Source organism: Nocardioides luti (genome assembly GCF_014212315.1).
GTDB lineage: Bacteria > Actinomycetota > Actinomycetes > Propionibacteriales > Nocardioidaceae > Nocardioides > Nocardioides luti.
Map to the genome: position 1 here is coordinate 2,595,842 of NZ_JACKXE010000001.1, position 113,586 is coordinate 2,709,427.

The 113,586-nt window shown below is 73.3% G+C and carries 102 protein-coding genes (1 of these 102 running past the window's edge); 60 read left to right on the forward strand and 42 right to left on the reverse strand.

Annotated features, from left to right (window positions below; translation table 11 throughout):
• From H5V45_RS12320 to H5V45_RS12340, 5 genes are all read left to right on the forward strand, one after another.
• On the forward strand, window positions 1-440 hold the 3' portion of the coding sequence (locus tag H5V45_RS12320) for an enoyl-CoA hydratase-related protein (RefSeq protein ID WP_343061542.1). Its footprint begins 325 nt before the window's first position; the window shows 440 of its 765 coding nt (coding positions 326-765); its start codon lies beyond the left edge, outside the window; its stop codon occupies window positions 438-440.
• A 45-nt stretch (window positions 441-485) separates the two neighbouring features.
• Entirely contained in the window at window positions 486-1,058 is a 573-nt protein-coding gene (locus H5V45_RS12325) for a SigE family RNA polymerase sigma factor (RefSeq protein WP_185253192.1), read from the forward strand.
• Window positions 1,055-2,329: a hypothetical protein gene (locus tag H5V45_RS12330; RefSeq protein WP_185253193.1), complete on the forward strand. Its 1,275-nt coding sequence runs from the start codon at window positions 1,055-1,057 to the stop codon at window positions 2,327-2,329. Before H5V45_RS12325 ends, H5V45_RS12330 begins: the two co-directional genes overlap by 4 nt.
• Window positions 2,330-2,464: 135 nt before the next feature.
• Window positions 2,465-4,654: a UvrD-helicase domain-containing protein gene (locus H5V45_RS12335; protein ID WP_185253194.1), complete on the forward strand. Its 2,190-nt coding sequence runs from the start codon at window positions 2,465-2,467 to the stop codon at window positions 4,652-4,654.
• Window positions 4,655-4,691: 37 nt separating this feature from the next.
• Window positions 4,692-5,006: a S1 domain-containing protein gene (locus tag H5V45_RS12340; RefSeq protein ID WP_221633994.1), complete on the forward strand. Its 315-nt coding sequence runs from the start codon at window positions 4,692-4,694 to the stop codon at window positions 5,004-5,006.
• On the opposite strand, the gene H5V45_RS12345 is transcribed toward H5V45_RS12340, so the two are convergent.
• Window positions 4,996-5,517: an ATP-binding protein gene (locus H5V45_RS12345; RefSeq protein WP_185253196.1), complete on the reverse strand. Its 522-nt coding sequence runs from the start codon at window positions 5,515-5,517 to the stop codon at window positions 4,996-4,998. The genes H5V45_RS12340 and H5V45_RS12345 overlap by 11 nt on opposite strands.
• Window positions 5,518-5,616: 99 nt before the next feature.
• Between H5V45_RS12345 and H5V45_RS12350 the strand changes: the two genes are divergently transcribed.
• Window positions 5,617-7,050, forward strand: coding sequence for a hypothetical protein (locus H5V45_RS12350; protein WP_185253197.1), 1,434 nt, complete (start codon window positions 5,617-5,619; stop codon window positions 7,048-7,050).
• Between the two features lie 57 nt (window positions 7,051-7,107).
• Here H5V45_RS12350 and H5V45_RS12355 read toward each other — a convergent pair whose 3' ends face one another.
• Entirely contained in the window at window positions 7,108-7,884 is a 777-nt protein-coding gene (locus H5V45_RS12355) for a hypothetical protein (protein WP_185253198.1), read from the reverse strand.
• A gap of 49 nt (window positions 7,885-7,933) precedes the next feature.
• Window positions 7,934-8,839, reverse strand: coding sequence for a phosphotransferase (locus H5V45_RS12360; RefSeq protein ID WP_185253199.1), 906 nt, complete (start codon window positions 8,837-8,839; stop codon window positions 7,934-7,936).
• 34 nt (window positions 8,840-8,873) lie between these two features.
• Between H5V45_RS12360 and H5V45_RS12365 the strand changes: the two genes are divergently transcribed.
• Genes H5V45_RS12365 through zwf form a run of 5 tightly spaced genes read left to right on the forward strand, consistent with a single transcriptional unit; the run spans window position 8,874 to window position 14,786 of the window.
• Window positions 8,874-9,443 carry a GNAT family N-acetyltransferase gene (locus tag H5V45_RS12365; protein WP_185253200.1) on the forward strand — a complete coding sequence of 190 codons (570 nt, stop codon included), beginning with the start codon at window positions 8,874-8,876 and terminating at the stop codon, window positions 9,441-9,443.
• A 29-nt stretch (window positions 9,444-9,472) separates the two neighbouring features.
• On the forward strand, window positions 9,473-11,404 hold the full coding sequence (locus H5V45_RS12370) for an anthranilate synthase family protein (protein WP_185253201.1): 1,932 nt from the start codon (window positions 9,473-9,475) through the stop codon (window positions 11,402-11,404).
• A 16-nt stretch (window positions 11,405-11,420) separates the two neighbouring features.
• Complete coding sequence (locus H5V45_RS12375; protein WP_246416356.1) at window positions 11,421-12,044, forward strand: anthranilate synthase component II; 624 nt, start codon at window positions 11,421-11,423, stop codon at window positions 12,042-12,044.
• The gene (locus tag H5V45_RS12380) at window positions 12,037-13,326 is read left to right on the forward strand and encodes a chorismate-binding protein (RefSeq protein ID WP_185253202.1); all 1,290 of its coding nucleotides are present in this window, start codon (window positions 12,037-12,039) and stop codon (window positions 13,324-13,326) included. The genes H5V45_RS12375 and H5V45_RS12380 overlap by 8 nt, the downstream gene beginning before the upstream one ends.
• Window positions 13,327-13,340: 14 nt before the next feature.
• On the forward strand, window positions 13,341-14,786 hold the full coding sequence (gene zwf, locus H5V45_RS12385; RefSeq protein WP_185253203.1) for a glucose-6-phosphate dehydrogenase: 1,446 nt from the start codon (window positions 13,341-13,343) through the stop codon (window positions 14,784-14,786).
• A gap of 11 nt (window positions 14,787-14,797) precedes the next feature.
• Here zwf and H5V45_RS12390 read toward each other — a convergent pair whose 3' ends face one another.
• Genes H5V45_RS12390 through H5V45_RS12400 form a run of 3 tightly spaced genes read right to left on the reverse strand, consistent with a single transcriptional unit; the run spans window position 14,798 to window position 17,468 of the window.
• Window positions 14,798-15,358 (reverse strand): DUF3558 family protein, encoded by a 561-nt coding sequence (locus tag H5V45_RS12390; protein WP_185253204.1) that lies wholly within the window; start codon window positions 15,356-15,358, stop codon window positions 14,798-14,800.
• A complete protein-coding gene (locus tag H5V45_RS12395; RefSeq protein ID WP_185253205.1) occupies window positions 15,355-16,761 on the reverse strand; it encodes a HAMP domain-containing sensor histidine kinase in 1,407 nt (468 codons plus the stop codon). The genes H5V45_RS12390 and H5V45_RS12395 overlap by 4 nt, the downstream gene beginning before the upstream one ends.
• The gene (locus tag H5V45_RS12400) at window positions 16,758-17,468 is read right to left on the reverse strand and encodes a response regulator transcription factor (RefSeq protein ID WP_425491438.1); all 711 of its coding nucleotides are present in this window, start codon (window positions 17,466-17,468) and stop codon (window positions 16,758-16,760) included. Before H5V45_RS12400 ends, H5V45_RS12395 begins: the two co-directional genes overlap by 4 nt.
• A 101-nt stretch (window positions 17,469-17,569) precedes the next feature.
• On the opposite strand from H5V45_RS12400, the gene H5V45_RS12405 reads away from it, so the two are divergent.
• Window positions 17,570-19,843 (forward strand): PQQ-dependent sugar dehydrogenase, encoded by a 2,274-nt coding sequence (locus H5V45_RS12405; RefSeq protein ID WP_185253206.1) that lies wholly within the window; start codon window positions 17,570-17,572, stop codon window positions 19,841-19,843.
• 4 nt (window positions 19,844-19,847) lie between these two features.
• On the opposite strand, the gene H5V45_RS12410 is transcribed toward H5V45_RS12405, so the two are convergent.
• Genes H5V45_RS12410 through H5V45_RS12425 form a run of 4 tightly spaced genes read right to left on the reverse strand, consistent with a single transcriptional unit; the run spans window position 19,848 to window position 22,099 of the window.
• Window positions 19,848-20,705, reverse strand: coding sequence for a fructosamine kinase family protein (locus tag H5V45_RS12410; protein ID WP_185253207.1), 858 nt, complete (start codon window positions 20,703-20,705; stop codon window positions 19,848-19,850).
• Window positions 20,702-21,214, reverse strand: coding sequence for a low molecular weight protein-tyrosine-phosphatase (locus H5V45_RS12415; RefSeq protein ID WP_185253208.1), 513 nt, complete (start codon window positions 21,212-21,214; stop codon window positions 20,702-20,704). Before H5V45_RS12415 ends, H5V45_RS12410 begins: the two co-directional genes overlap by 4 nt.
• A complete protein-coding gene (locus tag H5V45_RS12420) occupies window positions 21,211-21,606 on the reverse strand; it encodes a phage holin family protein (RefSeq protein WP_185253209.1) in 396 nt (131 codons plus the stop codon). The genes H5V45_RS12415 and H5V45_RS12420 overlap by 4 nt, the downstream gene beginning before the upstream one ends.
• Before the next feature lie 19 nt (window positions 21,607-21,625).
• Window positions 21,626-22,099: a hypothetical protein gene (locus tag H5V45_RS12425; protein WP_185253210.1), complete on the reverse strand. Its 474-nt coding sequence runs from the start codon at window positions 22,097-22,099 to the stop codon at window positions 21,626-21,628.
• Between the two features lie 105 nt (window positions 22,100-22,204).
• Between H5V45_RS12425 and H5V45_RS12430 the strand changes: the two genes are divergently transcribed.
• Complete coding sequence (locus H5V45_RS12430; RefSeq protein ID WP_185253211.1) at window positions 22,205-22,768, forward strand: VanZ family protein; 564 nt, start codon at window positions 22,205-22,207, stop codon at window positions 22,766-22,768.
• Window positions 22,769-22,778: 10 nt separating this feature from the next.
• Complete coding sequence (hisC, locus tag H5V45_RS12435; RefSeq protein WP_185253212.1) at window positions 22,779-23,873, forward strand: histidinol-phosphate transaminase; 1,095 nt, start codon at window positions 22,779-22,781, stop codon at window positions 23,871-23,873.
• Here hisC and H5V45_RS12440 read toward each other — a convergent pair.
• Both H5V45_RS12440 and H5V45_RS12445 read right to left on the reverse strand, forming a co-directional pair.
• Window positions 23,843-25,120, reverse strand: a complete 1,278-nt coding sequence (locus tag H5V45_RS12440) for an MFS transporter (protein ID WP_185253213.1) — start codon at window positions 25,118-25,120, stop codon at window positions 23,843-23,845. The two genes, hisC and H5V45_RS12440, sit on opposite strands and share 31 nt — an antisense overlap.
• Entirely contained in the window at window positions 25,117-25,689 is a 573-nt protein-coding gene (locus tag H5V45_RS12445; RefSeq protein ID WP_221633995.1) for a helix-turn-helix domain-containing protein, read from the reverse strand. Before H5V45_RS12445 ends, H5V45_RS12440 begins: the two co-directional genes overlap by 4 nt.
• A gap of 107 nt (window positions 25,690-25,796) precedes the next feature.
• Between H5V45_RS12445 and H5V45_RS12450 the strand changes: the two genes are divergently transcribed.
• From H5V45_RS12450 to H5V45_RS12475, 6 genes are read left to right on the forward strand one after another with little or no spacing between them, the layout of a single operon-like run.
• Window positions 25,797-29,084 (forward strand): transglutaminase family protein, encoded by a 3,288-nt coding sequence (locus H5V45_RS12450; protein ID WP_185253215.1) that lies wholly within the window; start codon window positions 25,797-25,799, stop codon window positions 29,082-29,084.
• Window positions 29,081-31,564, forward strand: coding sequence for a circularly permuted type 2 ATP-grasp protein (locus tag H5V45_RS12455; protein ID WP_185253216.1), 2,484 nt, complete (start codon window positions 29,081-29,083; stop codon window positions 31,562-31,564). The genes H5V45_RS12450 and H5V45_RS12455 overlap by 4 nt, the downstream gene beginning before the upstream one ends.
• The gene (locus H5V45_RS12460; RefSeq protein WP_185253217.1) at window positions 31,561-32,439 is read left to right on the forward strand and encodes a transglutaminase family protein; all 879 of its coding nucleotides are present in this window, start codon (window positions 31,561-31,563) and stop codon (window positions 32,437-32,439) included. The genes H5V45_RS12455 and H5V45_RS12460 overlap by 4 nt, the downstream gene beginning before the upstream one ends.
• Before the next feature lie 60 nt (window positions 32,440-32,499).
• Window positions 32,500-33,498: a putative zinc-binding metallopeptidase gene (locus H5V45_RS12465; RefSeq protein WP_185253218.1), complete on the forward strand. Its 999-nt coding sequence runs from the start codon at window positions 32,500-32,502 to the stop codon at window positions 33,496-33,498.
• A gap of 21 nt (window positions 33,499-33,519) precedes the next feature.
• Window positions 33,520-34,485 (forward strand): glutathione S-transferase family protein, encoded by a 966-nt coding sequence (locus H5V45_RS12470; RefSeq protein ID WP_185253219.1) that lies wholly within the window; start codon window positions 33,520-33,522, stop codon window positions 34,483-34,485.
• A gap of 26 nt (window positions 34,486-34,511) precedes the next feature.
• Window positions 34,512-35,438 carry a cation diffusion facilitator family transporter gene (locus H5V45_RS12475; RefSeq protein WP_185253220.1) on the forward strand — a complete coding sequence of 309 codons (927 nt, stop codon included), beginning with the start codon at window positions 34,512-34,514 and terminating at the stop codon, window positions 35,436-35,438.
• 29 nt (window positions 35,439-35,467) lie between these two features.
• Here H5V45_RS12475 and H5V45_RS12480 read toward each other — a convergent pair whose 3' ends face one another.
• The 3 genes from H5V45_RS12480 to H5V45_RS12490 all read right to left on the reverse strand — a co-directional run bounded on the left by H5V45_RS12480 (window position 35,468) and on the right by H5V45_RS12490 (window position 37,847).
• The gene (locus H5V45_RS12480) at window positions 35,468-35,680 is read right to left on the reverse strand and encodes a hypervirulence associated TUDOR domain-containing protein (RefSeq protein ID WP_185253221.1); all 213 of its coding nucleotides are present in this window, start codon (window positions 35,678-35,680) and stop codon (window positions 35,468-35,470) included.
• Between the two features lie 298 nt (window positions 35,681-35,978).
• Window positions 35,979-36,419, reverse strand: coding sequence for an SRPBCC family protein (locus tag H5V45_RS12485; RefSeq protein ID WP_185253222.1), 441 nt, complete (start codon window positions 36,417-36,419; stop codon window positions 35,979-35,981).
• Between the two features lie 21 nt (window positions 36,420-36,440).
• Window positions 36,441-37,847 carry a hypothetical protein gene (locus H5V45_RS12490; protein ID WP_185253223.1) on the reverse strand — a complete coding sequence of 469 codons (1,407 nt, stop codon included), beginning with the start codon at window positions 37,845-37,847 and terminating at the stop codon, window positions 36,441-36,443.
• A 284-nt stretch (window positions 37,848-38,131) separates the two neighbouring features.
• On the opposite strand from H5V45_RS12490, the gene pdhA reads away from it, so the two are divergent.
• From pdhA to H5V45_RS12515, 5 genes are all read left to right on the forward strand, one after another.
• Window positions 38,132-39,256 carry a pyruvate dehydrogenase (acetyl-transferring) E1 component subunit alpha gene (gene pdhA, locus H5V45_RS12495; protein WP_221634498.1) on the forward strand — a complete coding sequence of 375 codons (1,125 nt, stop codon included), beginning with the start codon at window positions 38,132-38,134 and terminating at the stop codon, window positions 39,254-39,256.
• Window positions 39,256-40,239 (forward strand): alpha-ketoacid dehydrogenase subunit beta, encoded by a 984-nt coding sequence (locus H5V45_RS12500; protein WP_185253225.1) that lies wholly within the window; start codon window positions 39,256-39,258, stop codon window positions 40,237-40,239. The genes pdhA and H5V45_RS12500 overlap by 1 nt, the downstream gene beginning before the upstream one ends.
• Window positions 40,240-40,248: 9 nt before the next feature.
• Window positions 40,249-41,775, forward strand: a complete 1,527-nt coding sequence (locus H5V45_RS12505; RefSeq protein ID WP_185253226.1) for a 2-oxo acid dehydrogenase subunit E2 — start codon at window positions 40,249-40,251, stop codon at window positions 41,773-41,775.
• A gap of 88 nt (window positions 41,776-41,863) precedes the next feature.
• Complete coding sequence (locus H5V45_RS12510; RefSeq protein WP_185253227.1) at window positions 41,864-42,649, forward strand: protein kinase domain-containing protein; 786 nt, start codon at window positions 41,864-41,866, stop codon at window positions 42,647-42,649.
• Window positions 42,606-43,220 carry a hypothetical protein gene (locus tag H5V45_RS12515; protein WP_185253228.1) on the forward strand — a complete coding sequence of 205 codons (615 nt, stop codon included), beginning with the start codon at window positions 42,606-42,608 and terminating at the stop codon, window positions 43,218-43,220. The genes H5V45_RS12510 and H5V45_RS12515 overlap by 44 nt, the downstream gene beginning before the upstream one ends.
• Before the next feature lie 22 nt (window positions 43,221-43,242).
• Here the strand turns inward: H5V45_RS12515 and H5V45_RS12520 are convergent, their stop codons facing one another.
• Together H5V45_RS12520 and H5V45_RS12525 are read right to left on the reverse strand one after the other, a co-directional pair.
• The gene (locus H5V45_RS12520) at window positions 43,243-44,028 is read right to left on the reverse strand and encodes an SDR family oxidoreductase (protein WP_185253229.1); all 786 of its coding nucleotides are present in this window, start codon (window positions 44,026-44,028) and stop codon (window positions 43,243-43,245) included.
• The gene (locus H5V45_RS12525) at window positions 44,028-45,503 is read right to left on the reverse strand and encodes a carboxyl transferase domain-containing protein (protein ID WP_185253230.1); all 1,476 of its coding nucleotides are present in this window, start codon (window positions 45,501-45,503) and stop codon (window positions 44,028-44,030) included. Before H5V45_RS12525 ends, H5V45_RS12520 begins: the two co-directional genes overlap by 1 nt.
• A gap of 69 nt (window positions 45,504-45,572) precedes the next feature.
• Between H5V45_RS12525 and H5V45_RS12530 the strand changes: the two genes are divergently transcribed.
• On the forward strand, window positions 45,573-46,175 hold the full coding sequence (locus H5V45_RS12530; RefSeq protein ID WP_185253231.1) for a nitroreductase family protein: 603 nt from the start codon (window positions 45,573-45,575) through the stop codon (window positions 46,173-46,175).
• A gap of 125 nt (window positions 46,176-46,300) precedes the next feature.
• Entirely contained in the window at window positions 46,301-46,918 is a 618-nt protein-coding gene (locus H5V45_RS12535; protein WP_185253232.1) for a hypothetical protein, read from the forward strand.
• A 6-nt stretch (window positions 46,919-46,924) separates the two neighbouring features.
• On the opposite strand, the gene H5V45_RS12540 is transcribed toward H5V45_RS12535, so the two are convergent.
• The gene (locus H5V45_RS12540; protein ID WP_185253233.1) at window positions 46,925-47,167 is read right to left on the reverse strand and encodes a hypothetical protein; all 243 of its coding nucleotides are present in this window, start codon (window positions 47,165-47,167) and stop codon (window positions 46,925-46,927) included.
• Window positions 47,168-47,239: 72 nt separating this feature from the next.
• On the opposite strand from H5V45_RS12540, the gene H5V45_RS12545 reads away from it, so the two are divergent.
• Window positions 47,240-47,827 (forward strand): hypothetical protein, encoded by a 588-nt coding sequence (locus H5V45_RS12545; RefSeq protein WP_185253234.1) that lies wholly within the window; start codon window positions 47,240-47,242, stop codon window positions 47,825-47,827.
• Window positions 47,828-47,833: 6 nt separating this feature from the next.
• On the opposite strand, the gene H5V45_RS12550 is transcribed toward H5V45_RS12545, so the two are convergent.
• From H5V45_RS12550 to H5V45_RS12570, 5 genes are all read right to left on the reverse strand, one after another.
• Window positions 47,834-48,847, reverse strand: a complete 1,014-nt coding sequence (locus H5V45_RS12550) for an NAD-dependent epimerase/dehydratase family protein (protein WP_185253235.1) — start codon at window positions 48,845-48,847, stop codon at window positions 47,834-47,836.
• A gap of 189 nt (window positions 48,848-49,036) precedes the next feature.
• Window positions 49,037-50,536 (reverse strand): M1 family aminopeptidase, encoded by a 1,500-nt coding sequence (locus tag H5V45_RS12555; protein ID WP_185253236.1) that lies wholly within the window; start codon window positions 50,534-50,536, stop codon window positions 49,037-49,039.
• A complete protein-coding gene (locus H5V45_RS12560) occupies window positions 50,533-51,111 on the reverse strand; it encodes an RNA polymerase sigma factor (protein WP_185253237.1) in 579 nt (192 codons plus the stop codon). The genes H5V45_RS12555 and H5V45_RS12560 overlap by 4 nt, the downstream gene beginning before the upstream one ends.
• Window positions 51,112-51,230: 119 nt before the next feature.
• On the reverse strand, window positions 51,231-52,049 hold the full coding sequence (locus tag H5V45_RS12565) for an ABC transporter permease subunit (protein ID WP_185253238.1): 819 nt from the start codon (window positions 52,047-52,049) through the stop codon (window positions 51,231-51,233).
• The gene (locus H5V45_RS12570; RefSeq protein WP_185253239.1) at window positions 52,046-52,957 is read right to left on the reverse strand and encodes an ABC transporter ATP-binding protein; all 912 of its coding nucleotides are present in this window, start codon (window positions 52,955-52,957) and stop codon (window positions 52,046-52,048) included. Before H5V45_RS12570 ends, H5V45_RS12565 begins: the two co-directional genes overlap by 4 nt.
• Before the next feature lie 156 nt (window positions 52,958-53,113).
• On the opposite strand from H5V45_RS12570, the gene H5V45_RS12575 reads away from it, so the two are divergent.
• Window positions 53,114-54,598 carry a serine/threonine-protein kinase gene (locus H5V45_RS12575; RefSeq protein WP_185253240.1) on the forward strand — a complete coding sequence of 495 codons (1,485 nt, stop codon included), beginning with the start codon at window positions 53,114-53,116 and terminating at the stop codon, window positions 54,596-54,598.
• A gap of 18 nt (window positions 54,599-54,616) precedes the next feature.
• Here the strand turns inward: H5V45_RS12575 and H5V45_RS12580 are convergent, their stop codons facing one another.
• Entirely contained in the window at window positions 54,617-55,258 is a 642-nt protein-coding gene (locus H5V45_RS12580; protein WP_185253241.1) for a hypothetical protein, read from the reverse strand.
• Between the two features lie 70 nt (window positions 55,259-55,328).
• Between H5V45_RS12580 and paaN the strand changes: the two genes are divergently transcribed.
• The 3 genes from paaN to H5V45_RS12595 all read left to right on the forward strand — a co-directional run bounded on the left by paaN (window position 55,329) and on the right by H5V45_RS12595 (window position 60,383).
• Entirely contained in the window at window positions 55,329-57,017 is a 1,689-nt protein-coding gene (gene paaN, locus H5V45_RS12585) for a phenylacetic acid degradation protein PaaN (protein WP_185253242.1), read from the forward strand.
• 298 nt (window positions 57,018-57,315) lie between these two features.
• Complete coding sequence (locus H5V45_RS12590; RefSeq protein ID WP_185253243.1) at window positions 57,316-58,785, forward strand: DHA2 family efflux MFS transporter permease subunit; 1,470 nt, start codon at window positions 57,316-57,318, stop codon at window positions 58,783-58,785.
• Window positions 58,786-58,865: 80 nt separating this feature from the next.
• Window positions 58,866-60,383 carry an amidohydrolase gene (locus H5V45_RS12595; protein ID WP_185253244.1) on the forward strand — a complete coding sequence of 506 codons (1,518 nt, stop codon included), beginning with the start codon at window positions 58,866-58,868 and terminating at the stop codon, window positions 60,381-60,383.
• Window positions 60,384-60,440: 57 nt separating this feature from the next.
• Here the strand turns inward: H5V45_RS12595 and H5V45_RS12600 are convergent, their stop codons facing one another.
• Window positions 60,441-62,102: a PucR family transcriptional regulator gene (locus H5V45_RS12600; protein ID WP_185253245.1), complete on the reverse strand. Its 1,662-nt coding sequence runs from the start codon at window positions 62,100-62,102 to the stop codon at window positions 60,441-60,443.
• A 121-nt stretch (window positions 62,103-62,223) separates the two neighbouring features.
• Here H5V45_RS12600 and H5V45_RS12605 point away from each other — a divergent pair, with 121 nt between their 5' ends.
• From H5V45_RS12605 to H5V45_RS12615, 3 genes are read left to right on the forward strand one after another with little or no spacing between them, the layout of a single operon-like run.
• Window positions 62,224-63,741, forward strand: coding sequence for a CoA-acylating methylmalonate-semialdehyde dehydrogenase (locus H5V45_RS12605; RefSeq protein WP_185253246.1), 1,518 nt, complete (start codon window positions 62,224-62,226; stop codon window positions 63,739-63,741).
• Window positions 63,734-65,116, forward strand: coding sequence for an aspartate aminotransferase family protein (locus tag H5V45_RS12610; protein WP_185253247.1), 1,383 nt, complete (start codon window positions 63,734-63,736; stop codon window positions 65,114-65,116). The genes H5V45_RS12605 and H5V45_RS12610 overlap by 8 nt, the downstream gene beginning before the upstream one ends.
• A complete protein-coding gene (locus H5V45_RS12615) occupies window positions 65,109-66,503 on the forward strand; it encodes an NAD(P)/FAD-dependent oxidoreductase (protein ID WP_185253248.1) in 1,395 nt (464 codons plus the stop codon). The genes H5V45_RS12610 and H5V45_RS12615 overlap by 8 nt, the downstream gene beginning before the upstream one ends.
• Before the next feature lie 155 nt (window positions 66,504-66,658).
• Here H5V45_RS12615 and H5V45_RS12620 read toward each other — a convergent pair whose 3' ends face one another.
• Window positions 66,659-67,615, reverse strand: a complete 957-nt coding sequence (locus tag H5V45_RS12620) for an SGNH/GDSL hydrolase family protein (RefSeq protein WP_185253249.1) — start codon at window positions 67,613-67,615, stop codon at window positions 66,659-66,661.
• Between the two features lie 41 nt (window positions 67,616-67,656).
• On the opposite strand from H5V45_RS12620, the gene H5V45_RS12625 reads away from it, so the two are divergent.
• Window positions 67,657-68,754 carry a cation diffusion facilitator family transporter gene (locus H5V45_RS12625; RefSeq protein WP_343061543.1) on the forward strand — a complete coding sequence of 366 codons (1,098 nt, stop codon included), beginning with the start codon at window positions 67,657-67,659 and terminating at the stop codon, window positions 68,752-68,754.
• On the opposite strand, the gene H5V45_RS12630 is transcribed toward H5V45_RS12625, so the two are convergent.
• Window positions 68,744-69,922 (reverse strand): PucR family transcriptional regulator, encoded by a 1,179-nt coding sequence (locus tag H5V45_RS12630; RefSeq protein ID WP_185253250.1) that lies wholly within the window; start codon window positions 69,920-69,922, stop codon window positions 68,744-68,746. The two genes, H5V45_RS12625 and H5V45_RS12630, sit on opposite strands and share 11 nt — an antisense overlap.
• Before the next feature lie 106 nt (window positions 69,923-70,028).
• Between H5V45_RS12630 and H5V45_RS12635 the strand changes: the two genes are divergently transcribed.
• Both H5V45_RS12635 and H5V45_RS12640 read left to right on the forward strand, forming a co-directional pair.
• Window positions 70,029-71,144 carry a ferredoxin reductase gene (locus H5V45_RS12635; RefSeq protein WP_185253251.1) on the forward strand — a complete coding sequence of 372 codons (1,116 nt, stop codon included), beginning with the start codon at window positions 70,029-70,031 and terminating at the stop codon, window positions 71,142-71,144.
• A 46-nt stretch (window positions 71,145-71,190) separates the two neighbouring features.
• Window positions 71,191-72,429, forward strand: a complete 1,239-nt coding sequence (locus tag H5V45_RS12640; RefSeq protein WP_185253252.1) for a fatty acid desaturase family protein — start codon at window positions 71,191-71,193, stop codon at window positions 72,427-72,429.
• Between the two features lie 255 nt (window positions 72,430-72,684).
• On the opposite strand, the gene H5V45_RS12645 is transcribed toward H5V45_RS12640, so the two are convergent.
• Both H5V45_RS12645 and H5V45_RS12650 read right to left on the reverse strand, forming a co-directional pair.
• A complete protein-coding gene (locus H5V45_RS12645) occupies window positions 72,685-73,128 on the reverse strand; it encodes a VOC family protein (RefSeq protein ID WP_185253253.1) in 444 nt (147 codons plus the stop codon).
• 82 nt (window positions 73,129-73,210) lie between these two features.
• On the reverse strand, window positions 73,211-73,600 hold the full coding sequence (locus H5V45_RS12650) for a hypothetical protein (RefSeq protein WP_185253254.1): 390 nt from the start codon (window positions 73,598-73,600) through the stop codon (window positions 73,211-73,213).
• A 49-nt stretch (window positions 73,601-73,649) separates the two neighbouring features.
• Here H5V45_RS12650 and H5V45_RS12655 point away from each other — a divergent pair, with 49 nt between their 5' ends.
• The 3 genes from H5V45_RS12655 to H5V45_RS12665 all read left to right on the forward strand — a co-directional run bounded on the left by H5V45_RS12655 (window position 73,650) and on the right by H5V45_RS12665 (window position 75,968).
• The gene (locus H5V45_RS12655) at window positions 73,650-74,483 is read left to right on the forward strand and encodes an alpha/beta fold hydrolase (RefSeq protein WP_185253255.1); all 834 of its coding nucleotides are present in this window, start codon (window positions 73,650-73,652) and stop codon (window positions 74,481-74,483) included.
• Between the two features lie 130 nt (window positions 74,484-74,613).
• Window positions 74,614-75,225 (forward strand): sulfite oxidase-like oxidoreductase, encoded by a 612-nt coding sequence (locus tag H5V45_RS12660; RefSeq protein WP_185253256.1) that lies wholly within the window; start codon window positions 74,614-74,616, stop codon window positions 75,223-75,225.
• A complete protein-coding gene (locus H5V45_RS12665) occupies window positions 75,222-75,968 on the forward strand; it encodes an FAD-binding oxidoreductase (RefSeq protein ID WP_343061544.1) in 747 nt (248 codons plus the stop codon). Before H5V45_RS12660 ends, H5V45_RS12665 begins: the two co-directional genes overlap by 4 nt.
• Before the next feature lie 91 nt (window positions 75,969-76,059).
• Here H5V45_RS12665 and pgm read toward each other — a convergent pair whose 3' ends face one another.
• Window positions 76,060-77,709 carry a phosphoglucomutase (alpha-D-glucose-1,6-bisphosphate-dependent) gene (pgm, locus tag H5V45_RS12670; protein WP_185253257.1) on the reverse strand — a complete coding sequence of 550 codons (1,650 nt, stop codon included), beginning with the start codon at window positions 77,707-77,709 and terminating at the stop codon, window positions 76,060-76,062.
• A gap of 168 nt (window positions 77,710-77,877) precedes the next feature.
• Here pgm and H5V45_RS12675 point away from each other — a divergent pair, with 168 nt between their 5' ends.
• The gene (locus H5V45_RS12675) at window positions 77,878-80,253 is read left to right on the forward strand and encodes an alpha-L-rhamnosidase (RefSeq protein WP_221633996.1); all 2,376 of its coding nucleotides are present in this window, start codon (window positions 77,878-77,880) and stop codon (window positions 80,251-80,253) included.
• A gap of 101 nt (window positions 80,254-80,354) precedes the next feature.
• On the opposite strand, the gene H5V45_RS12680 is transcribed toward H5V45_RS12675, so the two are convergent.
• The 3 genes from H5V45_RS12680 to H5V45_RS12690 all read right to left on the reverse strand — a co-directional run bounded on the left by H5V45_RS12680 (window position 80,355) and on the right by H5V45_RS12690 (window position 84,292).
• Window positions 80,355-81,377 (reverse strand): hypothetical protein, encoded by a 1,023-nt coding sequence (locus tag H5V45_RS12680; RefSeq protein ID WP_185253259.1) that lies wholly within the window; start codon window positions 81,375-81,377, stop codon window positions 80,355-80,357.
• Window positions 81,378-81,550: 173 nt separating this feature from the next.
• Window positions 81,551-83,350, reverse strand: a complete 1,800-nt coding sequence (gene uidA / locus H5V45_RS12685) for a beta-glucuronidase (RefSeq protein WP_185253260.1) — start codon at window positions 83,348-83,350, stop codon at window positions 81,551-81,553.
• 15 nt (window positions 83,351-83,365) lie between these two features.
• Window positions 83,366-84,292: an MBL fold metallo-hydrolase gene (locus H5V45_RS12690; RefSeq protein ID WP_185253261.1), complete on the reverse strand. Its 927-nt coding sequence runs from the start codon at window positions 84,290-84,292 to the stop codon at window positions 83,366-83,368.
• A 119-nt stretch (window positions 84,293-84,411) separates the two neighbouring features.
• Here H5V45_RS12690 and H5V45_RS12695 point away from each other — a divergent pair, with 119 nt between their 5' ends.
• Window positions 84,412-85,686 carry a multidrug effflux MFS transporter gene (locus H5V45_RS12695; RefSeq protein ID WP_221633997.1) on the forward strand — a complete coding sequence of 425 codons (1,275 nt, stop codon included), beginning with the start codon at window positions 84,412-84,414 and terminating at the stop codon, window positions 85,684-85,686.
• On the opposite strand, the gene H5V45_RS12700 is transcribed toward H5V45_RS12695, so the two are convergent.
• Window positions 85,641-86,582, reverse strand: coding sequence for a LysR substrate-binding domain-containing protein (locus tag H5V45_RS12700; protein WP_185253263.1), 942 nt, complete (start codon window positions 86,580-86,582; stop codon window positions 85,641-85,643). The genes H5V45_RS12695 and H5V45_RS12700 overlap by 46 nt on opposite strands.
• Window positions 86,583-86,855: 273 nt before the next feature.
• On the opposite strand from H5V45_RS12700, the gene H5V45_RS12705 reads away from it, so the two are divergent.
• The 3 genes from H5V45_RS12705 to H5V45_RS12715 all read left to right on the forward strand — a co-directional run bounded on the left by H5V45_RS12705 (window position 86,856) and on the right by H5V45_RS12715 (window position 91,584).
• The gene (locus H5V45_RS12705; RefSeq protein ID WP_185253264.1) at window positions 86,856-87,776 is read left to right on the forward strand and encodes a LysR family transcriptional regulator; all 921 of its coding nucleotides are present in this window, start codon (window positions 86,856-86,858) and stop codon (window positions 87,774-87,776) included.
• A 106-nt stretch (window positions 87,777-87,882) separates the two neighbouring features.
• Complete coding sequence (locus H5V45_RS12710) at window positions 87,883-88,992, forward strand: hypothetical protein (RefSeq protein WP_185253265.1); 1,110 nt, start codon at window positions 87,883-87,885, stop codon at window positions 88,990-88,992.
• A gap of 243 nt (window positions 88,993-89,235) precedes the next feature.
• On the forward strand, window positions 89,236-91,584 hold the full coding sequence (locus tag H5V45_RS12715) for a CocE/NonD family hydrolase (protein WP_185253266.1): 2,349 nt from the start codon (window positions 89,236-89,238) through the stop codon (window positions 91,582-91,584).
• 787 nt (window positions 91,585-92,371) lie between these two features.
• Here the strand turns inward: H5V45_RS12715 and H5V45_RS12720 are convergent.
• From H5V45_RS12720 to H5V45_RS12745, 6 genes are read right to left on the reverse strand one after another with little or no spacing between them, the layout of a single operon-like run.
• On the reverse strand, window positions 92,372-93,733 hold the full coding sequence (locus tag H5V45_RS12720; protein ID WP_185253267.1) for an FAD-binding oxidoreductase: 1,362 nt from the start codon (window positions 93,731-93,733) through the stop codon (window positions 92,372-92,374).
• The gene (locus H5V45_RS12725) at window positions 93,733-94,884 is read right to left on the reverse strand and encodes an FAD-dependent monooxygenase (protein ID WP_185253268.1); all 1,152 of its coding nucleotides are present in this window, start codon (window positions 94,882-94,884) and stop codon (window positions 93,733-93,735) included. The genes H5V45_RS12720 and H5V45_RS12725 overlap by 1 nt, the downstream gene beginning before the upstream one ends.
• A gap of 12 nt (window positions 94,885-94,896) precedes the next feature.
• Entirely contained in the window at window positions 94,897-95,865 is a 969-nt protein-coding gene (locus H5V45_RS12730; protein ID WP_185253269.1) for an alpha/beta hydrolase, read from the reverse strand.
• Between the two features lie 4 nt (window positions 95,866-95,869).
• Entirely contained in the window at window positions 95,870-96,679 is an 810-nt protein-coding gene (locus H5V45_RS12735; RefSeq protein ID WP_185253270.1) for an ATP-binding cassette domain-containing protein, read from the reverse strand.
• Between the two features lie 2 nt (window positions 96,680-96,681).
• Window positions 96,682-97,779, reverse strand: coding sequence for an ABC transporter permease subunit (locus H5V45_RS12740; RefSeq protein WP_185253271.1), 1,098 nt, complete (start codon window positions 97,777-97,779; stop codon window positions 96,682-96,684).
• Window positions 97,780-97,784: 5 nt separating this feature from the next.
• Window positions 97,785-98,774 carry a sugar ABC transporter substrate-binding protein gene (locus H5V45_RS12745; protein WP_185253272.1) on the reverse strand — a complete coding sequence of 330 codons (990 nt, stop codon included), beginning with the start codon at window positions 98,772-98,774 and terminating at the stop codon, window positions 97,785-97,787.
• Window positions 98,775-98,975: 201 nt separating this feature from the next.
• On the opposite strand from H5V45_RS12745, the gene H5V45_RS12750 reads away from it, so the two are divergent.
• The 12 genes from H5V45_RS12750 to H5V45_RS12805 all read left to right on the forward strand — a co-directional run bounded on the left by H5V45_RS12750 (window position 98,976) and on the right by H5V45_RS12805 (window position 109,909).
• A complete protein-coding gene (locus tag H5V45_RS12750) occupies window positions 98,976-99,266 on the forward strand; it encodes a putative quinol monooxygenase (RefSeq protein ID WP_185253273.1) in 291 nt (96 codons plus the stop codon).
• A 5-nt stretch (window positions 99,267-99,271) separates the two neighbouring features.
• Entirely contained in the window at window positions 99,272-100,252 is a 981-nt protein-coding gene (locus H5V45_RS12755; protein WP_185253274.1) for a fumarylacetoacetate hydrolase family protein, read from the forward strand.
• Complete coding sequence (locus H5V45_RS12760) at window positions 100,252-101,634, forward strand: NAD-dependent succinate-semialdehyde dehydrogenase (protein WP_185253275.1); 1,383 nt, start codon at window positions 100,252-100,254, stop codon at window positions 101,632-101,634. The genes H5V45_RS12755 and H5V45_RS12760 overlap by 1 nt, the downstream gene beginning before the upstream one ends.
• Window positions 101,634-102,173: a VOC family protein gene (locus tag H5V45_RS12765; protein WP_221633998.1), complete on the forward strand. Its 540-nt coding sequence runs from the start codon at window positions 101,634-101,636 to the stop codon at window positions 102,171-102,173. Before H5V45_RS12760 ends, H5V45_RS12765 begins: the two co-directional genes overlap by 1 nt.
• Complete coding sequence (locus H5V45_RS12770; RefSeq protein ID WP_185253277.1) at window positions 102,170-102,943, forward strand: SDR family NAD(P)-dependent oxidoreductase; 774 nt, start codon at window positions 102,170-102,172, stop codon at window positions 102,941-102,943. Before H5V45_RS12765 ends, H5V45_RS12770 begins: the two co-directional genes overlap by 4 nt.
• 24 nt (window positions 102,944-102,967) lie before the next feature.
• Entirely contained in the window at window positions 102,968-103,915 is a 948-nt protein-coding gene (locus tag H5V45_RS12775; protein ID WP_185253278.1) for a VOC family protein, read from the forward strand.
• Window positions 103,916-104,200: 285 nt separating this feature from the next.
• Window positions 104,201-104,977: an SDR family oxidoreductase gene (locus H5V45_RS12780; protein ID WP_185253279.1), complete on the forward strand. Its 777-nt coding sequence runs from the start codon at window positions 104,201-104,203 to the stop codon at window positions 104,975-104,977.
• Window positions 104,978-105,015: 38 nt separating this feature from the next.
• Complete coding sequence (locus H5V45_RS12785) at window positions 105,016-105,885, forward strand: fumarylacetoacetate hydrolase family protein (RefSeq protein ID WP_343061545.1); 870 nt, start codon at window positions 105,016-105,018, stop codon at window positions 105,883-105,885.
• On the forward strand, window positions 105,882-106,886 hold the full coding sequence (locus H5V45_RS12790; RefSeq protein ID WP_185253281.1) for a heme-binding protein: 1,005 nt from the start codon (window positions 105,882-105,884) through the stop codon (window positions 106,884-106,886). The genes H5V45_RS12785 and H5V45_RS12790 overlap by 4 nt, the downstream gene beginning before the upstream one ends.
• Window positions 106,883-107,815, forward strand: coding sequence for a ketopantoate reductase family protein (locus H5V45_RS12795; RefSeq protein WP_185253282.1), 933 nt, complete (start codon window positions 106,883-106,885; stop codon window positions 107,813-107,815). Before H5V45_RS12790 ends, H5V45_RS12795 begins: the two co-directional genes overlap by 4 nt.
• Window positions 107,815-108,459, forward strand: coding sequence for an MBL fold metallo-hydrolase (locus tag H5V45_RS12800; protein ID WP_185253283.1), 645 nt, complete (start codon window positions 107,815-107,817; stop codon window positions 108,457-108,459). The genes H5V45_RS12795 and H5V45_RS12800 overlap by 1 nt, the downstream gene beginning before the upstream one ends.
• Before the next feature lie 169 nt (window positions 108,460-108,628).
• Window positions 108,629-109,909: a vanadium-dependent haloperoxidase gene (locus H5V45_RS12805; protein WP_185253284.1), complete on the forward strand. Its 1,281-nt coding sequence runs from the start codon at window positions 108,629-108,631 to the stop codon at window positions 109,907-109,909.
• Window positions 109,910-110,155: 246 nt separating this feature from the next.
• Here H5V45_RS12805 and H5V45_RS12810 read toward each other — a convergent pair whose 3' ends face one another.
• Together H5V45_RS12810 and H5V45_RS12815 are read right to left on the reverse strand one after the other, a co-directional pair.
• Window positions 110,156-111,049 carry an NAD-dependent epimerase/dehydratase family protein gene (locus H5V45_RS12810; protein ID WP_185253285.1) on the reverse strand — a complete coding sequence of 298 codons (894 nt, stop codon included), beginning with the start codon at window positions 111,047-111,049 and terminating at the stop codon, window positions 110,156-110,158.
• A gap of 52 nt (window positions 111,050-111,101) precedes the next feature.
• Window positions 111,102-111,443, reverse strand: coding sequence for an ArsR/SmtB family transcription factor (locus tag H5V45_RS12815; protein ID WP_185253286.1), 342 nt, complete (start codon window positions 111,441-111,443; stop codon window positions 111,102-111,104).
• 103 nt (window positions 111,444-111,546) lie between these two features.
• Here H5V45_RS12815 and H5V45_RS12820 point away from each other — a divergent pair, with 103 nt between their 5' ends.
• Window positions 111,547-112,752, forward strand: a complete 1,206-nt coding sequence (locus H5V45_RS12820; RefSeq protein WP_185253287.1) for an MFS transporter — start codon at window positions 111,547-111,549, stop codon at window positions 112,750-112,752.
• Window positions 112,753-112,845: 93 nt separating this feature from the next.
• Window positions 112,846-113,559, forward strand: a complete 714-nt coding sequence (gene trhA, locus H5V45_RS12825; RefSeq protein ID WP_343061546.1) for a PAQR family membrane homeostasis protein TrhA — start codon at window positions 112,846-112,848, stop codon at window positions 113,557-113,559.
• Window positions 113,560-113,586: the final 27 nt, after the last annotated feature.

The window sequence follows — 113,586 nt, forward strand, 5'->3', positions numbered from 1 at the left end:
CGGGCGGGATCGGCATCGTGGCCGCGTCCGACGTCGCGATCGCCGCGGAGGACGCGACCTTCGCGCTCACCGAGGTCAAGTTGGGGCTGGCAGCGGCGATCATCTCGCTCACGGTCCACCACCGGATGAACCCGCGCGCGGCGGCGCTGACGACGCTCGGCGGCGAGGTGTTCGGCGGCCGCGACGCCGCGGCGTACGGCCTGGTCACCGCCGCGGTGCCGGCCGACGAGCTGGACGCGCGGGTCGAGGAGGTCTGCGCCTCGCTCGCGACCGGCGCGCCGCAGGGGCTGCGGGAGTCCAAGCGGATCCTCAACCGCGACCTCGTGGCGCGGATCGACGCGCACGGCGAGGAGATGGCGGCGCTCAGCGCGCGGCTGTTCGCCTCGGACGAGGCCCGCGAGGCGATGACGGCCTTCCTCAACCGCCCGAAGAAGAAGTAGCGCGACCGGGCAACCCTTTCCGGCGCCCGCCGGGTCACTACGGGCATGACAGCACTGGCCGGGCCCTCGGGAGCCCTGACCGCCACGGGGGGACCGGTGGGCGACAGCGGGAGCGGCGACGCCGTCGGGTTCGACGAGTTCGTCGCGGCCCGCTCGGGCGGACTGCTCCGCACGGCGTACCTCCTCACCCACGACCACGCCCTCGCCGAGGACCTCCTCCAGACCGCGCTGGCCAAGGCGTGGTTCGCCTGGTCGCGGATCGAGGGGCGCCCCGAGCCGTACGTCCGCAAGGTGCTGGTCAACACCTACGCCTCCTGGTGGCGGCGGCGCTGGAACGGCGAGCTCGCGACCGAGGAGCTGCCCGAGCGCGGCGGCGGGGCCGACGGGACCGACACGGCCGACGCGGGGCACGACCTGTGGCGGGCGATGGAGCGGCTGCCGCGGCGGATGCGGGCGGTCGTGGTGCTCCGTTACTTCGAGGACCTGACCGAGGCCGAGACGGCGCGGCTGCTCGGCTGCTCCGTCGGGACGGTCAAGAGCCAGACGAGCAAGGCCTTCGCCAAGCTGCGGATCGACCCCGCGCTGGCCCGCGACGACGACCAGGGGGACCTGCGATGAGCAGCATCGACGACCTGCGCAGCACGCTCGAGCGGCACGCCGACGGCCTCGCCGACCACGACCTCCACGTCCGGCCGGTCGCCGTGCGGGCCCGGGTCCGGGCCGTGCGGCGTCGCCGCCGGTCGGTCCTGGGCGGCGTGGCCGCCGCGGTCGTGGCGGCCGCCGTCGCGACCACGCTGGCGGTCGGTGCGGACCGGTCGGCACCGGTGGCGGACCGGACGCTGGCCGGCCACGTCGCGCCGGCCTCGCTGACCTCGCTGGGCTACACCTACGCCTTCGACCGGGCGCGCCAGGGCGACGGCCGGGCCGTGCTCGACCTGCCGGAGTCGGAGCGGCCGCGGCTGCTGTCGTGGGCGACTGAGGGCACGGACGACCGTGTGGTGCTGCGGGCGCCCGGCGAGGAGCCGCGGGTGCTCGAGGCCGACGACTTCGGCGACTTCACCTTCGTGCCGCCGCGCTCGGGCGGGCGCTTCACGCTGACCGGCACCGGGCCGGTCGCGCTGGCGGCGTACGACCTCACCGACGCGGTGCCGGCCGGGGCCACGGCGTACGGCGTGACCTTCCGCGACGAGGTGGCCGGGCAGCGCCTGGCCGGTGTCGCGATCGGCGACCCCGGGGACGCGGACGTCGCCTTCGTCGGCAGCCGGGATGCCGGTCCGATCCAGGTGTCCTACGTGTGCGCCGGCGGGCCGAAGGGTGCCTGGATCCACATCTCGCAGAACGGCGAGCAGCTCGTCTTCGGCGGCGGCTGCGACGACCCGCTCTTCGACCCGGCCGGTCGCGGCGGCTACGGCTCCACCCTCGGCCGCAGCGACGCGTCGGACCTGACCCTGCGGATGTGGGTGACCGACGGCGAGCACGGGCCGGTGGTCGAGGACCCGGACCTGCGCATCGGCGTGGCGGCGTACACCCCGGCGCCGGCGGTCGAGAAGCTCGCCGGGACCGCGGTCGCCCGGACCGTGGAGCACGACGGGCACCTGTGGACGCTCGTCGACACGACGAGCAACGAGCCCGGTGCCCGGACGCTCGAGGTGGCCGGCGTCGACGGCCGGGAGACGCTCGCGGTGCTGGCCTTCGGGCGCACCGGCCGCGGGGTCGTCCGCACGCTCGCCGACGGTCGGCCCGGGGCGGGGACGTTCGCGGCCGGCGGGTCCGGCTCGACCGAGCAGCTCATCCCCGCCGGCGACCACACCGTCGGCCTGCGGGCGACCGGCGCGCGCCTGCGGCCGGACCTGCGGCTCGGGGTGGCGCGCTACGTCCGGGCGGAGTGAGGCGCGGCACCCCGAAGGGTGAAGGCGCGGAATGCCGGCTCGACGGGGACCCGCAGCAGGTAGGCTTCTTCACTCGCCCGCGCGCTCCGCGTGCCGGCATCCGGGGGAAGTTTCGGGTCTGAGGGGAAGTCGCACGTGGCAGAAGAGCTCGTCGAGCGCGAGGTCGCCCAGGAGCAGGCCTTTGTCGACAAGGTCTACGTCCAGCTCGAGTCGTCCGCTCGCGCCGCCCAGCAGCTGGCGCGCGAGGGCCACGAGCGCGGCCGCCTCGGCCACGAGGGCGGCCTCGTCGAGCGCGACGCCATGGTCTTCCAGGCCGCGAAGCGGATCGCCCAGCTCGACGCCGCCCACGAGGGCCTGGTCTTCGGCCGTCTCGACCTGAACCCCGAGCTCGACGCGGAGCCGCGCTACGTCGGCCGGATCGGCCTGCGCGACGGCAACCGCGACTCCCTGCTGATCGACTGGCGGGCGCCCGCCGCCGCCGTGTTCTACCAGGCCACCGCGGCCGAGCCGCACCACGTCGTACGCCGTCGGGTGCTGCGCTGCGTCGGCCCGGACGTCGTGGGCGTCGAGGACGAGCTGCTCGACCCGACCGTCGAGGGCGCCGACCAGCTGCCGATCGTCGGCGAGGGCGCGCTGATGGCCCAGCTGTCGCGGGCCCGCGACCGGTCCATGCACTCGATCGTCGCGACGATCCAGGCCGAGCAGGACAAGGCGATCCGTGCGCCCGGCAAGGGCGTCGTGGCGATCTCCGGCGGCCCCGGGACGGGCAAGACCGTCGTGGCGCTGCACCGGGCGGCGTACCTCCTCTACACCGACCGCCGCCGCTACGAGCGCGGTGGCGTGCTCGTGGTCGGGCCGAGCGGCGTCTTCATGCGCTACATCGAGCGGGTGCTGCCGAGCCTCGGCGAGACCGCGGTCGCGCTGCGCAGCCTCGGCGAGGTCGTCGACGGCGTCCGCGCGACGCGGCACGACGAGCCGGCCGTGGCCGACGTCAAGGGCTCGGAGCGGATGGCCGAGCTGATGCGGCGCACCTCGCGCCAGCAGGCGCCGGGCAGCCCGCAGGAGTTCCGCATCTTCTGGCGCGACGACACGATCGTGCTCGACCGCGGCACGCTGGGCCGGCTGCGCCGCCAGCTGATGTCGCAGGGCCGCCGCAACCGTCAGCTGCCCCGCGTCGCCCCGACCCTGCTCGACGCGATGTGGCGCCAGGTGCGCGGCGAGCGCGGTCGCGACCGGGGCCGTGAGGCGTTCAACGACGAGATGCTCGGCGACCACCGGTTCGTGGACTTCGCGGTGGCCTGGTGGCCGCCGCTCGACGCGCCGCAGGTCCTGGACTGGCTGCGCGAGCCCGAGTTCCTCTCCCGCGTCGCCGACGGCCTGCTGACAGCCGAGGAGCAGCGGCTGCTCGCGAAGTCGTGGAGCGGCAGTCCGTCGCTGTCGGTCGGGGACGTGCCGCTGCTCGACGAGCTGCGCTACGCCCTGGGCGACGTCCCCGCCAAGACCGAGGACGAGCGCGACCTCGACGACACGATGTCCCTCGCCGAGGGCGGCGTCGACATGCAGGAGCTGGTGACGGCCGCCGACCGCGAGTACGCCCCCACCGGCCGTGCCTGGGCACCGCCCACCCACCGCATCGAGGACGACCCGTTCTCGCACGTGCTCATCGACGAGGCGCAGGACCTCACACCGATGCAGTGGCGGATGGTCGGCCGCCGCGGCCGGACCGCGTCCTGGACGATCGTCGGCGACCCGGCCCAGTCGTCGTGGCCGGTGCCCGCGGAGTCCGCCGCCGCCCGGGCGGCCGCGCTCGAGGGCAAGGTCGTGCACGAGTTCCACCTGTCCACGAACTACCGCAACAGCTCCGAGATCTACGAGTACGCCGCGGCGTACGCCCAGCGCGTCGGCCTCGACGCCGACCTCCCCACCGCCGTGCGGTCGACGGGGGTCTCACCCCGCGAGGTCACCGGGGTCTCGGACCTCGAGGCCGCCACCCGCGAGGCGGTCGTCGAGATCGCCGGCCAGGTCGGCGGCACCGTCGGCATCGTCGTCCCGGTCGCGCGGCGCTCCGAGGTCAACGCCTGGCTGGCGTCGTGGCCGGAGGTCGCCGACGACGCCTCGCACGCCCGGGCCGCGGTCGACTCGTCGGTCACGCCGTCCGGCGAGGACCGGATCGTCGTGCTGACCGGTCTCGACACCAAGGGCCTGGAGTTCGACGGGATCGTCGTCGTGCGGCCGCAGGAGATCGAGGACGAGTCCGCCACCGGGCGGGCGACGCTCTACGTCGTGCTCACCCGCGCCACGCAGCTGCTGACGATCCTGTCCTGACGGCCGGCCTGCCGTGGGGGAGTCGTCGACGGGCCGGGTGCGGGTCTGGCACGCCGGGGACGGCTGGGGCGTCCTCGACTCCGACGCGACGCCGGGCGGGTGCTGGGCGCACTACTCGTCCGTGCTGGTGCCGGGCTACCGGTCGTTGAGCGCCGGGCAGGCGGTGGGGTTCACCTTCGAGGCGCCCGGCCAGGACGGGTTCGACTTCCGTGCGGTCGAGGTGTGGCCGCTCGACTCGGGGCGGGGTGAGGCGGTTGTCGAGGCGGCCGGGCCGGGGGGCGCGGCGTACTCGTCGACGCTCGACCTGTCGTTCGAGGACGGGTCGAGCGGCGGCCCGGAGCTCAGAGCCTGAGCCGGTCGACGACCTGCCCGGCGGCCTGCGCGGGTGTGAGGTCGGTCGTGTCGACCACCTCGGCGGCGGCGTGGAGCCACGTGCGTGAGGCCTCGGCGTACGCCTCGACGTGGGCGTGGCGGAACGGCGAGGGCCCGAGGGTGGTGTCGCCGTCGATCCGCCGGCGCAGGGTGGCCTCGTCGGCGTGCAGCACGACGTGGCGGACGCCGATCCCGTGGTCCGCGAGGCCGGTGCTGATCTCGTTCCAGTAGGCCTCGACGAGCACGGTCATCGGCATCACCAAGGTGCCGCCGGTGTAGGCGAGCACGTGGCGCGCGGTCTCGACCACGAGGGGCCGCCATGGCGGCCAGTGCTGGAAGTTGCCCAGCTCCGGCAGCCCCGGCGTGATGTCCATGAGCGCCTCGCCGACCTTCTCGGCGTCGAAGATCCGCGCATCGGGCAGCAGTCGCTGCACGTGGATGCTCGTCGCGGTCTTCCCTGCGCCGTGGGTGCCGTTGAGCCAGACGATCACGCGGCGACGGTAGCCCGTCGCGGGCGCGGGCAGTTTCTCGCTCGCGGGAGATTGTGCCTCTAACCTTGTATTCGAACAGATACTCGATTATCATGAGACGTGGCCATCCTCCCGATCGACGACCTCGATGCCGGCGACACGCTCGCTGCGCTCGAGTCGGGGGTGCGCCGGCGCCGGGCGGCCGAGGTGGAGGACCTGCTGCTGGTCGCCCACTGGGCGGACCTCCACGCGAGCGACCCCCGGTGGGATCCGCGGCCGGTGCCGGGGATGCCGCGGCCGCCCGGCAGCGACCGCCTCGTCCGGGTCGGGGGTGAGGGCACTCCCGCGGTGCGGGAGCTGACGCTGGTCGAGCTCGGTGTCGCCCGGAGCGTCCACACCCTCGCGGCCCGGTCGACCGTCGCGGACGTGCTCGACCTCCGGCACCGGCTGCCCCGGCTCTGGTCGCTGGTCCGTTCGCTCGAGGCCGAGCCCTGGCTCGCGTGCAAGGTGGCCACGAAGTCCCGGCAGCTCTCCGCCGAGGTCGTGCACCTCGTCGACGACGCCGTCGCGGCCGCGATCACCGGCGAGAGCCCGTCGCGGGTCCTCGCGATCGCGGACGCCAAGGTCATCGAGGCCGACCTCGAGTCCCACGAGCTGCGGCGCCGTGCCGAGGAGCAGCGCCGCCACGTGACCCTGCTCCGCACCGACCCGCACGGCCTGCGCTCGATCGTCGCCCGGGTGAGCGCCGGCGACGCCGTGTGGATCGATGCCACGGTCACCCGCGTCGCCGAGATCCTCGCGAGCCGACCCGAGCACGCGGACATGCCGCGCGACGTCCTCCGCTCGATCGCGATGGGCTGGCTGGCCCGCCCCGCGGACCTCCTGGTCCTCATGCTCGAGTCCGCTGACGTGCCGGCGCCCGACGCGCCCGAGGCTCCCGAACCCGAGGATGCCTCTTCGCCGTCCCGCGCCCTGGCGGTGCCCGCCGACCTGCTCGACACCCTGCGCACCGTGGACCCCGCGAGGCTGCGGCCCCGCGGGTGCGTCTACGTGCACGTGCACGAGACCACCCTGGCCGGGATGTCCGGCGTCGCCCGGGTCGAGGACATCGGCCCGCATACCCTCGCCCAGGTCCGCGACCTGCTCGCCCACGCCCAGGTCACCGTGAAGCCGGTCATCGACCTCGCCGACCGGGTCAGCGTGAACGGCTACGAGCACCCCGAGTGGCTCAAGGAGCGGATCCACCTGCTCCGCCCGGTCGACGCCTTCCCCCACGCCACCCGGACCTCACGCCACGTCGACCACGACCACCCGGTGCCCTACGACCCCAACGGTCCGCCGGGGCAGACCCACTCCCACACCTCACAGCCACTCGGCCGCACCGCCCACCGGGCCAAGACCCACCTGGGCTACACCGCCACGCCCCTGCCCACCGGCGAGATCGTCTGGCGTACGCCGAACGGCTGCTTCCGCATCGTCGACCACACCGGCACGCATCCGCTCGACGAGGCGGACTACCGCGCCCTGGTCGGCGACGACCCCGACGAGCCGTAGGTCCGGCGAGACTCGAGCTGGTGGATGGCGACCTGGGTCAGTCGGTGCCCACCGCCACTACCCCTCGGCGCTCACGGTCCGGACCTCCACCCGTCCGAGCGAAGCCGCTCCCCGGCTCCGGCGCAGGAGGTGGTCCAGCGCCTTCCGGTCAGACGCCGCGACGGCGATCTCCATCGGGCCGTCGCTCGAGACCTCCACTCCCAGCAGCCGGAAGCGCGCGGCGAGACGGCGGGTGAGACGCATCCGCTCCTCGTAGAGCCGCGTGGACCCGTTGGCGGTGTCCAGGCTCAGCCGGTAGGGCCCGGCGGCGACGTCGAAGGCTTCGATCTCCTCGAGGGCGGCGTACCGGTCCGCGACCGCCACGACCTCGTCCAGGGTCGCGGTGTCGTCGAGCCGGATGCTGGCGTTCGGCAGCACGGGGTAGGCCTCCCGGCGGAAGCGGACGACTCCGGCGTCGCGCTGGGCGGCCACGAGGTCGTCGACCATGGTCCGGTCGGCGTGGATGCCCGCGCCGGTGGCCAGGGTCGCGTGCCGCGACCCCTCGAGGGTGACCTCGACGGACTCGACGCTGCCGTCGTCGATCTCGCCGCCGTAGGCGTCGAAGACGTCCATGACCTGGGCCGCGGACGCGTCCGCCGTCATCGTGATCGTGAGGTACTTCGGGATCTCCGCGAACGGGATGTCGTCGTCACCGTCGTTCTCCTGGGCCCGGACCCTGACGACGCCCGGCAGGTCGGCGGTCGCCCGCTCGAGCGAGGCCGGGGAGGTGGAGCACGCCACGAGCAGCGCGCTCGCCGTCGCGGTGGCGACCGTGCCCGCCAGCAGCCGAGTCATGGCGGGACCCTAGACCCGGCCGGCGGGTCACGGGGTGGGAACGCAGCGGTCAGCCCGACGCGTCCAAGGCGTCCAGGGCGTCCCGCACCGTGTGCGCGACGCGGTCCGGCATGCCGGCGACGTCGAGCGCGGCGCGGCCCGCGACCTGGCGCGGGATGAACTCCTGCCACTCGACGTCGAAGCACAGCAGCGAGCGCAGGTCGGCGCGGCGGTCGACGGGCGCGCCGGCCGCGCGCTCGTACGCCGTGAGGTGGCCGGCCGCGGCCTGCGGCCCGAGCAGGACCGCCAGGTTCAGGCGGCAGTGACCGACGTCGGTCCCGCGGCTGGCGACGCCGGCGTGCGGCCAGTCGACGACGCCGGTCAGCCGGCCGTCGAGCCACAGCACGTTGAAGTGCTGGAAGTCGCCGTGCACGAACGCGAGGTCGTCACGGGGCGGCGGGCCGTCGGCGGCCTGGCGGGCGGCCTCGCGGAGGCCACGGTCGGCGATCCAGTCCAGGGCGCGGGGTCGGTCCTCGTACCGGTCGGCGGCGGCCCGCGGGTTCGCGGGGAGCGGGGTGACGGTGTGGACCGCGGCCTGCGCGGCCGCGAGCTGCGCCAGCCACGAGGCCGGGTCGGCGGGCGCCAGGTCGGGCTCGCCGGCGAGCGCCGTCGTGAGCGTGCGCCGCGGGCCCGTCGCCACCAGCTCGGGGACGGGGACGCCGTGTCCCGGACTGGCGGCCAGCGCCGTGAGGGCCGCGGCCTCGCGCACGACCAGGTCGGTCGTCCCGTCCTCGTCGGCCCAGCGCCGCAGCACCACCTCGACGTCGCGGCCGGGCAGCGAGACCGTGAGCCGGTCCATGTCGGCGGTGATCCCGCCGACCAGCCGCTCGACGGCCACCACGCGGCCGCCGGGACCCACCTCGCCGCCGACCCACGCCAGCAGGTCCGGGCTCGGGGCGGCGTACTCGCGAGGCACGACACCAGTCTGCCAGCGGTGCCAGACTGGGCGCATGGAGCGCAGGACGTACGACGTGGTGCCGCTCGACGAGTCGAGCTGGCCCCTCTTCGAGGCGCTCGTCGAGGCCAACAACGGCGTCTTCGGCGGCTGCTGGTGCATCGGCTTCCACCCCGAGGGTCCCCGGGCGAGCGCCGAGGTCAACCGTGAGCGGAAGCGCCAGCGGGTGCTCGACGGCACGACCCACGCGGCGCTGGTCCTCGACGACGGCGCCTGCGTCGGCTGGGCCCAGTTCGGCACGCCCGAGGACCTGCCCCGGATCAAGAACCGTCCGGCGTACGAGAAGGAGCTCACCGAGCTGCCGGACTGGCGCATCGCCTGCTGCTACGTCGGCAAGGGCCACCGCCGCCAGGGCGTCAGCACCGCCGCCATCGCCGGCGTCCTCGACCTCGTCGCGCAGCGCGGCGGCGGCCGGGTCGAGGGCTACCCGGAGGCCGCCGGGGACGTCGCGGCCGGCTTCCTCTTCCACGGCGCGCTCTCGACCTACGAGCAGCTCGGCTTCACCCGCGAGCGCAAGATCGGGAAGCACCGCTGGGTCGTCTCCACGGTGGTCACCCCGGCCTGAGGGACGCGCGGCCTCACTAGACTCGCGCCATGCCTGAGACCCCCGATGCCCGGACCGCGATCGAGGCGCTCCAGGGGCACGAGGCGTGGGCGATCATCCGGCGCTCGACGCGGGCGGGCGACAAGGACACGGTCGGGCTGATCGGCGGTCGTCGCAGCGTCGTCGACTCGCTGCTCGACGTGCCGCTCGAGGAGGGCGTCCCGGCCGAGGGGCACATCGCCGACCGGCTGCTGGCGATCCCGTTCCGCCAGGTCCGCGAGCGCGGTTTCGAGGCGCACGACGACGGGACGCCGCTGGTCGTGGTCGACATCGAGTCCGAGCTGGAGTTCTCGGTCGCCGAGGTGATCGCGGCGATCGACGACACCGGGATCGAGTTCGCCGACCGCGGCGGCTTCGAGACCGACGACGCGACGTACGGCGAGCTCGTCGACGCGATCATCCGGGACGAGATCGGCCAGGGGGAGGGTGCGAACCTCGTCGTCGGCCGGCACTACCGCGCCCGGGTCGCCGACTGGGACGCCGGCAAGGCGCTGACCGTCCTCAAGCGGCTGCTCGAGCGCGAGCGCGGTGCCTACTGGACCTACGTCGTCTTCACCGGCGACCGCTACCTGATCGGCGCGAGCCCCGAGCGGCACGTCTCGATCCACGGCGGGGACGTCCGGATGAACCCGATCAGCGGCACCTTCCGGATCCCGCCGGACGGCGATACGAAGGCCCAGCTCCTCGACTTCCTCCACGACGAGAAGGAGATCTACGAGCTCTTCATGGTCGTCGACGAGGAGCTCAAGATGATGTGCGACATCTGCAACGAGGGCGGCCAGGTCCTCGGGCCCTTCCTCAAGCCGATGAGCCGCCTCGTGCACACGGAGTACCTCCTCGCCGGCCGCACCAGCCGCGACCCGCGCGAGGTGCTGCGCGACACGATGTACGCCGCCACGGTGACCGGCTCGCCGGTCGAGAACGCCTGCCGGCTGATCAAGGAGTACGAGCAGTCCGGCCGCGGCTACTACGGCGCCGCGCTCGCGATCCTGGGCCGCGACGCCCAGGGCGGCCCGGTCGTCGACAGCCCCATCGTGATCCGCACCGCCGACGTGGGGCTCGACGGCTCGCTGACGGTCACCGCCGGGGCGACCCTGGTGCGCGACTCGGACGCGGCGTACGAGGTCGCCGAGACGCACGCCAAGGCCGGCGGCATCCTGAGCGCCTTCGGCCTGGTGCCCGCGGCGCCGGTGCCGACGACCGACATCGCCGGGCTGGTGCTCGACGAGGACGTCCTGCTCGCGCTGAACGCCCGCAACCGGCGGCTCAGCCGCTTCTGGCTCACCGACCAGGGCGGCTCGCCGCCGGACCCGCGCCTGCGCGGCCGCAGCGTGGTGATCCTCGACGGCGAGGACGACTTCGTGAACATGCTGCGCCACGTCCTCGGCGTACTCGGCATGACCAGCGAGGTCGTGCGGCACGAGGAGTACGCCCCCGGCGCGCTCGACGGCTTCGACCTCGTCATCGTCGGGCCCGGCCCGGGCGACCCCCGCGACGGCGACGACCCCAAGATGGCCCAGCTCCGGGCCGCGGTCGCCGAGCTGATGGCGCAGGGCCAGCCGTTCCTCGCGGTCTGCCTCGGGCACCAGGCGCTGTGCCACCACCTCGGCATCGAGCTGGCCTACAAGGACATCGTCTTCCAGGGCACCCAGTCGCCGGTCAGCATCGACGGCCGCACCGAGCGGGTCGGCTTCTACAACACGTTCGTGGGGCGGGCCCCGACCGACGCGCGCCTCGACGGCGACGTCCACGTCGAGGCGGACCCGGAGACGCGGGACATCCACCTGGTCCGCGGGCCGCACTACGCCGGTATCCAGTTCCACGCCGAGTCCATCCTCACCGAGCACGGCTACGACCTCCTTCACGAAATCGTGACCAGCCTGCTGCTGGAAGACGCCGCGCCCCCTTCCGCAGCGGAGTAGCGTGGAGGACGTGGCCATGGGCCCGATGGAGACTGCCCCCCAGCTTCATCGGGCCCACCCGCATTTCCCGGGCCTCGACGTCGTCGTGGTCGACCACCACGACTCCTACACGTGGAACCTCGTCCACCTCGTCGCCGCCGTCACCGGCACCCTCCCGCGCGTCGTCCAGCACGACCGGGTGGAGGCCGCCGACCTGCTCGGCCACTCCCACGTCGTGCTCTCGCCCGGCCCCGGCCACCCCGACGACCACGCCGACTTCGCGGTCGGCCGCGCGGTCCTGCTCGCCGGCACCCGGCCGGTGCTGGGCGTGTGCCTGGGCATGCAGGGCCTCGTGACGGCGTACGGCGGCAGGGTGGGTCGGGTCCGGCCCGCCCACGGTGAGGTCGCGACGGTGCACCACGACGGCCGCGGCGTCCTCGCCGGGCTGCCCCAGGACTTCGCGGCGGTCCGCTACCACTCGCTGGCCGCCCTCGAGGTGCCCGACTGCCTGGAGGTCTCGGCCACCAGCGAGGACGGCGTGGTGATGGGCGTCCGGCACCGGACCCTCCCGCTCGAGGGCGTGCAGTTCCACCCCGAGTCGATCCTGTCCGAGCACGGGCTGGCCCTGGTCGCGAACTTCCTCGGGGCCGGGCGTGACTGACCCCGCGGCGTACTTCCGCGACGTCGCCGCCACCCACCCCCGCTGCTTCTGGCTCGACGGCGGCGGAGCGCGCGAGTGGTCGGGGCGGCGCTCGCTCGTCGGGTGGCTCGACGAGGACGACGTCTCGCTGAGCTTCGACGCGGCGGCCCGCGAGGTCCGGCGGCACGCCGGCGGCGGCTCCGAGGTCGTGGGCGACGACGTCTTCGCGGTGCTCGAGGCCGAGCTCGCGGCCGGCGACGCGGGGGACCAGTGGTTCGGCTACCTCGGCTACGCCTGCCGCACCGACCTCCCCGGGCGGCCGTCGGCGGACCTGCCCGACGCCGTCTGGATGCGGGCGTCGCACGTGCGGCTGTTCGAGCACGAGGTCACGGACGTGCGGGGTGGTTTCGAGACGGTCGCTGCGCGACCTCCTCAACCACCGGATGCGGCCTACTCCGACGCGTTCGCCCGGGTCCGCGAGGAGCTGCTCGCGGGCAACTCCTACGAGGTCAACCTGACCTACCGCCGGGCGGTGGCGTCCGGGCTGGACCCGGTCACGGCCTACCTCCGGCTGCGCGACCTCAACCCCGCGCCGTACGCCGGCTTCCTCCAGCACGACGTGCTGGGTGCGCGCGGGTGGCTGCTGAGCAGCTCGCCGGAGCGCTACGCGCTGGTGACCGCGGACCGGGTGCTGGAGACCAAGCCGATCAAGGGCACCACCCTGCGCTCGGCGGACCCCGTCGCGGACGAGGCGGCGCGCGCCGACCTGGCCGGCGAGCCGCGCTTTCGCGCCGAGAACCTGATGATCGTCGACCTGCTGCGCAACGACCTGTCGATGGTCTGCGCGCCGGGGACGGTGGAGGTGCCGGTGCTGATGGAGGTCGAGTCGTACGCCACCGTCCACCAGCTCGTGTCGACCGTGCGCGGCCGGCTGCGCGACGACGTGACCACCGTCGGGGCGCTGCGCGCGCTCTTCCCGGCCGGCTCGATGACCGGGGCGCCGAAGCTGCGGACGATGGAGATCGTCGACGCGGTCGAGGCGACGCCGCGGGGGGTGTACGCCGGCGCCTTCGGCTGGGTGTCCGGCGACGGCCGCGCGGACCTCGGCGTGGTCATCCGGTCGCTGACCACGACGGGCGACGGGACCTGGCGGCTCGGCACCGGCGGCGGGATCACCGTGCACTCGGAGGTGGGCGACGAGCACGCGGAGTCGCGGTGGAAGGCGGAGCGGTTGCTGTCGGTCTTCGCCGACGGGATCTTCCCCGACGAGACAGGTCGGCAATACGGTGGCAACACCTCATGACTACCGTCGACGACATGGAACAACCGCACGTGATCGTGCTCTTCGGTGCGACGGGCGACCTGGCCCGCCGCAAGCTGCTGCCTGGGCTGCTGCGCCTCTTCGAGGCCGGCCTGCTGGAGGACGCCCGGATCGTCGGCACCTCGCTCGAGGACGTCGACACCGAGCACTTCGTGGCGTTCGCGCGTGAGGCGTGCGAGGAGTTCGGCAAGGGGGACGTCACCGACGAGCGCTGGGCGCCGTTCGGCTCGACGCTGTCCTACGTCTCCCAGTCGGCCGGGCCGTCGGCGCTGGCGGCCGCGGTCAAGGAGGCCGAGGACAGCCTCGACGTCGACGCCGCGGAGATCAGCCGGCTGCACTACCTCAGCGTGCCGCCGAAGGCCGCGCTCGACGTGCTCCGCCAGCTCGACGAGGCCGGCCTGGTCGAGCGCTCGCGGATCATCATGGAGAAGCCGTTCGGCACCGACCTCGCGTCGGCGCAGAAGCTCAACCACCGGGTGCACGAGGTCTTCGACGAGAGCCAGGTCTTCCGGATCGACCACTTCCTCGGCAAGGAGGCGGCGCAGAACATCCTGGCCTTCCGGTTCGCCAACGGGCTCTTCGAGCCGATCTGGAACCGCAACTTCATCGACCACGTGCAGATCGACGTGCCCGAGACGCTCGGGCTCGAGGGTCGCGAGAAGTTCTACGAGTCGACCGGCGCCTATCGCGACATGGTCGTGACGCACCTGATGCAGGTGCTGGCGTTCATGGCGATGGAGCCGCCGACGTCGCTGGCGCCCGGGCCGATCAGCGACGAGAAGCTCAAGGTGTTCCGCTCGATGCGGCCGATCGAGCCGCACAACGTCGTGCGCGGGCAGTACGCCGGCTACCGCGGCAAGCCGGACGTCTCCGACGAGTCCGACACCGACACCTTCGTCGCGCTCAAGGTCGAGATCGACAACTGGCGCTGGGCCGGCGTGCCGTTCTTCCTCCGCACCGGCAAGAAGCTGGCCGAGGGTGCCCGGGTCATCTCGATCGCGTTCAAGGAGCCGCCGCTGGCGATGTTCCCCGCGGGCTCGAACGCCGGCATGCAGGGGCCCGACCACCTGACCTTCGACCTGGCCGACCAGTCCCGGATGTCGCTGTCGTTCTACGGCAAGCGGCCGGGCCCGGGGATGAAGCTCGAGAAGCTGTCGATGCAGTTCGCGACCCACGACACCGCGTCGTCGAGCGGCGTGCTCGAGGCCTACGAGCGGTTGATCCACGACGCGATGCGCGGTGACCACACGCTCTTCACGACCGCGGCCGGCATCGAGACGCTCTGGGACCTGTCCCGCCCGCTGCTCGCCGACCCGCCGCCGGTGCGGTCCTACGCGCCCGGCAGCTGGGGGCCGAACGCCATCCACCAGCTGATCGCGCCGCACGCGTGGCGGCTGCCGTTCGAGCGGTCCTGGCGCGACCCGAACGCCACGGCCCAGTAGGGCCGGGCGGCTCAGGCGGCCGGGGCCTTCTTCGCCAGCGTCGCCATCACGTCGCGGGTCGTGCCGACCACGGCGTCGCGGTCGTACGGCGCCAGCATGATCGCGTTGACCGTCTCGATCAGCCCGTTGACCTGGACGAAGCCGGTCACCAGCACCGCCTTCCGGCGGGTGTTGACGACCAGCCGGGCGGCGCCCGCCTCCGGGAGGTCGACGTCGGTGACGGTGCCGTCGAGCTGGCCCATCGAGTCCCACGCGTCCTCGAAGTCGCCGGTGAACACCCCGTAGGTGACGTTGAGCGTCGGCCCGCCCTTGCGCACGGGCAGGAACGCGCAGCGCGGGTTGTCCGGGGAGCCGGTCTCCTTCGTGACCTCGGCGCCGAGCGCCCGGCCGACCCGCCCCGCGGCCAGGTCGCGGCACGGGTTGAAGGCCGGTGCGGTGCTCGCCGAGGTGCTCGCCGACGGGGAGGCGGACGGCTCGGGCGAGGCCGCGGCACCCGGCTGCGAGTCCTCGGAGCTGCACGAGGCCAGCGCGAGCGGCAGCAGCAGGGCCAGCGTGGCGGCGTACGCCCTCACGAGGGCTGCACCGGGGCGGGGTCGCCGGGCAGCCGCATCGTCAGCCGCGCGCCGCCGGAGGGCGAGTCGCCGGCGACCACGCTGCCGGCGTGCCGGGTGGCGACCTGGTGGGCGATCGAGAGGCCGAGGCCGGAGCCGGGCATCGAGCGGGACTCCTGGGAGCGGTAGAAGCGGTTGAACACGTGCGGCAGGTCCTCCTCGGCGATGCCGGTGCCCTCGTCGTCGACGGTCAGCACGCCGCCCGTGAGCCGGACCCGGACGGTGCCGTCGGGCGGGCTCCACTTGGCGGCGTTGTCGAGCAGGTTGGTGAAGGCGCGCTCGAGGGCGGCCGGCTCGCCGATCACCCACCACGGCTCGGCGTCGACGTCGAAGGTGACGCCGGGCGCCCGGCGGCGGACCCGGACCACGGCGCGGTCGACGATCTCGGAGAGGTCGACGGACTCGACGACGTGGGTGAGCGGCTCGTCGCGGGCGAGCTCGACCAGGTCGCCGATCAGCGTGGTCAGCTCCTCGGTCTGGGCACGGACGTCCTCGAGCAGCTCGGCGCGGGCCTCGGGCGGCAGCCCGCCGGCCAGGTCGGCCTGGGCGAGCAGGTCGATGTTCGTGCGCAGCGAGGTGAGCGGGGTGCGCAGCTCGTGGCCGGCGTCCGCGACCAGCTGGCGCTGCCGGTCCCGCGAGGCGGCCAGCGCGAGCAGCATCTGGTTGAAGGCCCCGGCGAGCCGGGCGATCTCGTCGGCCCCCTCGACGGGCAGCGGCGTGAGGTCCTCGGTCCGGGCGATGTGCTCGACCGACGTCGTCAGCCGGCGGACCGGGCGCAGGCCGTTGCGGGCCACCGCCCAGCCGGCCATCGCCGCGGCGATCACGCCGGCGAGGCCGAAGAGGAGCATGACGACGCCGAGCTTGGCGAGCACCTGTTCCTGCGGGTCGAGGGACTGCGCGATGACCAGGGCCTTGCCCTCGCCGGAGGGCACGGTCGCGACCCGCCAGTGCGTGCCGTCGGCGGTCACGGTGCGGATCGAGTGGGTGGAGCGGCCCTCGAGCACGGCGGTCTCGGGCGCGCCGAGGTCGAGCGTGGGACCGCGGTCGGCGCTGACCGCCTCGTCGCTGCCGACCGAGAGGAAGAGGATGCGCACGTCGGCCGCGCCGAGCACCCCGGACGGGATGCCCCCGCGGCCCGCGGTGCTGGCCAGCAGACCGGCGTCGGCGGCCTGCTCGGCACGCTCGATGAGGGACTGGTCCAGCGTGGACTCGAGCTGCATCTTCACGGTGATGAAGGCGCCGGCGGCGACGAACGCCACGGCCAGGCCGACCGCCATCGTCGTGAGCAGCGTGACCCGGCTGGCCAGCGAGCGGCGGTAGTGCCAGCCCTGGCCCTGGCCCGGCCCCTCGACGGTGTCGGTCATGACTCCTTCAGGACGTAGCCGACGCCCCGCACGGTGTGCAGCAGCCGCGGCTCGTCCTCGGCCTCGGTCTTGCGGCGCAGGTAGCCGACGTAGACCTCGAGAGAGTTCGCGGTGGTCGGGAAGTCGTAGCCCCAGACCTCCTCGAGGATGAAGGAGCGCTCCAGCACCCGGCGGGGCCGGCGCAGGAACATCTCCAGCAGCGTGAACTCCGTGCGGGTCAGCTCGATGGAGCGGCCTGCCCGCCGGACCTCGCGGGTGGCGACGTCCATCGACAGGTCGGAGAACGCCAGCGTCTCGTCGGGGGCGTCGTGCGGGACGACGCGGCGCAGCAGGGCGCGCAGCCGCGCCAGCAGCTCCTGGAGGGCGAACGGCTTGGTGAGGTAGTCGTCGGCGCCCGCGTCGAGGCCCTCGACCCGGTCACCCACGGCGTCGCGGGCGGTCAGCACCAGGATCGGGACGTCGTTGCCCGCCGAGCGCAGCGCGCGGGTCGCCTCGATCCCGTCGAGGCGGGGCATCATCACGTCCATCACGACGACGTCGGGAGCGGCCCCCGCGATCCCCGCGAGCGCCTCCGCGCCGTCGGTGGCCAGGCTGACGTCGTACCCGTTGAACTCGAGGGAGCGGCGCAGGGACTCCCGGACGGCCTTGTCGTCGTCGACGACGAGGACGCGGGGCTTGGCGGGGGTCCCCGGAGCGCTGCTGATCACGCCCCCACTGTGCCAGTCGAGCCTGAAACCCGACTGAGAGAGCCCGCGGCGGCGTAGGGTCGGCCGCGGTGCGGCGGGGGTTCGCACCCTGGGGGGATGCCGTGCGCACGCAGCTGCTCGGGCCGGTGCTCGTCGGAGCGCTCCTGGCCACCGTCCTCGTCCCGGCGCCCTGGGCCACCGCGCACGAGAAGCACGCGCCGCTCCTGCCCGACCGCTTCCGCGACCAGGTCGTCATCGGCGGCCTCGACCAGCCGACCGCGATGGCCTTCGCGCCGGACGGGCGGGTGTTCGTGGCCGAGAAGACCGGGGTGATCAAGGTCTTCGACGGCCTCGACGACACCGACGCCGACGTCTTCGCCGACCTGAACGTGAACGTCGAGAACTTCTACGACCGGGGCCTGCTCGGGCTGACCCTGGACCCCGAATTCCCGGCGCGCCCGTACGTCTACGTGAGCTACGCCTACAACCACGTCCTCGGCGACCCGGCGCCCGCGCCGCGGTGGGGGGAGCCGGGCCAGTACTACGACGACTGCCCCGACCCGCCCGGCGCCGACGACCAGGGCTGCGTGGTCAGCGGCCGGGTGTCCCGGCTGACCGCCGACGGCAACCAGGTGACCGGCGAGGAGCAGGTGCTCGTCGAGGACTACTGCCTGCAGTTCCCCAGCCACGCGACGGGCACGGTCGCCTTCGGCCCCGACGGCGCGCTCTACGCCAGCGCGGGCGAGGGTGCCAACTACAACTACGAGGACTACGGCCAGACCGGCAACCCGTGCGGCGACCCGGTCGACGAGGGCGGCGCGCTGCGCGCCCAGGACCTCCGCACCGGCGGCGACCCGGTCGGCCTCAACGGCACCGTGATCCGGATCGACCCGGACACCGGCCTGGGGGCGCCCGGCAACCCGCTGGCGTCGAGCCCGGACCTCAACGCCCGGCGGATCATCGCCGACGGCTTCCGCAACCCGTTCCGCTTCGCGTTCCGCCCCGGCACCAGCCAGGTGGTCGTGGGCGACGTCGGCAGCTTCCAGTACGAGGAGCTCAACACCCTGCCCACGACGACGCCCGACCAGGTCGTCGACTTCGGCTGGCCCTGCTACGAGGGCGCGGGGCGCAACCCGGGCTGGGACGTGCTCGACAAGCCCGTGTGCGAGGACCTGTACGCCGAGGGCTCGGCGCGCAGCCCGACCTTCCAGTACGACGCCCGCGGCGGCGAGGTCGCCCCCGACGAGAGCTGCCCGGTGGGCTCCTCGGCGATCTCCGGGGTGGCCTTCCCGACGGCGTCGTCGTACCCCGCCCGCTTCCGCGACGCGCTCGTCTTCTCCGACTACGCCCGCGGCTGCATCTGGGCCCTGGGCAAGAAGAAGGACGGCTCGCCGGACCCCGGCACCGTGCGGATCCTGGTCGAGGGCGCGAGCAGCCCGGTGAACCTCGTGACCGGACCCGGCGGCGACCTGTTCTACGCCGAGCTGGGGGTCAACGGCCTGGGCTACCCGGCCGTGGGCGCCGGTGCGATCCACCGGATCCACTACTACCGCGGCAACCAGCCGCCGGTGGTCGACCTGACCACCGACCGGGTCTCGGGTCCGCTGCGGCTGGCCGTCCAGCTCGACGCCTCCGGCTCCACCGACCCCGACGGGGACGCGCTGTCCTACGCCTGGGACCTCGACGGCGACGGCCAGTTCGACGACGCGACCGGCGCGAAGGTCACCCGCACCTTCACGCGGGAGATCAACTACCGCGTCGGCGTGCGGGTCTCGGACCCGAGCGGGGCGTCCGACACCGCGCTCGTCACGGTGTACGCCGGGGACACCGCCCCGACCCTCACGGTCGCGTCACCGGCCGCCTCCCTGAGGTGGTCCGTCGGCCAGTCGATCCACCTCGAGGCGTCCGCCACCGACCCCGAGGAGGACGGCGGCGTGGTCCCCGAGGAGCGGATGGCCTGGCACCTCACGATCCGGCACTGCCCGGCGATCTGCCACAGCCACCCGACCGACCAGTGGATCGGCCAGTCGGTGGTCGACGTCGAGGCACCGGACCACGAGTACCCCTCCTACCTCCTCGTCACCGCCTCCGCGACGGACTCCCGCGGCCTCACCACCACCCGCTCGATCCAGCTCAGCCCGCGCAAGGCCCGGCTCGGGTTCACCACGAAGCCCGTGGGCCTGCGGGTCAGCGTCGCGGGTGCCCGGGAGCGGGCGCCGCTGCACCGGACCTTCATCCGGGGCGGGCACTTCACGCTGTCGGCGCCGAAGAAGCAGAGGTGGCACGGGCACCGCTACCGCTTCGTGCGCTGGTCCGACGGCCGGGCCCGCACGCACGTCGTGGTCGCGGAGCCGGGCGCGCGGGACTACCGGGCGGTCTACCGCCGGGTGCGCTGACCGGTCAGCCGAACGGCTTGGCGGCCGCGGCCGCCCGGGCGCCGTAGCCGCCGCCGAAGAGGCAGGCGTGCACGAGCAGCGGGAAGAGCTGGTGCACCCCGACGCGGTCCTGCCAGTCGTCGGCCAGCGGGGCGACCTCGGCGTAGGCCTCGAGCACGCGGGGCAGGTGCGGCAGCCCGAAGAGCGACAGCATCGCCAGGTCGCTCTCGCGGTGCCCGCCGTGCGCGGCCGGGTCGATCACCCAGGCCTGGCCGTCGAGGCCCCAGAGCACGTTGCCGTTCCAGAGGTCGCCGTGCAGCCGCGCCGGCGGCTCCTCGGGGACCAGCTCGGCCAGCCGCGGGACGACCCGCTCGATGGTCGCGACCTCGGCGTCGGTGACCGCGCCGCGGTCGTGGGCCAGCTTGAGGTACGGCAGCACCCGGCGTACGGCGTAGAACTCCGCCCAGGTGTCGGCCGCCCGGTTGGGCAGCGGCAGCTTGCCGACGTACCCCTCGTGGTCCAGGCCGTACGACGGCGCGCCCGCCCCGTGGGTCGTGGCCAGCGCGCGCCCGAACGCGGCGGCGCCGTCGGCGGTGTTCTTGCCGGGCTCGACCCAGCGCAGGATCAGGCACTCGTGGTCGACCGCGAGCACCTCGGGGACCTGGATGCCGCCGGCGTCCGCGAGCCAGCGCAGCCCGGCCGCCTCGGCCTCGAAGAAGTCGGGGGGCGCGTGCGGGTGCGTCTTCATCAGCGCGGTGGTGCCGTTGCTGAGCCGCAGCCGGGTCGCGGTGGAGATGTCGCCTCCGGCGACGGGGGCCGTGGCCACCACCGCCGACCCGAGGAGCTCCTCGGCACGGCGGGCGACCAGCGGCAGGCGGGTCACCGCTGCTGGTCCCGCAGCTCGTCACTCAGCTGGGCGACGATCGTCGCCGCAGTGCGCTCGACCATGGCGAGCACCTCCTCGAATCCGGCGTCCCCACCGTAGTACGGGTCCGGCACCTCGCCACCCGGATCGACCGGATCGAAGTCGCGGAACAGCCGCACCCGGTCGTCGTCGGCCCCGCTCGTCACGTCGGCCAGGTTCTGCGCGTCCATGGCGAGGACCAGGTCGAGGCCCCTGAGGTCGGCGGGGTCGAACTGGTGCGCCCGGTGCGCCGTGGGGTCGTACCCGGCCGCCGTCAGGGTGGCCGCCGCGCGCCGGTCCATCGGGTTCCCGACGTGCCAGCCGCCGGTGCCGGAGCTCGACACCTCGACGCGGCCGGCGAGCCCGGCCTCGTCGACGCGCTCGCTCAGCACGACGTCGGCCATCGGCGAGCGGCAGATGTTGCCGAGGCACACCAGGGCGATCCGGTAGGGGCCGTCGGCCGAGCGCGGCGCGGGGAGCCGGGTCATCGACGCTCGTCGGGGCCGATCAGGCGGTCGACCACCCAGGTGACCAGGGTGATCACGATCGCGCCGCCGACCGCGGTCCAGAAGCCGCGGACGTGGAAGCCGATGCCGAGGCCGTCGGCCAGCCAGCCGGTCAGGCCGAGCATCGCCGCGTTGATCACCACGAGGAACAGGCCCAGCGTCAGGACGATGAACGGGATCGACACGATCTTGAGCAGCGGCTTCACCGTCGCCGAGACCAGGCCGAGGATCAGTGCGACGAGCAGCAGCGGGAGCAGCTTGTGCTTGATCTCCGCCGAGCCGTGGATCGGGCCGGTGAACCGGATCCCGTCGAACACCCACGCGGCCACGGCGAGCGCGATCGCGGTGGTCACCAACCAGGTCAGGAAGCGCATGGCCCCATCCTGACAGGCGTCAGGAGGGCGGGCACCCCGCCGGCAGCGCGAAGGTGCGGTCGGTGCCGCCCTCGTCGGGCTCGGCGAGCACCACCCGGCCCTTCTTGTACGCGTGCGCGTCGACCACGTCCGCGCAGGCCACGACCGTGCGCAGCGTGATCACGGCCTTGCGGTGGGCCGGCGGCGGGCAGGAGGCGCAGTCGCTGACGTAGACGCCGCGGCCGACGGCCTTCTCGGTGCCCCAGTGCTTCCAGGTGATCTTCTTCAGGTAGGGCCCGCTGTTCGCGGTGAGGAAGATCCGACGCGGCTCCTTGCGGCCGTGGGCGTACATGTCGAAGTAGAGGACGTCGTCGACGGTGCGCGCGGCGTGCGAGCCGGGGTGGGCCGCGGGGTGGTGGGCCGCCTGCCCGGACGCCGGCCAGAGCCCGGTGACCATGGTGACGACGAGGGCGAGGGCTGCCAGGCCAGCGGGCAGGGCACGGCGGACGGTCATGCGGTCCACGGTAGGAGCCGTGCGTGGCTCCCGAGCCGGAATCGGCGGGAGCGGCGCGACCCGACCAGACCGGCTTGCGTGGCGCCGCTCGGTAGCCTTCGCGACGTGTTCCCCGTGGGTGGTGTCGGCGTGATGTTGGTGGGTGCTGCCCTCACGGGGCTGCTCTGCGGGCTGCTCGGCCTGGCGCTGCGACGGACCTTCGGGCCGGTCACGGCGTTCGCCCTGGCGGGCCTGGCCTGGTCGGTGCTCGTGATCGCCTGCGTGACCCTGATCCCCGCGAACGGCGCGCCCGGCATCGTGTCCGCGGAGGGCCGGCTGGCCACGTGCTCGTTCGACATCGGCGGGCCGGCGCCCGACGGCTTCTGGATCTTCGAGAGCGGCCAGCGGCTGCTCAACACCGTGCTCTTCGTGCCGTCGGGGGCCCTCCTGGTCCTCGCCGCCGCGCGGTGGCGGGCCGCGTGGGTCACGGTGCCGCTCGGGCTGGTCGGGCTGGCGGCGTACTCCGCCGCGATCGAGAAGACCCAGCTCGAGCTCGCGCGCATCGACCGGGCCTGCGACGTCACGGACATCATCGACAACGTCACCGGCGCGCTCGTGGGCGTCGCGATCGGGCTGCTGCTCGCCCTGGTGCTGCGGCCCTGGCGGCACCGCCCGGACGCCCGCTACTAACCTGCGAGGCATGACCACGCCGCAGCCCCGCTCGAACACTCCGCAACCGCGATCGAACATCGGCGACATCCCGCCGTACGTCGCGGGGAAGCCGCCGACGGTGCGGCCCGGCATGACGTCGTACAAGCTCTCCTCGAACGAGAACCCCTACCCGCCGCTGCCCGGCGTGGTGGAGGCGGCGCAGGCGGCGGTCGGGCAGATGAACCGCTACCCCGACATGGGCGCGACCGCGCTGTACGCCGCGCTCGGTGAGCGGTTCGGCGTGCCGGTCGGCGACCTGTCCGTGGCGACCGGCTCGGTCGGCCTGATCTACCAGCTCGTCCAGGCGTTCTGCGACCCCGGCGACGAGGTCGTCTTCGCGTGGCGCTCCTTCGAGGCCTACCCGATCGCGATCACCGCGGCCGGGGCCGCGTCGGTGCGGGTGCCGGTGCTGGCCGACGGCCGCCACGACCTGGACGCGATGGTCGACGCGATCACCGACCGCACCAAGGTGGTGCTCGTCTGCACCCCGAACAACCCCACCGGCCCGTCGGTGACCCAGACCGAGCTCGACGCCTTCCTCGCCCGGGTGCCGTCGCACGTGCTGGTCGTCGTGGACGAGGCCTACGTCGAGTTCGTCCGGATGGACGACGCCGTCGACGGGATCGCGACCTACCGCGCGCACGAGAACGTCGTGCTGACGCGCACCTTCTCCAAGGCCTACGGCCTGGCCGGCTTCCGGGTGGGGTACGCCGTCGCGCCGGCCCCGATCGCCGCGGCCCTGCGCGCGGTGTCGCTGCCGTTCGGCGTCTCGACCGTGGCCCAGGCCGCGGCGATCGCCTCGCTGGAGAGCGAGGCGGCGCTGCTGGAGCGCGTCGACGCGCTGGTCGCCGAGCGCTCTCGTGTGGTGGCTGGCCTGCGGGCCGCGGGCTGGGACGTCCCCGACGCCCAGGGCAACTTCGTCTGGTTCGAGCTGGGCGACCGGACCGCCGACTTCGCCGCCGCCGCCGACGAGCTCGGCATCGTGGTGCGTCCGTTCGCCGGCGAGGGCGCCCGCGTGTCCATCGGCGAGACCGAGGCTAACGACCGGCTGCTTCAGCTGGCGGGGGCGTTCGCCAGGTCCTGAGAGGCCGGCGCCGGCCGGCGGTCGATCTCGCGCCACTTCGGGTCGACGGCGGGCAGCATCGTGACGAGGAAGTACGCCGACCCGGCGACCAGCATCGCGACCGCCAGCCCGGCGCCGCTGACGAGCGTGCCGCCGAGCAGCGGGCCGATCGGCATCAGCGCGAAGCACAGCGCGGTGATGAGCGACGACACGCGGCCGACGAGCGGGGCGGGGATGCGCTCGTAGATCACCGCGCCGAGGATCGGGTTGATGAAGCCCGAGCCGAAGCCGGAGGCCGCCGCGATCGCGAGCACCGCCCACAGCGGGTTGTCCCACGCGAGGACGAAGAAGCGGGGCGACCCGCAGACCAGGAACGTCACGAGGTACGTCGCGTAGCGCGGCAGCCGCGCGCCCCAGGTGGCCGCGCAGATCGCGCCGAGCGCCGCGAAGCCGCCGAAGACCGCGAACACCACGCCCAGCGCGGCGGGGCCACCGCCCCAGGTGCGGGCCCACACCGGCATCAGCACCGAGGTGTAGGCCGCGTCGATCATGTTGGTCAGCGCGACCATGAAGGCGATCCCGAGCAGCACCCGGTCGCCGCGCAGGAAGTGCCAGCCGGCCGCGAGCTGGGCGCGGTAGGGCAGCGCGTCGGCCTCCTCCTCGGCACCGTCGGCCCCCTGACCGGACGAGCGGGACGGGCGCCGCATCGACGCCGTCGCCCAGGCCAGCACCAGGGCCGAGAGGCCGAAGCTGGCCGCGTCGACGAGCAGCGCGTTGGCCGCCCCGACGACGGCGACCAGGCTGCCGGCGATGATCGCGCCCAGCATCGTGGCGGTCCGCTCGACGGTGGCGTGCAGGCCGGTCGCGCGCTCCATCGGGACCTGCGCCGAGGCGACCAGCGCCGGCACGATCGCGCTCTTCGCGGCGTCGCCCGGCCCGCGCAGCGCGCCCGCGAGCGCCACCAGGGCCAGCAGCGCCCCGAAGCGCAGCAGGCCGGCGTCGTACAGCAGCGGGATCGAGCCGACGACGACCAGCGAGCCCACGTCGCAGGTGATGCTGACGCGGCGGGCGCCGACGCGGTCGATGATCGGGCCGCCGAGCACCTTGAGCACGATCAGCGGGACCATCTCGAAGAGCGCCACCAGGCCGGTCCTCACGGGGGAGTCGGTGGTGACGAGGACGAAGTAGGGCAGCGCGAGCATCGAGACCCGGGTGCCGGTCAGCGAGACCGCCTCGGAGACGAGCCAGCCGTAGAGCGGGCGCCTCACGACGGGTCACCCGTCACGGTGCCGGGCCGCGGGAAGGCGGTCAGCTGGACGACGAAGTCCGCGGCGTCGTCGGAGTCGTCCTCCTCCTGGCCGAGCAGGATCTCGTCGAGGTGGTCCATCAGGGCCTTGGCCCGGGCGGGCGTCAACCGGATCCCGAAGTCGCTGAACTCCGAGGCGGCGCGCCACGCGTCGGGGAGCAGCGCGCGCTCCTCGACGGCCCGCTGCAGCTGCTCGGTGAGCACGGTGACGACCGACTGCAGGTAGGCGTCGAGCGTCTCGCGGGCCTCGTCGTCCGGCGGCGCCTCGCGGCCGGTCATGGTGGCCTGGTGCGCGGCCTTCCACCAGCGGTCGCGGCCGTTGCCGCGCTCCTCGTCGTCGGTGATGAAGCCGTGCGTGGCCAGCTGGCGCAGGTGGTACGACGTCGCGCCGCTGTTCAGGCCCAGCCGGGTCGCCAGCTGGGTGGCCGTGGCGGACCCCTCGACCCGCAGCAGCCCGAGCATCCGCAGCCGCACGGGGTGGGTCAGCGCCTTGAGCGCCTGCGGGGTCGGGGTGATCGAGGTCAGGTCCATGGCAGGAGCGTAGAACTGCAAAGGATCATTTGCAAACATGTCTTTGCAGTCTGTCATTCGGCGGAACGGTTACCCCGCCGCAACGTGCGTGGGGGAGGCTAGGGCCCATGTCGATCAAGGTCGCGCTCGAGCACCGCACCACCTACGACTTCGAGCGCCCCATCGCCGTGGCCCCGCACGTGGTCCGGCTGCGGCCGGCCCCGCACTGCCGCACCCCGATCGAGGCCTACTCCCTGCAGGTCGAGCCGAAGAACCACTTCGTCAACTGGCAGCAGGACCCGTTCGGCAACTGGCTGGCGCGCCTGGTCTTCCCGGAGCCGGTGAAGACCCTCGACATCACGGTCGGGCTGGTCGCGGACCTGATGGTGATCAACCCGTTCGACTTCTTCGTGGAGGAGTACGCCGAGCGCTTCCCCTTCACCTACGAGCCCGCCCTGGCGGCCGACCTGGCGCCGTACCTCCGCCCCGTCGACGACAGCGCCGAGGCCGCCGCGTGGAAGGACCGCCTGCCGCCGCTGCCCGCGGACGGCACGCCCACCGTCGACTTCCTCGCGAACCTCAACAGCGCCGTCAACCGCGACATCGCCTACTCCGTGCGGATGGAGGCCGGGGTCCAGACGCCCGACGAGACCCTGCGCCTGGCCATCGGCTCCTGCCGCGACAGCGCGTGGCTGCTGGTCAGCCTGCTGCGGCAGTACGGCCTGGCCGCCCGCTTCGTCTCCGGCTACCTCGTCCAGCTCACCGCCGACGAGAAGGCGCTGGACGGGCCGAGCGGCCCGGAGCAGGACTTCACCGACCTGCACGCGTGGGCCGAGGTGTTCGTCCCCGGCGCCGGCTGGATCGGCCTGGACCCGACCAGCGCGCTCTTCGCCGGCGAGGGCCACATCCCGCTCTCGGCGACCCCGCACCCCAGCGCCGCCGCGCCGATCGAGGGCGCGACCGAGCCGACCGAGGTGACCTTCTCCTTCCACAACGAGGTCCGCCGCATCCACGAGGACCCGCGCGTCACCAAGCCCTACACCGACGACGCCTGGGCCCGCATCGACGCGCTCGGCGAGGCCGTCGACAAGCGGCTCGAGGCCGGGGACGTCCGGCTCACCATGGGCGGCGAGCCGACCTTCGTCTCGCTCGACGACATGACCTCGGCGCAGTGGAACACCGCCGCCGACGGCCCCGAGAAGCGGCTACTGGCCAACGAGCTCGCGGAGCGGCTGCGGGAGACGTACGCCGCCGGCGGGGTCGTGCAACGCAGCCAGGGCAAGTGGTACCCCGGCGAGCCGCTCCCGCGCTGGCAGGTCGTGCTCCAGTGGCGCGCCGACGGGGAGCCGCTCTGGCAGGACCCCGCGCTGTTCGCGGACCCCTGGGGCGGCGCGGCCGCGGAGGGCGACGAGGACGGTTCCTCGCAGGCCGCGCACGCGCTGGCCGAGCGGATCACGCGGTCGCTCGGGCTGCCCGCGCACCTGCTGCACCCGGCGTACGAGGACCCGCTCGTGGTCCTCACCGCGGACGTCCGCAAGCCGCAGGGCGACCCGCCGCGGGTCGCCGAGGGCGAGATCGACGCCGACAGCCTCGCGCACCTCGACGCGGACGTGACCGAGCCGGTCGCCTGGGTGCTGCCGCTCGTCACCGGCGAGGACTGGACCGTCCCCGCGTGGTCGTTCCGCCGCGGCCGGCTGGTGCTGGCGCCGGGCACGTCCCCGGCCGGGCTCCGGCTGCCGCTGGACTCGATCGCCTGGGAGGCCGCGGAGCCGCCGGTCGACCCGTCGTACCTCCAGGCCGGGCCGCCGCTCGAGCCGAAGGTCCCGGCCGTGACGGTCGTCGACCCGAAGGACGTGCCGACCACCGCGCTGGTCATCGAGGCGCGCGACGGCTTCGTGCACGTCTTCCTGCCGCCGACCGAGCGGCTCGAGGACTACGCCGACCTGCTGCGGCTCGTCGAGGTCGCCGTGCGCCGGCTGGCGCAGCCGATCGTGCTCGAGGGCTACGGCCCGCCGCCCGACCCGCGCCTGACCCAGCTCAGCGTCACGCCCGACCCCGGCGTCATCGAGGTCAACGTGCAGCCGACCGCGAGCTGGGCCGAGCAGCGCGCGCTCACCGAGACGCTGTACGCCGCCGCGCGGGAGTCCCGGCTGACGACCGAGAAGTTCGACCTGGACGGGCTCCACACCGGGACCGGCGGCGGCAACCACATCACCCTGGGCGGCACCCAGCCGGTCGACTCGCCCCTGCTGCGGCGCCCCGACCTGCTGGTCAGCCTGATCACCTACTGGCAGCGCCACCCGTCCCTGTCCTACCTCTTCTCCGGCCGCTTCATCGGCCCCACCAGCCAGGCGCCGCGCTTCGACGAGGGCCGCCCGGAGGCGGTCTACGAGATGGAGATCGCGTTCGCCGAGATCGCCCGGCTGACCGCCGAGCAGGGGGACGAGCCCCGTCCCTGGCTGGTCGACCGCGCGCTGCGGCACCTGCTCACCGACCTGACCGGCAACACCCACCGCGCCGAGTTCTGCGTCGACAAGTTGTACAGCCCCGACTCCTCGCGCGGGCGGCTCGGCCTGCTCGAGCTGCGGGGCTTCGAGATGCCGCCGCACCCGCAGATGGCGCTGGTCCAGGCGCTGCTGGTGCGGAGCCTGGTCGCGATGTTCTGGGAGCGGCCGCTCACCGCCCCCCTGGTGCGCTGGGGCACCGCCCTGCACGAGGACTTCCTGCTGCCGCAGGGCGTGATCCGCGACATCGGGGAGGTCGTCGACGACCTGCGCGCGCACGGCCTGGACTTCGAGTCCTCGTGGCTGGACCCGTTCACCGAGTTCCGCTTCCCGCGGATCGGGATGACCCGGGTGGGGGACGTCGAGCTCGAGCTGCGGGCCGCCATCGAGCCCTGGCACGTGCTCGGCGAGGAGGCGACCGGCGCCGGCACCTCGCGCTTCGTCGACTCCTCGGTCGAGCGGCTCCAGGTCACCGTCCGCGGGCTCGACCCGCACCGGCACCTGGTGACCTGCCAGGGCGTGCCGGTGCCGCTGACCCCGACCGGGGTGAGCGGCGAGTTCTACGCCGGCGTGCGCTACCGCGCCTGGCAGCCGTGGTCGGCCCTGCACCCGTCGATCGAGGTGCACGCGCCGCTCCACGTCGAGGTCGTCGACGTCGCCTCCGCGACGTCGCTCGGCGGCGCGACGTACCGCACCGTCCACCCCGGCGGCCGGAGCTACGACACCCCGCCGATCAACGCCAATGAGGCCGAGGCCCGGCGGGCCAGCCGGTTCGAGGCGCGCGGGCACACCCCGGGGGCGATCGACGTCGCCGCGCTGCGCGAGGCCGGCCGGCGTGCCGCCAGCGAGGAGTACCCACACACGCTCGACCTCCGGCGGGTCCCGCCGACCCGGCCGACGAGCAGCCCGTGACGGTCCTCCGGGACTACGCCGCCACGGTCACGCAGGGCACGCTCGGCGCCGAGGGGGAGCAGGCCCGCTACGACGAGGTCGTCAACCCCGACGGCTCGCTGCGCCCGGCGTGGAAGGGCCTCGCCGAGGTCGCGGTCGCCCTGACCGCGCGCGACCTGCTGCGCGTCGACGGGGACATCCGCCGCTTCCTCGCCGACGACGGCGTCACCTACGCCCGCCCCGGCACCGGCGTCGGGCCGTGGCGCCTCGACCCGGTCCCGCTCGTCATCGACGCCGCCGCCTGGACGCCGCTCGAGGTCGGCCTCGCCCAGCGGGCCGAGCTCCTCAACGCCGTCCTCGCCGACCTGTACGGCGACCAGACGCTGCTCACCTCCGGGGCGCTCCCGGCCGCGGTGGTGCTCGGGCACAGCGGCTTCGTCCGCAGCGTCGCCCGGGCGTCGGCCACCGACCCGCGGCCGCTGGTCGTCAGCGCCACGGACCTGGGCCGCACCGTCTCCGGCGAGTGGCGGGTGCTCGCCGACCGGGCGCAGGCGCCGTCCGGGCTCGGCTACGCGATGGAGAACCGCCGCGTGGTCTCCCGGGTGATGCCGGAGCTCTACCGCGAGGCCGGGCTGCACCGGATGGAGCCGTACTTCTCGGCGCTCCGCTCCGCCCTCATCCAGTCCGCCCCCGGTGACCCCGCCGACCCGCGCGTGGTCGTCCTGTCGCCGGGGACGGCCAGCGAGACGGCGTACGACCAGGCGAACCTGTCCTCGATGCTCGGCTTCCCGCTCGTCCAGGGCAGCGACCTGCTGATGCGCGACGGCGCGATCTTCCTCAAGGTGCCCGGGCGGCTCGAGCGCGTGCACGTGATCCTGCGCCGCGTCGACGCCGCGTGGAGCGACCCCCTCGAGCTGCGCGGCGACTCGCAGCTCGGCGTCGCCGGGCTCACCGAGGCCGTGCGCCGCGGCACCGTCCGCGTCGTCAACGGCCTGGGCGCCGGGGTGCTCGAGAACCCGGCCCTGCTGCCCTACCTGCCCGCGCTCTGCGAGCGGCTGCTGGGCGAGCCGCTCCGGCTGCCGTCGGTGCCCACCTGGTGGTGCGGCGACCCGGACGGCCTCGCCCACGTGCTCGCCCACCTCGACACGCTGGCGGTCCGCGCGATCGACGGCGAGGCCGAGGAGCTGGCCGGGCGGGGGCCCGACGAGCTGCGCGCGCTGGTGCAGGCCGCGCCGTACCGCTTCGTCGGGCAGGAGCGGCTCGCGCTCTCGCAGTCGCCGACGCTGCGCTACGGCCAGGTGCGACCGCAGACGGTGACGCTGCGGGCCTTCACGCTGCGCTACGGCTCGGCCTACCGCCCGCTCGTCGGCGGGCTCGCGAACGTCCTCGAGGGCGGGCGCAGCACCGCCGGCCGCACGCTCACCACCAAGGACGTGTGGGTGCTCAAGGCGGCCCCGGACGCCCCCGACCAGGGCCTCGCGGACGTGCTGCCGCTGACCCGGACCCGCTCGATCTCCGCGCTCGTCCCGCGCGTGCTGGAGGACATGTTCTGGGTCGGGCGCTACGCCGAGCGCGCCGAGGACCTGCTCCGCCTCGTCATCACGACCCACGCGCTCGCCGACGACCAGCAGGTCCGGCCGGTGCTCATGGACGCCGTACGCCGGCTGGCTGGCTCGCGCTTCGACGAGACCGAGCTCGACCGCGAGTTCCGCTCGCTCGTGCTGGACCCGCACCGCTCCGGCTCGGTCGCCCACGCGCTCGCCGGGCTGCGCGACGCGGGCATGGGCGTGCGCGACCAGCTCTCGCCGGACACCTGGCGGGTCTTCGGCGTCGTGGACCGGGCCCGCGAGGCGCTGGAGTCCTCCCAGCACAGCCACCAGGTCGCCGAGAGCGCCGGGCGGATGCTGACCGGGATCCTCTCGCTGCAGGGCGTGACCGCGAGCATGATCCGCGACCCCGGCTGGCACATGATCGGCGCCGGGCGCGCGCTCGAGCGGGCCGTGCAGCTGTGCCACCTGCTGCGCGCCACGACGACCGTGCGCCGGGGCATCGACGTGGACCGGGGCGTGCTCAACGCGGTGCTGGCCGCCTCCGAGAGCGCGGTCACCCACCGGCGCCGCTACCGCGGCTACGTCCGGCCGGCCAGCGTCCTCGACCTGCTGCTGATGGACCCGGAGAACCCGCGCTCGCTGGCGTTCAGCCTCGCCGAGGCGTCGACCCACCTGGCCGCGATGCCGGCCTCGACCGGGTCCGCCCGTCCCGAGCGGCTGCTCGACGACCTCCGCGGCCAGCTCGCCGCCACCGACGTGGCCGCGCTGGTCACGATCGGCGGCACCGAGCGTCCCAACCTCGAGGCCTTCCTCGACGCGTTCCTGCTCCAGCTCGGCCGGCTCGCCGACGCCGTCGCCGAGCTGCACTTCGCCAGCGGCCCGGCGCCGCGGACCTTCGGCTCGGCGCTCCTGGCGCCGTCCGCGCCCGTCACTCCCGTGGAGGTCCGATGAGGTACCTCGTGCGCCACGTGACGACGTACACCTACGACGACGACGTCACCGACAGCCTCGGCATCGCCCACCTGGTCCCGCGCTCGCTGCCGTGGCAGGTGGTGGGGGAGCACCGGCTCGTCGTCGACCCCGAGCCCGGCGACCTGTCGCAGGACGTGGACTACCACGGCAACACCGCCACCTACTTCCAGGTGACCCGCCCGCACCGGGTCCTCGAGGTCACCGCCACGACCGAGGTCGACGTCGTGCCCACGGCGTACGACGACGGCGCGCTCGCGACGCCGTGGGAGGACCTCCGCCCGCTGCTCGACCCGGTGCGGCCGGGCGCGGCCGGCGCGGCGGACTTCGCGCTGCCCTCGGCCCAGGTGGTGCTGACCCCGGCGACGCGGGACTACGCGGCCGCGTCGCTGCGGCCGGGACGACCGGTGGGGGAGGCGGTCACCGACCTGGTGCAGCGGATCCACCGCGACTTCGAGTACGACAAGACCGCGACGACGGTGACCTCCACCATCGACGACATCGTCGCGTCGCGCGCGGGGGTCTGCCAGGACTTCGCGCACCTGCTGCTGTCCTGCCTGCGTGGGCACGGCCTGGCCGGTCGCTACGTCAGCGGCTACCTCGCCACGGAGCCGGCGCCCGGGCAGGAGCGGCTCGTCGGCGCGGACGCCTCGCACGCGTGGGTGGCGGTCTGGCTCGGCGGCGACGCCTGGCTGGCCGTCGACCCGACCAACGACCAGCGCGCCGACGACCGCTACGTCACGGTCGCGTGGGGGCGCGACTACGGCGACGTGCCGCCGGTGAAGGGCGTGATCTTCACCGAGGCGACGACCTCCACGCTGCTCGTCTCCGTCGACGTGGCGCCCGTCACCGGCTGAGCGCGTCCACCGACACTCTCGGGTGAGCCCCGGCTCCCGGCGCTGTGCGAGGCTTTCGCGGTGAAGGCCTTCCGCTGCCGGGTGTGCGACAACCCCCTCTACTTCGAGAACTCCGTCTGCGTCTCCTGCGGGAGCAGCCTCGGCTTCTCCCGCGAGGAGCGTGCGATCGTCCCGGTCGACGAGAACGGGCGGTACGTCGACGCGTCCGGCGCCGGCTGGTTCGTCTGCGCGAGCCTCAACCTGAGCGGCTGCACCTGGCTCACGCCGGTGCAGGGCGGGCTCTGCTCGTGCTGCCGGCTGACCCGGACCCGGCCCAGCGACGACGACGTCGAGGGCCTCGAGAACTTCCCGGCGGCCGAGCAGGCCAAGCGGCACCTGGTCTTCGAGCTCGACACCCTCGGCTTCCCGGTCATCGGCAAGGACCAGGACGAGGTGAACGGCCTGGCCTTCGACCTGCTGAGCAGCGTCGAGGAGAACGTCGTCATCGGGCACGAGAACGGCGTCATCACGATCGACCTCGCGGAGAGCGACGACGCCTACCGCGAGAAGGTCCGCGCGCAGCTCGCCGAGCCGTACCGCACGATGCTCGGCCACTTCCGGCACGAGGTCGGCCACTACTACGAGTGGCAGCTGGTCCAGGGTGACGAGCGGTTCAACCGCTGCCGCGAGCTCTTCGGCGACGAGTCGAAGGACTACCAGGCCGAGATCGACCGGCACTACGAGGAGGGTCCCCCGGCGGGCTGGGAGGAGGAGTACATCTCCACCTACGCGACGATGCACCCCTTCGAGGACTTCGCCGAGACCTGGGCGCACTACCTCCACATCTGCGACACCATCGAGAGCGCCGGCGAGTACGGCCTCACCGCCGTCAGCTCCCCGCGCCTGTTCTCCAACTTCCGCGACCTCGTCGTCGGGGTCTGGGTGCCGCTGTCGATCGCGCTCAACATGATCAACCGCAGCATGGGCAAGGAGGACCTCTACCCCTTCGTGATCCCCGCCCCGGTCCTCGACAAGCTCGACTTCGTCGCGTCGCTCGCCGCCGATCCGCAAGATGGTTGATCGTTCACCTAGAGTGACGGGATGAGCGACGAGACCGAGTCCCCGACGTACGTCGACGAGGGCAAGGAGTTCACCCGGGACACGAACTACATCCCGGACCGGATCACCCGCGACAGCGAGGAGTGGCCGGTCGAGCCCGGCCGCTACCGGCTGATCGCCGCGCCGGCCTGCCCGTGGGCGAACCGCGCGCTGATCGTGCACCGGCTGCTCGGGCTCGAGGACGTCATCTCCGTCGGCCGCCCCGGCCCCACGCACGACGCGCGCAGCTGGACCTTCGACCGCGACCCCGGCGGCGTCGACCCGGTGCTCGGCATCGAGCGGCTCCAGGAGGCGTACTTCGCCCGGTTCCCCGGCTACGAGCGCGGCATCACGGTGCCGGCGATCGTCGAGGTCGCGACCGGCAAGGTCGTCACCAACGACTTCCCGTGGATCACCCACGACCTCGCCACCGAGTGGACCGAGCACCACCGCCCCGGTGCCCCCGACCTGTGGCCGGCCGACCTCCGCGAGGAGATGGACGAGGTCATGCAGCGGGTGTTCACCGAGGTGAACAACGGCGTCTACCGGTGCGGCTTCGCGGGCTCGCAGGAGGCCTACGAGGCGGCGTACGACCGGCTCTGGACCGCCCTGGACTGGCTCGAGGAGCGGCTCACCGACCGGCGCTTCCTGATGGGGGACCGGATCACCGAGGCCGACGTCCGCCTCTTCACGACGCTGGCGCGCTTCGACGCGGTCTACCACGGCCACTTCAAGTGCAACCGGCAGAAGCTGACCGAGCTGCCCGCGCTGTGGGGCTACGCGCGCGACCTCTTCCAGACGCCCGGCTTCGGCGAGACGATCGACTTCGAGCAGATCAAGGCGCACTACTACGTCGTGCACACCGACATCAATCCCACCGGGATCGTCCCGGTCGGGCCGGACCCGGCCGTCTGGGAGAAGCCGCACGGGCGCGAGGCGCTCGGCGGCGAGACGATCGCTCCCTGGTAGTCCCTCCACCGGGGACAATGGGTCGCATGGGTCAGGGGCACGGGCACGATCACGCCCACGCGGTCGGCCGCGCGGAGGACCGTGCCCGCCTGCGGCTGGTACTGGCGATCACCTGCACGGTGCTGGTCGTCGAGCTCGTCGGTGCCTGGGTCGCGGGCTCGCTCGCGCTGCTCGCGGACGCCGGCCACATGGCCACCGACGCGGCCGCGATCGGGCTGGCGCTGGGAGCGTCGTACGTCGCCACCCTCCCCGGCGGTCCGCGCTCGACCTTCGGCTACCACCGCGCCGAGATCCTCGCGGCGATGGCGAACGCCGTGGTGTTGCTCGTGGTCTGCGGCTACCTCGCCTACGCCGGGCTCGCGCGGCTCGGTGACCCCGAGACGGTCCGGCCGGTGCCGCTCGTCCTCTTCGCCGCGGTCGGCCTGGTCGCGAACGGCGTCTCGATGCTGGTGCTGCGCGGCTCGGACACCGGCTCGCTCAACCTGCGCGGCGCCGCGACCGAGGTGTTCGCCGACCTGCTCGGGTCGCTGATGGCGCTCGTCGCCGGGGTCGTGATCTGGACGACCGGCTTCCAGCGCGCCGACCCGATCGCCTCGCTGCTGATCGCCCTGATGATCCTGCCGCGCTCGCTGGTGCTGCTGCGCGACTCGGCCGCCGTGCTGCTCGAGATCGCGCCGGCCGGCCTGGACCTCGAGGACGTGCGGCGGCACCTCGCCGAGGTGCCCGGCGTCGTCGAGGTGCACGACCTGCACGCCTGGACCATCACGAGCGGGATGCCCTCGCTCTCGGCCCACGTCACCGTCACCGACGCCGCCCTCGACGAGCACGGCGTCGGCGCGATCCTGGACCGGCTCTGCGCGTGCACGGCTGCGCACTTCGGCGTCCAGCACGCGACCTTCCAGGTCGAGCCCGAGAGCCACCGCGAGCACGAGGACCTCGGGCACGCGCACTGACGCGCTGGCCCGGGCCCGCGCCGCCGTCGTCAGGCCTGCTCGACCTCGCTGCGGAGCTTGAGGACCTTCGCGCCGTCGTCCTGCTCGATGAGGTACGCCGGGTCGTCGTCGCTGCCGTTGCGGGTGATCTCGCTGCCCTTGATGGTGCGGGTGACGCTCTCCCGGTGGATCTCGGTGACCTTCCCGGTGGCGCTGCCGTTCCCCCAGGACCAGCTGACCTCGGTGCCTTCGCGGATGCTCATGGTGGTGAGCGTACGAGCGGGCTGGTGGGGTGGCGGCCTCGTGCGGCGGTGAGCTGGCCACCGTCTGAGCCGCCGGAATGGTGGGTGGGTCACCGCTGGGTGGTGGCGGCCCAGTGCTGCAGCGGTGGGTCATCAACCTCTGGGCGCGGGGAAATGGTTGACAGGTCACCGCCTGGTGGTGGCGGTGAGCCAGGCACGGTCTGATGCAGCGAAACGGTGGGCCACTCACCGCCGGGGCCGGCGGTCTCGGTGCGGCGGTGAGTCATCAACCTCCCGACGCGCGGAAACGGTTGACAGGTCACCGCCCGGTGGCGGCGGCCTCCAGCTTCACGAGCGTCGCCTCGACGGCGCGCTGGGTGCGGGCGCGGTACAGCGCGTTGAGCACCCACCGCCCGGGCGGCGGGTAGGCGCTGAGGTCCCACGTCTCGGTGACGAGGGTCGAGCCTTCCTCCTGGGGCGCGAGCTCGTAGCGCCAGCGGTGCAGGCCGACGTGGCGCCACGCGATCAGGCGGCCCTCCTCGAACTCCACGACGCGGTTCCTGATCTTGTACGGCGCCCCGAGGCGCATGTCCATGCCGAAGCGGGAGTCCAGGCGCAGCCGGTCCGGCCCGGAGATCGAGGCGCGGACCGAGCCGGAGCCGTCGATCAGCGGGTGCTGGCGCGGGTCGGCCAGGATCGCGAAGATCCGGTCGGCGGGGGCGGCGATGGTGCGGCTCGCGGTCACGCGGGAGGAGCTCATGCGCCGAGCCTACGGACCGCCCTACGGCGAGCTGATCGTCGGCGTGACCGGCCCGCTGGGCTGGTCGATCGTGCCGCCGGGGTCCTCGGTGGTGGCGTCCTCCGAGGGCAGTGCCGACTCGGACGCGGACGGCGACGACGACGGCGAGGCCGAGGCGGAGGGGGCGGCCGACGCGTCGGGGTCGCCCTCGCCGGCGTACAGGAACACCGCCCGTCCGGAGTAGACGACCACCCCGCCGTAGTAGTTGACCCCGACCGGGCCCGCCCCGGTGTCGCCCGCGACGTCGCGGCCGGTCGCGGCGTCGAGGACGACGCCCTGGCCCGAGTCGAGCAGCCCGTAGACCAGGCCGCGCGTCACCACGCTCACGATCGGCGCGAAGCGCCCGTCCGTCGGCAGTTCCCACGCCTCGCGGTTGCGGGCGACGTCCCAGCCCACGACCTGCGCGCCGGGCTGGTCGGGCTCGCCGATCGTGCAGACGGCGATGTCGTACGCCGGGGAGCAGTCCCAGTCCCAGGCGTCGGTGGTCCGCGGCTTGCCGGCGGCGCCGGTCGCCAGGTCCAGGGACGTGATCGTGGGCTGGGTGAAGACCTCGTCGGTGCGCACCACCAGCACGGAGTCGTCGGTGGTCCCGATCGCGCGGGCGCCGAGCGTGCCGGGCAGCGCCGACCAGCGGGTCAGGCCGCGCGCGAGCGTCAGCGCGCGGATCCGGCCGGCCTCGTCGGGCGTGCCGGTGTCGACGACCACGGCGTCGCTGGTCGCGGTCAGCACCTGCGCCGGTCGGGCCGACCAGGCGACGTCCTCGGTCCGCAGGTCCATCGCGACCGCGGTGTGCGCGGCGCGGCTGTTCGGGACGGAGGAGTCGATGACGACCGTGTCGTCCTGCACGGCGGCGATCTCGCCGGTGACGTCCTCGGCGGGTGCGCGGGGGTCCTGGTCGACGTCGCCGATCGCGGCCTCGCTGATCTCGCCGGTCTCCAGGTCGAAGCGCTGGACGACGTACCGCTGCGTGCCGACCTCCGTGCCCTCGCCGGGCTCCGTGCGGACCTCGAGGGTGTAGCCGGTGCGCGCCTGGTCGTCGACCCAGAGGTCGGTGAAGCTGCCGTCGTCGGAGGTGAGGGAGTACGCCGTGTCGAGGTCCGGTAGCGAGCGCGCGACCACCCGCCCGGCGGTCATCGTGAGGACCACGTCGGTGCCCACGGCGGCGTCGATGACGTCCTCCTCCGGGAACGACGCGGTCGCGTCCGACAGGAAGAGCGTCGGCATCGCCGTCGGGTCGGCCGTGGCGGTCGACGACGGCTCGGTGGCCGCGTCCGGGTCCCCCTGGCGCTGGGCGGCCGGGTCCTTGATCCAGCTGCAGCCGGCACCGAGCGTCAGCACCAGCCCCGTCGCGGCGCCGGCAGACAGGACTCGGCGCAGGGACGGACTCACGCGGACACGATAGGGGAGGGCCTGGAGGAGGACCGGATTGGCGAGCCGCCCCCGGCCGCGGGTAGGTTGTCCGCTGCACGATGTGGTGCCGATCACAGCCGTCCCCGGACTGCTGGGCTCCCCGTCGTGGCGCCCACGCAGATGGATCGGGCCCGGCAGCGGAACACCCACTCGCCTCGCCGTCCCGGCTCCCCCAGCGGCATGCGGAGACCCCGCGGAGCCGGTGAACCGAAGGAGTGCACGTGACCCAGCAGCCCCATGACCAAGGCAGCTTCGGCCCCGACCTGGTGGAGGTCTTCGGACCCTCCCAGCGTGACGGCGGCCCCGACCTCGTCCAGCTTCTGACGCCGGAGGGCGAGCGTGTCCACCACGCGGAGTTCGACCACGACTTCTCCGCCGAGGACCTGCGCGGCTTCTACCGCGACATGGTGCTGACCCGGCGGATCGACACCGAGGCCACCGCCCTGCAGCGGCACGGCGAGCTCGGCATCTGGGCCCAGCTGCTCGGCCAGGAGGCCGCGCAGATCGGCGCCGGCCGCGCGCTGCGCCCGCAGGACTACGTCTTCCCGACCTACCGCGAGCACGGCGTCGCCTACTGCCGCGGCGTCGACCCGCTCAACCTGCTGGGCCTCTTCCGCGGGGTGGACCACGGTGCGTGGAACCCCAACGACAACAACTTCGGCCTCTACACGATCGTGATCGGCGCCCAGGCGCTGCACGCGACCGGCTACGCCATGGGCATCCAGCGCGACGGCGACGTCGGCACCGGCGACCCCGAGCGCGACGCCGCGGTCATCGCGCACTTCGGTGACGGCGCGTCGAGCCAGGGCGACGTCAACGAGGCGTTCATCTTCGCCGCGTCGTACAACGCCCCGGTCGTGTTCTTCTGCCAGAACAACCAGTGGGCGATCTCGGAGCCGATCGAGCGCCAGACCCGGATCCCGCTCTACCAGCGCGCCCTCGGCTTCGGCTTCCCCGGCGTCCGCGTCGACGGGAACGACGTGCTCGCGACGTACGCCGTCACGCAGGCTGCGCTGCAGCGCGCCCGCGACGGCCAGGGCCCGACGCTGGTCGAGGCGTACACCTACCGGATGGGCGCCCACACCACCACCGACGACCCGACCCGCTACCGGCTCAACGACGACGTCGAGCACTGGAAGCTCAAGGACCCGATCGCCCGCGTGAAGGTCTACCTCAGCCGCAACGGCCTGGCCGACGACGCGTTCTACGACGGCGTCCAGCAGGAGGCCGACGAGCTCGGCCACCACCTGCGCGAGGGCTGCAAGGCGCTGCCGGACCCGGCGCCGATGACGATGTTCGACCACGTGTACGCCGAGGAGACCGACGAGCTGCGCGCCCAGCGCGAGGGCTACGCCGCCTACCTCGAGACCTTCGAGGGGGCGCGCTGATGAGCACGCAGAAGATCACGCTGGCCAAGGGCCTCAACATGGGCCTGCGCAAGGCGATGGAGGACGACCCCAAGGTCCTCATCATGGGTGAGGACGTCGGCAAGCTCGGCGGCGTCTTCCGGATCACCGACGGCCTGCAGAAGGACTTCGGCGAGGACCGCGTCATCGACAGCCCGCTGGCGGAGTCCGGCATCGTCGGCACCGCGGTCGGCATGGCCCTGCGCGGCTACCGCCCGGTCGTCGAGATCCAGTTCGACGGCTTCGTCTACCCGGCGTACGACCAGATCGTGTGCCAGGTCGCGAAGATGCGCTACCGCTCCAAGGGCCGCTCCCCGATGCCGATGGTCATCCGGATCCCGTTCGGTGGCGGCATCGGCGCGGTCGAGCACCACTCGGAGTCCCCGGAGGCGCAGTTCGCCCACACGCCCGGCCTCAAGGTCGTCGCGTGCTCGAACCCGGTCGACGGCTACTGGATGATCCAGCAGGCCATCGCCTCCGACGACCCGGTCATCTTCCTCGAGCCCAAGCGGCAGTACCACGCCGACAAGCTCGAGCTCGACGAGTCCGCCCAGCCCGACCCGCTCTTCACCTCGCGCGTGGTCCGGCAGGGCACGGACCTGACGCTGATCTCCTACGGCCCGATGGTCAAGACGGCGCTCAAGGCCGCCGAGGCCGCCGCCGGCGAGGGCAAGTCGATCGAGGTCATCGACCTGCGCACGCTGTCGCCGCTGGACATGGGCCCGGTGCTCGAGTCGGTGCAGCGCACCGGCCGCGCCGTCGTCACCCACGAGGCGCACGTCAACCTCGGCATGGGTGCCGAGGTGTCCGCCCGGATCACCGAGGAGTGCTTCTACCACCTCGAGTCCCCGGTCCTGCGCGTCGGCGGCTTCGACACCCCCTACCCCGCCTCGCGGATCGAGGAGGACTTCCTCCCCGACCTCGACCGGGTGCTGGACGCCGTCGACCGCTCGCTGAGCTTCTGAGAGGCCTGCATGTCTGAGTTCAAGCTGCCCGACGTCGGCGAGGGCCTCACCGAGGCCGAGATCGTGTCCTGGAAGGTCAAGGTCGGCGACGTCATCGCGATCAACGACATCATCGTCGAGATCGAGACCGCCAAGTCCCTGGTCGAGCTGCCGTCGCCGTACGCCGGCACGGTGCTCGCCCTGATGGTCGCCGAGGGCGAGATGGTCGACGTCGGCACGCCGATCATCTCGGTCGGCGACCCGAACGACGCCCCCGCGCCGGCGCCGCAGACCGAGTCCGACCCCTACCTCGGCATGGCCGAGAAGGCCGGGGCCGCCGAGCAGGCGCCGATGGAGATCGACCTGTCCAACCCGGCCGCCTCCGGCGGCGGGGAGGGCGAGAGCCTGGTCGGCCGCAACAAGGCCGACCGCGGCCCGATCCGGCGCGCCCGCAAGGGCCCCGCGTCGCCCGGGACCGAGGCCGGCGCCAACACCCAGCTGCAGCTGCAGGGCGCCTTCGCGGCCGGTGGCGCGCAGTCGAGCGAGGTCGCCGCGGCCGACGAGCCCGCCGTCCCCGCCACCTCCGCGCTGGAGCCCGACCGGGCCCCCGTGTCGGAGTTCGTGCCGGCGTCGGCCACCTCGCCGTCCACCGCGCGGGCGCTGGCGAAGCCACCGGTGCGCAAGCTCGCCAAGGACCTCGGGGTCGACCTGGCCTCGTGCGCCGCGTCCGGGCCGCACGGCTCCGTGACGCGGGCGGACGTCGAGGCCGCTGCCGCTCTCGGTGGTCGAGCCACCCCCGAAGCTCTCGTTGGTCGAGTAGGGGCGAGGAACGAGCCCCGTATCGAGACCCGCGAGACCCGCGAGCCGATCAAGGGCGTGCGCAAGATGATGGCGAACGCCATGGTCGGCTCGGCCTTCACGGCCCCGCACGTCACCGAGTGGATCACCGTCGACGTGACGGCCACGATGGCGTTCGTCGAGCGGCTCAAGAAGCGTCGCGAGTTCAAGGACGTCAAGGTCTCGCCGCTGCTGGTGCTCTCACGGGCGGTCATGCTCGCGATGCGTCGTACGCCCGAGATCAACTCGTTCTGGGACGACGCCGCGCAGGAGGTCGTGCTCAAGCACTACGTGAACCTCGGCATCGCGGCCGCGACCCCCCGTGGCCTGGTCGTCCCGAACGTCAAGGACGCCGACGCCCTGTCGCTGCTCGAGCTGGCGGGTGCGCTCAACCAGCTCACCGCCACCGCGCGCGACGGCAAGACGCAGCCGGCGGAGATGAGCGGCGGCACGTTCACGATCACGAACGTCGGCGTCTTCGGCGTCGACGCCGGCACCCCGATCATCAACCCCGGCGAGTCCGCGATCCTGTGCTTCGGCGCGGTCCGCAAGCAGCCCTGGGTCGTGACGACGGACGGGGTCGACGAGATCGTGCCGCGCCAGATCACCACGCTGGCGCTGTCGTTCGACCACCGCCACATCGACGGGGAGAAGGGCTCGCGCTTCCTCGCCGACGTCGCCGGCCTCCTCGAGGACCCGGCGTCCGCGCTGCTGTTCTGATCGCCAGAGGCGGCGTGAGGGTCCCCGTCGTGGGGACCTTCACGCCGTCGCGGCTTTTCAGGGCCGTCACGGCGGGTAGGAAGGGATCGTGAACGCTGCGGGGTACCCCACCACCGGGGAGATGATGGGCGCCTTCCGCGTCGGCCGCCGGATCGGCGGCGGCGGGATGGGCGTCGTCTTCGAGGCGTACGACGAGGGCCTGGCCCGCCGGGTCGCGCTCAAGGTGATCTCGCCGCACCTCGCCGACGACCCCGCCTTCCGTGCCCGGTTCACCCGGGAGGCGCAGGCGCAGGCCTCGCTCGACTCCGCCCACGTCGTGCACGTCTACGCGCACGGCGAGGCCGACGGCCGGCTGTACATCGCGACCCAGCTCGTCCCCGACGGCGACCTCGGCATGATGGTCCGGGCGCACGGGGGCGCCCCGCTGCGCACGGCCGTCGACCTGATCGCCCAGGTCGCCTCGGGCCTCGCCGACGCGCACGCCGCCGGCCTGATCCACCGCGACATCAAGCCCGCGAACGTCCTCCTCCGGCGGCGCGACTCCGGGCTGCACGCCTACCTCGGCGACTTCGGCATCGCCCGCGAGATCGGCGCCGACCAGACCCTGACCGCGGCCGGGACCGTCGGCACGCCGAGCTACATGGCGCCCGAGCTCCACACGGGGGGGTGCCGCCGGGGTGGCCAGCGACGTGTACTCCCTGGGCTGCCTGCTCTGGGCGACCCTCAGCGGGCAGGCGCCGTACGCCGGCACGTCGGACTTCCAGGTCGTCACCGCGCACCTCGAGCAGCCGGTGCCGCAGCTGGACGGCTCGTCGCCGCTGGTGACCGCCGTGAACCGCGTCCTGCGGACCGCGATGGCCAAGGACCCCGCTGAGCGTCACCCCTCGGCCGCTGCGATGGGCGCCGAGCTGCGGGCCGCGCTGGCGCTGCCGGACGTGGGGCCGCCGGAGGTTCCGTCGGAGGTGGCGCGTGCTGCTGCTCCGGCTCCTGCGCCTGCCGGCTCGGCGGGGCGCGGCCGGCTCGCGCTGGTGGCCGGGCTGGTCGCGCTCGTGCTGCTGGCCGGTGGCGGACTGGCGTACGCCCTCACCCGTGGCGGCGACAGCGACCGGGCGGCGACCCCCGCGAGCCCGCGTCCCTCGGCGTCCGGCGTCACGACCCCCGCGGAGCCGTCGGCGTCGTCCTCGTCGTCGGGGGTGGCTCCGAGCACGAACCAGCGGACCGCGATCGACAACTTCTCGCGCCAGCTCGCGGCGTCGAGCGTGATGTCGCAGGAGCAGTCGAACTGCGTGGCGACCTCGGTGGTCAACCAGCTCGGGCTGTCGAAGCTGGTCGCGGACGGCTTCTTCGCGGAGGACCTGACCTTCCTCGACCCGGACCTGGCCGACCTCCCCGACGAGAAGGCCGCGCTGTCGCAGGCGACGCTCTCCTGCCTGACGCTGGACTGACCGCCGGGCTGGCCGGTCGCACCTACATCCCGTGCGGCTCGCGCGGGTGCATCATCGCGTCGGTGCCGCCGTCGACGAACAGGACGGAGCCGACGACGAGGCTCGCGGCCTCGGAGAGCAGGAAGCCGATGGCGGCGGCGACCTCGTCGGGGCGGCCGGGGCGGCCGATCGCGGTGGGGTACGCGTCGGCGAACACCCCCAGCTCCGGGTCCTCGCGCAGCCGGTCGGTCATGGGTGTCGCGATCAGCCCGGGCGCGACCGCGTTGAGGCGGATGCCGGCACCGATCCAGTGGGGGAGGACGCCCTCGCGCCGCACCCACCAGGCCAGCGCGGCCTTGGTGGCGGGATAGACGTGCACCGCCTCGACACCGCGTGCCGCCGCCCGCGCCGCCGCCTCGTCACCAGCCAGGCACGCGTCAGCGACCGGCAGGCGCCAGCCGGGCTGCGCGGTGATCGAGTTCGAGGCGATGAGCACGACGGCGGCACCCTCGGCACCCCCGGCCGCCAGCAGCGGCCGTAGCCCCTCGGCGAGCGCGACGGCGCCGAAGTAGTTCACCGACACCACGAGCTCCGGGTCCACCCCGGTCAGCCCGGCGATCCCGGCGCAGGGCACCAGCCCGTGGACGACGTCGGTCAGGCCCGCCACGGCGTCGACCGCGGCCTGGCGTCCCGACGACGTCGACAGGTCGGCCACCACGTCGGCGTCGCGCTGGTCGACGGTGACCACCCGGTGCCCGGAGGACCGCAGCAGCGCGGTGGTCGCGGCCCCGATGCCGGAGGCGGCGCCGGTGACGACGTACGTCCTCATCAGGCGTACCGCGCCGCGCGGTCGGCGGGCGACCGCGGCCCGGAGTCCAGCAGCGCGGCCAGCTCGTGCTCGAGGACGGCGCCGACCCGCTGGCAGAAGGCCTCGGGCTCGTCGGCGGCGTCCGGCTTCTCGGCGACGATCCGGTCCACGATGCCGAGCGCGTGCAGGTCGAGCGCGCGGACCCGCTGGGCGCGGGCCATCTCGGGGGCGTGGTCGAGGTCGCGGTGCACGATCGCGCTGGCCCCCTCGGGCGGCAGCGGCGAGAGCCAGGCGTGCTGGGCGGCGACGACGCGGTCGGCGGGCAGCAGGGCGAGCGCGCCCCCGCCGTTCCCCTCGCCGAGCATCAGGCACAGCGTCGGCGCGTCGAGGGTGACCAGGTCGGCCAGGCAGCGGGCGATCTCGCCGGCGAGCCCGCCGTTCTCGGCGTCGGGGGAGAGAGCGGCGCCCTGGGTGTCGATGACGGTGACCAGCGGCAGTCCGAGCTCGGAGGCCAGCCGCATCCCGCGCCGGGCCTCGCGCAGCGCCTCGGGCCCCATCGGGTGGTCGGCGGTCTGGCCGCGCCGGTCCTGGCCGAGGAACACGCACGGCGCCTGGCCGAAGCGCACCAGCGCGATCAGCAGCCCGGGGTCGTGCTCGCCCTGGCCGGTGCCGTTGAGGGGGACGACGTCGGTGGCGGCGTACTTCAGCAGCCGGCGTACGCCGGGGCGGTCCGGGCGCCGCGAGCGCGTCACGGCGTCCCAGGTGTCGACGTCGGGGAGCGGCGTCAGCGGGATCGGTGCCGGGACGGGCTCGATGCCGTGCCGCGGTGCGAGCAGGATCGTCAGCGCCCGGTCCAGGATCCCCGCGATCTCCTCGGGCGGCAGGACCGCGTCGATGATGCCGCGGGCGTAGAGGTTCTCCGACGTCTGGACGCCCTCGGGGAACTCCTTGCCGTACAGCGCCGAGTAGACCCGCGGCCCCAGGAAGCCGACCAGCGCGCCCGGCTCGGCGACGGTCACGTGGCCGAGCGAGCCCCACGACGCCATCACGCCGCCGGTGGTGGGGTGGCGGAGGTAGACGAGGTACGGCAGCCCGGCCGTCTTGTGCGCCATCACCGCCTCCGAGATCCGCACCATCTGCACGAACGCGGGCGTGCCCTCCTGCATCCGGGTGCCGCCGCTGATCGGGGCGGCCAGCAGCGGGAGGCCCTCCCGGGTGGCGCGCTGGATCGCGGCGACCAGCCGGTCGGCGGACGCGCGGCCGATGGATCCGGCGAGGAAGCCGAACTCACCGACCACGACGGCGACCCGGCGCCCGTGCATCAGGCCCTCGCCGCTCAGGACCGACTCGTCGACGCCGCTCTTCTCCGCGGCCGCGGCCAGCTCGGCGGCGTACGCCTCGGAGACCTCGCCCCGCACCGGCGGCACGTCCCACGACGACCAGGACCCCTCATCGAGGACGAGGGCGATCAGCTCGGCGGCGTTGAGGCGCGTCATCGGGGCAGCGTATTGCCCCCGGCCGGCCGTGAGCGGGAATACCCCGGACGCCGCAGGGGCTGGCCCCGGGTGACCACCGAGACCCTGCCTGCCCTGACGCCGCTGCTGCGGGAGCGCCGCAGCATCCGGACGTACGACGACACGCACGTGCTCGCCGACGCCGACCTCCGGCTGCTGCTCGAGGCGGCGCGCTGGTCGGCCTCCGCCGGCAACTCGCAGCCGTGGGCCTTCCTCGTGGGGCGGCGCGGCGACGCGGCGCACCGGGGGTTCGTGGAGCTGCTGTCGCGGGGCAACACGTCGTGGGCGCCGCGGGCCAGCGCGCTCCTCTTCTCGCTGCACCAGGTGGCGACCGGGCCGGAGGAGGACGCGCTGACCTACTCCGACTACGCGGCCTACGACCTCGGGCAGTCGGTCGCGCAGCTGGGCGTCCAGGCGGCCGCGCTCGGGCTCTCGATCCACCAGTTCGCCGGCTTCGACCACGACGCCCTCGCGGCCGCGGCCGGCGTCCCGCCGCACTGGAGGGTCACCACCGGCATCGCCGTCGGGCTCGCCCTGCCCGACGGGCCCGAGGCCGACGCGCTCCTCCGCGAGCGGGACCACCGCCCGCGGGTGCGCAAGCCGCTCGCCGAGGTGGCGTACGGCGGCACGTTCGGTGCCGCGCTGGAGCTCTGAGCCGGGTCGGACCCGGTGCCCCGGGGGCTGCCGGAGGCATGCGGTTTGGTCACCAACCGCAGGTTCGGGGGCCGAAAACGTGCGGTTGGTGACCAAACGTCGCGTTCCGGACCTACCCTCGGCCCGTGAGCACCACCACGACCGCGCCCGACGTCGCCGGGCCCGGTGCCGCGGCTCGCACCTGGAACCGTCCCCGGTGGGCGGCCATCGGGGTGCTCCTGGTGCTGGGGGCCGTGGGTGCCGCATGGTGGTCGGCGTCCTCCTCCGCCATCGACGAGGTGGAGGTGACGACCCGGACGCCGCAGTGCACCGGCACCTCGCTGACCCACCGGGCGACGGCCCCCACCATCGATGCGGTCGCGGGCATGCGCTGCACGTTCACGGTCGAGGTGCGCAACGGCAGCGGTCGTGACGTCGACCTGGCCAGGGCCGTCGTGCCGGGCGGCGCGCAGGACACGGGCGCCGTCGTGCGGGTGGCCTCGATCGCCGGGCGGACGCCGGACTCCGACCCCGCCTCGATCAACGGGTTCGCGCCGCTGGACCACCGGCTCGCGTCCGGTGACTCCTTCACCTTCGACATCGTGCTGGTGTTCAAGCCGTCCGGGTGCAACGCCGGGACCACGGCCTCGCTCGGCGACTGGCCCCAGGTCGAGGTGCGGTCCTGGGGTCGCACCGTCAGTCGCCCCAGCAGCGGTGAGCTCCGATTCCACCGGAAGGGCACCACTCCCGGCTGCCGGAGCTGAGGCTCCTCAGCCCCGCTCGCGCCACGCGGCCAGCACGGCCGCCTCGTCCTCGCGCGACCACCCGGTCACGACGGCGTCGGGGGTCTCCTGCAGCCACCGGATCGTGTCGGCCGCGGTCTCGGAGAGCGGGCGGGTGACCAGGCCGGCGTCGTACGACGCGGTGACGTCGTGGGCCATCAGGCCGAGGTACTCCTGAGCCGGGGGCGGACCCGGCGCCCGGGGGCTGCCGGAGGCATGCGGTTTGGTCACCAACCGCAGGTTCGGGGGCCGAAAACGTGCGGTTGGTGACCAAACGTCGCGTTCCGGACCTACCCTCGGCCCGTGAGCACCACCACGACCGCGCCCGACGTCGCCGGCGCGCGCAGCCCGCGTCGGCGCCTGGTCACGATGCTGGTGCCGATGCTGCTCGTGGCGGCAGTGGCCCCCGGCGTGGTCGGGTTCCGCTGGTGGACCCACCCGGACCTCTTCGCGGACCAGGGCTCGTCGCTCCGGGCCGCCCCGGCACCGCTCGGCCGGTCCACCCTCAGTGCGGCCGTGACCTTCCCGAGACGGGGTGAGAGCGGCACCATCACCTTCCGGAGCGCGACGGCGCACCTGGCGGAGGACACCGCGGCGGCCGACGTGTCGCTGGCCGTGTGCCATCGGGACGCCGGCCAGGACCCGGTGGGTGGCGTCCGCGGTGAGCCGGGGCCCGCCTGCAGAGAGCTGACGCCGATCGTCGACGGCACCCGGATGACGGTCGGCGGCGGCCCGGAGCGGGGCGACTACGTCGTCGCCGTCATCACGCCCACCCGGCCCGGCACGTCACGCCTGACCCGGGTCGACCTCGACTACACCCTCGGTCGCGCCGGGTGGTGGCGCCACGGTACCGACACCGTCCGCCTCGACCTCACGGTCCGGGCGCGCTGAGGCTCCTCAGCCCCGCTCGCGCCACGCGGCCAGCACGGCCGCCTCGTCCTCGCGCGACCACCCGGACACGACGGCGTCGGGGGTCTCCTGCAGCCACCGGATCGTGTCGGCCGCGGTCTCGGAGAGCGGGCGGGTGACCAGGCCGGCGTCGTACGACGCGGTGACGTCGTGGGCCATCAGGCCGAGGTACTCCGGCAGCGGCAGCCACACCGGCACCGAGCGCGGTCCCATCCACGGCTCGACGTCGTGCTCGAGCAGGAAGTCCTGCGGCACGGCGGTGAAGGTGACCGCGGTCGGGTCGAGCAGCTCCAGGTCGCGGGCCGCCGCCGCGACCGCGTCGGTGAACGCGGCCCGGCTCATCGGGCGGGCGGTGCCGTCGAAGGTGCCGGTCGTACGCCGCTCGCAGGCGCCGACCAGCCAGGTCGCGAGGTCCCGCACGTCGATCACCTGGACCTGGTCGTTGGCGTCGCCCGGGACCAGCACCTCGGGGTGCGTGGCGGTGTCGGCGAGCCGGGCCGGCCAGTAGGTGAAGCGGCCGGTCGGGTCGCCCGGGCCCACGATCAGCCCGGGCCGCACGACGATCGCGGACGGGGCGCCGTCCAGGACGGCCTGCTCGCAGGCGACCTTCATCGGGCCGTAGGCCTCGGGGTCCTCGCGCAGGTCGCGGTCCTCGGTGACGGGCTCGTGCAGCGGCAGGTTCTCCGGGCCGCCGCGGGGCGTCGCGTCGTCGGCGTACACGTTGATCGTCGAGACGAAGGCCCAGTGCGCCGACGGCCAGGCCGCCACGGCCGCGCGGACCCACGAGGGGTGCCGGGCCACGTCGACGACCGCGTCGAACTCCTCGGCGGCCAGCTCCGCGGGCACGGGGCCGCTCCGGTCCCACGCCACGTGCCGCACGCCGTCGGGCACCGACCCGGACTCGCCCCGGCACGCGCAGACGACCTCGTGCCCGCGTCGTACGGCCTCCTCCGCCGTCGCGCGCGAGAGGAACACCGTGCCGCCCAGAACCAGGAGTCTCATGGGCACAGCCGACAGGAGGGGGCGGTCGCGGGCAAGGGTGTTCGCTCTGGGCGCACCCCAAAGACAAGTGAGCCACTAGACTAGATCTAGTATCGGCGTGGGGGGAGCGGCGCCCGGGTCCCGACGCCCGGTGACGACTGTGGTGGTCCGTCACCGGGTCTCCGGGCCCGGGCGCCGACCGGGTCGGCGTCAGGAGCGCTTCGGGGTGGTGGCGCCGTTGAGCCAGGCGTCGAAGAACGAGGTCAGGTCCAGCCCGGTCTGCTCGGACCACCAGCCGGTGATGTCGTCGTAGTCGGCGTTGGCGTACTGGTGCACCGTCGGCCACTCGCGGACCAGCCGCCAGAACTCCGCGTCGCCGATCCGCTGGCGCAGCTCGTGCCACATCAGGGCGGGGCCGTAGTAGATGTTGCCCTCGCCGAAGGTCGCGGGGTCGTAGTCGTGCGGCGGACCGGACTCGCGCCGCATCCGCGGCTCGAAGGTCGCCCAGTAGTCCATGAGCTCGTCGACCGTCTGGCCGGAGGTCTCGGCCTGGTAGACGCCCTGGAGGTACATCGCCATGCCCTCGTTCATCCACACGTCGCGCCAGTCCGCGGGGGTGACCTCGTCGCCGTACCACTGGTGCACGATCTCGTGGACGATCACCTCGGGCGACGTGGTGTAGTCGGTCGTCCCGAGCGTGATCATCGTCTGCGTCTCCATGCCGCTGCGCGAGTCGACGAGCAGGATGCCGAGCGAGTCGAAGGGGTAGGGCCCGAGCTTGCCCTCGACCCAGTCCAGCGCGTCCGCGGTCTGGCGCAGGCCCTTGACGGTGAACGGCGCGCTGCGCGGGGTCCAGTACGACAGCGGGACGCCGTTCCCGGACCGGTCCTTGGTCCGGTCGTAGTCGCCGATCGCGATCGTGACGAGGTACGACGCCGCCGGCCGGTCCAGCTCCCAGCGGGTGACCGTGGTGCCGCGCTCGGTGGTGCGGGAGGTCAGCTCGCCGTTGGCGACGCCGACCATCGGCGACGGCGCCGCGATCGTGAAGGAGTAGAACGCCTTGTCGCCGGGCTGGTCGTTGACGGCGTACCAGCTGTAGGCGCCGAACGGCTCCTGCATCGTCCAGACGCCGTCGTCGCTGTCGACCGTCCAGCCGGTGGTGCTGAAGTCGGAGCGGGTCGTGGGCGCGGCGACCGGACGCGGGACGCCGGCGTAGGAGATCTCGAGGACGTAGCGCTCGTCGGCGCCGACGTCGGTGTGGATGACGAGGTCCTTGCCGGGGTGGTCGTACGTCGCGTCCTCGCCGTCGACGGTCACGGCCGAGACCTCCAGCGGCTTGGCGAGGTCCAGCTGCAGGTGGTCGGCGTCCGCCGTGGCCCGCACGACCACGGTCTCGACGGCGGTGAGCAGGTGCGTCCTCGGGGTCCAGGCGAGGTCGAGGTCGTAGGACAGCGCGTCCACGCCGGGGTCGCCGACCCGGGGGTAGACCCGGTCCTCGGTCGTGTCGCTGACGGCGGCGTCGAGCCGCGGGTCGTCGGCCTCGGGCGTCGGGGTGCCGCCGGCGGGGACCACCGTCCCCGCGGCCGTCGCGTCGTTCCCGGCCGGGGCGCTCGACGGGTCGGCCGAGGGGTCGTCGTTCCCGTCCGAGGTGCAGCCGCCGAGCAGCAGCGCCGCGACGACCAGCCCGGCAGCGGTGGGGCGCAGCCTCACTCGGAGCCCCGCAGCAGCGGCCGGGCGAGCTTGCGGCCGTGGTGGATCTGCGCCTTGATCGTGCCGAGCGGCGCGCCCACCTGCTCGGCGATCTCCTCGTAGGACATGCCGTAGACGTCGCGCAGCAGCAGCGGCTCGACGAACTGCGGATGGTCGCGCTCGATGCTCTCCATCGCCTCGAGCAGGTCGAGGCGGGTGCCGGCGATGACGCTGGTCGTGCGCGGGTCGGGCCGCTCGTGCGAGCCGGTGGCCTGCGGGTCGGCGGGGACGGCCTGGTTCTTCATCCGGCGGTACGTCGTCCGCGCGCTGTTGACCGCGACGACGTGCATCCAGGTGGTGAAGCGGCCGCGACCGCCCCACGAGCCGATCTTGTTGGCGATGTTGAGCAGCGCCTCCTGGCAGGCGTCCTCGGCGTCGGGCGTGTAGGGCAGCACCCCGCGGCAGACGTTGAGGGCCCGCGGCCGGATCGCGCCGAGCAGCAGCTCGAGCGCGTCGCGGTCGCCGTCCTGGGCCCGCCGCGCCAACGCGTCGATCCCGTCGGGCGTCGTGGCCTCGGCGTACGTGTCCCCGGTCATGCTGCGCTGCTCATGCGTGTGGTTCCTTTCCCCGTGCCGGCGACACTAGTCGAGCGCTCCGGGGACCTGGCCTCCGGAGCGCTCGACGTTGGGGGATCGTTATCAGCCGCCGTCGGCGGCTACTTCACCTCGGAGCGGAGCAGCATCCACACGCCGACCGTGAGCGGCGCGAGCAGCCACAGCACCCCGGTGACGCCGAGGTGGGCCCACTGCTCCCCGGTCAGGGACCCGTCGAACAGCGCGGTCTGCGTGAAGTTGAAGTCCACCCACGGCTGCAGGTCGCGGAACCACGCCTGGCTGTTCGCCAGCACCATCGCCAGGGTCGGGACCACGAACGAGTAGACGAAGTAGGCCACGATCGCGCCGGGGCTGTTGCGGATCACCACGCCGAGCATGAAGCCGACCAGCAGGCCGAGCACGTTCGCGAGCACAATGTGCAGGAGCACCACGACGCTGTCGTCCCAGACCGTCGGAACCCCGGCGATCGCGCTGCCGGCGATGTTGCCGAGCGCCCCGATCGCCATCGCGACGACCATCGAGACGACCCCGATGGCGACGGCGACGATGCCCTTGGCGAGCACGGTCCGGCCGCGGTGCGGCACGAGCGTGAACGTCGTCAGCCCGCTGCGCTGGCTCCACTCGCTCGTGACCGACAGGATCGCGACGATCGGCAGCAGGATCGACATGGGGACGCCGATGGCGGCGGCGAACGAGTCGAAGGTGAGCTGGTCGCGAGGGGCCCAGAGGAGCACGGCGCCGGTCGCGAGCAGCGCGGTGATGCCGATGCTCGCGAGCAGCCAGAAGCCCGACCGGGTGTCGAAGCTCTTGCGAGCCTCGACGGCGACGATCCGCGACAGCGGGATGGGGCGTCGTACGACGGCGGGCGCGGCGGTGCCCGTGCGGGGCTCGGCCGCGACCGGACTGACCAGGGTGCTCATGCTGCTGCTCCTTCTCGTTGGGTGTCGGCGGTGAGCTCGAGGAACATCTCCTCGAGCCCGGCGCCCTCGGCGGCGCGGAGCTCGGCGAGCGCCAGACCCGCGCGTTGGGCGACCACCCCGACGGCGGCGGGGTCGGCGTCGACGCGCAGGGCGTCGGTGCCGCCGGTGGCGGTGCTGGGGACGAAGCCGAGCCCGGCCGCGGTCAGGGCCGTGGCCAGCGCCGGGACGTCGGCGGTGCGGACGACGGTGCCGGCGGAGCGCAGGAGCTCGGCCTTGGTGCCCTGGGCGACGATCCGGCCCTGGCCGATGACGACGAGGTCGTCGGCGATGACCTCGATCTCGTGCAGGAGGTGGCTGGAGAGCAGCACGGTGCCGCCGCCGTCGGCGTACCCCCGCAGCAGGTCGCGCATCCAGCGGATACCGGCCGGGTCGAGCCCGTTGGCGGGCTCGTCGAGGATCAGCACGCCGGGGTCGCCGAGCAGGGCGGTGGCGATGCCGAGCCGCTGGCGCATGCCGAGCGAGTAGTGCCGGACCCGGCGGTTCGCCTCGGTCTCGGTGAGGCTCACCAGGTCGAGGATCTCGTCGACGCGGCGGGCCGGGAGGCCCATCATCCGCTGCGCGACGGTGAGGATCTCGCGACCGGTGCGGCCCGCGTGCTGGGCGGAGGCGTCGAGGAGGACGCCGACGTCGAGGCCCGGGTTGGGGAGGTCGGCGAACCGCTGCCCGTTGATCTCGACGCGGCCGGAGGTGGCCGGCGTGAGGCCGACCATGATCCGCATCGTCGTGGACTTGCCGGCGCCGTTGGGACCGAGGAAGCCGGTCACGCGACCCGCCTCGGCCGTGAAGGTGATGTCGTCGACGGCGGTGAAGGCGCCGTACGTCCTGGTGAGTGAGTCGACCGTGATCATGCCGAGAAGCCTCGCGGCGACGGGGCTCCGGGCACATCGGGGAAGTCGCTGAGACGGACCCCGGCCGGCCCCCCGGCCCGACCCCGCCCCGACCCCGGGACGCGTCTCGGGGTCGACCCCGGGGACCCGTCCGGGGGCCTCACCCATAATGCAGGCATGTCCATGCCCGCCCGTCTCGGTCGCTACGCCGTGCGCCGACGCATCGGGTCGGGCGGTTTCGCCACCGTGTGGCTGGCCTACGACGAGCAGCTCGACTCGCCGGTCGCGGTCAAGGTGCTGGCGGACAACTGGACCGAGGACCACCACGTGCGGCAGCGGTTCCTCGAGGAGGGCCGCTACCTGCGCAAGGTCGAGTCGCCGCACGTCGTGTCGGTCTACGACGCGGGCGAGCTCGAGGACGGCCGGCCCTACCTCGTCATGTCGTACGCCGACCAGGGCACCCTCGCGGACCGCCTCGAGGTCGAGGGGCTGACCCCGGCTCAGGCGATGGAGGTCGTGCGCCAGGTGGGCGCCGGGCTCCACGCACTGCACCAGCGCGGCATCCTGCACCGGGACGTGAAGCCCGCCAACGTCCTCTTCCGCACCGTGGACGGCGAGGTGCGGGCGATGGTCGGCGACCTCGGCCTCGGCAAGGCCCTGGACATGTCGTCGCGGCTGACGATGATCGCGGGCACCCCGTCGTTCGTCGCGCCCGAGCAGGCGCAGGGCGAGGCCCTCGACGCGCGCGCCGACCAGTACTCCCTGGCCGCCCTGGCCTTCCTGCTGCTGGCCGGCCGGGCGCCGTACGCCCACGCCTCGCTGGCCGCGGCCGCCGAGCCCGGCCCGCCGCCGTCGCTGTCGACGGACGACCGGCCGTTCCCGCGCGAGGTGGAGGACGTCGTACGCCGTGGCCTCGCGCCCGGGCGCGACGACCGCTGGCCGGACGTGACGGCGTTCGTCGACGCGCTCGCGCGCTCGCTCGGGTCCGGCGCCCAGGTGCCGATCGCGGAGCCGTGGATGCCGGTCGACCCGAACCTCACCCAGCCCGGCGCCGCGCCGTCGCGTCGTCCTGCCTCGGGCGACCTCGGCGAGCTCGGCGAGCCGGTGCCGCCGGCCGCGGCCCCCCGGCGCCGGACGGGACGCGTCGTCGTCGCGGCGCTCGTCGGCCTGGCGGCCCTGGCGGTGGGGGCGGGGGTCGGCTACGCCTACGAGCAGCGCTCCGAGACCACCGCGACCCTCACCGACGCCGACGGGAACCTCACCGTCACCGTGCCCGAGACGTGGCAGCGGACGGTCGCGCCGGACGGGTGGAAGCCGCCGAACGACCGCGGCGAGTTCCCCGCGCTGTCGGTCGGCACGTCGGCCGACTGGACCGCGACGGACTCCAGCGCGCAGGGCGTCTTCCTCGGCATCCTGCCCGGCACCGAGCTGCCGCAGCAGGTCCCGCAGCACCCCGAGTGCGGGAGCGCCGCCGAGCCGGTCGAGGACAACCTCGACGGCGACGCGGCCGTGACCGTCGTCTACTCCTCGTGCCCCGGCGGCGTCACCGTCGAGCGGGTCGTGCAGGTGGCCGTGAACCGGCTGCTGTGGGTGCAGGTGCGCAGCGCGTCGCGCGCCACGGCCAACGCCGTCCTGGACTCGGTGGACACGTCCGGGATCTGAGCCGGGACCTGAGCGGGCCTACTGCACCTTGGCGACGCTGTTGCCGACCTTCTCGAGCAGGTCCTCGAGACCGTCCTGGTCGACGGCGCGGCCGACGACCGACATCTCGAACTTCGCCTCGCTCTCGCCGGGGATGCTGAACCAGCGGAACGAGTTGAAGCGCTGCGTGTTGCGGGTCGGGTCGCGGTAGCTGAACGACAGCAGGTCACCGGTCTGCCCCAGCACCTCGACGTCGGCGTAGCCCGCGTCCATCGCCGCGAGCTTCTGCGCGACCATCGCCTCGCGGGTCTTGTGCTCCGTCGAGAGCTTCACGCGGAGGCTGAAGCCACCGATCTCGGGCTCGCCCTTGGGTCGCCAGCGGATCTCGTCGAGGTTCTCGACGGTCGGCTTCCAGCCCTTCGGCACCTGGTAGGCCCACTCGTACGGCGCCTCGCCCAGCGTGACCTTGCGGTAGTCGAGCCCGGCCTGCAGCGGCGGGTAGGGGATGTCGGCGGCGAACGGCTTCTCCGGGTCGACGGGGTACGACGGGTTGCGCGCCGGGACCGGCGCGGCCGACGCGAGGGTCGTCGGCTGGTCCCGGGTGAGGTGCCCGACGGCGTACCCCCCGGCCAGCCCGAGCAGGGCGAGCACGAGCGCCGCCCCGAGTCCCCGCATGCCCATGCGGGCCACGGTATCCGGCGCACCCGGTGAGAGTTGCGTCACCCGTGGCCGAGGCGCTTGTGTGGGCGCCATGACTTCCGGGACCACGCACCTCCTCGACCAGCACCGCGCCCGCCTCGACGCCGCGGTGGCCGCCTGCGCGAGCCGCGGCTACCACTCCGCCTTCGACGAGTCGCCGTCGCCGCGCGTGTACGGCGAGAGCGCGGCCGCCGACGGCCGGGCGGCCTACGACGCGCTGCTGGACGCGCCCTTCCCGGTCGAGACCCCGGGCGCCGAGGGGACCGTGGGCGGCGAGCGCTCGCCGTACGGCGTGGACCTGGGCGTGACCTACCCGCTGGTGACCGCGGCGGGCGTCGACGCGCTGCTCGCGGCGGCCGGTGCCGGGCTCAAGCCGTGGCGCGACGCGGGCCCGGAGGCCCGCACCGGCGTCTGCCTGGAGATCCTGGACCGCCTCCACGGGCGGATCTTCGAGCTCGCGAACGCCGTCCAGCACACCAGCGGCCAGGCGTTCGTGATGGCCTTCCAGGCCGGGGGCGCGCACGCGCTCGACCGCGCGCTCGAGGCGATCGCCTACGCGTGGACCGAGATGACGCGGACGCCCGCGACCGCGCTGTGGGAGAAGCCCGGGCGCGGCGAGCCGCTGCGGATGGAGAAGACCTTCACGGTCGTCCCGCGCGGGATCGCGCTGGTGATCGGCTGCAACACCTTCCCGACGTGGAACTCCTGGCCCGGCCTCTTCGCCTCGCTGGTCACCGGCAACCCCGTCGTCGTGAAGCCGCACGCCGCCGCGGTGCTGCCGCTCGCGATCACGGTCCAGGTCTGCCGCGAGGTGCTGGCCGAGGCCGGCTTCGACCCCAACCTCGTCACGCTCGCCGCCGAGGACCCCGCCGACAAGCTGGCCGCGGTGCTGGCGGTGCGGCCCGAGGTGAGGCTCATCGACTTCACCGGCGGCAACGCCTTCGGCGACTGGCTCGAGGCGAACGCCCGGCAGGCGACGGTCTTCACCGAGAAGGCCGGCGTCAACACCGTCGTCATCGACTCGACGGACGACTTCCGGGCGCTGTGCCAGAACCTCGCCTTCTCGTTCTCGCTCTACTCCGGCCAGATGTGCACGGCCCCGCAGAACGTCTACCTCCCGGCCGCCGGGGTGCGGACCGAGGACGGTGTGAAGTCGCCCGAGGAGGTCGGTGCCGGTATCGAGGCCGCGCTCGGCAAGCTGCTCGGTGACGACGCCCGCGCGGTCGAGCTGCTCGGCGGGGTGGTCAGCCCGGACGTGCTCGGCCGGCTGGACGCGGCCGGGGCGCCCGACGCACGCGGCGACGTGCTGGTCGCCTCGCGGACCGTCACGCACCCGGCGTACGCCGACGCCGTCGTGCGCACGCCCACGCTGATCTCGCTGACGGCCGCGGACGCCGACGTCTACGAGTCGGAGTGCTTCGGGCCGGTCGCCTATCTGATCTCGACCGGCGGCACCGACGAGTCGATCGAGCTGTTCCGCGACACGGTCCAGCGCCACGGCGCCATGACCGCCGCGGTCTACTCGACCTCGCCCGACGTGCTGGCGTCGATGCGCGACGCCGCCCTCGACGCCGGCGTCGCCCTGTCGGAGAACCTCCTCGGCGCGGTCTTCGTCAACCAGTCCGCCGCGTTCTCCGACTTCCACGGCACCGGCGCGAACCCGGCCGCCAACGCGTCGTACACCGACGGTGCCTACGTCGCGTCCCGGTTCCGCGTGGTCCAGTCGCGGAGGCACGTCTGACGGCGCCCCGGAGGTTTCGAGACGGTTGCTGCGCAACCTCCTCAACCACCGGTTCGCCCGGAGGTTTCGAGACGGTTGCTGCGCAACCTCCTCAACCACCGGGTCGCCCGGAGGTTTCGAGACGGTTGCTGCGCAACCTCCTCAACCACCGGGTCGCCCGGTGGTTGAGGAAGGCGCTCTGGCGCCTGTCTCGAAACCACCGATGAATCGCGGACCTGACCCCGGTCTGTCGTATCCGTAGCCCCCCGTTCGTGGAACAGGTGAGACCCCCGTCCACGCAAGACTCGAGGAGACCGGAATGACCGACCACAAGAGCCGCTGGCTGGCGCTGTACGTGCTGTGCCTGGGCGACCTGATGATCGTGCTCGACTCGAGCATCGTGAACGTCGCGCTGCCCTCGATCCAGTCCGACCTGGGGTTCTCCCAGTCGGCGCTGGCGTGGGTGGTCAACGCCTACCTCCTGACCTTCGGCGGGTTCCTGCTGCTGAGCGGCCGGCTGGGCGACCTGTTCGGCAACAAGCGGGTCTTCCAGACCGGGGTCGTGTCGTTCACGGTCGCCTCGGTGCTGTGCGGGCTGGCGCCGTCGTCCGGGCTGCTGGTCGCGGGGAGGGCGGTCCAGGGCCTCGGCGGCGCGGCGGTGTCCGCGGTCGCGCTGAGCCTGATCATGGGGCTCTTCTCCGACCCGGCCGAGCGCGCGAAGGCGATGGGCTTCTTCGGGTTCGTGATGTCCGGCGGTGGCGCCGTCGGCGTGCTGCTCGGCGGGGTGCTGACCGGGCTGTTCTCGTGGCACTGGATCTTCCTCGTGAACGTCCCGATCGGCGCGGCCGTGTGGGTCGCCGCGCGCCGGGTGCTGCCCGCCGACGAGACCGTGGACGAGCCGGGCCGGCTCGACGTCGCCGGCGCCGTCCTCGTGACCGTCGCGCTGATGCTGTCGGTCTACGGCATCGTCGGCGGCAACGAGGCCGGCTGGACCTCCGCCCGCACGCTGGTCCTGCTCGGTGCCAGCGTCGCGCTGCTCGCCGTCTTCGTCGGGTGGGAGTCCCGCGCGGCGCACCCGCTCGTCCCGCTGCGCCTCTTCACGCTGCGCAACGTCGCGATCTCGCAGGTGGTCGGCGTGCTGTGGGCGGCCGCCATGTTCGCGTGGTTCTTCCTGGCCGCGCTGTACCTCCAGAAGGTGCTCGGCTACTCCGCGCTCGAGGTCGGGCTCGCGTTCGTCCCCACCAGCGTGGTGATGGCGTTCTGCTCGCTGAAGATCTCCGACCGCCTCGTGATGCGCTTCGGGATCCGTCCGCCGCTCACGACCGGGCTCCTGCTCGCCGCCGCGTCGCTCGCGCTGTTCTCACGGGCGCCGGTCGACGGCAGCTTCCTGGCCGACGTACTCCCCTCGATGCTGCTCCTGGGCGCCGGCGCCGGCATCGCCTTCAACCCCGTCCTGCTCGCCGCCATGGGCGACGTCGAGCCGCACGAGTCCGGGCTGGCGTCCGGGGTCGTGAACACCAGCTTCATGATGGGCGGCGCGCTCGGGCTGGCGATCCTGGTGGCGCTGTCGGAGTCGCGTACGACGGCCCTGGTCGCGTCCGGCGCCGACCCCGTGACCGCCCTCAACGAGGGGTTCCAGGCGTCCTTCCTGGCGGGCGCGTGCTGCGCGCTGGCGGCGGCCGTCGTCGGGGGTGCGCTGCTGCGGCCGAAGCCCCTGCAGGGCCCGCCCGAGGAGGCCGCCCCGGGCGCCGCGACGGTCGCGCGGGACGCCTGCCCGGACCCCGTCTGACCCCGCCCGGGGGAGTGACGTCCGCCTCATGACCGGGGGCGGTCGGAGCCCTCCCGGAGCCGCCGTTAGCGTGGTCTGTCATGACGAGCCACCTGATCCGGGATGCGCGCCTGATCCCCCTCGCGGAGGGGGACCGCACGCCCGACCGACCCGTCGACGTCCTGGTCGTCGACGGCACGGTCACGGCGGTCGGCCCGGCCCTCGAGCGCCCCGACGGGGCGAGTGTCCTCGATGCCGGCGGCCGTTGGCTGATGCCCGGTCTGTGGGACCAGCACGTGCACCTCGCGCAGTGGACGCTGGCCTCGCAGCGGCTCGACCTCGCCGGCGCCCGCTCGCCCGAGGACGCGACCGCGATGGTGGCCGAGCGCGTGGCGGCGTACCCCGAGGTGCCGGTCATCGGCTGGGGCCACCGCTCCGGCGGCTGGGAGCGCGACGTCACCGTCTCCGAGCTCGACGCGGTCTCCGGCGACACCGCCGTCGTGCTGATCAGCGGCGACGGCCACCACGCCTGGCTCAACACGACCGCCCTCATGCACCTCGCGATGCCGGTGCGCGACTCGGTCGTCCGCGAGGCCGAGTGGTTCGCGGCGTACCCCCGCCTGGCCACCCTCGTCGGCAACGACGGCACCTCGCCGGAGGCCTACCGCCGCACCCTCGAGCACGCGGCGTCGATGGGGATCGTCGGCATCGTCGACTTCGAGTTCAGCGGCGGCGCCGAGGAGTGGGCCGAGCGGTGGGCCGCCGGCGCCGACCTGCTGCGGATCCGGATGGCGACGTACGCCGACACCCTCGAGCACGTGATCGCCGCCGGCCTGCGGACCGGCGACACGCTGCCGGGCTGCGACGCGCGCGCCACCATGGGGCCGCTCAAGATCATCAGCGACGGCTCGCTGAACACGCGGACCGCGTGGTGCTGCGACCCGTACGCCGACGCGCACCGCCTGGAGTACCCCTCCGGGCAGCCCAACCTCTCCGGCGACGAGCTCCGCGACCTGCTCGGCCGCGCGCACGGCTCCGGGCTCGAGGTCGCGACCCACGCGATCGGCGACGCGGCCGTGGCCGAGGCGCTGGCGGCGTACGCCGAGACCGGCGCCCGCGGATCGATCGAGCACGCGCAGATGGTCAACCGCGACGACGTCCGTGCCATGGCGCGGCTGGGGATCCGCGGGTCGATCCAGCCCGCGCACCTCCTCGACGACCGCGACCTGACCGAGAAGATCTGGCCCGGGCGGGCCGAGCGGTGCTTCGCGTTCCGCTGGATGCTCGACGACGGCGTCACGCTGGCGCTCGGGTCGGACGCCCCGGTCTCCCCGCTCGACCCGTGGCTGGCGATCGCCGCGGCCGTGCACCGCAGCGCCGACGACCGCGAGCCCTGGCACGCCGAGCAGGCGCTCACTCCTCGCGAGGCGCTGGCAGCGTCCGTCGACGGCCAGCCGACCGTGGCCGTGGGCTCGCGCGGCGACCTGGTGCTGCTCGACGCCGACCCGCTCGCCGGCTTCGAGCCCGGCGCCGAGACCGCGAAGGTGGGCGAGGCGCTGCGGACGATGACCGTCGCGCTCACGATGGTGGCCGGCGAGCTCGTGCACACGACGCTCTGAGGCGGGTGGCCGCGTGAGCGGTGAGCTGTCAACCGTTCCGGTCAGGAGAACGGTTGCTCACGCACCGCCGCCCGGGCCGCCTGCGCGCCCGCCGAGCTCGTCGGCCAGCAGCGCCGCGTGCAGCGACACCCGGATGTCCGGGTCGTCGAGGCGGGCGTCGAGGAGGGTCTCGACCTTGGCCAGCCGGGCGTAGAACGCCGGGCGCGAGAGGTGCAGCGACGCCGCGGCCGCGGCCTTGCTGGCGGGGTGCTGCACGAGGGCGCGTACGGCGGCCAGCAGGTCGGTCCCGTGCGCTTCGTCGTGCGCCCGGAGGGCGTCGAGCTCGCGCGCGACGAAGAGCCGCAGCCGGTCGTCCTCGCCGAGCAGCGTGAGCAGCCCGCGCAGGTGGACGTCCTCGAGCCGGTGCACCACCCGGTCGCGGCCGAGGGTGCGGACGGCGTCAACCACCTGCCGCGACTCCCGCAGCGTGCGGTCGACGGTGGCGAGCGAGTCCGTGGCCCGCCCGGCGCCCACGGCCACGGCGTGGCTGCGGGCGACCCGGGCCGCGAGGGCGTCCACGGCCCCGTCGGCCGCGGACCCGGCCGACCCCGCGGACCCGGAACCCGATACGGCCGGCAGCGACAGCAGCACCCGCACGTCCTGGTCCATCTCGCACACCAGCGCGGGGACCCGGGCGGCCTGCGCCGCGTGCACCACCGCCGCCACGACCTCGTCGCCCGTCGGCCGCCGCCCGCCACTCCCACCCCCGGCCGCCTCCGCCCGCGGCCGCAGCGTCAGCCCCACGAACCGCCGCCGGGCGGTGGGGAAGCCGGCCAGCTCGCAGCGCCGGCGTACGTCCTCGGTCGCGGGGTCGGTCTGCAGCGCGAGCACCAGCTCGTGGTGCGTACGCCGGACCAGGTTGTCGCGGTCCCGGTCGTGCAGCCGGTGCAGGGCGAGCGCCGCGGCCCCGCGCTCGACGACGGCGATGTCGCGCTGCGACGGCGGCGCCGGCGCCTGCAGCACCAGCCGCCCCCAGCCCCGCTCGCGCGGGCCGAGCCGGGTGACCAGCCAGCCCTGCGCCGGGTCCCACGTCGTGCGCCCCGGCAGCGCCACCCGTGCCGACCGCGCCTGCCAGTCGTCGAGGAAGCCGCCCACGTCGGCGGGCCCGGCCAGGTAGTCCAGCACCTGGTGCTGCTCGCTCTCCAGCACCACCGCCGCCCCGGCCAGCCGCTGGACGGCGGCCAGGATCTCCGCCGGCGCCGCCTCGGCCAGCGACAGGTCGGTGAAGGTCTCGTGCACGCGCTCGGCGTCGCGCAGCTCGGCCAGCTGCTCGTCGACGACGCGCTCGCCGACCGCCTGGGTGATCGAGGCGAAGCGGGAGACGCGCCCGAGGCGGACGAGCGGCAGCGCGACCCGCTCGCACGCGTCGACGAGCTCCGCGGGGAGCTCGCCGGGCAGGTCGCCGGTCCACCGACGGCCGAGCTCGACGAGCAGCCCGGACGCCCCGACCTCGGCCAGGCTCTCGGCGAACGTCGCCAGCGCCCCCGGCGACTCCGGCAGCCCGATCCCGGTGGTCAGCACCAGGTCGCCGGCGCGCAGCAGCGGCGCGATGTCGGCCAGCTCGGTGGCGTGCACCCAGCGCACCGGCTGGTCGAGCGAGCCTGCGCCGGCCAGCACGCGCGGCTCGGCGCTGCGCAGCACCGGGAGCGCGAGCACGTCGCGCAGCGACAGGTGCGCCATGGGCGGCTCCTCGACAGGCCGACAGATCGTCGGCAAAGAGGCTCTGATCGTACAGTCCGTCCTCCCGCTCACGCAGCAGCCCGCAGGAGGATGGGGGCGCACCCACCGAAGGAGACCCTGGATGAGCAGCACCACCATCGGGCACTGGGCGGACGGCGCGGCGTACGCCGGCACCTCCGGCCGGACCGCCCCCGTGACCAACCCGGCGACCGGCGTCGAGAGCGGCCAGGTGGCCCTCGCCTCCGAGGCCGACGCCCACCACGTCATCGCCGTCGCGCACCGCGCCGCCCGGGAGTGGCGGACCACCAGCCTGGCGAAGCGGACGCAGGTGATGTTCGCCTTCCGTGAGCTGCTGAACTCCCGCAAGGACGAGCTGGCCGCGCTGATCACCGCCGAGCACGGCAAGGTGCACTCCGACGCGCTGGGCGAGATCGCCCGCGGCCAGGAGGTCGTCGAGTTCGCCTGCGGCATCGGCCACCTGCTCAAGGGCGGCCACTCGCAGGGCGCCTCGAGCGGCGTCGACGTGCACTCGGTCCGGCAGCCGCTGGGTGTCGTGGGCATCATCAGCCCCTTCAACTTCCCGGCCATGGTGCCGATGTGGTTCTTCCCGGTCGCGATCGCCGCGGGCAACACGGTCGTGCTGAAGCCCAGCGAGAAGGACCCGTCGGCCTCGCTGTGGATCGCGCAGCTGTGGAAGGAGGCCGGTCTCCCCGACGGCGTCTTCAACGTGCTGCAGGGCGACAAGACCGCGGTCGACGCGCTGCTGCAGAGCCCCGACGTCGCCTCGATCAGCTTCGTGGGCTCGACCCCGATCGCGGAGTACGTCTACGAGCAGGCCAGCCGCACCGGCAAGCGCGTGCAGGCCCTCGGCGGCGCCAAGAACCACATGGTCGTGCTGCCCGACGCCGACCTCGACCTGGCCGCCGACTCGGCCGTCAACGCCGGGTACGGCAGCGCCGGCGAGCGCTGCATGGCGATCAGCGTCCTGGTCGCGGTCGAGCCGGTCGCCGACGAGCTGGTCGCCCGGATCGCCGACCGCACCCGCACGCTGGTCATCGGCGACGGCAGCGCGGGCGCCGCGCAGGAGTCCGACATGGGTCCGCTCGTGACCCGCGAGCACCGCGACAAGGTCGCCGGCTTCGTCGAGTCCGGCCAGCAGGCCGGCGCCAAGCTCGTGGTCGACGGCCGTGAGGTGCAGGCGCAGGGCGAGGACGCCGGGTTCTGGCTCGGTCCCACGCTGTTCGACCACGTCACGCCGGACATGGAGATCTACCGCGAGGAGATCTTCGGTCCCGTGCTGTCCGTCGTGCGGGTGGCGTCGTACGACGAGGCCGTCGCCCTCGTGAACAGCAACCCCTACGGCAACGGCACCGCGATCTTCACCAACGACGGCGGCGCCGCCCGCCTCTACGAGGAGGAGGTCGAGGTCGGGATGATCGGCGTGAACGTGCCGATCCCGGTCCCGGTCTCGTACTACTCCTTCGGCGGCTGGAAGCGCTCGCTCTTCGGCGACACCCACGCCCACGGCACCGAGGGCGTGCACTTCTTCACCCGGGGCAAGGTCGTCACCTCGCGCTGGATCAACCCGGCCGCGCGTCCCGAGGGCGGCCTCGAGCTGGGGTTCCCGCGCCATGACTGACACCGTCACGCCCGTCGCACCGGCCCCCACGGCGTACGACGACACGACCGCGGCCGACGCGGCCCGCGCCTACGAGCTCGACCGCCGGCACGTCTTCCACTCCTGGTCGGCGCAGGCCGAGATCGACCCGATGGTGGTCACCCGGGCCGAGGGGTCCTGGCTCTGGGACGGCGCCGGCAACCGGCTGCTCGACTTCACCTCGCAGCTCGTCTTCACGAACCTCGGCCACCAGCACCCGCGCGTCGTGCGGGCGATCCAGGAGCAGGCGGCCACGCTCTGCACGGTCGCCCCGTCGTCGGTCAACGCGGCCCGCTCCGAGGCCGCCCGGCTGATCGCGTCGCACACCCCGGACGGTCTCGACCGGATCTTCTTCACCAACGGCGGCGCGGACGCCAACGAGCACGCGATCCGGATGGCGCGGCTGCACACCGGGCGGCCGAAGGTGCTCTCGCGGTACCGCAGCTACCACGGCGGCACCCAGCTCGCGATCAACGTCACGGGCGACCCCCGGCGCTGGGCGAACGACAGCGCATCGACCGGGACGGTGCACTTCTTCGGGCCGTTCCTCTACCGCAGCGCGTTCTCCGCGACCACCGAGGCGGAGGAGTGCGAGCGTGCGCTCGCGCACCTCGAGCAGGTGATCGCGCTCGAAGGGCCGCAGACGATCGCGGCGATCATGCTAGAGTCGATCCCCGGCACCGCCGGGATCATGGTCCCACCGCCCGGCTACCTCACCGGCGTCCGCGAGCTGTGCGACCGGCACGGCATCCTGCTGATCGCCGACGAGGTGATGGCCGGCTTCGGGCGCTCGGGGCGCTGGTTCGCGGTCGAGCACGACGGGGTGACCCCGGACCTGCTGACCTTCGCGAAGGGCGTGAACTCCGGCTACGTGCCGCTCGGCGGCGTCGCGATCTCGGAGGCGGTCCACCAGACGTTCGCGCACCGGTCCTACCCCGGCGGGCTGACCTACTCCGGCCACCCGCTGGCGTGCGCCGCCGCCGTCGCCACCATCGAGACGATGGAGGACGAGCGGGTCGTCGAGCACGCGGCCGCGCTGGGGCAGGAGGTCTTCGGGCCCGGCCTCGAGGAGCTCGCCGGGCGGCACGACTGGATCGGCGAGGTCCGTGGGACCGGCGTCTTCTGGGCGCTGGAGCTCGTCTCCGACCGTGCCACGCGCGAGCCGCTGGCGCCGTACGGCGGGAGCAGCCCGCAGATGGCCGCGGTCCTCGCCGCGTGCAAGCGCGAGGGACTGCTGCCGATGTCGAACTTCAACCGGATCCACGTCGTCCCGCCGCTGACGATCTCCGCGGAGGAGGCGCGCACGGGGCTGGCGATGCTGGACCGGGCGCTGACCGCTGCGCGCGCGGATGCCTGACGCTGCCGGGGTGCTGACCGGGACGCTGGCCGGGTCGGTGCTCCGGCCGCTGTGGCTGGACTCGTCGGACCGGCCGGCGCCCCGTCCGGCCCTGGGCCCGGCCGACGCCGGGCTCGCGGTCGACCTGGTCGTCGTCGGCGGCGGCTTCACCGGTCTCTGGGCAGCGGTCCGTGCGTGCGAGCGCGAGCCCGGGCGCAGCGTCCTGCTGCTCGAGGCGGACCGGATCGCCGAGCACGCGACCGGCCGCAACGGCGGCTTCTGCGAGGCCAGCCTGACCCACGGCGAGGCGAACGGGCGGCAGCGCTGGCCCGGGGAGTACGACGAGCTGGAGCGGCTCGGCCTGCAGAACCTCGACGAGATCGCGGCGACCATCGAGCGGTACGGCATCGACTGCGGCTTCGACCGGTCCGGCACCCTCGCGGTCGCGACCCGGCCGCACGAGGTCGCCGGGCTGTCGCCGTCGGAGCCCGGGTTCCTCGGGGCCGAGGAGGTCCGCCGGGTCGTCGACTCCCCGACGTACCTCGCCGGGCGGGTCTCCCACGACGACTGCGCCACCCTCGACCCGGCCCGGCTGGCCTGGGGGCTGGCCCGGGTGGCCGAGTCGCTCGGCGTCCGGATCGCCGAGAGGACGCCGGCCGACGGGGTCCGCGCCGCCCGCGTCGGTGGCGGGGTCGTCGTGACCACGCCGTACGCCGAGGTCCGCGCGCGGCAGGTCGTCCTCGCGACGAACGTCTTCCGCCCGCTGCTGAAGCGGCTGCGGCTGTCGGTCGTGCCGGTCTACGACTACGTGCTCGCGACCGAGCCGCTGACGGCCGCGCAGGTGGCCGCGGTCGGGTGGACCGACCGGGTGGGGATCAGCGACAGCGGCAACCAGTTCCACTACTACCGGCTGACGCCCGACGACCGGGTGCTGTTCGGCGGCTACGACGCGATCTACCACTACGGGCGGTCGGTCGACGCCGCCCACGAGGACCGCCCGGCGACGTACGCCACCCTCGCCCGGCACTTCGCCGAGACCTTCCCGCAGCTGGCCGACGTGCGCTTCACGCACCGGTGGGCCGGGGCGATCGACACCTGTACGCGGTTCTGCGCGTTCTTCGGGGTGACCCGCGGGCGGCGGATCGCCTACGCGACCGGGTTCACCGGCCTGGGCGTCGGCGCGTCACGGTTCGGGGCGGACGTGATGCTCGACCTGCTCGCCGGCGCCTCGACCGAACGGACCCGGCTGGAGATGGTCCGCACGAGTCCGCTGCCGTTCCCGCCCGAGCCGCTCGCCTGGGTCGGCATCCAGCTGACCCGCTGGTCGCTGGCCCGCGAGGACCGCACCGGCCGCCGCAACGCCTGGCTCCGGGTGCTCGACCGGCTCGGCCTGGGCTTCGACTCCTGAGCCCCCCTCGCCGAGTCGGCGCATCTGCAGACGCTCAGACCGTCGAGTCGGCGCATCTGCAGATCGGCGTCTGCTTTGGCGCCGACTCGGCACCTCTGGCGTCTGCAGTAGCGCCGACTCGGCACCCCTGGCGTCTGCAGTAGCGCCGACTCGGCTCAGCGGAGCTGCTCGAGGACCAGGTCGGCGGCGGCCTGCTGCTCGGCGGCGAAGGGGTGGAAGGCGAGGGCCGCGGTGGCGTCGGTGGCGGCACCGTTGATCCACGGGTCGTCGGAGCAGATGTCGTGGCCCTTGCTGGCGGCGAACATGTCGACGTACGCGTCGGCCTTGGCGGCACCGGCCTCGACCGCGTCCGCGAGGCCCTGGTTGATCCGGCGGGCGAAGGGGTAGTCGCCGTCGGCCAGCGGCAGGAGCTTCGGGCAGGTCCCCGACGACGGGATGATCTGCGGGTAGCCGACCACGATCACCTTCGCGTTCGGCGCGCGGTCCTTGATGCCGGCGACGATGGCCCGCACGTGCCCGCGGATCTTGGGCAGCTCCTTGGTCAGCGTGTCGCCGCCGCCGGAGCGGAGCTTGGTCTCGCACGGGTTGCCCGTCGGGTCGCCGTCGCGCAGCTGCGAGCACACGCCGACGAGGGTCGCGAAGAGGTTGAAGTCGTTGCCGCCGATCCCGATCGTCACCAGGTCGGCGTCCTTGCTCAGGGCGTCGAACTGCGCCGGCTGGGTCTGGTCGCCGGTCTCCTGCACACCGATCATCGAGGTGCTGTCGGCGCCGCTGCAGCTGACGTCGGTCAGCGCGGTGCCGGGCATCGCGGCCGCGACCAGCGCCGGGTAGTTGTGGTCCGAGCGCAGGCAGCCGTTGCCGGTGTCGGTCGTCGGCACCAGCGGCGCGGCCGTGTAGGAGTCGCCGAGCGCCACGTACACGGGGTACGGCGAGTCGCCGGTCGGCGCGGAGGCGGTGGCCGAGCCCGACGCCGAGGGGCTGGAGGTCGTCGCGGTGGCCGAGCCGGGGCCGGCTGACGGCGTACCGCTGTCCGAGGAGCAGCCGACGAGGGCGGGGGCCGCGAGGAGCGCGGTGAGGACGGCCGTCAGGACGGCGCGGCGCGGGGACGTCATGGGGTGCAACGGTACGGCCCGGCCCCCACGGGACCCCTCGGGTGACCCAGCACGTGACCCAGCGGATGGTCCCCGGGGTGACCGGGACGTCGCGCGTGGGGTACGACTGGCGGGTGAGCCACCACCACCCTGCCGACGCCCCGCCCCCGACCGACGCCGACCTGCACACCAACGAGGCGGTCGACGAGGCGATGCCGACCGAGCCCGGCGGCAAGAAGGAGTCGGCGTTCACGGTGCTCGTGGCGCTGGTGGCCAACGGGCTGCTCGCGGCCGCCAAGACGGTCGCGGCGTTCCTCACCGGCTCCGCGTCGATGGCCGCCGAGGCCGCGCACTCCTGGGCGGACACCGGCAACGAGGTCTTCCTGCTGATCGCCGAGAAGCGCGGGGAGCGGCCGCGGGACGCCGAGCACCCGCGGGGCTACGGCCGGGCGACGTACGTCTGGTCGCTCGTGGCCGCCTTCGGTCTCTTCTCCGCCGGCGCGGTCGTCTCGATCTGGCACGGCGTGACCTCGCTGCTCGCCGAGAGCAGCGAGGAGGTCAGCTACACCGTCAACTACGTGGTGCTCGGGGTCGCGTTCGTCCTCGAGGGCGTGTCGTTCTTCCAGGCCACCCGCCAGGTCAAGGGCGACGCGCGCCGCTGGGGCGTGCACCCGCTGCGCTACGTCAACCGGACGTCGAGCCCGACGCTGCGCGCGGTCTTCTTCGAGGACTTCGCGGCGCTGCTCGGGCTGGTCCTCGCGGGCATCGGCATCCTGCTGCACCAGCTGACGGGCCAGGCGCTCTGGGACGCCGTCGGCTCGATCGCGGTCGGCGTGCTGCTCGCGTTCGTGGCGGTCTACCTGATGCGCCGCAACATGCAGTACCTCCTCGGGCAGGGCATCGGCACCGACATGTGGCAGCGGGTGCTGGCGGCGCTGCTCGCGCACGACGAGATCGACCGGATCACCTACCTCCACGTCGAGTACGTCGGCCCGCAGAAGCTCTTCGTCGTCGCGGCCGTCGACCTCACCGGCGACGACGCCGAGCCGGACCTGGCCCGGCGGCTGCGCGCGCTCGAGACCGACGTCGAGAGGAACGACCTCATCGAGGACGCCGTGCTCACGCTGGCGCTCCCCGAGGAGCCGGCGCTCACCCCCTGACGCCCAGTGCGACCACCAGCTCGAGCACGGTCTCGGGGTCGTCGAGCCGGTCGCCGTACAGGTCGCGGAGCTGGTTCATCCGGTAGCGCACGGTCTGCGCGTGCACGAACAGCTCGGCCGCGACGTCGTCACGGCGACCCTGGTGCAGCAGCCACGAGCGCAGCGTCGCCTCGAGCTTCTCCGCGGTCGCGGGGCGCAGGTCGGCCAGCGGCGCGAGCGCCCGGGCGCGCAGGTCGGCGAGCGCGCCGGCGTCCGCGCGGAGCACCAGCTCGGTGAGGTGCGCCTCGGTGTCGTCGGGCAGGCCGAGGTCGCGGGCCCTCCGGGCGCGGTCGTACGACGCCCGCACGTCCAGCCACGGCCGCGCGGGCCCCGCGACGGACCCGCGGTCGGCCAGCGTGCGCAGGAGGGCGCCGCGGGCGCGGCCGTGGGCGTCGGGAACGAGCAGCAGCGCCGCACCGTCGAGCTCGGGCAGGTCGCCGGCCTGGAGCGTCGCCGGCGACATCGACGCCAGCGCGGGCCGCACCTGCGACTCGGGCACGAGCACCGCCGTCAGCGTGGTCGGGACGTCCCAGCCGGCCCGCTCCACCGCGTCCATCACGGTCTCGGTGGGGGAGTCGGTCAGCAGGTGGTGGGCGACCCGCTCGAGCATCCGCTGCCGGACCCGCCCGGTCGTCGCGAGCTCGTCGGCGTGCCCGGCCACGCTCGCGGCGGACAGCTCGTCGATGTAGGCGAAGACCAGCTCGGCGAAGTCGACCAGCGTCTCGGGCTGGATGCCGTTGGCGACCGCGGTCGTCGACATCTCGCGCCAGGAGACGCGGGCGCCGATGCGGTACGCCGCCAGCAGGGCCTCCGTCGAGCGACCGCTCCGGGCCTCACCGCGGCCGAGCTGGTAGGCCCCCTCGACAGCCGGGGCGGTCGGGGTCCGGGGGTCCGCCCCGCGGCGGCCCGACGCCAGCGAGAGGAAGCCGCCGAGCGCGAGCTGGACCGCGTTGCGGATGTTCTCGCCCATCGGGCCGCTCAGCGCCCCGACGTACCCCGGGACCTCCTCGATGATCGCGTTGACGGTGGCGTCCGCGACCTGCGGCAGCCGCGAGCGCATCTCGGCGACGGCCTCCGGGTCCAGGCTCAGGCCGTGACCGGCGGTGCGACGCGGGGTGCGAGCGGGCATCGGTGGGTCTCCTGAGGTGGTTTCTTGTGCGGAGAGAACAAATGTGACGTGGCTCTTCACGTCCCACGGACAGGACTTTACGCCCTCGGTGCAGGACATTGGATACATGAGCATCGACGTCAGCACCCGCAGCGCCGGATCGGCGGCCGCCCCGACCGGGCGGAGCCTCCGGGGCAGCCTGCGCCGCATCGCCGAGGCCGCCGTGACCCCGCTCGAGCTCGACGACGTCCTCGACGTCTTCCACCCGCTCCGCGCCGGCGCCACCCTCCGCGGCAAGGTCGTCTCCGTCACCGCCGAGACCGCCGACTCCGCCACGATCGTCATCAAGCCCGGGCGCGACTGGGCCGGCCACGTCCCCGGCCAGTACCTCCGCGTCGGCGTCGACGTCGACGGCGTCCGCCTGTGGCGCACCTACTCCCTGACCCACGGCCCCCGTGCCGACCGCTGCATCTCCATCACCGTCAAGGCGATCCCGGACGGGGTGGTCTCGAACCACCTCGTCCGCCGGGTCCGCGCCGGCCAGATGATCCACCTGGGCCAGGCCGAGGGCGACTTCGTGCTGTCGACCCCGATGCCCGCGAAGCTGCTGCTCGTCACTGCCGGCTCCGGCATCACCCCGGTGATCGGGATGCTGCGCAACCTCTTCTCGCGCGCCACGCCGTTCGGCGGCGACATCGTGCTGCTGCACTCGGCGCTCTCGCGCTCCGAGGTGATCTTCGGCGAGGAGCTGCGGGAGTACGCCGCCGCCGGCAAGCTCCGCCTCGTCGAGCTGCACACGGACACCGACGGGATGCTCGACGTCGACGACCTGGCCACGATCGTCCCCGACCTGGCCGAGCGCACGACGTACGCCTGCGGGCCGGTCGGCCTGCTCGACGCCCTCGAGGCGCACCACGGCGCCCGCGAGCTGCCGCTGCACATCGAGCGCTTCCGCACCGCCACCGTCGTCACCGGCGAGGGTGGGACGGTCTCGTTCGCGAAGAACGGCGCGACCGTCGTGGCCGACGCCGCCACCCCGATCCTCGACGCCGCCGAGGCCGCGGGCGTCCTGATGCCGAGCGGCTGCCGGATGGGCGTCTGCTTCGGCTGCGTCCTGCCGCTGCGCGAGGGCGCCGTGCGCGACCTGCGCAACGGCCAGCTCACCGTCGCCGCCCCCGGCGACGGCGTGATCATCCAGACCTGCATCAGCGCCGCCGCCGGCGCGTGCGAGATCGACCACTGACCCTTTCCCCTCCGACCCGCTCGATCCCCCGAGAAGGAGCGACACCATGACCGCCCTGCAGAAGAAGCCCACCAGCCCGATCGACCACCTCACCCCCGAGGACATCGAGCAGCTCGGTGTCGAGCTCGACGCGATCCGCCAGGACATCCTGGACGCGCGCGGCGAGGGCGACGCGGCGTACATCCGCAAGGTCATCGACGTCCAGCGCAAGCTCGAGCTCGCCTCGCGCGCCGTGCTCCTGGCGTCGGCCTTCCCGCCGGCGTGGGTCGTCGGCACCGCCGGCCTGAGCGTCGCGAAGATCCTCGAGAACATGGAGATCGGCCACAACATCCTCCACGGCCAGTGGGACTGGATGCGCGACCCGAAGATCCACTCCACGACGTGGGAGTGGGACATGGCAACGCCGGCCAAGCAGTGGCAGCACTCGCACAACGAGCTGCACCACACGTACACCAACGTGATCGGCAAGGACAACGACCTCGGCTACGGCATCATGCGCGTGGACGAGGACCAGCCGTGGCACCCGTTCTTCCTCGTGCAGCCGCTGTGGAACTTCATCAACGCCTGCTTCTTCGAGTACGGCATCGCGGCGTACGACCTCGAGCTCGGTGCGAACATCAAGCGCAAGAAGACCAAGGACCCCGAGTTCAAGGCGCGGGTCAGCCAGGTGCTGAAGAAGATCCGCAACCAGGCGACCAAGGACTACGTCGTGCACCCGGCGCTGTCGATCCCGACCGGCTCGTTCCTGCCGACGCTCGCCGCGAACTTCACCGCGAACGTCGTGCGCAACCTGTGGTCGCACTCGATCATCATGTGCGGCCACTTCCCCGAGGGCGTCGAGACCTTCGAGAAGCGCTCGATCGACGGCGAGACCCGCGGTGAGTGGTACGTCCGCCAGATGCTCGGCTCGGCCAACATCTCCGGCTCGAAGGCCATGCACCTGATGTCCGGCAACCTCTCGCACCAGATCGAGCACCACCTGTTCCCGGATTTGCCGTCGAACCGGTACGCCGAGATCGCGCCGAAGGTGAAGGACCTCTTCGACAAGTACGGCCTGAACTACCACGCCCAGCCGTTCCCGAAGCAGCTCGCGTCGGCCTGGCACAAGGTCGTGCGGCTCTCGCTGCCGAACGGCTGGCTGGCCACGACCACGCCGAAGAACGCCGTGCCGCAGGTCAAGATGCTCTACAAGATGACGACCGGTGGCCCCAAGGTCCGCCGGGCCGCCCAGGCCCGCCTCACCCAGCAGGCGCGCCGCCTGCAGGGCGCCAAGGTCGCCGCCTGACGCGAGCGGGGCGCGCGCCCGTCGGGAAGCCGTCCGGCACTCCCACGGCGCGCGTCCCCGTTTGAGATCCGTCAGAGGGGGAACGTCGTTCCTGCAGTCGCTGCTCGGGCTCCGACGGCGCTGTGTCAACCCCCATCAACCGGACGGAGTCACACCATGCTGTGGACCATTCTGATCATCCTCGCCATCATCGCCCTCGTGCTGTTCATCCTGGGACGTGTGCGGAGCGGTCGCTGACCCTGACCTGACGGCGTCCTAGAAGACGTCGAACTCGTTGCCCTCGGGATCGGTCATCGCCACGGCGTAGTGATCGAGCCACTCCTCGCTGACCGTGCGCGTGCGGGTGGCCCCGAGGGCAGCGAGGCGGGTGGCCTCGGCCTCGACCCGCTCGCGCCGCACCTCCAGCGGCACGCTCCGTCCGCCACTGGCGTCGACATCGAGATGGAAGCGGTTCTTCACCGACTTCGCCTCCGGCACCACCTGGAACCAGATCCGCGGCCCCTCGCCGCGTGGATCGACGATCGAGTCCGTCCCGCCGCCGAGCTCGTCCTCGGGCACCCCGAGCGAGCGGTAGAAGTCGTCCCACGACGCGAAGCCGTCCGGGACCGGCGCCGGCACGTAGTGCAGCGCCTCCGCCCAGAAGCGGGCCAGCGGCTCTGCCACCGCGCAGTCGATCGTGAGCTGGAACCTCACCGTCATGGAGCACCTCCGGGTCGTCGTCGGGACCACGATGCCAGCCCGCGCCGACAGTCCGCGTGGACAGTCCTGGGCTGCTCCGGGGCTACTCCGGGCCGAGCAGGGCGTCCGGGTCCAGCCGCGGCGGCACGTGCGCGAGCGCGGCCTGCACGAGGGCGACACGGGCGCGGACCAGCACGGCACGGCGGACCCGCCCAAGGTCGTCGCTCGCGACCTCCTCGACGGTGGCGAGCACCTGCCGGTCGGAGTACGTCGGTCGCGTGCCCGGGGCCACGTCCACGTCGGGGAGCGCGACCAGGACCGGCAGCACCTGGCTGCCCAGCGAGCTGAGCAGCTGGTAGCGCTGGTGCCGGTCCATCGTCTCCCAGAGCTCGTCGACGTCCCGCTTGCCCCGGCGGACGTCGCGCCGGGCCGCGAGCACCGACTTGGCCGCGCCGGCCATCGCCTGGGTCATCTCGTTCTCGGTGAAGCGCACGGGACCAGTCTCCCGCGGATCGCGCCCGGGTGCTGGCTAGGGTCGACGGATGCAGGTCGACGTGGGCGCCCACACCTTCGACGTGGCGGTGAGCGGGCCGGACGACGCGCCGGTCGTGCTCCTGCTGCACGGCTTCCCGCAGTCGGGGCACTCCTGGCGTCTGGTGCTGCCGACGCTGCTCGACGCCGGCTTCCGGGTGGTCGTGCCGGACCAGCGGGGCTACTCGCCCGGCGCCCGGCCCGACGACGTCGAGGACTACCGGATCGGGCCGCTCGCGGGCGACGCCCTCGGGATCCTCGACGCGCTCGGGGTCGACCGTGCCCACGTCGTCGGCCACGACTGGGGCGCGGCGGTCGCCTGGCAGCTCGGCGCCCGGCACCCCGAGCGGGTGCGGACGCTCACGGCGGTCTCGGTCCCGCACCCGCGGGCCTTCATCACGGCGCTCCGCACGGACGACGAGCAGCGGGCGGCCTCGACCTACATGCGCGACTTCGCCACCCCGTCGTACGACGCGGTCCTGCTGGCCGACGACGCGGCGCGCTTCCGCTCGCTCTTCGGGCCGATGCCGGGCGCGGTCGACGTCGAGCACATGCTGGTCCGGGCGCGGGAGCCGGGCGCGCTGGCCGCGTGGCTGCGGTGGTACGCCGCCCAGCGGCTGGAGGACGTCGCCGACACCCCGGACGTGCCCGTCCCGACCCTGCACGTGTGGTCCGACGGCGACCACGCGCTGCGCCGCGCCGGCGCCGAGGGCACGGCGGCCTGCGTCAGCGGTCCCTACCGCCTCGACGTGCTGCCGGGCGTCTCGCACTGGATCCCCGAGGAGGCCGCCGACGCCCTGGGGGCGCTGCTGGTGGAGCACCTCGGGAGCGCGCTGCCGGGATAGTCCGACACGAATCCGTCGTTCCCGGGTCCCCCGAGTGACAAGTTCGTGGCGGACTATCCCACCGACGCCGGCTGGCTAGGCTGGCGCCAGGTTCCGCCCGATCCCGCAGCCCGACCCGCAGGAGGCCCCGATGCCGGTGACCCGTGGCTTCTTCCGCCGCCGCCCCGACGGCCCTGAGAGCCGGCTCCCGCCCGGGCAGTACGACGTGGGCGCCGGCTGGCCGGTGCTGACGGCCGAGGCCACGCCGCACCTGGAGCGGGACGCCTGGAGCGTCCGGGTGGACGGGCTGGTCGACCGGCCGACCACCTGGACGTGGGACGACGTCCAGCAGCTGCCGCGCTCGGCGTACACCGGCGACATCCACTGCGTCACGACGTGGTCGAAGTTCGACGTGACCTTCGGGGGCGTCTCGGTCGACACCCTCCTCGAGGCGGCCGGCCCGACGGCGGACGCCGCCTTCGTGGTGGCGCACGCCAGCACCGGCTACACCACCAACCTGCCCCTCGCGGACGTCACCGGCGGGAGGGCCTGGCTGGTCTGGGAGTACGCCGGCAAGCCCCTCACCCGCGAGCACGGCGGACCTGTCCGGCTGCTGGTGCCGCACCTGTACTTCTGGAAGTCCGCGAAGTGGATCAGCCGGCTCGAGCTGGTGGCCGAGGACCAGCCGGGGTTCTGGGAGCGCAACGGCTACCACGACCGCGGCGACCCGTGGCGGGAGCAGCGCTACCAGGGCGACGCGTGAGCGCGGACGGCCCGGACGGCCCGGACGACGTGGGCGCGATCGACGCCGTCACCGCGACGACGACGGCCTGGACGACCGGTCGGATCATCACCCACGACCTCCCCGCCCCCCACCTGGTCCGGCTCCGGATGCACGTGGAGGACCGCCAGCGGCACCGGCCCGGCCAGCACTACCTGATCCGGCTGCGCGCGCCCGACGACTACACCGCCCAGCGGTCGTACTCCCTCGCCTCCGACGACGACGACCCGCTCGTGGAGTTCCTCGTCGAGAGGCTCCCGGGCGGCGAGGTGTCGGAGTTCCTGGCCGACGTCGCCGAGGTCGGGGACGTGCTCGAGCTGCGCGGCCCGATCGGCCGCTGGTTCTCCTGGGACACCCGCACGCCGGCGCTCTGCCTGGTCGGGGGGACGGGCGTCGTGCCCGCGGTCGCGATGACGCGGACCGCCCGGCGCCTCGGCCGGCCCGACCTCGTCCGGGTCGTCGCGGTCGGTCGCGGTCCCGACGACCTGCCGTACGCCGACGAGCTCGACCGCGCCGGCGCCACGCTGGCCTTCACCCGGCAGAGCGTGGGGGAGCGGCCGGCCGGACCCCCGACGCGCGAGGAGGTCGCGGCGCTCCTCGACGGCGTCGAGGTCGCCTTCGTCTGCGGCTCGTCGCGCTTCGCCGCGTTCGCCGAGGGGCTGCTGACCGAGGCGGGGCTGAGCCCCGACGCCATCCGCGTCGAGCGGTTCGGCGTCACCGGCTGAGGGAGCGTGTTGGCGGGATAGTCCGCCACGAATTCGTCGTTCCCGGGCCTCCCGGGCGACAAGAACGTGGCGGACTATCCCGCCGCAGCGGTCAGCCCAGCGCCGCGGACACGACCTCGCGGGCCTCGGCCTGCACCTGGGCGAGGTGCTCGGCGCCGCGGAACGACTCGGCGTAGATCTTGTAGACGTCCTCGGTGCCGGACGGGCGGGCGGCGAACCAGGCGGACTCGGTGGTGACCTTGAGACCGCCGATCTTCGCGCCGTTGCCGGGCGCCTCGGTCAGCTTGGCGGTGATCTCCTCGCCGGCCAGCGACGTGGCCGACACGTCGTCCGGGGAGAGCGCCGCGAGCGCGGCCTTCTGGGCGCGGTCGGCGGGGGCGTCGATGCGGGCGTACGCCGGGTCGCCGTGCTCGGCCACCAGGTCGGCGTAGTGCTGCGACGGGGTCTTGCCCGTGGTCGCCAGGATCTCGGAGGCGAGCAGACAGAGGAGCAGGCCGTCCTTGTCGGTCGTCCAGGTGGTGCCGTCGGTCCGCAGGAAGGAGGCCCCGGCCGACTCCTCGCCGCCGAAGCCGAACGACCCGTCGAGCAGGCCCGGTACGAACCACTTGAACCCGACCGGCACCTCGACCATCGGCTTGCCGATGGACGCGGCGACCCGGTCGATCATCGACGAGGACACCAGGGTCTTGCCGATCCGCGCGGAGTCCGGCCAGCCCGGGCGGGCGCCGCCGAAGAGGTAGCCGATCGCGACCGCGAGGAAGTGGTTGGGGTTCATCAGCCCGCCGTCCGGCGTGACGATCCCGTGCCGGTCGGCGTCCGCGTCGTTGCCGGTGGCGAGGTCGTACTCGTCCTTGCGGCGGATCAGCGACGCCATCGCGTTGGGCGACGAGCAGTCCATCCGGATCTTGCCGTCCCAGTCGAGCGTCATGAAGCGCCACGTCGCGTCGACGAGCGGGTTCACCACGGTCAGGTCGAGCCCGTGCCGCTCGGCGATCTCGCCCCAGTAGTGCACGCTCGCGCCCCCGAGCGGGTCCGCCCCGATCCGCACGCCCGCCTGCTTGATCGCGGCCAGGTCGACGACGTTCGGCAGGTCGTCGACGTACGTCTCGAGGAAGTCGTAGCCCTCCACGGCCTTCCGGGCACGGGTGTACGGCGTCCGCCGCACGTCGCCGAGCCCGGCCTTGATCAGCTCGTTCGCCCGGGCCGCGATGACCGAGGTCGCGTCGGTGTCGGCGGGGCCGCCGTGGGGCGGGTTGTACTTGAAGCCGCCGTCGCTCGGCGGGTTGTGCGAGGGCGTCACCACGATGCCGTCGGCGAGCCCGCGGCCCGCGCCGGTCGAGCCCTTGCCGCGGTTGGCCCGCAGGATCGCGTGGGACACGGCGGGGGTGGGGGTGTAGCCGTCGCGGTCGTCGACGAGCACGGTCACGTCGTTCGCGACGAGCACCTCGAGCGCGGTCGCCCACGCGGGCTCCGAGAGGCCGTGGGTGTCGCGGCCGATGAACAGCGGGCCGTCGTACCCCTGCTCGCGGCGATAGTCGCAGATCGCCTGCGTGGTCGCCAGGATGTGCGTCTCGTTGAACGACGTCTTGAGGGACGTGCCGCGGTGGCCGCTGGTGCCGAAGGCGACCTGCTGGTCGACGTCCTCGGGGTCGGGGACGCCGGTGTAGTACGCCGTGACGAGGTGCGCCACGTCGACGAGGTCGGAGGCTTCGGCGGTCTGTCCGGCGCGGGGGTCGCTCATGGCGACATCATGCACCGCGCGGCCACCCGCCGTCCGCGTCGTGTGCCTGAGGACGCGCCGGGGCGCGTCCTCAGGCACACGCGGCGGACGCGGGGCATCGGGTCGACGGATGCCGAGCATCCGGACGGCGTGCTTCCGCGCGCGGACGAGTCGCGGCAGAGTCGGCGCGTGAGCGCGCTGACCCCGGACCCGACCGACCCGGCCCCGATTGCCCCGCCCGACGCGTGGCAGGCGCAGTGGGTCTCGCCCGCGGTCCCGGCCGACGAGGTGCCGCCGGGCGGCCGGCGGCCGGCGTACCTCCTGCGCGGCGCGGTCGACGTCGCCGCCCCCGTGCGGCGGGCCGTCGTGCACGCGACCGCGCACGGGATCTACGAGCTGAGCATCGACGGCACGCGGGTCACGGCCGACGAGCTGACGCCCGGGTTCACGGAGTACGCCCACCGCGTCCAGGTCCAGTCGTACGACGTCACGGCGATGCTCGCGGGCGCGCCCGGCGCCCACCGGCTGGAGGCGCTGCTCGCCGACGGGTGGTACCGCGGCCAGGTCGGCATCCTCCGCGCCACCGACCAGTGGGGCGACACCACGGCGTTCCTCGCGCAGCTGCACCTCGAGCACGAGGACGGCACGACCACCGTGGTGGGCACCGACGAGACCTGGCGGTGGACGCCGTCGTACGTCCTCCAGGCTGACCTGATCGAGGGTCAGCACGAGGACCGCCGGCTCGTGGGGGCCGAGCCCGAGGCCGGGTGGCAGCCGGTCGTCGTCAGCGACCGCGGCTTCGACACCCTCACGACCTCGCCCGCCCCGCCGGTTCGCCCGGTCGAGGAGATCCGGCCGGTCGGGGTCACCGAGCCGCACCCCGGGACCTACGTCGTCGACCTCGGGCAGAACGTCAACGGCCGGGTCCGGCTGAGCAGCCTCGGCCCGGAGGGCACCGCGATCACGCTGACGCACGGCGAGGCGCTCGGCCCGGACGGCGACGTGACGATGACGCACCTGCAGCCGGCGATGCCGTTCCTGCCGCACCCGCTCAGCGCCGGGCAGGTCGACCGCGTGGTCTCGGCGGGGCGCGACGGCGACGTCTTCGAGCCGCGGCTGACGACGCACGGCTTCCGCTACGTGCGGGTGGAGGGCCACCCGGGGCCGCTCACCGCCGACGACGTCACGGGCGTCGTGGTCCACACCGACCTCGCTCCGCGCGGCGGCTTCACGTGCGACGACGACCGGGTCAACCGGCTGCACGACGCGGCCGTGTGGAGCTTCCGCGGCAACGCCTGCGACATCCCGACCGACTGCCCCACCCGCGAGCGGGCTGGGTGGACGGGCGACTGGCAGCTCTACGTCCCCACCGCGACCTACCTCTACGACGTCGACGGCTTCTCCACCAAGTGGCTGCGCGACGTCGCGGCCGGCCAGTGGGAGGACGGCACGATCGGTGGCATGGCGCCGATGCCGGTCGCCGAGATGACCGGCTTCCTGCGCACCACCAACGGCTCGGCCGGGTGGGGCGACGCGTCGGTGCTGGTGCCGTGGGAGCTGCACGAGGAGTACGGCGACACCGCCGTCCTCGAGGAGCTGTGGCCGACCATGGTGGCCTGGCTGGACCGGACCGAGCGGATGGCGACGGGTGCCCGGCACCCCGACCGGGTCGCGGCCCGACCGGAGCCGCTGCCGCACGAGCAGCACCTCTGGGACACCGGCTTCCACTGGGGCGAGTGGCTCGAGCCCGGCGGCGAGCCGGCCGACTTCGCGGCGTTCATCGCGGCCGACAAGTCCGACGTCGCGACGGCGTACTACGCCTGGTCGACGCGGCACGCCGCGGCGATCGCGCGGGTGCTGGGCCGTGCGGAGGACGCGCAGCGGTATGCCGCCCTCAGCGCGGCGGTCGTCGACGCCTGGCGGTGCGAGTTCGTCGACGCCGGGACCGGGCGGGTCTCACCCCGCACGCAGGCCAACCTGGTCCGCGCGCTGCGCTTCGGCCTGGTGCCCGACGAGCTGCGCCAGCAGACCGCCGACGACCTCGCCGCGCTGGTCCGCGAGGCCGGCACCCACCTGGGCACCGGCTTCCTGTCCACACCCGACCTGCTGCCGGTGCTGGCCGACCACGGCCACCTCGAGCTGGCCTACGAGCTGCTGTTCCAGGACACCCAGCCGTCGTGGCTGGCGATGATCGACCGCGGTGCGACGACCGTCTGGGAGCGCTGGGAGGGTCTCGACGAGGACGGCGTGCCGCACGAGTCGCTCAACCACTACTCCAAGGGGGCGGTGGTGTCGTTCCTGCACCGGTACGTCGCCGGCCTGCAGCGCACCGCCACCACCTGGCGCCGCTTCCGCGTCGCCCCGCGTCCGGGCGGCGGGATCACCTCGGCCTCGACCTGGCACGACTCCGTGCACGGGCGGATCGAGGTGGCGTGGTCTTCGGCCGCGGCCCCGGGCGGCTCGGGCATCTCGCTGCACGTCACCGTCCCGCCCGGGTGCACGGCCGATGTCGTGCTCCCCGATGGGACGGCGTACGAGGTGGGCGGCGGGACGCACAGCTTCTGAGCGCCCCGCGCCTGCTGTAACGCGGTGTCCACGTAGCGAATGGGGTGCTGCAGCACCGCACCAGTGACGGGGACACCGCGTTACAGCGGCCGGACGGTCGCCTACGGCGCCATCCGGGCGCTGGCGCGCTCGAGGTCGGTGCCCTGCGCGCGGACCAGCGTGACGCCGCTGCCGTCGCGCTCCTGGACCGTCAGCAGCAGCGCCTGGTTGGTCTCCCACGCGGCGGCGTCGAAGAAGCCGGGCGTGCGGTAGGTGACGAGCTTGCGGCCCGTCGCGCCGTGCACCTCGAGCTGGCCGATGGGGCCGTCGGTGTTGAGGTACGTCGTGAGCAGCCGCCGGCCGCTCGGCGCGATCGCCAGGACGGCCTGCTGGCTGGAGCGCCAGAGCGTCGTCCTCGGCTTCGCGAGGGAGGTGACGAAGCTCGACCCGACGGAGCCCTCCGCGGTGCGGCTGAAGGTGCCGACGCGGTCGGCGCGGATGTCGGCGACGTACCCCTCGCGCTTCGAGATCCGCGACGTCAGGTCGGACTGGTTGTTCCACCAGAAGGTGCGGGCCGGGCCGGTGCCGCCCAGGACCGCGCGGTCCTCGTCGGCGTCGAGGACGCGGACGTAGCCGTCGAAGGTACGTCGCGCCACGCGCTCGCCCGTGACCGCGTCGAGGACGGTCACCCGGGTGGTGCCGACCCGCGGCACGACGCCCTCGAACAGCTGGCGGCCGTCGGTGGAGAGCAAGATGTCGCCGCGGATCCCCTGGAGGATCGTGGTGCGCTCGCCGTCCTTCGTGACCCGCTCGACCCGGCTCGAGCCGTTGCGGCCCCAGACCCCGATCACGTAGGCGCCGTCCGAGACGCCGTACAGCTGGACCTCCTGGGCCCGCGTCGTGATCTTCGTGCCGCGGTCCAGGATCGTCGTCCCGAGCACCTGCGGCACCTTCGGGCCGGCGCCGCGGTCGAGCGTGGCGGGCCGGACGTTGACGGAGTCGGCGCGGTGGGGCGCGGTCGGTGCCGCGGCCTCGAGGGTGGCCGGGGCGGCGTCGGCCGGTCCTCCGACGGCGAGGGCGGGGGCGGCGAGGGCGGCGAGGCCCAGCAGGGCCGGGGCCAGGATCCGAAGGGGTCGAGTGGTCACGAGAGGTCCTTTCCGGGACAGCGAGCGGGGGCTCCGAGCACCCCCGTGCCCTGAAGACGGGATCGGGGGCCGAGAAGTTGCGGCCCCGGCTGCGATTTCTTTACTTTCGCGGGCCGCCGGCCCATTCGGGCGGTGCGTGAGCAACCGAGTCCGGAGCGGGAACGGTTGCTATGTCACCGCTCCCCGACGCCGAGCCCCCGCCAGCGCCGCCGCAGGGTGTGGGCGGCGGCCTTGGGGCGGCGGTCGCGGGTGAAGACGCCCTTGCGGTTGCCGTCGACGCGCGAGATCGCGTCGGCGGTGGCGAAGTCGGCGAAGTTCCAGACGTGCTCGCCGACGACGCCGTCGACCCGGTCGAGAACGCGGTGGGTCATGTCGAGGAGCGCCGACTGGTACTCCTCGGTCCACGGCACGTCGGCGATCCCGTGCAGGCCGGCGATCGCGTCGCCGCCGTACTCCGTCAGGAAGACCGGCTTCCCGGTCGCGGCCCACGCGCGGAGCTCGGCCTCGAGCTTCAGCTCGGCGGCGGCGAGGTCGCCGGTGTCGAGGTACCACCCGTAGTAGCGGTTGACCATCACCAGGTCGCACAGGTCGGTGACGCGGCACCGGTCGGGCGGCGCGAGGAACATGTTGACGACGCCGACCGGCCGGGTCGGGTCGAGCGCGCGGGTGAGGTCGAGCAGCGGCGCGAAGTAGGCGCGCGCCTCCTCCGACGTCGTCTCGGGCTCGTTGGCGATGCACCAGACGACCACGCTGGGGTGGTGGCGGTCGCGGTCGACGAGCTCCCGGATCGCCTGCGCGTGCACCTCGCGCGTCGCGTCGTTCACCGTGTCGGGGGAGTACGTCGGCCGCTTGTCCGCCCCGATCTGGCCGCCGGACAGCGGCAGGTTGAGGCCGACCGCCGCGGTCTCGTCGACGACCACGATGCCGCGCCGGTCGGCGAGGTCGAGGACCTCCTCGGCGTACGGGTAGTGCGCCGTGCGGATCGAGTTCGCCCCGATCCAGTCGATCAGCTCGAAGTCGTGCAGCATCAGCGCGTCGTCGTGGCCCTTGCCGCGCACGGCCGCGTCCTCGTGCTTGCTGAAGCCGCGGAAGTGGAACGGCTCGCCGTTGATCAGCAGCTGCTGCCCGCGCACCTCGACCGTGCGGATCCCCACGGGCAGCACGTAGGTGTCGACCAGGACGTCCCCGCGGTGCACCGAGACGACCAGGTCGTGGAGGTGGCCCTCACCGGGTCGCCAGGGGTGGACGTCGGGCACGGTCAGGACGCCGGACGCACCGGTGCCGGCGGCCACCTCGCGGCCGGCGCCGTCCCGCAGCACCACCCCGACGGTGGTCCCGGCTGCGGACCCGCCCAGCGTGACGTCGTACGCCACGGAGCCGGTGCCGCCGTCCAGCCCGGTCGTCACGGCCAGGTCGGCGACGTACGTCGTGGGCGTCCGCGACAGCCGCACCGAGCGGTGCAGCCCGGCGTAGTTGAAGAAGTCGTGGTGGTACTTCTGCCGCCGCCGGCCGTCGCTGCCCGGCGGCAGCGGCTCCCCGGGCGGGATCGACTGGAAGGTCAGCTCGTTGTTGACGACGACGGTGAGGCGTACGGCGGCACCGGGCGTGACGTGCGCGGTGACGTCGGCCTCGAACGGCGTGTAGCCGCCCTCGTGCGACATCACCTCGACGTCGTCGACCCACACCGTCGCGCGGTGGGTGGCGGCGTCGAGGCGCAGGACGACGCGGCCGCCGCCCCAGGTGGCGGGGACGTGGACGGTGCGTTGGTACCACGCGTCGCCCACGTGGTCGCGGAACTCCCGGCTCGGGACGATGTCGTTGAAGCTGGCCGGCACCGGCATCGGGCGGGCCTCCGGGAGCGCCCGCTGCCACCAGCCCTCGTCACGCCCGACCCCGTCGCGGTCGAGCGCGAAGTCCCACAACCCGTCGAGGGTCCGGGTCTCGCGCGTGGGGGAGTCCTGCGGCCGCAGCATCGGGGCGCCGGGCGCTCAGGCGTGGCTGACGATGGGGCCGCCGTTGAGCGCGACCATCTCCGGCCACAGGGTGGGGATGGCGAGCCGGACGGTCGGCTCGTAGTCGGTGAGCTCGACGTAGGCCCGGTGCAGGTTGCACACGACCCGCTCGCCCTCGGGCAGGTCGCCGTAGGGGCCGTCGCGGTGCTTCATGGCGGCCTCGAGCGGCGTGAGGCCCTCGGCGTACGACGAGGTCGCGATCGACTCGATCCAGCCGACGTACTCCTCCAGCTCGTCGAGCACCTTCTCGACCTCGGCGCCCCGGCAGACCGGGCCGTGGCCGGGCAGCAGCACCTCGGGCTCGAGCGCGCGCATCCGCTGCACGGCCTTCCGGAAGCCGTTCATCGAGCCCTCGAGGAAGATCGGGTGACCGCCGGAGAACGCGAGGTCGCCCGCGAACATGACCTTCTGCTCGGGCAGCCAGACGCCGACGTCGTTGGTCGAGTGCGCCGGGCCCATCACCTCGAGCTCGACCGGGAAGTCGGCCAGGTGCAGCGTCATCCGCTCGTCGAACGTGACGTCCGGCGGGCGCACCACGAGGTCGCCGTAGTCCGCCGGGAGCTCCTTCGTGGCGGCCAGGCCGGCGCGCAGCACGCCCTCGCGGCACAGGTGGTGGCCGATGATCGTGGTGGTCTCGGGCAGGAAGCCGTTGCCGTAGGTGTGGTCCGGGTGGCTGTGGGTGTTGACGGCGATCTTGGGGTCGCGGGCGGACACTCCGGCGACCTCGGCGAGGAAGGCGCGGTTGCGCTTCTCGGTCGACGTGGTGTCGACGATCACGGCGTCGCCCGCGGCGTCGGTGATCACGCCGCAGTTGTTCACCATCCACCCACCGGCCGGCTGCACGAAGGCGTACACGCCCGGCGCCATCTCGTCGAGGTAGCTGTCTCCGTCTTCCCAGGTCATGCCACCAAGTCAGCCCTACGGTGACGGCCGCCACAAGGCCGCGAGGCATCACGAGGACCGATCACAGGCATCCCGAGCACGCCGTTCCGCCGTACCGCCCGCGCTGTTTGACTGCGTGGGTGACGGCCCCTGCCGCGCCCGCGACGGGCGCCCCCATCCGCTGGCCGCTGCTGCTCGTCCTGGCCTCGCTGGCGGCGCTGGCACCGGTCGCGACCGACCTCTACCTGCCCGGCTTCCCGGCGATGGAGGACGCGCTCGGGGCGGACGCGAGCGGGGTCCAGCTCACGCTCACGTCGTTCCTGGTCGGGCTCGCCTTCGGCCAGCTCGTGATGGGGCCGCTCTCCGACCGGTACGGCCGCCGCGTCCCCCTCCTGGTCAGCGCGACCGCCTGCGTGGTGGCCGGCGTCGTCTGCGCACTCGCGCCCTCGCTCGGCGTGCTCGTCGTGGCCCGGCTCGTCCAGGGCTTCGCCGGCGCCGGCGGGATGGTCATCGGGCGGGCCGTGATCGCCGACGTGGTGACCGGCCGCGCCGCGGCCCGCGCCTTCACCCTGATGCTGACCGTCGGCGGCGTCGCACCGGTCCTGGCCCCGCTGGTCGGCGGCTTCCTCGCCGGCCCCGTCGGCTGGCGCGGCATGCTCTGGACCGTCGTCGCCCTGTGCGTCGCGATGCTCGTCGGCGTGCTGCTCGTGATCGACGAGACGCACCCGCCGTCGGCGCGCAGCACCGGCGCGACCTCGTGGGCGCGGGACCTGCGTGCCGTGGTCGCCAACCGCGCCTACCGCGGCCCGGTCGCAGTGTTCGCGTGCTCGTTCGCCGTGATGATGGCCTACATCTCGGCGTCGCCGTTCGTGTACCAGAACGTCGTGGGCCTCTCCGAGATCGCGTACGGCGTCGCCTTCGGCGTCAACGCCGGCGGGCTGATCGCGGCCGGGTGGTTCACCAGCAGGCTGGTCGACCGCGTCGACCCGCGGCGCCTGGTCCGGATCGCGATCACCGTGCAGCTGCTCGCCACCGTGTCGTTCGTGCTGCTGGCCGCGCTGGGGGCGCCGGGCTGGACCTACCCGGTGCCGATCTTCCTGGCCGTCACCGCCAACGGCGGGATCATGGGCAACGCCGCCGCCCTCGCGATGGCCGAGGTGCGGCCGGTCGCCGGCACCGGCAGCGCGGTCCTGGGGTTCAGCCAGTTCGCCCTCGGTGCCCTGGTCTCGCCGCTGGTCGGGCTCGGCGGGTCCGGCTCGGCCCTCGTCCCCGCGGTCGTGATGGCGTGCGCGTCGGCGCTCGGGTTCACCGCCAGCCGGGTCGGGCTGCCCCGTCCTACGTCGGCAGCACCTGCGGGCCCGGGGTCCGCTCAGGACGTGGCGAGCTCGTCCTCGACCGAGACGGCCACGTCGTAGAGCAGCCGGCGCAGCCACACGACCGCCGGCTCGTTCTCGCGCCGCAGGTGCCAGTGCGCGGCCTCGGTGATCTGTACGGCGGTGAGGTCGGTGGCGGCGATCTCCAGGTCGAGGACGTCCAGGCAGCGCCGGGCCAGCCGGGCCGGGACGAACGCGCACATCTCGGTGCCGCTGACCGCGAACGGCAGCGTGAGCAGGCTGGTCACCTGGACGAGCACGGCGCGGTCCACGATCCCGCGCCGCTCCAGCTCCACCTCCAGCGGGCGGCGGCGCTCGCCGGCAGCGCCGAACTCCGCCACCGCGTGCGGCATCTGCTGCAGGTCGTCGAGCGTCAGGGCCCCGTCGACCAGCCGCGGGTTGCCGCGGGCCACGACGCAGACGAGGTGGTCGGTGAAGACCGGCTGCTTGCGGCCCGGGAAGTCGAAGCCGATCGGGCCGATGATCAGGTCGCGACGCATCAGCTGCGTCTCGAACTGGTCGGGGCTGACGTTGACCGCGTCCAGCGCCACGGAGCAGCCGGGCGCCTGCTCGGCCAGCAGCCGGGTGAGCGGCTCGGCGAGGACGGTCATGGCGTACTCCGACATGCTCACCGTGAAGCGCCTGGTGCTCGACGCCGGGTCGAAGTCGCGCTGGTTGCCGAGCAGCGCCTCCGCGGCCTCGATCGCGTCGGCCACCTCGGCCCGCAGTCGCTCCGCGAGCGGCGTCAGCTCGAAGCCCCGGCCCACGCGCACGAGCAGCTCGTCGTCGAAGTGCTTGCGCAGCCGGGTCAGCGCCCCGCTCATCGCCGGCTGGCTCATCGTCATCCGCTCGCCGGCGTGGGTGAGGTTCTTCTCCTCCAGCAGTGCGTGCAGTGACAGCAGCAGGTTGGCGTCGACGTCCCGCAGCCGTTCCCTCACCCCACAGACACTAGTGGCAGAGTGACGCCCGACACACACCCCCTGGTGGTTGAGGAAGGCGCCCTGGCGCCTGTCTCGAAACCACCACCACACCCCGGTGGTCGAGGAAGGCGCCCTGGGCGCCTGTCTCGAAACCACCACCACCTCCACCCGGTGGTTGAGGAAGGCGCCCCGGCGCCTGTCTCGAAACCACCACCTCCACCCGGTGGTTGAGGAAGGCGCCCTGGCGCCTGTCTCGAAACCACCCCAGCCAGCACGACGGAAGGACGGCAGATGACCCTGGGCGGGACCGACCTCAACCTGCTGCTGTCGCTCAAGGTCCTTCTCGAGGAGGGCAACGTGACCCGCGCCGGCGTCCGCCTCGAGCTGAGCCAGCCCGCGATGAGCGCCGCCCTGGCCCGGCTGCGCCGCCGCTTCGACGACGAGCTGCTCGTGCGGGCAGGGCGCGACTACGAGCTGACGCCGTTCGCGAAGGACCTGCTCCCGGAGGTCCAGCACGCCGTGCGCCTGCTGGGCCGGGCCCTGCACCTCGAGGACGAGTTCGACCCCGCGACCAGCGAGCGGGTCTTCCGGCTCTCGATGAGCGACTACGCCATCGCGGTCGTCCACGAGCCGCTGCTGCGGCTGCTGCGCGCCACGGCCCCCGGCGTACGCCTCACGATCTCCAACCTCGGCCCCGAGTCCCGCTCCTCGGAGCGGGTCCTGCTCGACCACGACGCCCTGATCGCCCCGCTCGGCTTCGGCTTCCCCGGGGACTCGCGGCCGCTGTGGAAGGACCGGATGGTGCTGATCGCCGACCGCGCGAACGCCCGCCTGCGCGACGGCGCCTTCACCCTCGACGACCTCGCCGAGCTGGCGTACGCCGTCCCGAGCTTCGGCCCCGGCGTCCTCACCCCCGCCGACCGGGCCTTCGGCGAGCTCGGCATCGACCGCCGCATCGCCCTCCAGGTCGCGGGCTTCCTGCCGCTACCGTTCGTCATCGCCGGCACCGAGATGGTCGCCCTGGTCCCCGAGATGCTCGCCCGGATCCACGTGCGCGACGACGGCCCGCTGGTGGTCGTGGAGCCCCCAATGGAGGAGATCGTGCTCGCCGAGGGCTACTGGTTCGCCCCCGACCGGCTCTCCGACCCGGCGCACCTGTGGTTCTTCGACCGGCTCGACGAGCTTGCCGTTGAGCTGGCTGCTGGTGGCTGAGCGGGGCGCGCGACCGCGCAGGTCGCACGCTTGAGCGAGTCACTCCGGCGAACTCGACGTTCTCTGACGCGACCTAGTCGTCGGTCGACTGCACTACGGTCCACCCATGCGAAAGATGCTCGCGGTCTGCGCGGCTTTGGTCCTGCTTGCCGGTTGCGGTGGCGGTTCTGGCGACTCCGCAGATTCGAGCGACCCCAGCGCTCAGAGCGCGGCGCTGGTCCTGCAGTCACAGATCCCCGACATTACGGAATTGATCGAGCTCGACGAGGACAACGACCCGAACGACCTCATCGGACGCCCGAATGGGTACACGGCCGCAACCGTTGTCTTCGACTCGCGAGTGTCCTGCGAAGGGGACGAGCCGGGGGTCGACTGCGGCGCGACCATCGAGGAGTGGCCTTCGCCGCAGGACGCGGAGAAGCGGTCCGAGTACATCCAGGACCTGCAGTCTGGCAGCAGCCTCCTGGGGAGCGAGTGGAACACGCTCCGCGGCAACCTGCTCCTGCGCGTCACGGGGAACATGGACCCTTCTGACGCCGAGGCCTACGCGGACGTCTTCAAGTCCGCGGACCTCGGTGAAGACGTCAGCGACAAACTCCCCGATGCGGCAGGGTCGGAGGCTGGCAGCGGTGCCCCGTCACCCGAGGACGAGCCGTGGACGCTGGTGGACTCGGGTTTCGGTACCCAGTACGGCTACGCCTGGACGATCGCTCGGGTGCAGAACGACGACGACCACGCCGGCCAGACCGTCACCGTCAACTTCAACCTGCTGGACGAGTCCGGCGAACTACTTGCAAGTGGCTCCCAGGTCTCTCACTTCAGCTGGCCAGGGCAGGTGCTCCCGGTCGCAACCCAGGTCGAGGTGCCGAAGGGGAAGAAGCCAGCAACCGTCGAGGCCACGGTCCTGGTCGAGGACGAGGGAACCTTCGACGACCAGACATCTGAGGACTGGGGCACGTTCCCCGGCAAGATCTACCAGCCGGAGTACTCCGACTCCTACGCCGTGCGGTTCGAGGTCACGAACCCGACTAGTGAGCCGCTCGATGGGGCGTCCTTTCAGGTGGTCTGCACGAACAAGGCCGGTGAGATCGTCGGCGGTGCCGGAGAGTACCCAGATCTGATCCCCGCATCGGGACGTGTTTTGGTCGACGTGTCCTCGCTCTACACCACAACCAAGCCGGCCGAGTGCACCGGCTACCTCGCCCCCTGGATGTAGTCACACCCGGCTAAAGGGCATGCCGCGACCCGTTTGAATCGCCGCTCGGACCATGCAAGTTGACCTGCCTCATACCGCCGCGAAGGACCGCGAATGACAGCCCGACGCCGCGTCGTCCCCCCGTTCATCAGGCCGGCGGTCTGACGCCGAGCCGTGACCTCCGCCACAGGGGCGTCGTTGAGCCCTCCGTGCCGTGACCGACCCCGCCCGACGGGCGGAGGGTCGCGGGCGACAGGAGGACCCATGACCGTGCCCGCTCCGCGGACCCGCACCGCCGCCGTCCTGGTGGCGATCTTCTCGCTCGTGCTCGTCGGCCTGGCCACCGTGGCCGGGTCGCAGGCGCAGGCGGCCGACGACGGCTTCACCGCGGGCGGCAGCGCGCGCCAGGTGTACGCCGTGGGCCTCCCGCCCGGCGCCGGTGTGAGCCTGCTCGACGCGAGCGGGGCCGTCGTGAAGCGGCAGCGGGCCAACGCGCAGGGCGGCGTGCTCTTCCGCCGCATCCCCGCGGGTCAGGGCTACCGGGTGCGCGAGGACGGCACCGGCCACCGCTCCGGACCGCTGACCGTGCACACGAACAGCCCGCGGCAGTGGAACAAGAAGATCTACGACCAGTCGATCCCCACGGACGGCTACGGCTACCTCACGACGCGCGACGGTACGAAGCTCGCCTACACCGTCCACCCGCCGACGAACCCCGCCGGCATCGCGGGCACGCCGCTCCCGGCGCCCCCGTCGCAGGCCTCCCCGCCGTACCCGACGCTGATCGAGTACTCCGGCTACGGCTACGCCAACCCCGAGAGCCCGACCAACGGCATCGCCGCGGTCGCCAACGCGATGGGCTTCGCGGTCGTCGACATCCAGATGCGCGGCACCGGCTGCTCCGGCGGCGCCTTCGACTTCTTCGAGCCGCTGCAGGCGATCGACGGCTACGACATCGTCGAGACCGTCGCCCGCCAGCCGTGGGTCAAGGGCGGCAAGGTCGGCATGTTCGGGATCTCGTACGGCGGCATCAGCCAGCTCTTCACCGCCGCGCTGCGCCCGCCCCACCTCGCGGCGATCTCGCCGCTGTCGACCATCGACGCGACCGCGACCACGCTCTACCCCGGCGGCAACCTCAACACCGGCTTCGCCGTCGCCTGGGCGCACGAGCGCCAGGAGCAGGCCCAGCCGGCCGGCACGGGTGCGAAGGGCACCCAGCCGTACGCCGAGCAGCGGGTCGCCGACGGCGACCAGGTCTGCACCGACAACCAGGCGCTGCACGGCGAGGCCGCCAGCCTGATCGGCAAGATCCGGAAGAACAGCCACTACAAGCCGAAGGTCGCCGACCCGCTCGACCCGGTGTCGTTCGTGCACAAGATCAACGTGCCGACCTTCATGGCCTGCCAGTTCGAGGACGAGCAGACCGGCGGCCACTGCCCGGCGCTGGTGCGCCACTTCACCGGCACCAAGAAGAAGTGGTTCACCTTCACCAACGGGGCGCACATCGACTCGCTCGACCCCGAGACGATGAACCGGCTCTACGACTTCCTGTCGCTCTACGTCGCCGACCAGGCGCCGAACGTGAACGCCGCCGAGCTGCGCGCCGTCGCCCCGGTGATCTACCAGGCCGCCATGGGCATCCCCGAGGACGACCCGATCACACTTCCGGCCGACCCGGTGCAGCAGCAGCCGACGTACGACGCCGCACTCGCCGAGTTCGAGAAGGCGCCGTCGGTCCGGGTGCTGTTCGACAACGGCGCCGGCACGTCGCCGGACGGGCGCCAGACGGCCGGCGACCCGTACCCCGGCTTCGAGCACTCCTTCACCACGCTGCCCGTGCCGGGCGTCAAGGCCCGGTCGTGGTACCTCGGCGGCGGCAGCGCGCTGCACACGAAGGCCCCCGCCCGTCGTCACGTGGTCCGCTACCGCTCCGACCCCCGTCTGCTGCCCGGCACCGATTTCAAGGGCGTCACCGGCACCGGCGGGCTCTGGGGCAACGCCTCGCAGTGGAGCTGGGACTGGAAGCAGCGCCAGCACGGCACCGCCGCGTCGTACGTCTCCGCGCCGCTGAAGAAGGACGTCACCACGGTCGGCGCCGGTGCGGTCCAGGTCTGGGTGCGCTCGTCGACCCGCGACCTCGACCTGCAGGCCACGATCAGCGAGGTCCGGAAGGGCAAGGAGACCTTCGTGCAGAGCGGGTGGATGCGCGGCAGCGAGCGCAAGCTCGCGACCGGGCGGAACAACCTGATGAAGCAGCGCTCGTCGCTGCTCGAGCCGGTCCCGTCGATGCGGCGTGCCGACGTGCGCCCGATGCCGGCCGGGAAGTTCGTGAAGGTGGTCATCCCGCTGTACTTCCAGGGGCACGCCTACCGCTCCGGCTCGCGGATCCGCGTCACGATCTCCGCCCCCGGCGGCGAGCAGCCGATCTGGTCGTTCGCCCAGGCCCGCCCGCGCTCGGGGTCGTCCCTCGTGCGGATCGACTCCTCGCGCCGGCACCCGTCGCGGCTGGTGCTCCCGGTCGTCCCCGGCCTCGGCACCGACACCCCCGCGCCGCCGTGCCCGGGGCTGCGCAACGAGCCGTGCCGGGACTACGTGCGGTTCACCAACCGCTGAGGGGCGTCGCTGCCCGAGGCCCAGGGGGGTCTCGATCCGGCGGTGGCCCGGTCACCGATTCTGTGGGGGATGTGGTGGTCGGGTCATCGTCGCTCGGCGCGGCCTTGGTGCGGCGGTGGGTGATCAACCTTCGAGCGGTCCCGCGCGGTTGACGGGTCACCGCCGGTGAGCGCGCCCTCGGCTTGTGTGGTGGATCCGGTTCACCTGGTGAACCGGATTAACCACATGGCGGTGGCGACTGGCATCGCAGGGTGGTTTCGAGACGGTCGCTGTGCGACCTCCTCAACCACCGGGATCCTGCAGCGCTGTGACGCGTGAAGCACCTGGCCCACGGCGTGTCGGGTGCTTCGTGCGTCATGGCGTGGCGGGGGGGGTCTCGATACGGTCGCTGCGCGACCTACTCGACCAACGAGGCCGGTGGGGTGGTTTCGATACGGTCGCTGCGCGACCTACTCGACCGACGAGGCCGACCACCGGCGGGTGGTTTCGAGACGGTCGCTGCGCGACCTCCTCAACCACCGGGATCCTGCAACGCTATGTCGCGTGAAGCACCTGGCTCTCGGCGTGTCGGGTGCTTCGTGCGTCATGGCGTGGCGGGGTGGTCTCGATACGGTCGCTGCGCGACCTACTCGACCAATGAGGCGGTCGCTGCGCGACCTACCCGACCAACGAGGCCGGTGGGGTGGTTTCGAGACAGGCGCCAGGGCGCCTTCCTCAACCACCGGGGCTGACCACCGAGGGTGGTTTCGAGACAGGCGCTGCGCGCCTTCCTCAACCACCGGTCGGGCTACTCCCAGTGGTTGCGGTTGGTGGCGCCGTGGGGGCCGGCGAGGTAGCCGACGAACACCTCGTCCGGGTCCCAGGCGGCCCGCACGTCGGCGAGCCGTGACCACGCGGCGTCGGACATGACCCGCACCTGGCGGCGGGAGAGGTCGGAGTCGCCGAGGTACTGCCCCACGGTCACCGGCTCGAGGTCGGCCATGGCCGAGGCGAGCCACGCCTGGTTCGCTGCGTCGTCGTCGGGCGACTCCCACAGGACGTACGACGCCAGGTAGATCTCCGACTGCAGCGAGAACGCCATGTCCGGCAGCTGGCGCAGCGGCGCCATCGAGAACCAGATGGTGAACGCCTTGGCGTTGGGGAGCGTGCAGTAGGCCCGGCGCATCGCGGGGACGACCTGTGAGGCAGGACCTGACAGCCAGGCGTTGTCGACCGCCCACCGGTGCCCCTCGGGGTTGTCGACGAGCTGGCGGGCGCGCTGCTCGTCGATGGTCGTCGGGACCGCGTCGAGCACCATCAGCGCGCGGTCGAGCGCGGGGGAGGTGCGGAACGGCGCCAGCGCCGCGTCCGCCTCGGCGGCCGAGGAGACCAGCGCGACGCCGGTCACCAGCAGCACGGGCTCCGGTGCCAGCTCGGCGTCGGTCTTGGTCAGCGCCACGATCTCGACGGTGTCGGCGACCGACGCGTGGGTCTCGTGCAGCCAGGTCATCACCTCGTCGAAGTCGTCGAGTGAGTACGCCTGCACGGTCTGGCCGACGTACGCCGGTCGCTCCATCGTCCGCAGGTGGAAGCGCGTCACGACGCCGAAGAAGCCCGGCCCGGAGCCGCGCGCGGCCCAGAAGAGGTCGGCGTTCTCGGTCTCCGACGCCCGCACCAGCTCACCTGCGGCGGTCACCACGTCGATCGCGACGACGTGCTCGGCCGCCCAGCCCCAGCCGCGGCAGTTCCAGCCCTGGCCGCCCTGCAGCAGGAAGCCGCCGATGCCGACGGTGGGGCAGTGACCGCCGGGGAAGAACCGCCCGCGCGCCTCGAGGTACGGCGACAGCTCGGCGCCCCCCTGCACGGCCGGGGACGCCGACACGATGCCGGTCGCGTCGTCGTACGAGATCTCGCGCAACCCGCCCAGGTCGATCACGAGCGCGTCGGTCCGCACGGACCACTGCGCCCACGAGTGCCCGCCGGAGCGGACCGCGACCTGCCAGCCGCGCTCGCGCGCCAGCCGCACGGCCGCGACCACCTCCGCCTCGGAGGTCGGCCGCACCACGGCCGCCGGCTGCCGGGTGGCGAGTCGCCGGTTGAAGATCCGGTCGACCCGGGCCTCCTCGAAGCCCGCGTCCTCCGGCCCGACGAGCGGCAGGGGAGAGCTCATCAGGCTGGAGCGACGAGGGCGTGCAGGGTCTGGCCCATGATCCGGCCGGGGTCGGCGCCGGGCGTCTCCGGGTGGATCTCCCACTCGGCGAGCTGGAGGCTGTTGTCGAGCACCATCTTCACGCGGGGGAAGCGGCGCTCCATGAACGCCGGCAGCACCTCGTCGACGGACGCGAAGTCACCCGACGTCAGCATCTCCGCCAGCACCACGGCGTCCTCGGCGCACATGGCCGCGCCCTGGGCGATCAGCGGCGGGCAGGCGTGGGCGGCGTCGCCGATGATGATCGAGCGGCCGCGGTGCCAGGGGGCGTCGACGCAGATCGCCTCGATCCACTGGTAGTTCACGATCGCGTCGTCCGCCAGGGAGTCGCGCACCTCGCCCCAGATGCCGCCGTACCCGGCCCCGCGCTCCTTGAGCAGCGCGCCGTTCGGGCCCTCGCCGACGAAGGAGCGGTCGAGGTTCTCCTCGAGCAGGAAGGCGTAGCAGAGGTCCTCGGAGATGGGGGTGTAGCCGGCCTTGTACTTCGGGCCGCCGTAGTAGAGCTCCGAGCAGTCCATCGCGGCCGGCCGCTTCGCGACCGTGCGCCAGATGCCCATGCCGACCGCGTGCGGCTCGGTGTCGATGCCGATCATGGAGCGGACCTTGGAGCGGATGCCGTCGGCGCCGACGAGCAGGTCGACGGTCTCGGTCGAGCCGTCGGACAGTGTCACCGTGACGGAGTCGCCGTGGTCGTCGATCGCGGTGAGCGTGGTCTCGAGGCGTACGTCGACGCCCGCCTTCTCGACCTCGACCGCGAGGATGTCGGCGATGTCGCCGCGGACCGCGCCCATCGTGCCGGGCAGGTCGGGCCCGCCCATCGGCGGCGTGGGGATCTCCGCGATCACGTGACCGCCGTCGGCGGTCTTGAGCCGCAGGTGGTTGAAGGGGAAGCCGTGCTCGGCGAGCTGGTCGTAGATGCCGACGGAGCGGAAGGCCTTGAGCGCGTTGCCCTGGAGCGTGATGCCGTGGCCGACGCCGGTCAGGGTGCTGCGGAGGTCGACGAGCACCACCTGGACACCCTGCTGCGCGAGGGCGAGGGACAGCACGCCGCCGGCGATGCCGCCGCCGACCACGAGGACGCGCTCGACGGTGGGGCTCTGGGACTCGGCCATGGGGATCTACTCCTAGGAGGTGGTGACGGGTGAGAGGGGGTCGGCCACGGTCGCGGCCATCAGGTCGAGGACCTGGTCGACGGGCTCCAGCCGCGCCGACAGGTTGAGGAAGCCGTGGAGCATGCCGGTCGCGAGGTGCTGGTGCACGGCGACCCCGGCATCCTCCAGCTGCTGGGTGAAGGCCTCGCCGGAGGAGCGCAGGTCGTCGTACTCGGCGTTGACCAGCACGACGGGGCACAGGCCGGTGAGGTCCGCCAGGGCCGGGAACGCGTAGCCGTCCGCCAGCTCCGGGGGGCCACCGAGGTAGTTGCTGTTGATCCCGGCGGTTGCCTCGGGCGTGAACATGAGCATCGGCGGGACCTCGGTCAGCCGGTCCCGCAGCTCGGGCGAGGGATCGGGCAGCTGCACGTGCTGGACGGGATAGACCGGGAGCAGCGCGGCCGGCAGCCAGCCGTCCTCGTCGCGCAGCCGCAGCGTCGCCGCGGTGGCGAGGTTGCCGCCGGCGCTGGCGCCGCCGACGCTGATCCGCGATGGGTCGACGCCCAGCTCGGCGGCGCTGTCCCGGACCCAGCGCACGGCCGCCACGACGTCGTCGAGCGGCACCGGGTGGTGCACGCCGCCGACGGCGAGGCGGTAGTCCACGCTGACGACGACCGCTTCCGCCCGGGCGCAGACCTCGCGCCCGGTGCGGTCGGCCTCGCCCATGTCGAGGTCGCCCATCATGAAGGCGCCGCCGTGCATCCACACGAGCGCCGGCCGGGCCGTCGACGCCGAGGCGTCGCCGTACACCCGGACGGGGACCGGGCCGTGCGGGCCCGGCACCGTCAGGTCCCGGGTGGGTACGTCGGGTGCCGCATCCACCGGCGGCGCCATGAACTCGCGCATCCGGCGGTCCATCTCCGGGTCGGCCATGGCCGCCTGGATCGAGGGGATGCCCTCGAGCAGGTGGAAGCGGGAGGCGACCTCCTCGTGGACGGGCATGACGTCAGCGCGCCGGAGCGGCGTCGAACATCGAGGCCCGCGAGCCGGTGATCCAGCCGACCACGTGGTCGCGGTCGGTGGTCGCGGCGGGCACGTCGGCGACCTTCTTGCCCCGGTTGAGGATCACGATGCGGTCCGCGACCTCGTAGCAGAGCGGGAGGTCGTGGGTGACGATCACGATCGCGATGCCCGCGTCGGCCATCCGGCGGATCAGCGCCTCGACGTTCTTGGTCTGCTCGTAGCCCAGCGCGGCGGTCGGCTCGTCGAGCAGCAGGATGCCCTGCGACTCGCCGTTGACGCGGATCGCGCTGCGGGCCAGGGCGACGACCTGGCGCTGGCCGCCGGACAGCATCTCGACCGGCCGGGTCATCGGCGCGGTGCGGACGCCGAGGCGGTCCAGCTCGGCCTCGGAGCTGCGCCGCATCGCCTTGCGGTCGACGAAGCCCAGCCAGCCGAGCGGGCCGCGGCGCAGCGTCTCCTGGCCCATGTTGAGGTTGGTGGAGATGTCCTGCGGCTCCACGAGCGCCAGGTCCTGGTAGACCATCTGGATGCCGGCGGAGGACGCGTCGCTGGGGGCGCTGAAGCTGTGCTCGGTCCCGTGCACGCGGATGCTGCCGTGCGAGGGCTTGTGCGCCCCCGACATCACCTTGAGGAGCGTGGACTTGCCGGCGCCGTTGTCGCCCAGCAGGGCCACGACCTCGCCCGGGTTCACGTGCATGTCGATGCCGTCGAGCGCCCGGACGAAGCCGTAGTGCATCTCGATGTTGCTGAGCTGCAGGGCCGGCGTGCCGGTGCTGGAGGGGGTCGTGGTCATGATCAGCCCTGCTTCGCGTGGACGGAGAGGTTGGCCGACATCAGCCGCTCGGAGACGCCGTTCTGGAGCATCCGCTCGAACAGGAGCGAGAAGATCAGCAGCGCGCCGGTGGCAACCGTGGCCCAGTAGGGCTGGATGCCGCGGATGGTGAGGCCGTTGGCGATGGTGGCCAGGATCAGCGCACCGACGAGGACGCGGGGCAGCGAGCCCCGGCCACCGGTGAGCGAGACGCCGGCGAGTGCCACGGCCGTGAGGGCCGTGAAGATGATCGCCGGGCTGGCCGCCGGGTTGGCCTCGGTGACGTTGGCGGTGTTGACGAGCCCGCCGACCGCGGCCAGGAGACCCGAGATGACGAACCCGAGCACGGTGTAGCGGGTGCTGGGGATGCCGGCGCGGCGGACCGCCTCGGCGTTCGCCCCGACGGCCATCAGGCGCAGGCCGTCGCGAGTCCGGGTGAGGAAGATCGTCCCGATCACGAAGACTGCGACCACGATGAAGACGGGGGCGGGGATGCCCGGGAACGTCGACCCGTTGTCGCCGAGCCGCAGGTAGCGGTGGGTGCCCATGAACTCGAGCTGGGTGAGGCCGGGGAACGTGTAGCCCCCGGCGACCACCGCGGCGAGCCCGGTGAGCACCGACAGCGTGCCGATGGTGACGATGATCGGGTTGAACCCGCGCAGGGTGATGAAGCCGTTGACCAGCCCGACCACGACGCCCGCCCCCAGGCCCGCGAGCAGCGCGAGCCAGGTGGGGTAGTCGTTCGTGAGCAGCCAGCCGCAGATGCAGCTCGCGATCGCGGCCGTCCCCGGGAGGGACAGGTCCAGGACGCCGGTCATGATGCCGATGCCGACGCCGGCCGCGAACAGCGCCGTGAGGGCGCCGGCGTTCGCGATCAGCAGGGCGTTGTCGACGGTGAAGAAGTACGGCGAGCACCAGAACGCGAAGGCCACGATCAGCAGCCCCCACAGCATGAAGATGCCGCGGTCGCGCAGGAAGACGAGCACCGACACCGAGCGGGGGACGTCGTGCCCGGTGGGGACCGGGGCCGCGGCGTCGGCCGCGGCTCCGGTCCCTGCGGACTCCACTTCAGAGCTGGTCACTGCGGTCACCCGTCTGCCTTCACGACTTCCTGCGGGACGGTCAGCTGGACACCGGTGGCCGACGGGTCGTCGATCATCTTGGTCAGCGCGTCGAAGGACTGGGTCATGTCGGCCGCGAACTGCAGCGCGACGACGGCGTAGATGTCGCCGGACTTGACCGCCGCGAGGCTCTCCTCGTTGCCGCCACCCTCGGTGATGCAGGGGATGTCCTTGCCGGCGGCCTTGAAGGCGCCGACGGCGCCGAGCGCGCCCTCGTCGTTCTGGCCGAAGACGGCGTTGACGTCGGGGTTGCCCTGGAGGGCGCTGCCGATGTCGGTCTGGGCGGCGGTGCGGTCGCTGACCGTCGTGGTGGCGACGATCTCGGCGTCGGGGGCGGTGGCGGCGAGCGCGTCCTTGACGGCGCCCTCGAACTCGGCCTTGCCCGCGGTGCCGGCGGCGGACTCGGTGAAGATCACCTTGCCGGCGCCGTCGTACCGCTCGTTGATGCAGTTGCCGAGCTCCTCGCCGGCGGCCTTGCCCTCGGCGGCGTAGTCGATGGTGGAGAAGGAGACGCCGGGCTCGAGGCCGTCCAGGCCGTAGTCGGCCGGGGTGCCGTTGAGGATCATCGGGACACCCTTGTCGAGGGCGGTCTTGACCAGGGCGGACATCGACGGCGGGGCGATCGCGATCGACCACACGCCGGCGGCCTTGCCCGACTCGATGACGGTCTGGAGGTCGGTGACCTGCTTCTGGGGGTCGAGCTTCGGGTCCTGGACGATGACGTCGTAGCCCTTGCTCTTGCCGTAGCCCTGCACGCCCTCGGAGAGCTGCTTCATGGCGGGGATCTGGAGGCCCAGCGGGGAGAAGACGATGGTCTTCCCGCCGGAACCCGAGCCGGCGCTGGTGTCGGAGCCGGCAGCCGGCTGGGTGTCGCCGCCGCCACAGGCGGCGAGCAGCGTCAGGCTGCAGACGGCCATCGCGGCGAGGGCCGCGCGGCTCTTCGAACGGTGCTGCATCGTGGTCTCCTGCGGGTCGAGGCGGCCTGGCGCCGCCTGTGGGTTCGGTCACAGAGAACACCGTGACCCCGATCACCCGGAACCCCGATCGCGCTGATGTCTGGCATCGACGGTCGCGCTTTCCCCGGATCGCCGGACCGCGCCTAGCGTGATCGCGTCAGCCATCCGACTGACCCCCCACGACCGCTCGAAGGAGCACCCATGGCCTACGTCGTCAGCGCCACCTGGACCGCCGAGCCCGGCAAGGAGGACGTCGTCCTCGACGCGATCACGCAGCTCTCCCCGCTCTCCCGCGAGGAGGAGGGCAACGTCTTCTACCAGGCCTACCAGGACGCCGCCGAACCGTCGGTCTTCCGGCTGTTCGAGATCTACACCGACGAGGCGGCGTACGCCGCGCACGGTGCGTCGGACCACTTCAAGCAGTACGCGCTCGAGCAGGCCATCCCGGTCCTCGCGAACCGTGAGCGTGCCTTCTACGAGACGATCGGCTGACCTTCGTGCGACTCGCTGCCTTCCGCCGGCCCACCGACGAGCCGGACGCCCGGTTCGTCGGGCTGGTCCTGGGTCAGGGCGAGCACCTCCGGGTGCACCCCTTCGACGCCGGTGCCGACCTGGTCGAGCTCCTCGGGGAGTCCGCGGAGTGGCGCGAGTCGCGCGCCGACGTCGCCGCCGCCGCCGACGGCCTGACCCTCGACGAGGTCGTGCTGCTGCCGCCCGTCTACCCCGTCGCGATGCGCGACTTCCTGACCTTCGAGGCGCACGTCGACGGCATGGAGCGCGGCCACGGCAACCCCGGCCCGCCCGCCGAGTGGTACGAGTCGCCGGTCTTCCTCTTCATGGCCCCGCACGCGGTGACCGGGCCGTACGACGACGTCGCGATGCCCCCGGACACCGAGAGGCTCGACTTCGAGCTGGAGATCGCCGCGATCGTCGTCCGCGACGTCCGCAACGGCTCCGTCGAGGACGCCCGCGCGGCGATCGGCGGCTACTGCGTGATGAACGACTGGTCCGCCCGCGACGTGCAGGGCCGCGAGATGCGGCTCAAGCTCGGTCCCTCCAAGGGCAAGGACTTCGCCACCACGATCGGCCCCTGGGTCGTGACGGCCGACGAGCTCGACCCCTACCGCGACGAGGACGGCTTCCTCGACCTCGCCATGAGCGTCTCGGTGAACGGCCGGACGGTCGGCGAGGACCGCTCCGGCCACATGGGCTGGTCCTTCGAGCAGCTCGTCTCGCACGCGTCGCGGGCGTCCTGGGTCAAGGCCGGCGAGGTCCTCGCCTCCGGCACCTGCGCCTCCGGGGCGCTCGCCGAGGCGTGGGGCCGCAACGGCGCCCTGGTGCCGCCGCCGCTCCAGGTCGGCGACGTCGTCGAGATGACCATCGAGGCGATCGGCACGATCACCAACCGCGTGGTCGAGCGCGAGGTCGTCGCCGCGCCCGTCCCGCCCGCCCGCCGGCGTACCCGCGTGGAGGCGTGATGGGGCGGATCACCACGGTCGACCCGGCCACCGGGCACGACCTCACGACGTACGACACCTTCGACGAGGCCGCGCTCGACGCCGCGATCGGCGGCGCGCACGCGGCGTACGCCGCCTGGTCGCAGCACCCGCTCGGTGAGCGCACCGACCTGCTCCGCGCGGTCGGCAAGCTGCTGACGGAGAAGCGCGAGGAGTACGCCGCCCTCATCACCGCCGAGATGGGCAAGCCGCTCGCCGAGGCGCTCGCCGAGGTCGACAAGTGCGCGTGGAACTGCGACGTCGTCGCCGACTCCGCCGCCGGCTGGCTGGCCGACCACGAGGTCGCGAGCTCGGCCTCGAGCTCGTGGCTGTCCTACGAGCCGCTGGGTGTCGTCTTCGCCGTGATGCCCTGGAACTACCCCTTCTGGCAGGTGCTGCGCTTCGCGTGCGCCGCCCTGGTCGCGGGCAACGCCGGCGTGCTCAAGCACTCGCCGAACGTCACCGGTTGCGCGCTCGCGATCGAGACCCTCTTCGCGGAGGCCGGCGCGCCGGCCGGGCTGTTCACCACGGTCGTCCTGGCCGACGACCAGCTCCCCGAGGCGACGCCCCGGATCATCGGCGACCCGCGGATCGCGGCCGTCACGCTGACCGGCTCGGAGCGCGCGGGCGAGGCCGTCGGCGGCGCCGCCGGCCGGTTCCTCAAGAAGTCCGTGCTCGAGCTCGGCGGCTCGGACCCGTTCGTGGTCCTCGACGACGCCGACCTCCCGGCCGCTGCGGCCGCCGCCGCCAAGTCCCGCTTCGGCAACAACGGCCAGAGCTGCATCGCGGCCAAGCGCTTCATCGTGTCCGCGTCCGTGGCCGACGAGTTCGTGGCCCTGCTCGTCGAGCGGGTCGCCGCGCTCGAGCTGGGCGACCCGACCGCGCCCGGCACGACCGTCGGCCCGATGGCCCGCTCCGACCTCCGCGACGGCCTGCACGACCAGGTCACCCGCGCGGTGGCGCAGGGCGCGACCCTGGTCACCGGCGGCGAGCCGGTGCCGGGCGCCGGCTACTACTACGCGCCCACCGTCCTCGACCACGTCGAGCCGCGCACGGTCGCCTTCGACGAGGAGACCTTCGGCCCCGTCGCCGCGGTCGTCCGGGCCCGCGACGACGACCACGCGGTCGAGCTCGCCAACGACACGGACTACGGCCTCGGTGCGGCCGTCTGGGGCTCGTCCCCGCGCGCGCTCGCCGTGGGCCGGCGGATCCGCTCCGGCGCGCTCTTCGTCAACGCCATGGTCGCCTCCGACCCGCGGCTGCCGTTCGGCGGCATCGGGCGCAGCGGCTACGGCCGCGAGCTGTCGGCCGAGGGGACCCGCGAGTTCACCAACGTCCGCACCGTCTTCGTGGGTGGTGCGTGATGCGCTTCGACCACGTGGGCCTGTCGGTCGCGGACCTGGACGCGATGACGTCCTGGTGGTGCGCGGCCCTGGGCCTGGAGGTCGAGTTCGACTTCGCCCTGGAAGCCGTGGACCTCCGCGGCGCGATGCTGCTCGGCCCCGACGGCTGGCGCCTCGAGCTCCTGCACCGGGTCGGCAACGCGGCCGGCCTGCAGGCCGCCAATCCCGCCGAGGCCGCGCTCACGCGCGGCTACGGCCACCTCGCCCTCGACGTCCCGGACGTCGACGCGGCGTACGCCGACCTCCTCGCCGCCGGTGCCAGCGACCGGATGACGCCCCGTCCCTCGCCCGAGCCGGGCGTGCGGATGGCCTTCGTCGCCGACCCCGAGGGCAACCTCGTCGAGCTCCTCGACCGGACGACGTCCCGCGAGGGTGGTTTCGAGACGGTTGCCAGCGCAACCTCCTCAACCACCGACTCGGCCCCGGTGGTTGAGGAAGGCGCCCTGGCGCCTGTCTCGAAACCACCCACCGGGGTCGCACCCGTTGGGGAGCCGTCATGACCGGGCGCCTGAGCGGCAAGATCGCGCTGATCACCGGCGTCGGCGGTGGCATGGGGGTGGCTGCAGCCTCCATGTTCGCCGCCGAGGGCGCCCGGGTGGTCGGCTGCGACCTGGACGCCGCGGGTGCCGCACGCACCGAGGCCCTGGTCCGCGAGGCCGGGGGCGAGATCACCTGCTTCGGCGGGGTCGACCTGGGTGATGCCGAGGCCGCGCGGGCCTGGGTGGACGCCGCCGTGGCGACGTACGACGGCATCGACGTGCTCTACAACAACGCCTCCACCCAGCGCTTCGGTGCGCTCGACGAGCTGAGCATCGAGGACTGGGACTTCACGATGCGCAACGAGCTCGACCTCGTCTACTACACGGTGCGCGCCGCGTGGCCGCACCTGAAGCGGTACGGCGGCGGCTCGATCGTCAACGTCGGCTCGATCGCCGCCATCCGCGGCGTGGAGTTCATGCCGCAGAACGCCCACTCCACCGCGAAGGGCGGCGTGATCGCGCTGACCCTGCAGCTGGTCGTCGAGGGTGGGCCGCACGGCATCCGCGCCAACGTGATCAGCCCCGGCATGACCGAGACCCCGAACACCGCCCCGCTGCTGGCCGACCCGCCGGAGCGGATGCAGAAGGTCGTCCTCGACCGGATCCCGCTGGGCCGCCACGGCCAGCCCGAGGACGTCGTCAACGCTGCGATCTTCCTGGCCTCGGACGAGTCCTCGTGGATCAGCGGCACCAACCTCGTCGTCGACGGGGGCGGCTCGGTCCTCGGCTGAGCGCCCACAACAAGAAGGAAGACCATGAACCAGCTGAACGAGCACGGCATCACCCACCTGCGTCACGTCGACCTGGCGGTGACCGACTTCGAGACCCAGCGGACCTTCTACAAGGACACCTGGGGCCTCACCGAGCAGGGGCGGGACGGCGACCTGTCGTACTTCGCCGCCGAGGGCTCCCCGGAGCAGTACGTCATCCGCCTGCGCCGGGCCGACGAGAAGCGGCTCGACCTCATCTCCTTCGGCGCCGACAGCACGCAGTCGGTGGACGCGCTGGCGCAGAAGCTCGGCAGCGAGGGCGTCCAGCTGGTCAGCGAGCCGGGGACGCTGCAGACCGCCGGCGGCGGCTACGGCTTCCGGTTCTTCGACATCGACGGCCGCACCATCGAGATCTCGACCGACGTCGAGACCCGCCAGCACCGCGCGATCGAGGAGGGCGAGGCGATCCCGGTCCGCATCTCGCACGCGGTGATGAACTCCAACGACCCGAACCGGACGCGCGACTTCTACGCGAACACCCTCGGCTTCAAGCTGTCGGACACGCTCTGGGGCGAGCACATGGGGGAGATGATGCACTTCATGCGGTGCAACGACTGGCACCACAGCCTCGCGATCGCCCGCGGCCCGCACACCTCGGTGCACCACGTGTCGTTCGAGATGCGCGGCCTCGACGAGTACATGCGCGGCACCGGTCGCGTGATGCGCGCGGGCATCAAGAAGATCTGGGGCCCGGGCCGGCACAACGCCGGGAACAACACGTTCTCCTACTTCCTCGACCCCAGCGGCAACACGATGGAGTACACCACCGAGCTCGAGAAGATCGAGACCGACCAGTGGCACCCGGCCGTCTACGACATCGCCGACCCGATGACCCAGGACCAGTGGGGCACCGCCGACCCGATGTCGGAGATCATCGCCCGCGACTCCTTCAACGCCCCCGACAAGGGCGTCTTCGTCGCCCCGCCCGTCTGAGTCCCTCGTTGGGCGAGTAGGGCGCGCAGCGCTGTCGTTGGTCGAGTAGGGCGCGCAGCGCCCGTATCGAGACCCCGGTGGGTGACAACCACAGGTGGTTTCGAGACGGTTGCCAGGGCAACCTCCTCAACCACCGGGCGCTTTCGTTGGTCGAGTAGGGCGCGCAGCGCCCGTCCGGCTCTTTCGTTGGTCGAGTAGGGCGCGCAGCGCCCGTCCGGCTCTTTCGTTGGTCGAGTAGGGCGCGCAGCGCCCGTATCGAGACCCCGTCACGGAACAGGAACTGCAGTGAAGCTCACCGACAAGATCGTCGTCGTCACGGGTGCGGCCCGTGGCCAGGGCGCGGCCGAGGTCGCCGCCCTGGCCCGTGAGGGGGCCACGGTCGTGGCGACGGACGTGCTGGACGAGGAGGGGCTGGCCCTCACGGAGATGCTGTGCGCGGAGGGGTACCGCACGACGTACCGCCACCTCGACGTGACCAGCCCCGCGGAGTGGGCGGCGCTGGCCGAGGAGCTGCGGGTCGAGGACGGCACCTGCCACGCACTCGTCAACAACGCCGGCGTCGCGGCGCGCGAGCGGCTGCCCCACGTCACCCTCGAGACCTGGCAGCGGACCTTCGACATCAACGTCACCGGTCCGATGCTCGGCATCCAGGCGCTGGTGCCGCTGATGCCGCCGGGCTCCTCGATCGTCAACATCTGCTCGGTGGCCGCGATGGCCGGCCACGCGGCGGCGGCGTACACGTCGTCGAAGTGGGCGCTGCGCGGCCTGACGCGTACGGCGTCGCTCGAGCTCGGGGCGCGCGGGATCCGGGTGAACGCGATCATGCCCGGGCTCGTCGACACGCCGCTGATGGCGTCGGCGTCGCCGGCGTTCACCGACGCGGCGCTCGCCGAGATCCCCCTCGGCCGGGTCGGCGTGCCCGCGGACATCGCCCCGACGGTGGTTTTCCTGTGCACCGACGACTCGGCGTACTACAACGGCGCCGAGATCGTCATCGACGGCGGCCTGACCGCCCACGTGTCCCACAAGGGCATCGCCGACGCGACACGGCCTCCGGCATGAGGTTCGCGAGCCTGCGTGTCCGACAGGATGTCGTCGGCGTGGTCGTCGACGGGGACTCGGCGTACCAACTCCCTAGCGCTCTCTCCGTCGGCGACCTCGTCCGACTCGGCCTGGACCGCGCCCTCGAGATCGGCACCGACGCCCTGTCCGGGCCGGCGATCGAGCTCGACGCGAGCGCGCTCGTGCTGCCGTACAAGCCGCCCAGCGTCCGCGACTTCGTGACCTTCGAGTCCCACGTCGAGGGCGTCCGCAAGAGCATCGACGACGCGGTGGGCGTGCCGGAGGCGTGGTACGACAACCCGACGTTCTACTTCACCAATCCGCACGCGCTCTACGGTCCCGGCGAGGCGATCCCGCGGCCGGCGACCTGCCGGGCGCTGGACTTCGAGATGGAGGTCGGCGTCGTGCTCGGTCGGGACGGCTCGGACCTCACCGAGGACGAGGCGCGCGACGCGGTCTTCGGCTACACGATCGTCAACGACTGGTCCGCCCGCGACCTGCAGTCCCGCGAGATGAAGGTCGGCCTCGGCCCCGCCAAGGGCAAGGACTTCGCGACCAGCATCGGGCCGTGGATCGTCACGGCCGACGAGCTGGCGCCGTACCTCACCGACGACGGGCACCTCGACCTCGACTGCCGCGTGCACGTCAACGACGAGCTGGTCGGCCACGACCGGCTCTCCCACATGCACTGGACCTTCGCGCAGATGATCGCCTACGCCTCGCGCGACTCGGTGGTGCTCGCCGGGGACCTGCTGGCGTCCGGCACGACCGGGGGCGGCGGCTGCCTGGCCGAGCTCTGGGGCCGCAACGGCTCGCAGACCCCGCCGCCGCTGGAGGACGGCGACGTCGTGCGGATCGACGTCGAGGGCCTGGGCTCGCTCGTCGGGTCGCCGGTGGCGCGTCGATGACCGGCTCGACGGGCTCGACCGGCTCTGGTTGGCAGGTCGACGACCTCGACCTGGCCTCGGCCCGCGCGCTCGTACGACGTGCCGTCGACAAGGCCGAGCAGCTCGGCCTGTCCGGCGGGATCGTCGTGGTCGGCGCGAGCGGTGCGCTGCTCACCGGCTCGCGGATGGACGACGGCGGCGCCGGCGGCATGGGCCGCGCGCGCTCCAAGGCGTGGATCGCCGCGACCCAGCGGATCCCGAGCACGGCCCACCTGCACCGGCTCGGCGTGATCGCGCCGGCCGTCGCCGAGGGCTTCTCGCGGATCTCCCCGGAGGCCGACTTCCCCGGCGCGGGCGGCATGCCGATCCGCGTCGACGGCCGCGTCGTCGCGGGGATCGCGGCGTCCGGCTCGACGGTCAGCCCGTTCTTCCCGCCCGGCATCGACCGCGAGCTGATGATCGCCGACGGGCAGCCGGCGAACCCCGAGGACCTGCTGATCGCCTACGCGCTCGAGCAGGAGTACGCCGGCCAGCACGGCGACGACCTGGCGCGCTGGCACGCGACCTTCGGCGAGTGGCCGGCCGAGCCGCCGCGCGGGGTGGGCATGGCGACCGCTCCTGCAGCGTCCCGGCAGAGCGACCTGGACTGGTGCATCGCCCTGGCGGACGCCGTGATCGCGGCGGCCGAGGCCGCCGGGCTGCCGGTCGCCGTCAGCGTGGTCGACCGTCGCGGCGAGCCGATCCAGCACGACCAGATGGACGGCGCCCCGACCGGTGGGGCGTACGTCGCGGAGGCGGTCGCCGCCGCCTCCGCCCTCTTCCACGCGCCCAGCGGCGACCTCGCCGAGCGGGTCGAGGGTGCCGGGCACCTGCTCCCGGTGGCCGTCTCCGCGCTGTCGGGCGGGCTCCCCGTCCGTCGCGACGGAGTCGTCGTCGCCGGTCTCGGCGTCGGCGGGCCGGCGCCGTTCCGCTGCCACGACCTCGCGGTCGCGGCCCTGGCCGCCTTCACGGAGCGCGGATGACGGTCCGCGTCTGCGTGGTCGGGTGCGGCGCGATCGGCAGCCTGTACGCCGCCCACCTGGCCACCCTCGACGACGTCGAGGTCTGGGCGGTCGACGTGTCGGCCCCGCACGTCGCGGCGATCGAGGCCCACGGGTTGCGGGTGACCGGCCGGGCCGACTTCACGGCGCCGGTGCACGCCCGGACCGATGCGGCCGACGTGCCGCCGTGCGACCTCGGCATCGTCGCGACCAAGGCCGCGCACACCCGCGACGCCGTGGCCGCCTGTGCCACGGTCTTCGCCGACGCGGCGGTCGCCAGCGTCCAGAACGGCCTCGGCAACGAGGAGGTGCTCGCCGAGCTGGTGCCGCGGGTGATCCGCGGGACGATCCTGCCGGCGGGCGCCGTCACCGAGCCGGGCGTGGTCCGCTTCGACGCGCAGGGCGACACCTGGCTGGGGCCCTTCGAGCCCGCGCCGGCCGCGACCGAGGAGGTGGCACTGCTCGCCTCGCTGCTGACCCGGGCCGGGTTGCGCACCCACGCGCTCGCGGACGCCCGCGGCCCGCAGTGGGACAAGGTCGTCTTCAACTCCGCGACCAGCCCGCTGGCCGCGCTGACCGGCCTCCCCGTCGGTCCGGTCTGCGAGGACCCGGCCCTGCGGGCCCAGGTGGACGCCCTGGTCGCCGAGGCGCTGCAGGTCTGCGCGGCGCTCGGGATCGCGACGTCGGCCGACCCCGCGGCCCTGGTCGCCGAGGCGATCGAGGTCGCCCACGACCACCGGCCGAGCATGCTGCAGGACGTGCTCGCCCGCCGGCCCACCGAGATCGACTGGCTGAACGGCGGCATCGCCGCTCAGGGCCGGCTCGCCGGCGTACCCACCCCGCGCCACGACGCGATGGTCGCCCTCGTCCGCGGCCTCGAGCGCTCGTGGTCGCTTCCTCAGGAGCACTGATGGACCTGACGCACTTCGGCCACGCCTGCCTGCTGGTCGCCACCGACCGCGCCCGGCTGCTGATCGACCCCGGCACGCTCTCGTCCGGCTTCGACGAGCTGTCCGACCTGGACGCCGTCCTGGTCACGCACGAGCACGCCGACCACGTCGACGTCGCCGCCGTACGCCGCCTGCTGACCCGCCACCCCGCGGCGCGTCTCGTCGTCGACTCCTCGACGGCGGTGCAGCTCGCCGGTGAGGACGAGTTCGCCGACGTGCTCGCCGACCGGGTCGAGGTCGCTCAGCCCGGGGACACCCTCACGATCGCGGGGGAGCGGGTCGACGTCCTCGGCGGCACCCACGCCCCGGTCTGGGGTGACGTCCCCGGCTGCCCGAACCTGGCCTACCTCGTCGGCGACGGTGCCTTCCTGCACCCCGGCGACTCCCTCCTCGCCCCGCCCGGCGACGTCGACGTCCTCGCCGTCCCCATCGACGGCCCGTGGCTCAAGCTCGCCGAGGCGGTCGACTGGGTGCGCGCCGTCGGCCCCCGGGTCGCGGTCCCGATCCACGAGGGCGAGCTCACCGACCCGGCGAAGTACGCCGGCATGCTGAGCGCCTTCGTCGGCGAGCGCACCACGGTCCGCCGCCTGCCCCTAGGTGGTTGAGGAGGTCGCGCAGCGACCGTCTCGAAACCACCCTTCGTCGGTCGAGCAGGGCGCGGCCCTCTTCGTTGGTCGAGTAGGGCGCGCAGCGCCCGTATCGAGACGCCGCCCGATCCCTCGAGCAAAGTCATGTAGGTTCATACAACTACATGAGTCTGCTCGAGGAGATCCGATGTCCCAGCGCCCCACCCCGTCCCGCCGGTCCCTCCTGCTCGGCGCCACGCTCGGCCTGCCGGCCACGGCGGTCGTCGCCGGCACCGCAGCCCCGGCCAGCGCCCGCGGTCGCCACGGGCACGGCGGCCACCCCGCCGACCCCGGCGCGGCGGCCGGGCTGGCCCACGGCTGGCACGTCCTGACGGAGGGTGCGCTGGCGGCGGCGGCCTTCCCGGAGCCGATCACGCAGTCCCGCACCTGGGCGGTCAGCTGGCTGGCCGCGGCGCGCGCCACGAAGGGCCAGCGGGGCACCCTCGCCTCGGCGGCGTTCGTCCAGGCGCTCCACGACACGCTCGTCTCCCTCGTGCCGGCCCAGCAGTCCGCCCTCGACGCCGCGCTGGCCAGCTCGCTGGCGACCCTCCCGGCCGGCTCCGCCAAGACGCAGGGTGTCCAGGCGGGCGCGGCAGCCGCCTCGGCCGTGCTGGCCGAGCGCGCGGGCGACGGCACCGACACCCAGTCGGTCAACACGCCGTTCACGCCGGGCCCCGCGGCGCCGGGCGTGTGGCAGCTGACGCCGCCGACCTCCCGCCCGGCCGTCCGGGCCGGCCAGAAGAACGCCAAGCCGTTCTTCCTCACCAGCAGCAACCAGTTCGACCCAGGCCCGCCGCCGGCGCTCGACTCCGCGACGTACCTCCGCGACCTCGCCGAGACCCGCACCCTCGGCCGCGCCGACTCGACCGCGCGGACGCCGGAGCAGTACGCGATCGCCAAGTTCTGGTACCCCGGCATCGCCGGGTTCTCCGCCCAGATCACCCGCCAGCTGATCGCCGCGCAGCCGAAGGCCTCGCTCGCGGAGCTGTCCGAGGTCGTCGCGGTTCTGCACACGACGAGCGTCGACGCGCAGATCGCGCTGGCCCGGACGAAGTACGACTACCTCTTCTGGCGCCCGTTCACCGCGATCACCACCGGCGACGTCGAGCAGGACCCGAGCTGGACGTCCCTCGAGGTCGCGCCGCAGCACCCGGAGTACCCCTCCGGCCACACCCTGCAGGGCGGCGCCCAGCAGACCGTGCTCGAGGCCCTCGTCGGCCGCCGCGCACCCAGCCCCGTCGCCCTCACCAGCTCCAACCTCACCGGCGCCTCGCGTCTCTCCTCCGACTGGGCGACGATCGACCGGGAGATCATCGACGCCCGCGTGTGGGAGGGCGTGCACTTCCGCAACTCCGACCGGGTCGGCTCCGCGCTGGGCAAGAAGGTGGCGGCGTACGGCCTCAAGCACCTGGACCGGATCGGCCTCTGACCTGTTCGTCGGTCGAGAGGGGAGTCTCCTCTGGCGTCGGGGTCTCGATACGGGCGCTGCGCGCCCTACTCGACCAACGAGGGGCGCGCTCGACCAACGAGGGGCCAGGGTCTCGATACGGGCGCTGCGCGCCCTACTCGACCAACGAGGGGCGCGCTCGACCAAAGTGGGGCCGGGGTCTCGATACGGGCGCTGCGCGCCCTACTCGACCAACGAACGGCGCGCTCGACCAACGAGGTGCGCGACCTACTCGACCAACGAGGGCACGTCGCGCCACGAGTGCTCGGGGGAGAAGCCGAGCAGGTCGCGGGCCTTGTCGATCGCGTAGAACGTCTCGTCCGGGCCGAGCTCGCGGCGCACCTCCACGCCGTCGTAGAACCGCTCCCGGATCTCCTGCGTCGTCGCGGACACCGACATGTCGGCGTTGGCGACGTTGAAGACCTCGTAGCCGAGCCCGTCGGTCGTCAGGCAGCGCTGCACCATCTGCCCGAGGTCGCGGACGTCGATGTAGGCGAAGACGTTGCGGCGCCGCAGCGACGGGTCGTCGAGGAAGGCGGGGAACATCTCGGCGTACTCGTGCGGCTCGATGACGTTGTTGATCCGCAGCCCGTAGACGTCCGCCCCGGTGCGCGCGTGGAACGACCGCGCGGTCACCTCGCCCGCGACCTTGGACATCGCGTAGGAGTCCTCCGGGACCGTCGGGTGCTCCTCGTCGACCGGGAGGTAGAGCGGCCGCTGCTCGCCCTGGGCGAAGCAGATGCCGTACGTCGTCTCCGACGACGCGAAGACGACCTTGCGGATGCCGAGCCGGGTCGCGGCCTCGAGGACGTGGTAGGTGCTGAGGATGTTGGCGGCGTACGTCGACGCGTCGGACGTCAGCAGGATCCGCGGGACCGCGGCGAAGTGCACGACCGCGTCGTAGGACGGTTTCTCGGGCAGGTCCAGCTCGTCCATCGTCGCCAGCCCCGCGAGCGCGGAGTAGGTCTCCCCGGCGTCGGTCAGGTCGACCCGGAGGTCGTGGACGTCGGGGTGCCCGAGCGGTGCGAGGTCGGCGTTGGTGACCTGGTGCCCCTGGGAGGCGAGGAAGGGAGCCACGTGCTTGCCGGCCTTGCCGCTGCCGCCAGTGAAGAAGATGCGCATGCGGCATGCGTACCCGTCGATGCCTGAGGCATCCCGGGAAAGGCGTGTGACGTCAGCCCGCCCGGGAGCCGTCGCCCGCGGGCCGGGGGCCGAGCACGGAGTCGAGCAGGCCGGGGAAGACGGCGTCCAGCTCGTCGCGCCGCAGGCTGAGCAGCCGGCCGCGCCCCTTCGGCACGTTGCGCACGACGCCCGCCTCGCGCAGGACCTTGAGCTGGTGGGACTTCGTCGCCTTCGGCACCGGCCCGCCCGTGGCGCTGCAGGCGGCCATGTCCATCGGGCCGTCGACCAGCTGGCGGGCCAGGTCGAGCCGCGCCGGGTCGCTGAGCGCGAACAGCACGTCGGTGAGGGCGACGTCACTCATCTCGGGGTGCTGGAGCTCTGGCGCTGCGGGCATGGTTCGACAATAGTTGAACCAACGGGAGATCTCACGTACGGTTCCCAAGGTTCGAAAAGATTCGAACCATCGCCCCGCGCACCCGGACCCCCGAGGACCCCCCATGACCGTCGCCGCCGACGCCACCGCCCCGGCCGTCCGCAGCCGCACGCCCGGCTTCGTGCTGGCCCTCGGCGCCCTGCTCGCGATGATGGTGGGCGCGAGCGCGCCCTCGCCGTTCTACCCCGTCCTCGAGCGGGAGATCGGCTTCTCGCCGGCCACGCTGACCACGATCTTCGCGGTGTACGCCGTCGCGCTGCTGCTGACGCTGCTCGTCACCGGCTCGCTCTCGGACCACCTCGGTCGCCGTCCGGTGATCTCCGCGGCGTTCGTCCTGCTGGCGCTGAGCATGCTCGTCTTCTGGCACGCCGACTCGGTCGCGCTGCTCGTCCTGGCCCGCGTCGTCCAGGGCGTCGCGAGCGGGCTGCTCCTCTCGTCGCTGACCGCGGCGGTCGTCGACCTCGAGCCCGAGGGCCGGCCCGGTCTCGCCGCGACGTTCAACAGCGTCGTCCCCCTCGCCGGCCTCGCGGTGGGCGCGCTGGTCGGTGGTGCCGTCATCGACGGGGCGGACTCGCCGATGGCCGCGGTGTTCGGCGCGCTGACCGCGGTGTACGTCGTCTTCGCCCTCGCCCTGTGGCTGCTGCCGGAGACCTCGCCGCGCCACGACGGCCTGCTGCGCTCGCTGCGCCCCCGGGTCGGCGTACCCCCCTCGGCCCGTCCCGCCTTCGCGCGCAGCGCCCCGGCGCTCTTCGCCGGCTGGGCCACCGGTGGGCTCTACCTCTCGCTCGGCGCCCCGATCGTCGCCCAGGAGCTCGGGGGAGCGAACCACCTCGAGCAGGGTCTCGTCGTCACCACGCTCACCGGCGTCGGTGCGCTGTCCTGCTTCCTGGCCCGCGACCGCACGTCGCGCCAGATCACGCTCTACGGCACCACGGCCCTCGCCGTCGGCACCGCCCTCACGCTGGTGGCCCTGGCGCTCGGCTCGTACTGGGGCTTCATCGCCGCCGCGATCGTGGCCGGCTCGGGCTTCGGCACGTCGTTCCTCGGCATCATGCGGTCGATCACCCCGACGGTCGCCCCCGACGAGCGCGGCGAGCTGTTCGCCTCGGTCTTCGTCGTCAGCTACCTCGCCTTCGGCATCCCGGCGGTCGTCGCCGGCGTCGTCGCGCCCCACCTGGGCCTCGCCACCACGACGTACGCCTACGGCGGGCTGGTCGTCGTCCTCTCGGGCGCCGCCGCCCTGCTGCGCAAGCTGCGCTCGACCGACTGACGCGGCCGCCGGCTGGCCGACCGGGCTAGTCGGCAGGCAGCGTCAGGTGGCCGTCGGTTCGTCCGCTGCTCCGCCGGGGCCCATGATGGCGGCGTGAGCAAGTTCCTGGACCACGACGCCGCCGTGCTGGTGATGGCCGACAAGCTGGCTGAGGTCAAGCCACGGCTCCGGGGATGGCTCCACGCCGGGTCGGTCCCCCTCGTGGTGGCGGCCGGGATCGTCCTGGTGACGTTGTCCCCGACCGCCGGCACCAAGGTCGGCTCGGCGGTCTTCATCGCGACCGCGCTGCTGCTCTTCGGCGTCTCGGCGACCTACCACCTCGGCACCTGGCAGCCGGCCGTCTGGGCGCTGCTGCGCCGACTCGACCACTCGAACATCTTCATCCTGATCGCCGGCACCTACACCGCCTTCGCGATGCTGCTGCTGGAGGGCAGCGCGCGTGTCTGGCTGCTCGTGGGCATCTGGGGAGGAGCCCTGCTCGGAGTCCTCTTCCGGGTCTTCTGGACGGGCGCCCCGCGGTGGTTGTACACGCCGATCTACATCGGACTCGGCTGGTTCGCCGTCTTCTTCATCCCCGACTTCGTCGACGGCGCCCACCGCATGAGCACCCCGCTGGCGATCGCGACCCTGAGCCTGGTCGTGGCGGGCGGAGTGCTCTACACCCTCGGCGGTGCGGTGTACGGCCTCAAGAGGCCGAACCCGAGCCCCGACTGGTTCGGCTTCCACGAGGTGTTCCACGCCCTCACGGTCCTGGCCTTCATCGCGCACTACCTCGGCATCTCTCTGGCGACGTACGCCCTGCGCTGACCGCGACCCTCCGCCGGACCGTCCCTC

Bases quoted from the DNA above. Each gene is read 5' to 3' on its own strand.
- H5V45_RS12325 (WP_185253192.1), top strand. From the start codon at position 486: ATGACAGCACTGGCCGGGCCCTCGGGAGCCCTGACCGCCACGGGGGGA.
- H5V45_RS12330 (WP_185253193.1), top strand. From the start codon at position 1,055: ATGAGCAGCATCGACGACCTGCGCAGCACGCTCGAGCGGCACGCCGAC.
- H5V45_RS12355 (WP_185253198.1), bottom strand. From the start codon at position 7,884: ATGACTCGGCTGCTGGCGGGCACGGTCGCCACCGCGACGGCGAGCGCG.
- H5V45_RS12365 (WP_185253200.1), top strand. From the start codon at position 8,874: ATGGAGCGCAGGACGTACGACGTGGTGCCGCTCGACGAGTCGAGCTGG.
- H5V45_RS12370 (WP_185253201.1), top strand. From the start codon at position 9,473: ATGCCTGAGACCCCCGATGCCCGGACCGCGATCGAGGCGCTCCAGGGG.
- H5V45_RS12375 (WP_246416356.1), top strand. From the start codon at position 11,421: ATGGGCCCGATGGAGACTGCCCCCCAGCTTCATCGGGCCCACCCGCAT.
- zwf (WP_185253203.1), top strand. From the start codon at position 13,341: ATGGAACAACCGCACGTGATCGTGCTCTTCGGTGCGACGGGCGACCTG.
- H5V45_RS12395 (WP_185253205.1), bottom strand. From the start codon at position 16,761: ATGACCGACACCGTCGAGGGGCCGGGCCAGGGCCAGGGCTGGCACTAC.
- H5V45_RS12415 (WP_185253208.1), bottom strand. From the start codon at position 21,214: ATGACCCGGCTCCCCGCGCCGCGCTCGGCCGACGGCCCCTACCGGATC.
- H5V45_RS12420 (WP_185253209.1), bottom strand. From the start codon at position 21,606: ATGCGCTTCCTGACCTGGTTGGTGACCACCGCGATCGCGCTCGCCGTG.
- H5V45_RS12425 (WP_185253210.1), bottom strand. From the start codon at position 22,099: ATGACCGTCCGCCGTGCCCTGCCCGCTGGCCTGGCAGCCCTCGCCCTC.
- hisC (WP_185253212.1), top strand. From the start codon at position 22,779: ATGACCACGCCGCAGCCCCGCTCGAACACTCCGCAACCGCGATCGAAC.
- H5V45_RS12445 (WP_221633995.1), bottom strand. From the start codon at position 25,689: ATGGACCTGACCTCGATCACCCCGACCCCGCAGGCGCTCAAGGCGCTG.
- H5V45_RS12450 (WP_185253215.1), top strand. From the start codon at position 25,797: ATGTCGATCAAGGTCGCGCTCGAGCACCGCACCACCTACGACTTCGAG.
- H5V45_RS12460 (WP_185253217.1), top strand. From the start codon at position 31,561: ATGAGGTACCTCGTGCGCCACGTGACGACGTACACCTACGACGACGAC.
- H5V45_RS12470 (WP_185253219.1), top strand. From the start codon at position 33,520: ATGAGCGACGAGACCGAGTCCCCGACGTACGTCGACGAGGGCAAGGAG.
- H5V45_RS12475 (WP_185253220.1), top strand. From the start codon at position 34,512: ATGGGTCAGGGGCACGGGCACGATCACGCCCACGCGGTCGGCCGCGCG.
- H5V45_RS12480 (WP_185253221.1), bottom strand. From the start codon at position 35,680: ATGAGCATCCGCGAAGGCACCGAGGTCAGCTGGTCCTGGGGGAACGGC.
- H5V45_RS12485 (WP_185253222.1), bottom strand. From the start codon at position 36,419: ATGAGCTCCTCCCGCGTGACCGCGAGCCGCACCATCGCCGCCCCCGCC.
- H5V45_RS12500 (WP_185253225.1), top strand. From the start codon at position 39,256: ATGAGCACGCAGAAGATCACGCTGGCCAAGGGCCTCAACATGGGCCTG.
- H5V45_RS12505 (WP_185253226.1), top strand. From the start codon at position 40,249: ATGTCTGAGTTCAAGCTGCCCGACGTCGGCGAGGGCCTCACCGAGGCC.
- H5V45_RS12520 (WP_185253229.1), bottom strand. From the start codon at position 44,028: ATGAGGACGTACGTCGTCACCGGCGCCGCCTCCGGCATCGGGGCCGCG.
- H5V45_RS12525 (WP_185253230.1), bottom strand. From the start codon at position 45,503: ATGACGCGCCTCAACGCCGCCGAGCTGATCGCCCTCGTCCTCGATGAG.
- H5V45_RS12550 (WP_185253235.1), bottom strand. From the start codon at position 48,847: ATGAGACTCCTGGTTCTGGGCGGCACGGTGTTCCTCTCGCGCGCGACG.
- H5V45_RS12560 (WP_185253237.1), bottom strand. From the start codon at position 51,111: ATGACCGGGGACACGTACGCCGAGGCCACGACGCCCGACGGGATCGAC.
- H5V45_RS12565 (WP_185253238.1), bottom strand. From the start codon at position 52,049: ATGAGCACCCTGGTCAGTCCGGTCGCGGCCGAGCCCCGCACGGGCACC.
- H5V45_RS12570 (WP_185253239.1), bottom strand. From the start codon at position 52,957: ATGATCACGGTCGACTCACTCACCAGGACGTACGGCGCCTTCACCGCC.
- H5V45_RS12575 (WP_185253240.1), top strand. From the start codon at position 53,114: ATGTCCATGCCCGCCCGTCTCGGTCGCTACGCCGTGCGCCGACGCATC.
- H5V45_RS12580 (WP_185253241.1), bottom strand. From the start codon at position 55,258: ATGGGCATGCGGGGACTCGGGGCGGCGCTCGTGCTCGCCCTGCTCGGG.
- paaN (WP_185253242.1), top strand. From the start codon at position 55,329: ATGACTTCCGGGACCACGCACCTCCTCGACCAGCACCGCGCCCGCCTC.
- H5V45_RS12590 (WP_185253243.1), top strand. From the start codon at position 57,316: ATGACCGACCACAAGAGCCGCTGGCTGGCGCTGTACGTGCTGTGCCTG.
- H5V45_RS12595 (WP_185253244.1), top strand. From the start codon at position 58,866: ATGACGAGCCACCTGATCCGGGATGCGCGCCTGATCCCCCTCGCGGAG.
- H5V45_RS12600 (WP_185253245.1), bottom strand. From the start codon at position 62,102: ATGGCGCACCTGTCGCTGCGCGACGTGCTCGCGCTCCCGGTGCTGCGC.
- H5V45_RS12605 (WP_185253246.1), top strand. From the start codon at position 62,224: ATGAGCAGCACCACCATCGGGCACTGGGCGGACGGCGCGGCGTACGCC.
- H5V45_RS12610 (WP_185253247.1), top strand. From the start codon at position 63,734: ATGACTGACACCGTCACGCCCGTCGCACCGGCCCCCACGGCGTACGAC.
- H5V45_RS12615 (WP_185253248.1), top strand. From the start codon at position 65,109: ATGCCTGACGCTGCCGGGGTGCTGACCGGGACGCTGGCCGGGTCGGTG.
- H5V45_RS12620 (WP_185253249.1), bottom strand. From the start codon at position 67,615: ATGACGTCCCCGCGCCGCGCCGTCCTGACGGCCGTCCTCACCGCGCTC.
- H5V45_RS12630 (WP_185253250.1), bottom strand. From the start codon at position 69,922: ATGCCCGCTCGCACCCCGCGTCGCACCGCCGGTCACGGCCTGAGCCTG.
- H5V45_RS12635 (WP_185253251.1), top strand. From the start codon at position 70,029: ATGAGCATCGACGTCAGCACCCGCAGCGCCGGATCGGCGGCCGCCCCG.
- H5V45_RS12640 (WP_185253252.1), top strand. From the start codon at position 71,191: ATGACCGCCCTGCAGAAGAAGCCCACCAGCCCGATCGACCACCTCACC.
- H5V45_RS12645 (WP_185253253.1), bottom strand. From the start codon at position 73,128: ATGACGGTGAGGTTCCAGCTCACGATCGACTGCGCGGTGGCAGAGCCG.
- H5V45_RS12655 (WP_185253255.1), top strand. From the start codon at position 73,650: ATGCAGGTCGACGTGGGCGCCCACACCTTCGACGTGGCGGTGAGCGGG.
- H5V45_RS12660 (WP_185253256.1), top strand. From the start codon at position 74,614: ATGCCGGTGACCCGTGGCTTCTTCCGCCGCCGCCCCGACGGCCCTGAG.
- pgm (WP_185253257.1), bottom strand. From the start codon at position 77,709: ATGAGCGACCCCCGCGCCGGACAGACCGCCGAAGCCTCCGACCTCGTC.
- uidA (WP_185253260.1), bottom strand. From the start codon at position 83,350: ATGCTGCGGCCGCAGGACTCCCCCACGCGCGAGACCCGGACCCTCGAC.
- H5V45_RS12690 (WP_185253261.1), bottom strand. From the start codon at position 84,292: ATGACCTGGGAAGACGGAGACAGCTACCTCGACGAGATGGCGCCGGGC.
- H5V45_RS12705 (WP_185253264.1), top strand. From the start codon at position 86,856: ATGACCCTGGGCGGGACCGACCTCAACCTGCTGCTGTCGCTCAAGGTC.
- H5V45_RS12710 (WP_185253265.1), top strand. From the start codon at position 87,883: ATGCGAAAGATGCTCGCGGTCTGCGCGGCTTTGGTCCTGCTTGCCGGT.
- H5V45_RS12715 (WP_185253266.1), top strand. From the start codon at position 89,236: ATGACCGTGCCCGCTCCGCGGACCCGCACCGCCGCCGTCCTGGTGGCG.
- H5V45_RS12720 (WP_185253267.1), bottom strand. From the start codon at position 93,733: ATGAGCTCTCCCCTGCCGCTCGTCGGGCCGGAGGACGCGGGCTTCGAG.
- H5V45_RS12725 (WP_185253268.1), bottom strand. From the start codon at position 94,884: ATGGCCGAGTCCCAGAGCCCCACCGTCGAGCGCGTCCTCGTGGTCGGC.
- H5V45_RS12730 (WP_185253269.1), bottom strand. From the start codon at position 95,865: ATGCCCGTCCACGAGGAGGTCGCCTCCCGCTTCCACCTGCTCGAGGGC.
- H5V45_RS12735 (WP_185253270.1), bottom strand. From the start codon at position 96,679: ATGACCACGACCCCCTCCAGCACCGGCACGCCGGCCCTGCAGCTCAGC.
- H5V45_RS12745 (WP_185253272.1), bottom strand. From the start codon at position 98,774: ATGCAGCACCGTTCGAAGAGCCGCGCGGCCCTCGCCGCGATGGCCGTC.
- H5V45_RS12750 (WP_185253273.1), top strand. From the start codon at position 98,976: ATGGCCTACGTCGTCAGCGCCACCTGGACCGCCGAGCCCGGCAAGGAG.
- H5V45_RS12760 (WP_185253275.1), top strand. From the start codon at position 100,252: ATGGGGCGGATCACCACGGTCGACCCGGCCACCGGGCACGACCTCACG.
- H5V45_RS12765 (WP_221633998.1), top strand. From the start codon at position 101,634: ATGCGCTTCGACCACGTGGGCCTGTCGGTCGCGGACCTGGACGCGATG.
- H5V45_RS12770 (WP_185253277.1), top strand. From the start codon at position 102,170: ATGACCGGGCGCCTGAGCGGCAAGATCGCGCTGATCACCGGCGTCGGC.
- H5V45_RS12775 (WP_185253278.1), top strand. From the start codon at position 102,968: ATGAACCAGCTGAACGAGCACGGCATCACCCACCTGCGTCACGTCGAC.
- H5V45_RS12790 (WP_185253281.1), top strand. From the start codon at position 105,882: ATGACCGGCTCGACGGGCTCGACCGGCTCTGGTTGGCAGGTCGACGAC.
- H5V45_RS12795 (WP_185253282.1), top strand. From the start codon at position 106,883: ATGACGGTCCGCGTCTGCGTGGTCGGGTGCGGCGCGATCGGCAGCCTG.
- H5V45_RS12800 (WP_185253283.1), top strand. From the start codon at position 107,815: ATGGACCTGACGCACTTCGGCCACGCCTGCCTGCTGGTCGCCACCGAC.
- H5V45_RS12805 (WP_185253284.1), top strand. From the start codon at position 108,629: ATGTCCCAGCGCCCCACCCCGTCCCGCCGGTCCCTCCTGCTCGGCGCC.
- H5V45_RS12810 (WP_185253285.1), bottom strand. From the start codon at position 111,049: ATGCGCATCTTCTTCACTGGCGGCAGCGGCAAGGCCGGCAAGCACGTG.
- H5V45_RS12815 (WP_185253286.1), bottom strand. From the start codon at position 111,443: ATGCCCGCAGCGCCAGAGCTCCAGCACCCCGAGATGAGTGACGTCGCC.
- H5V45_RS12820 (WP_185253287.1), top strand. From the start codon at position 111,547: ATGACCGTCGCCGCCGACGCCACCGCCCCGGCCGTCCGCAGCCGCACG.